The following is a 113,370-nucleotide window of genomic DNA, read 5'->3' as shown; positions in this document are numbered from 1 at the left end:
ACCGGATCGACTCGATCGTGCCGTTTTTCGGCGGCGACCGCTTCGCCGCACTAAGTCCGCTGCGCCGCATTCCCGTGCTGATCGACGGCGATGTCGTCGTCAACGATTCCAGCGTGATCTGCGAATATCTGGAGGAGAAGTGGCCGCAGCCCGCGATATTGCCGGCCGATCCGGCGACTCGCGCGCGGTCGCGCTTTCTCGACGAATATGCCGATTCGCGCATGTCGGACGTGATGCTCTGGAAGATATTCGGACGTGCCGCTGTCGCTCCTGCCATCTTCGGGGTGCCGCGCGATCTCGATGCCATTCAGAACACGATGGTCTCGGAATTTCCGCTCGTCATGGACCAGCTCGAGGCTTGGGCGCCGGCCTCGGACTTCGTCTGCGGCGCGGCGGTGAGCGTTGCCGACCTCTCGGTTGTCGGCCATTTCGTCAACCTGCGCTGGGCGCGCGCGAGCTTTGACGCAGCGCGTTGGCCGAGGACCAGTGCATGGGTAGCGCGCGTGGAAGCGCAGACGCCGCTGGGACGCCTCAACGCGATCGGGGAAAAGCTGCTGCGTGTCCCGCCGACCGGCCACCGGCCGGTGCTGCAATCGCTGGGCGTCGCGATCTGCGAGGAAACGATGGGCGTCGAGGCGCCCGTGCGCGGCCCGATGACCGTCATCTGACGAGGCGTTTGGCAAGGCCGCCGGGCACAGTCGATCGTCGGCGCGTCTTGATCAGTTGAACGCCATGCCGCCGCTCATCGCGATCGTCTGGCCGGTCATGTAGGGGTTGTCGATCAGCATCAACACGGCCTTGGCGACTTCCTCCGGCTGGCCGAAGCGGCCGAGCGGGATGCGGCTGACGAGCTGCGGCTGGCCCTTCATCATGTCGGTCTCGATCAGCGAGGGCGCCACCGCATTGACGGTGATGCCATCCTTGACGAGGCGGGCGGCATAGCCGCGGGTCAGTCCCTCCAGGCCGGCCTTTGACGCATTGTAGTGCGGCCCGATCGCGCCGGCGCCGCGGGCAGCGCCCGAGGAGATGTTGACGATGCGTCCCCATCTTTTCGCTCGCATGCCCGGCAGCACGGCCTGCGTGCAGAGGAAAGCCGATTTCAGGTTCACCAGCATGGTCTGGTCGAAATCGGCTTCGGTGAGGTCATCGACGCCGCGGACGATGGCGATGCCGGCATTGTTGACGAGGATGTCGATGGGACCTAGCTCGCGGCTTGCGCGTTCGACCATCGCTGCGACCGCATCGGCTTTGGAGACGTCGGCACCGACAGCGATAGCGCCGCCACCGGCCTTGACGATGGTCCCGGCAAGGGCCTCGGCCTCGGCCGTCCGCTCGCGATAGTTGACCGCCACCGAGCAGCCGGCTTCGCCCAGCGCCTTGACGATCGCGGCGCCAATGCCGCGCGAGCCGCCGGTCACCAGCGCGACATGGCCGCGCAAACTGAATGTCCTCATCGGTCCCTCCGTCTCAGGCGGCCCCCAGCAGCACGACGCCCGCAATGATCGTGGCGCAGCCCCCGACGCGCCAGGCATTGACGGGCTCGCGCAGGATCAGCATGCCGAACATCGCGCCGATCATCATCGACATTTCGCGGGCCGGGGCCACCAGGCTGAGCGGGGCACCCATGGCCACGGCTGACAGCACCAGAATATAGGACAGCGGCGAGAACAGGCCGACGCCGACGGCGAGCCACCAATGGCCCTGCATGGCCTTCATCATCTGCGCGGGATTGCGCAGCATCACCGGCCCCAGCAGGAACAGACGCAGGAAGTTGGAGAACCAGTCGAGCAACACGGGATGAATGGCGAGCACTTTCACGCCATAGCCGTCGACCACCGTGTAGGCGGCGATCAGGGAGCCGGTGCTCAACCCCCAGCGCACGCCTTCCTGTCCCTTGGGCTGGCGGAAGGCGGCGAGATTGCCCTGGGTCGATATGCAGCCGATCCCTATGACGACCGCGATGAGGCCAAGCACGCCAAGCCAGGTCGGCGGCTCCTGCAACAGGATGAAGGCGCCGATCGAGGAGAACAGCGGGCCGGTGCCGCGCGCGATCGGGTAGACCACGCTGAGGTCGGCGACCTGATAGCCGCGCTGCAGGCACAGGCTGTAGCCGAGATGGATGATGGCGCTGGCGAGGAAGCAGAAGGCGATCGGCCAGCTCCAGATTTGCTCGCGGGTGGCGAGCAGCCAGATCACCCAGGGCAGGTACGCGACGGTCGCCACCAAATTGTAGGCCAGGACGAAAGCGGGGCCGGCAGCGGCCGCGCGTTTGGCGAGCAGGTTCCAGCTGGCATGGATGAGAGCTGCGACGACGACAAGGGAGAGGGGGACAAGCGACATGAGACCTCCGGGGCGCGGCGCCCGCAAGATTGATCTCGACGTCTCCTCCTCTGGGCTTTTTCCCCTCGGGTGCAGCCGCGGCTTTGTCGGGCCGCGGTCTCCGCAACGCTCGGACCTGCAACGGCAAAAACCGTCCGGAACCCTAGTTGCCACTCGGTCGATCGAGGAAAAATATCCTGCGAAGCGCCGGCAGGGTCAAGGCGCAATTGCCTGATATCACAGGACACTGTCTACCGCGCTGCTACTTCACGTGAGGCTTGAGCGCGGTGACGAACACCTCGTAGCGCACCGTCTTGCCGGCATATTGATGCGACGGCTTTGGCGCTTCCAGCAGGGGCGCCGCGCGCAGCGGCCACTTCAGCACCACGCGTTCCCGGGCCGTGGCGAGCGCGATCCGCATCAGCTCAGCCGCGTCTTCATCGGCGCCGACGATGCTGGAAAGCTGACGCATCTCCTTCTTTACCAGGGCGGTGTTGCGCCGCGGCGGATGCATGGGATCGACGATCACGACGTCGGGCTTCAATTCGGGAAGGAGATAACGGGCGTCGCCATGGACCAGCGTCATCCGGCCGACGACCTCTGCAAGCTCGGGGGATTCCATGGCGGCTCGGGCGAGAGCGTCCTTGAGCAGCGCATGCACTTCGGTGGAACGCTCGATCAACGTGACCATTGCCCCCGCCGATGCCAGCAGGAAGGCATCGCGGCCGAGACCGGCCGTGGCATCGACGATGCTGGGCATGTGATCGCGCTTGATCCCGGCGGCCCGGACCAGCGGATGGCCGCGCTCGCCGCTACGCCGGAAGCGATAGCCGACGGCGCCGCCGGAAAAATCGATACGCGGTTGGTCGGATGCCATGGCTGACCCTAGAGCAGAAAGGCAGGGACCCGTCAAAGGATCGCGGCTACCCCGGCCAGCACTGCCCGCCGCCGTCGACCCGCAACACCTGTCCCGAGACAAAGGCCGCCTGCGGTCCGGCAAAGAACTCGACCACGCGGGCGACCTCGTCGACGGTGGCGATGCGGTCCAGCGTGCCGCTCTCGACCATGCGTTTCTCGTCCACCGCCCGCGTGCCCAGGAAGCGGCCGGTGCGGGTGTCGCCCGGGGCGATGCAGTTCACCGCGATGTCGTAAGGCCGGAGCTGGTCGGCGAGGCAGCGGGTGTAATGGGTCATGCCGGCCTTCGCCACCGCATAGATGGAAGAATTGGTGCGGCCCTTGAAGGCGGCGACCGAGCCGATGGTGACGATGCGGCCGCTCCTGCGCTCCATCATGCCGCGCGCCACCGCCTGGCAGGTCAGGATGGTCGCGAGCAAATTGCGGTCGAGCACCGCGCGCACGTCTTCTTCCTTGATGTGGACGGCATCGTTCGGGTTCGGCTTGCCGCCGGCGGCTGCGATGTCGCCGCCGGCGTTGTGGACGAGGATGTCGATCGGCCCCAGTGCCTTTTCGGTCTCGGCGACCACGCGGGCGATGTCGTCGCTTCTGGTGAGGTCGCCGAGCACGCGATGGCTGCGGACGCCATATTGCTTGCCGATCTCCTGCGCGACCGCGGTCAGCGTCGTGCCCTCGCCATACTCGGCCGGGCCGTTCTCGCGCATGCCGTGGATGGCCACATTGGCGCCCATGTCAGCCAGCTTCTCGGCAAAGGCGCGGCCGAGGCCGCGGCCCGCGCCGGTGATGAGTGCGACCTTGCCGGCAAGCGTTTTTGTGTCATGCGAAACCATGATCTCGTTCTCCCGGGTTGGCCGTCAGTCCGACGAAAGGTCGAGGCCGATCGCGAGCGCCTGCACCAGGCACATCGGCGCGACCAGCGTGCGCAGCGCCGGCTCCGGCATGTCCTGGATCTCGAACACGACGCTGGCGCCCTCGACGATCGGGCTCAGCAGGCTGTCGGTGATGGAGATCGTGGGCACCCGCCGCGCGACCAGCTCGGGAAACAGCCGCGCGGTGTCGGGATAATAGTTGCGGAAGCTGATGGCGACCAGGGCGTCTTCGGACGTCGCGGCATGCGATTGCTCGTGAATGCTGCCGCCGAGGCCGTCGAGCAGCACGACGCGGCGGCCGAGCTTGCGCAGCACATAGGCCAGATGCGTGGCGACCGGGAACGAGCCGCCGAGGCCGAGCAGGTAGATATCGCGCGCTTTCGCAAGGATGGCGGTGGCGGCATCGAGCTCGCGGTTGTGCACGGACTGGCTGAGCGTCACCAGCGACGATTGCGCTTCCGACACGAAGCGCGACAGCACCGCCGCCGGCTTGCGGCCGAGCACCGACTTCTCCTCGCTCTTCATGCGCGCCAGGCGCGCCTTGTAGCTCGGCGCCACGCCGGCGACGAGGCGGTTGCGGAACACCTGCTGCATCTCGGTGAAGCCGCCGAAGCCGAGCGCATGCGCGAAGCGGACGATCGCCGAAGGCGGCGCGCCGGATCGCTGCGCCACTTCCGCCACCGTGCCGAGCGCGACGTCGGTCGGATGATCGAGCACGAACTCGGCGATCTGTTGCAGGCGGCCGGACAGCGCGCGGTGCCGCTGCGCGATGGCGCCGCGCAGCTCGTCATAGCTCATGGCGCCGGATGGCTTGTTCATCGGGGAGGTCACTCCGGATCGGGTCATCCCTTTTAGCGGTATTCCATCATTCGGATCAAATATTCCACTTTACATACAAAATGGAATAGATATTCTATGGTCCAACAAGAAAAACTTTTCAAGGGAGGGAGCCATGAAGCGACATCGGGTTTCGCGGCGGAGTGTTTTGAAGGGCACGCTGATGGCGAGCGTCATCGGCGGCAGCGGCAGCTTCTTCGGGCCGTGGAAGGAGAATCGCGCGTTCGCGCAAGGAGCGAAGCCGATCAAGCTGGGGCTGACCTGCGATGCCAGCGGTCAGTACGGCAACAGCGGCCAGGACGATCTGCGCGGCATCAAGATGGCGATCGAGGAGTTCAACGCCAAGGGCGGGGTGCTCGGCCGCAAGGTCACCTGGACGACGGCGGACACGGAGACGACGCCCGCCACCGGCAGCCGAATCGCCGAGCGCTTCATCACGCGCGAGGACTGCACCATCCTGATCGGCGCGGTCCATTCCGGCGTCGCCAACGCCATCACCCAGGTGGCGGCCAAGTACGGCGTGATCTACCTCAACACAAATTCCTCGGCGCCCAGCGAGGCCGGCGAGAACTGCTCCCGCATCAAGTTCGTATGGGACGGCAACGGCACCAACTTCTCCAAGGCCTCTGTGAAGAACGCCGTCGATTCCATCGGCAAGAAATGGATGCTGCTGACCAACGACTACGTCTGGGGGCACACCACCTCGGCCGCGACCAAGACACAGGTCGAAGGCGCCGGCGGCAAGATCGTGGACAATCTGCTGGTGCCGCAGAACACCCGCGACTTCACCGCGTATCTGCTGAAGATCCAGCAGGCCAAGCCCGACGTGGTGGCGACCGCGATCGGCGGCGACGACATCAAGGCGCTGCGCGAGCAGGTCGCCCAGCTCAAGCTCGACGGCAAGCCGGCCTGGATCAACAACCAGCAGGACTGGCCCGACGTGTGGGGCTCGCCCGACAGCCTGTTCGGCGTGTTCGGCACCACCTGGTATCACAAGCTGCCGCTGCCCGGTGTCGCCGACTTCGTGAAGAAGTGGCAGGCCGCCAACAAGGACGGGCCGATCCCGGTGCCCGGCAACGTCTCCTACAACGGCTACATGGCGACGCGCGAGCTGTTGCGTGCGATCGAGCGGGCGGGCTCCACCAACAACGTCAAGATCATCAAGGAGCTCGAGAACCTGAAGATATCGGCGACCGAGCGCATGCAGCATTTCGACGCCTACATGGACCCCGCGACGCACCAGATGCAGCAGACGATCTATCTGGCGCGCCGCAACGCCAAGCCGGCCGACAAGACCGATCTCTTCGAGATCATAAGCTGGACCGAGCCGAAGGTTGCAAAGGACGACGCCGCGGCCGGGAAGTGCAAGCTCGTTCCTTACGAGCAGGTGCCGATGGTCGATTCCTGACGCCGGCCGTCATCTTTGCGTCGTGCGGCGCGCATCCGGCGCGCCGCCGCTTCGGGCTGTCCCGAACGGCGACAGTTTCTGCAGGGCCAAGAGCGTGTTCGACCTTCTGCCGCATATCCTCAACGGCCTGACGCTGGGCCTTCTGTTCGCGCTGATCGCGCTCGGCTTCATGCTGATCGTCGGGCTGATGGAGCAGATCAACCTGGCGCACGGTTCGCTGTTCGCGCTCGGCGCCTACATCGCCGTGCAGATGATGGGACCGCGCCCGCCGCTTCCGGCGGACCTCGCGAGTGCCTGGCTCGCTTTGCCGCTGGGCTGGCGCTACGCGGCGACGCTGATCATCGCGCCCGTCATCGTCAGTTTCGTCGGCGGGATCATCGAGTTCTGCATGCGGCGGACCTATGGCAAGGACCCGTTGTACGGGTTGCTGCTGACGTTCGGCGCGGCGATGGTGATCGAGGAACTGATCCGCCTGGTGTGGGGCACGCGCGACTATGTGCTGCAGGTGCCGCAGGCTGTCAGCGGCGGCTTCCTGTTCGGAGACCTGATCTGGTCGACTTATCGCTTCTACGCGGCAGGCATCGCCGCCGGCATCATCGCGCTGGTCTGGCTGCTGATCGAAAAGACCCCGTTTGGCGCCACGGTGAAGGCCGGCGCGCATGACAGCGAGATCGTGCGTGCGCTCGGCATCAACCTGTCGCGGCTGCGCCTTCTCGTATTCATGTTCGGCACCGTGCTGGCGGCGCTAGCCGGCATCATCGTTGCGCCGATCTGGGGCGTGCGTCCGCACATGGGCGTCGATGCCGTCATCCCGGCATTCCTGGTGATCGTGCTCGGCGGCGTCGGCAGCTTCTGGGGCGCGGTCGTTGCCGGGCTGCTGGTCGGCCTCTGTGTCGGGCTTTCCGGCGCCTATGCGTCGGAGTGGTCGCTGCTGTCGATGTACATCCTGCTCGTCGCCGTCGTCACGTTCCGGGCGCGCGGCCTCTGGGGCAAGAAGAGCGTGCTCGAGGCCTGATGATGATTGCCGCCCCCACCAATTCGCCGGATGCGGCGCGCCTCGTCACTCCGGCGATGCTCGTGCTCTGGCTCGTGCTCGCGACCGTGCCGGTCTGGATTTCCCGCATCGGGCTCTATCCTTATCTCGGCATCGAGATTCTGATCTGGTCGCTCTATGCGCTAGCATTCAATCTCGTGCTGGGGACGGCGGGTCTGCCGTCGTTCGGCCATGGCGCCTATTTCGGGATCGGCGCCTACGCGTTCGGCCTGTGCCAGTTCGATCTTGTCGCCAACCTCTGGATCTGTCTTGCGGCCGCGGCGATCGTCGCGGGATTGGCCGGCGCGCTGGTGGCGCTGTTCATCTCGCACCGGCGCGGCATCTACTATGCGTTCATGACCATCGCATTCGGCCAGATCTTCTGGACAGTGGCGATCAAGTGGCATGGTGTCACCGGCGGCGAGGATGGCCTGCTCAAGATCAGGCGGTTGCCGGCGGATTTCGGCTTCGTCTCGTTCGATCTCGCCGACAATGTCGCCTTCTATTATTTCGTGCTGGCGGTGTTCGCGATCGGCATCGCCGCGCTGTGGCGGCTGGTGAATTCGCCCTACGGCCGCATCGTCGCCGCGATCCGCCAGAGCGAGATCCGTGCATCGCATCTCGGCTACAATGTCTGGCTCTACAAGGCTTCGGTCTTCACCCTTTCGGCGGCGATCTCCGGATTTGCCGGCGGCCTGTTCGCGATGGCGCAGCTCGCAGCGTTCCCCGACGTCATGAGCCTGCATCAATCGGGCTACGTCGTGATGATGACGCTGGTCGGCGGCGGCCTCGTCAGCTTCTGGGGGCCGGTGATCGGCGTGTTCGTGTTCCTGATCGCGCGCGACGTGATCGGCGCGCTGACCAACGCCTGGATGCTCTATTTCGGCCTCCTGTTCATGGCGATCGTGCTGTTCCGCCCGGAGGGGATTGCCGGCGCGATCTCGGCGGCGCTGCAACGCCGCTCGCTGGGTGCCTTGCGCGAGCGCGGCCATTCCGCAATGCGCCTTTTGTTCGGGGGCGGGCGATGAGCATGATCGAGGCCTCGGGCGTGCATGTCCGCTTCGGCGACCGCGTGGTGCTGGAAAGCGTCGACCTCGCGGTGGGCGAGGGCGAGTTTCACGGTGTCATGGGACCGAACGGCGCCGGCAAGACCACCTTCTTCAACGTGCTGACCGGCCGCGTGAAGCCGAGCCGCGGCTCGATCCGGCTCGGCGGCGAGGATGTCACGGGCCTGAGCCCGCACAGGATCGCCGCCAAGGGCGTCGCCCGCTCCTTCCAGATCATGACGCTGTTCGACGAATACTCCGCCCTCGACAACGTCATGATGGGATTGCCGGCGTTTCGCGCGCGGGGCTTTGACGGCTGGCAGGCCGCCGCAGCCGATCGTCGATTCGCCGACAAGGCATCGGAGGCGCTCGCGGCCGTGGGTCTGGCCGAAAAGGCCGACGTCCGCGCCAAAGACCTTTCCTACGGCGACCGGCGCGCGCTGGAGATTGCGGTAGCGCTGGCGCAGGAGCCGCGCGTGCTGTGCCTGGACGAGCCGACCTCCGGCCTCGGCTCCGACGGCGTTCAACGCCTGACGGCGCTGGTCGGCCGGCTCAAGGGCAAGCTGACCATCGTTGCGATCGAGCACGACATGGAGTTTCTGTTCTCGCTGGCGGACCGCATATCCGTGATCCACTGGGGACAGGTGGTGGCGCGCGGCACGCCGCACGAGCTGCAGCAGAACGAATGGGTCAGGCGCTCCAATCTCGGGAGGTTCGCATGATCCTCGAAGTCGACGGCGTCGATACCTTCTACGGTGAAACCCAGGTGCTGTTCGGCGCTTCGCTCGCCATCGAGCAAGCGAAGGTGTTTGCCCTGCTGGGTCCGAACGGCGCCGGCAAGACCACCATGCTCCGCTCGATCCTCGGCCTGACGCGTCCGCGCCGCGGAATGGTCAAGTTCGACGGCCGCGACGTGACCAGAAGCGCCACGCATGAGGTCGCGCAGGCCGGAGTCGGCTGGGTGCCGGACGACCGGCGGCTGTGTCCGACGCTGACCGTGGCGCGCAACCTCGGCATCGCGCAAAAGCGCACCCGGTTCCGCAACTGGAGCGTCAAGGAAGCCTGCGCAATTTTCTCGCCGCTGGAATATCTGATGGAACGCGAATGCGAAAATCTCTCCGGGGGCGAGATGCAGATGGTGGCGATCGCGCGGGCGCTGGTCGGCTCGCCTGGCCTCGTGCTGTTCGATGAGCCGAGCCAGGGCCTGGCGCCCAAGATCGTCGGCGACGTGCTTTCGACCATTCTGCGGATGAAGGAAGGGGGCATCGCCTCCCTCGTGGTCGAGCAGAATGCGGAGATCGCGCTGTCGGTAGCCGATCATGCCGCGGTGATCGACCGCGGCCGCATCGTCTGGAGCGGCGAGGCCGCAATCCTTCGCGACGATCGTGCGCTGCGCCAACGACTGCTTGGAGTTCAATAATGGCCGCGCCCCTGCTGGTTCTCGACGGAGTTCGCAAGGTCTATACGCGAGGCCGGATCGTGCGTCGCCCGACGTTCACCCTGAAGGCCGACCTCGCGCTGGAGGAGCCCGGGATCGTCGGGGTCGTCGGGCCCAACGGCGCCGGCAAGACGACGCTGTTCGAGATGATGACCGGCTCCAATGCGCCGACGTCCGGCCGGGTGCTCGTCGCCGGCACCGATATCCACCGTGTCAAATATCGCGAGCGCGACCGGCTGGCGATCCATTATCACCAGTCCTACCAGGTGCGGCGCTTTCGCAAGCGCGTGCCGTCGGTTTTCCTGGCGCCGTCGCCGACCGCCTCGCCGCTGGTGCATCTGTTCGACGAGCCGCAGTTCAACCTGCAGGACGGCTATATCGGCTTCATGCTGGATTTCTTCCGCAAGCTGCGGGGGGAAGGAAAGCTGGTGGTGCTTTGCATGCATCCGACGGCCGGCTGGCATCTGGAAATCCTCGCCGAGATCGCCGGGCAGTTTCTCTTCGTCGCCGACGGCGGCGTGACGCGGAAGCCGGATTTCCGTGCTCTGGTGGCCGAGCCGCGCTTCCGCGTCTATCTCGGGCCGAATTTGACAGGGGCCGCCGAAGCCATCGCTGGCTCGCAATAGTGACCAGGTGAGTCGCAGGAAACCGGCGGTTTTCTCACCTAGCCTACTCCCGGAGGTCAGTCTAAAAGGGAGCCCGTCCCACCATCCATTCCAACGCAAAATCAACAACACAGGGAGAGAGTCCGTTGGCCTATTCCAACACGCAATTGTTCATCGGCGGCAAGTGGCGGCCGGCCCAGTCGGGGAAGGTGATCGAAGTGGTCAACCCCGCCACCGAGGAGGTGATCGGTACCGTCGCCCATGCCGGCAAGGCGGACCTCGACGAGGCGCTGGCGGCCGCCGCCGCCGGCTTCAAGGTCTGGCGTGCGGTCGCGCCGTTCGAGCGCTGCCGCATCATGCGTAAGGCGGCCGCCATCATGCGCGAGCGCAATGACGAGATCGCGCCGCTGCTGACCATGGAGCAGGGCAAGACGCTGGCCGAAGCCAAGATGGAGGCGATGGCGGCTGCCGACGTGATCGAGTGGTTTGCCGAAGAAGGCAAGCGCTCCTATGGCCGCGTCATTCCGGCGCGCGGGCCCGGCATCTACCAGCTTTCGCTTCGCGAGCCGGTCGGTCCGGTCGCAGCGTTCACGCCGTGGAATTTCCCGATCAACCAGGTGGTGCGCAAGCTCTCCGCCGCGCTCGCCGCCGGCTGCTCGATCATCGTCAAGGCGCCGGAGGAGACGCCGGCTTCGCCCGCGCAGTTGATCCGCGCCTTCGTCGATGCCGGCGTGCCCGACGGTGTGATCAATCTCGTTTATGGCGTGCCCGCGGAAATCTCCGAATACCTGATCCCGCATCCGGTGATCCGCAAGATCTCCTTCACCGGTTCGACCTCGGTCGGCAAGCAGCTCAGCGCGCTCGCCGGCCTGCACATGAAGCGCGCCACCATGGAGCTCGGCGGCCATGCCCCGGCGATGGTGTTCAAGGATGCCGACGTCGCCACCGCGGCGAAGATCCTGGTGGCCGCGAAGTATCGCAATGCCGGCCAGGTCTGCATCTCGCCGACCCGCATGCTGGTGCAGGACGACGTGTTCAAGGAGTTCGTCGCCAAGTTCGTCGAAGGCGCCAAGGCGGTCAAGGTCGGCAACGGCATGGATGCCGGCTCCACCATGGGCTCGCTTGCCAATCCGCGCCGCGTCACCGCCATCGAGGGCATGGTGCAGGATGCGGTCAGCCAGGGCGCCAAGCTCGAGACCGGCGGCCACCGCGTCGGCAACAAGGGCTACTTCTTCGAGCCGACCGTGGTCTCGGACGTGCCGAAGACCGCGCGGGCCATGAACGAGGAGCCGTTCGGCCCGCTGGCGCTGATCTCGCGCTTCTCCAGTCTCGACGAGGTGGTCGAGGAGGCGAACCGGCTGCCGTTTGGTCTTGCCTCCTACGCCTTCACCAGCTCGACCAAGACTGCGACCGCGATCGGCTCGCAGGTCGAGGCCGGCATGATGTCGATCAACAGCTTCGGACTGGCGCTGCCCGAGGTGCCGTTCGGCGGCGTGAAGGACTCCGGCTACGGCTCCGAGGGGGGCACCGAGGCCATGGAGGCCTACTTCAACATCAAGTTCATCACGCAGACCGGAGTCTGAGCGGCTCGCTCGAGCGAGCAGAATCGACCAAAGGCCGCGCCCGCAAATCGCCGGGCGCGGCTTTTTTATAGGGTTTTTTCAGCGAATCACTTTGCCGCGTGTTAGGGAAGCCAGGCTGCGGAACAAGCGGCTGCGCGAGAATCCGCGGCAAAATAAGGCATTTCTCGCACTGCGACGGCGCATTTTTGCGAAGATTGCTGTGCAGAATGTCGAAAAAGCCTGTTTTTCTAGGCGTTTTCAGCCATATCGTGCGGTTTCCAGAATCAATGGAGCAATCATGGCCACCCAACTGTCTAAGTCGCAGCTGATCGAAAAGATCGCGACCTCCACCGAGCTCTCCAAGCGTGACGTCAAGAATGTGATGGATTCGCTGGTGGACGTCGGTCACAAGGAGCTCAAGAAGAACGGCCTCTTCCTGGTGCCGGGCTTCGCCAAGTTCGTCGTGATCAAGAAGCCCGCGACCAAGGCGCGCAAGGGCACCAACCCCTTCACGGGCGAGGAGATGATGTTCAAGGCCAAGCCGGCCCGGAAGATCGTCAGGGCCCGCCCGGTCAAGGCCGCCAAGGACGCAGTCGCCTGATAACGAAAAGGCCCCCGGCGACGGGGGTCTTTTTGCTTGAGCAGTCCCGCGAGGTGCTGGCTCAGACCACCGGCGATCGGCCGCCATCGACATTGATGGCGGTGCCGGTGATGTAGGATCCCTGGTCCGACGCCAGCAGGCAGGCGAGGTTGGCGAACTCCTCCGCCGTGCCCATCCGCCCCAGCGGGACGGCCTTGGCGAGATCGCGGGTGAACGCCTCGAAATCCGTCTCCGGCGCCGTCTTGGCGTGCCGCTGCACCCATTGATCGCTGACGATCAGGCCGACCAGCATCGCATTGACCAGGATGTTGTGTGCGGCGCCTTCGTTCGCCATCGCCTTGGTCAGCGCCATCCCGGCCGCGCGCGAGACCGAGGTGGGTGTGGAAGCAGCGGCCGGCGCCTTGGCGCCGATGTTGAGCACGTTGACGATACGGCCCCATTTGCGCTCCTTCATGCCGGGCCAGACCAGCCGCGACAGGCGGATTGCCGCAAACAGCTTCAGCTCGAGGTCTTCCTGCCAGATTGCATCGGTGACGCTCTCGAACGGCATTGCGCGCGAGGTGCCGGCATTGTTGACGAGGATATCGACCTTGCCGTGGGCCTTCACGATCCGCTCGTAGGTTGCGGAAATATCTGACGCTTTCGAGACGTCGCAAACGTAATCGTGAACCTGAAGGCCGTCCTTCGCGAGCGCTTCACGCGCTGCCTTCAGGTCGGCCGCGCCACGCGCGAGGATCGCGACTTTCGCACCCGACTCGGCAAAGCGGCGCGCCACCGCAATGCCGATGCCCTTGCTGCCGCCGGTGACGACGGCCACGCGATCCTTCATCGTGATCTGCATGTTGTTTCCTTTTGTTTGAGATCGGGCGTCATTGCGAGCGAAGCGAAGCAATCCATGTTGCCGCATAGAGAATAGAGAAAGGTGGATTGCTTCGTCGCTGTCGCTCCTCGCAATGACGGTGGGGACCAGCGGTCAGTTCTTCAGTGCCTCCAGCAATTCATCGGGCCGCTCCGCCATCATCATGTGCCCCGCGCCAGGTAGAATCACGGTGCGCGAATTCGGCACCGCTGATGCCAGCGCCTTGCCCGCTTTGGCCGGGGTCATCATGTCGCGCTCGCCGACAATGACGGTGGTCGGCACCGCGATGCCAGCCGCCGCGGTCAGCGCATTCTGGTAGGCATTGCAGGCCGCGAGGTCGTTGAACAGCACGCCCGGGCGGCAATTCTGCAGCACGCGCTGCGCGCCGCTGTGCATCCACAGGCCCGGCGCGAGGCTGCCGCCGAGCTCGGCCTTGAAGCCGAGGCCCCAGATCGAGACCATGTCGATGGCGGCGGGGTCGTTGGCCTCGGCGGCCTTGAGGAGGTCCGGACCGACCGTCATGGTCGCGGCGGTGCCGATCAGGCTGAGGCCTGAAACCCTGGCCGGATGCCGCGCCGCGGTCTCCAGCGAAATCAGCGAGCCCATGGAATGGCCGACGAGCCTGGCCTTCGGCGCCTTGGCGGCATCGAGCAGGGCTGCGATCCAGTCCGCCATGTCTGGTATGGTCGGCAGCGGCTTCCCGCCGGAGCGGCCATGGCCGGGGAGATCAGGCGCCAGCACGGAATAGCCGTGATGGGCGAACCAGCGGCTGTGCAGCGCCCAGGTCGAGTGGTCGAAGCCGGCGCCGTGGATCATCACGACAGCGGGCAGGGACGGATCGAACGGCTTGCCGCCGGTCGCGACGAACACATCGTTTCCATTGACCGATAGCTGCATGGCTCAAACCCTTTGCGAGGCGCGCAGCGCCTGTCCGAGATCGTCGATGATGTCCTGGGCATTCTCGATGCCGACCGAGAGCCGCACCAGCTCCTCGCCGACGCCGGCGGCCTTGAGCTGCGCCGCGTCCATCTGCTGGTGCGTGGTAGAGGCGGGATGGATCACCAGCGTCTTGGCGTCCCCGACGTTGGCGAGATGACTGATCATGCGCAGGGACTCGATGAACTTCTTGCCCGCCGGCCTTCCGCCCTTGATGCCGAAGCTGACGATGGAGCCGGCGCCATGCGGCAGCAGCTGCTTGGCCAGCAGATGATCCGGATGATCTTCCAGCGCCGGATGCAGCACCCACGCGACGCCCTTGTTTGATTTCAGGAATTGCAGCACGGCTAGCGTGTTCGCCATATGGCGTTCCATGCGCACCCCCAGCGTTTCCACGCCCTGCAGCAGGTGGAAGGCGTTGGTCGGCGACAGGCACGCGCCGAAATCGCGCAATCCTTCCGTGCGCGCCCGCATGATGAAGGCCGCTTGGCCGAATTGCTCGTCGAAGACGATGCCGTGATAGCCGGCATAGGGCTCGGTCATCTGCGGGAATTTGCCGGACGCGTGCCAGTCGAAGCGGCCGCCGTCGATCAGAACGCCGCCGATGGCGATGCCATGGCCGCCGATCCATTTGGTGGCGGAATGCATCACGAGGTCGGCGCCGTGCTCGATCGGCTTGCTGAGATAGGGCGTGGCAAAGGTGTTGTCGATCAATAGCGGGATTTTCGCGTCATGCGCGATTTGCGCCACCGCGGGGATATCCAGAACTTCCAGGCCGGGATTGCCGATGGTTTCGGCAATGACGAGCCGTGTGTTCGGCCGGATCGCGGCGCGGAACTCGTCCAGCGCGCGCGGCTTGACGAACGTCGTGGTGATGCCGAAACGGGGCAGGGTATGCGCCAGGAGGTTGATGGTGCCGCCATAGAGCGAGGCGGAGGCCACGATGTGGTCGCCGGCGTTCATCAGCGTGGCGATGCCGAGGTGCATCGCCGCCATGCCGCTCGCGGTGCACACCGCACCGACGCCGTTCTCCAGCGCCGACAGCCGCTCCTCGAGCACCGCGGTGGTGGGGTTGGAGATGCGGGTATAGATGTGGCCGGCGCGCTCCAGGTTGAACAGCGCCGCGGCGTGATCGGAATCCTGGAAGACGTAGGACGTCGTCTGGTAGATCGGCACCGCGCGCGCGCCGGTCGCGGGATCGGGGTGCTGGCCCGCATGCAGGCTCAGGGTTTCGAAGGCAGGCGGCTTGGGTGCTGGCATATGAGCGGTCTCGCAAGTGGGCAGGAAATTGCCGTGGGTTTTGCCACATCGGGAGGTCAGGTGCCATGCGGAAATCCGGCGAAATATTGCCGGTAAGGGGCTGGCGATGCTCAGTGATTTGCGCAAGGCGGCAGATGCTGGCAGAACAGGGACGCGATAGCAGCGAAGATCCCGGACAAGCGCAACAATCGGAACGCGGCCCCGAATGCCTCAAAAGATCGATCCCATCACGCGATCCGTGGTCCAGCACCGGCTCGGCTCGATCGTGAAGGAAATGGGCGAGGCGATGCTTCGCACCTCCTATTCCCAAATCCTCAATTCCAGCCGCGATTTTTCCCTCGCCATCACCGACACGCGCTGCCGGCTGATCGCGCAGGCCGAGCACATTCCCGTCCATGTCGGCGCGCTGCCCTGGGCGACGCTGGCGGTGGAGGAGCGTTTTGAGGATATCGCGCCGGGCGACGTCATCCTGCTCAATGATCCCTATCACGGCGGCAGCCATCTTCCCGACCTCACCGCCTTCGTGCCGATCTTCGACGGCGGAAAACGCCTGCTCTGGACCGTCGTGCGCGCGCACCAGAGCGACATCGGCGGCGCCACCCACGGCGCGTATAATCCGGCGGCCACCGAAATCTATCAGGAGGGGATCCGCGTCCCGCCGATCAAGCTTTATGAGGCGGGCAAGCCGCGCGAGGACCTGCTCGACCTACTCGCGCTCAATATCCGCAACCCCCGCGAATTCCGCGGCGACCTTGCGGCCATGCTGGGCGCGGCGCATCTCGGCGAGCGGCGGCTGTCGCGGCTGTTTGCGGAATTCGGCGCGCCTGTCGTGGAGGCGGCCATCGAGGCCATTCTCGATGCCGCCGAGCAGCAGGCCCGCGCCGTGGTCTCGACCTGGAAGGACGGCGTGTTCCAAGGCGAAGCCTTTCTCGACGACGACGGCCATGGCCGCAGCGACATCCGCATCGCGGCGAAGGTGACCAAGAAGGGCAGCGACGTTGAGGTCGACTTGTCGGATTCCGACCCGCAGTCGACTGCCTTCGTCAACTCCTCGCACGCCAACATGCAGGCGGCGGTCGCGATGGCATTCGCCTATCTGATCGACCCAGACATCCCCAAGAACGACGGCGCGCTGCGGCCCCTCAAGGTGATTGCAAAGCAGGGCACCATCGTGTGGGCCGATCCGGGCCGGCCGGTGACGCTGTGCACCAGCCATCCCTCCAACGAGATCGTCGAAGCCATCGTCAAGGCGCTGTCGGCCTCATGCCCGGAGCGCGCCATGGCGGGCTGGAGCCGCCGCTTCCGCATCGCCATCCAGGGCGAGAATCCGCGCACCGGCCGCAATTTCATCTGGCACATGTTCCAGGCGCGTCCCGGCGGCGGCGCATCGTCCGGCGGCGACGGCTACTCGTCGATCGGCGAGTGGCACACGGTCGGCGGCCTGAAATTCGGCAGCATCGAGGTCGCCGAGGTGCGCTTTCCGTTTCTCTTCCGCCACCACGAATTCCGCCCGGGCTCCGGCGGCGACGGGCAGTTCCGCGGCGGGCTCGGCGTTTCGCTCGACATGGTGCTGGAGACCGAAAAGCCCGCGCTCGGCAACACTGCGGGCGAGGGCACGCGCCACGGGCCCTGCGGCATGCTGGGGGGCAAGGACGGCGCGCCGCATCGCTATCGCCTGTTGTCGGAGGGCCGCCCGCCGCGCGAGCTGCGCACCAAGGAAGTCGGCATCGAGCTTCATCCCGGCGATTGCCTGGAGATACGCTCCTCCGGCGGCGGCGGCTGGGGACCGCCGGAAAAGCGCACGGCGGAGGCGCGCCAGCACGATGCAGAGCAGGGCCTGACGGCCGATCTTTCGGCGGAGCTGAAGGCCTGAGCATGTACACGATCGGGGTAGACGTCGGCGGCACCTATACGGACCTCGTCGCGTCAGATGAGAGCGGGCGCACGGTATTTGCAAAATCGCCGTCGACGCCTTCGGACCAGTCGCTCGGCGTCATGGCCGGGCTGGAGGAGCTGGCGCGGCGGCTCGGGGTCACGCGTGCGGAAATGCTGGTGAAGACGGATCGCCTCGTGCACGGCACGACGGTGGCGACCAATGCGCTCCTGGAGCGCAAGGGCGCCAAGGTCGCGCTGCTGACGACCGAAGGCCATCGCGACGTTCTCGAAATGCGCGAAGGCCTGAAGCCGGATCGCTACGACCTCCGCTCGCCGCCGCCGGAGCCATTGGTGCCGCGCGAGCGCCGGCTCGGCGTGCGCGAGCGTCTGAAAGCCGACGGCAGCGCCGCGATCCCGCTCGATGCGCGCTCGCTCGACCAGGCGATCGATGCAGCGAAGAAGTCAGGTGCCAATTCGATCGCCGTGTGTTTCCTGCACGCCTATCTCAACCCCGCGCATGAGCTCGCTGCGGTCGAGCGATTGCGCACGGCGATGCCCGACGTCACGGTGTCGCGCTCCAGCGACGTGCTGCCGCAGATCAAGGAATATGAGCGCGTCTCCACCACTGTCGTGAACGCTTATGTCGAGCCGGTGGTGCGCCGCTATCTCACCAATCTGGAAAAGCGGCTGATCGAGGCCGGCTTCAAGGGCAGTCTCTTCATTGTGCTGTCGCATGGCGGCATGGCGCCGGTGGAGGAGGCCGCGCGCCTCGCCGCCGGCACGGTGTTGTCCGGCCCCGCGGGCGGCGTCTCCGGCGGCCGCCGCTGTGCCGATCTGGTCGGCATCGCCGATCTCGTGCCCTTCGACATGGGCGGCACCTCGACGGACATCTCGCTGATCGCGGAAGGACATGCCTCGCTGTCGGCCGACGGTATGCTGGCCGGGCAGCGCATTGCTTTGCGCAGCCTCGATATCGCCAGCATCGCCGCCGGCGGCGGCTCGATTGCCAGCGTCGACGGCAGCGGCACCCTGCGTGTCGGGCCGGAAAGCGCGGGATCGGTGCCGGGGCCGGCCTGCTATGGCAATGGCGGCACGGCCGCGACGGTGACCGACGCCAATGTCGTGCTCGGCTATCTCGACGCCTCCGCCTTCATGGGCGGCGCGCGCCCGCTTGATCGCGCAGCTGCGGAAGCGGCCGTCGACCGAGTCGCCGCCGCGCTGGGCTTGTCGCGGCTGGAAGCTGCGACCGGCATCTACCGCATGATCAATTTGAACATGGCCGACGGCATCCGCCTCATGACGCTGCGCCGCGGCGTCGATCCCCGCAAATTTGCGCTGCTCAGTTTCGGCGGCGCCGCAGGCCTGCACGCGGCCGAGGTCGCGCGCGAGCTCGAGATCAAGCGCATCATCGTGCCGACGGTCGCCTCGGTGCTGTCGGCCTGGGGCATGCTGACCTCCGATCTCCGCTATGAAGTCAGCCGCACCCATTACGGCGCGGGCGGCCGCGTCACCGCAGACGAAGTGCGCACGCTGTTCGGCGAGCTGGAGAAGCAGGCGGAGGGCCGGCTGCGGTCCTGGTTCAACGGGCCAATCCGCATCGAGCGTTCCGCCGAAATGCGCTATGGCGAGCAGATTTTCGAGATCGACGTCTCGCTCGACGGCCTCGACTGGAATTCGCCGACGCTGGTGGATGCGATCGAGGACCGCTTCCACCGCCGCCACGAAGAGCTCTACACCTATTCCTCACCAGGCCAGGAAGTCGTATTCGTCAACGCCCGCGTCGCCGCCGTCGGCGAAGTGTCGCAGCGGGGGGAGGGCGCGAAGGCCGTAGCGCAGGCGTCAGCCTGCAAGCCGATAGGGACGCGCAAGGCGTATTTCGGCGGCTGGCGCGAAATCCCGGTCTACGCTTTCGGCAAGCTGGAGCCCGGCCATTCGCTGGAGGGACCGGCGATCATCGAGGCGGAGACCACGACGGTGCTGGTCGACACCGGCGATCGCGTCAGCGTCAACGCGCTCGGATGGTTGGACATTGTATTACGTTAAGGCGGGATGGCCCCCCGGTTCACCTCTAGCTGCTCTTTCGCGGGGAGAGCTCGGATCGCGTCGATCCCTGCCCCAGCTACTACCCATCACCTCAACAGTGTCCCGATTCCTCGTCGTTCACAAAACAGAGTATGCACGTGAGTTTATCGAAGCAGAGATAGCCAGACTGCCGTTCGCGCTCGCCGCAATCGTTTTCCGAGTACCAGTGAGTCAAGAAGATATAACCGTCTTTGGCAGCGAAGCAGGTCTTACAAACCGGGCATCCAAATTTGGAGCTTGGCGGCTTCTTCGAGATTCTTAGATGGGGTATCGGATCCAGGCCATTCATCATAGGCCTCCTTGCGGTACGAAGAAGCAAAGCTCCTGTCCCGTGGATCTGTTGATGAACAGGACCGGCGTACGATCGGGCGTATCGCTTTCCTTTATGATGTCGGGTGGGATGATCCTCCACTCGCCATCCTTCAGGTATTGCCACTGGTCAGAGCGATCTTCACCAACCCTGAAGCGCGTCTTGAATACGTCGCCGTTGTCGCAGCAGGACTTGTAGGGAACACCGAGTCGACGCTGTGCAGCCGGGTTCATTTCCTGCTTGTTGAACCATTCGTGATGCGGCATCGACGCATCGTGCGCATCAGCGCGAACGGAAAGCAGAAGAAGAGTACCGAACGTCGTCAGGACATAACCGAACGCTTTCATGGCAGCCTCCGTTATGGACTGTCACTAATTCCAGCATCCGCGAATCACACTAACTTTCCGGCAATCAATCAGGCCACATTCCGAAGAAAATGGAATCCCATTTCGTGAGCAGCCTTCTGCTTTGAGCAAGACTGTTGTTTTCTGGTCATTTCTTATGCCTAACGGGATACATTGTCCGGCCACTTGCCAACCAGCTTAAGTGAAACTTCGTCCAGTCGGTGAATGGGACGCTTGGGATCAAGCACGAATCCCACACTGCTTGTGCTGGCAATCGCCTGAAAAGTGGTCGGCGCTGTGTCGAGACGAAAACGACTCTCAAGCGACCCGCAGGGGTCTCATCGACTGGTGTGCACGCGATGGTGCGGTCGCGATACCGAAACGCAACAGGCGGCCATAATCAGCTGTTAAAGCAGAGATGTAATGGGGAACCAACGGGACTCAGGTTAGATTCCGTGCGGTTGGAACTTGGGAGGGGCTCCAATGCCATACTTCAATTTTGATCTTGTCATCGGCGCGGAGTTCAGAAGCCAGGGCGCCATGATCCTGGAAAACACAGAAAACGCGATCGAAAAAGCTGATAGCCTCGCGAACGAGCTGTGCATGGTTTGTCCCGAGCTGTGTTCCAAGGGATGTGCCGTGCGCGTTACCGACGGAGACTGCAACGAACTCTACCGTGCTCCGGTCGAGCTCGTCGGCCGCGGATGAAGTCGTCCCGTCGCGGACGATGAGCGCGGTAAGCGCACAACACCGAATTGGTCTGAAGGTGTAGATTACGGCAAGGGCATTAGTTGAGTTGGTGGCGATCTCTTGCCCAGGGGGCAGCCCGTTCGGTCCTTGAGGGACTGACTCTGAGCTGGAGATTCGTCGGAATGGTTCGGATCAGATGCCGATGATTCAGTCGCCCTCATAAACTTGGCTACGTTAGCTTTCGATGACCATTCCACGTAACTAACGACGGCTAACGCAAGTGCGAGCAAGATGAGGAGTTCGACCGCCACGGTGGTGCCTATTCCCCGCCAATGGATTTGGCTGTTGGATGATAATGGCATCGCTCGTCTCCGAAAAGCCGGGTTTGCGACGGCCTTAGATCAACTCGCGATTTTCAAGTGTGAATTGCCTCACGTCTCACGCTCACTTGATGCCGAGACAGAACGCCGGACGTCTTTTTGTTTGGGCGGTTCCGTCGCGAAATGAGCATCACCGGGGGCGGAGAAAGCTTAAGGGTGCGGATGGCGGGTGCGAGTCTCTATCCGCGGATGCTGACCTCTCGTCCGGCACGCTGCGTGCGCCAGCTTCTCCTGCATCCGCCTCCGCCCAAGGCTTCGATGGACAAGAGGGGAGAATATAAGTGTCGCCGCGAGAGAGGGGCATGCGAAGCGAGGCAAGGCTTCCAACAGCGGACCTACTTGGTTCGCAACAGAGGCTTATTTCGCCAGCGTCCGTGATGCCGAGCATTCGCCCGAGTTCAAGCGCGCGCGGCAAGACCCAAAATGGAGAGTCGGAATCGAAAGGCGCCGGTTCGCCCGTTAAGTTGTAAAGCGTCTTGGCGCAAATTTCTTCAAAGGCATATTGAGCTACAGCTAGCTGATCATTGCGCCTTCCTGCCGCTAGCGTTTTTTTTCTAATCTCGGAGAACAGGGCATGGGCCTGCTTGCGGCGGGACTTTTCATTTGCCAGCGCCATTAGCTTTCGAAGTGTTTCTTTGTCCTCGCACCGCTCCTCAAAGAACGTGAGCGGTGCAAGCATCGCGGCAATTATGTCCCCATTCATGGAGAGACCTTATCGCACTCGGCAGCAGCGAATCAACGCCGCTATTTCTTCTGCCCGTAATTCAACAGCCCGCCCTTGCTCTTCGCCGGATGCGCGCGCAGGCCTTCCTCGTTGGGCTCGGTGCCCCAGCCGGGGCGATCCGGGATGATCAGATGCCCGTCGACATATTCCGGCACATGCGTGAACAGCTCGTGGTCCCAGGCCAGCCGATCGATATCCGTCTCCATGATGCGCAAGTTCGGCACCGCCGCGCAGAAATGCGCGTTCATCATGCTGCAGAGATGGCCGTAGAAATTATGCGGGGCGACGTTCACCTCGTAATGCTCGGCGGCAGCCGCGATCTTCATCGACTGCCACACCCCGTTCCAGGGCGTGTCGATGATCGCGACGTCCATGGCCTGCTCGCGGAAATAGGGCAGGAACTCACGCAGGCCCAGCAGCGTCTCGCAGGATGAGATGGGGTGCCGGCTCTGGCGGCGGATATAGCCGAGCGCTTCGGGATTGAAGGTGTCGATCTCGACCCAGAACATGTCCATCTCCTCGATGGCGCGCAGGATCTTCAGGTAGCCTTCGGTCTTGGCGTTGAAGTTGAGGTCGAGCAGCAGGTCGACGTCGGGGCCGGCGCCGTCGCGGATCGCTTCCAGGTGCATGCAGAGATTGCGCAGCACGTTGCGGTCGACATTGATCTCCGGCTCGAACGGCGAGCCGAAACCGGGCCGCCAGCCCGAAGGCCTCCCGCCCTCATAGACGAAGATATTGGTCTTGAGCGCGGTAAATCCTTTCTCGCGCACCTCGTAACCGATGGCCTTGACGCCGTCGAGGCTGGTGATCGGCGGCTTGTACCAGTCGGGATGATTGATGCGCCAGGTCGCGCAATGCGACCAGTACACGCGGACGCGGTCGCGGATCTTGCCGCCGAGCAGCTCGTAGCAGGGCACGCCCAGCGCCTTGGCCTTGACGTCGAGCAGCGCGTTCTCGATGGCGCCCAGCGCCAGCGCCACCACGCCGCCGGCGGCCGGACGCGTTGCAGCGAACAGCTCGGCATAGATGCGCTCGTGCTGGAAGGCGTTTTTGCCGACGACGCGCGCCGAAAGCCGCTCGATCGCGGCCGTGACCCCCGGCGCGCCGAACCCCTCGTCGAACTCGCTCCAGCCGACGATGCCGTCCTCGGTGACGATCTTGACGAAGTGATAATTCCGCCAGCCGGCATCGCAGGAAAGGGTTTCGACGCTTTTGACGATGGCTTGATTGCTCATGTTTCCTGCCCGGTGCCTGTTTTGCCCCATAACAGCAAGGGACGAGCCGCCGGGTCAACCGAGATACTGCGCATGGGGGCTTGCCATTCCGGTGCCCTCGCTGGCATTCAATACCCCCGGTAATTCCCTCACGCATCGTGCTCGGGGACGCCGAGTCCGGGACGGAACGACCAATGCCTTTCAAGAAGCTCCTTATCGCCAATCGCGGCGAGATCGCCATCCGCATCGCGCGCGCCGCTGATGAGGCGGGCCTTGCGTCGGTCGCGATCTTTCCCGCCGACGATGCGGCTTCGCTGCACGTGCGCACGGCCGACGAGGGCATCGAAATTCCCGGACGGGGCGCCCGCGCCTATCTCGATATCGAGGCGATGATATCGGTGGCCAAAGCGGCCGGCTGCGACGCGCTGCATCCCGGCTACGGCTTTCTCAGCGAAAACGTCGTGCTCGCCCACCGCTGTGCCGAGGAAGGCATCACCTTCATCGGGCCGTCGCCGGCGGCTCTGGAGCTGTTCGGCGACAAGGCCAAGGCCAAGGCGCTCGCCAAGAGCTGCGGTGTGCCGGTCATCGACGGCACGGAAGGCCCGACCGCGCTGGAGGAGGCTCGCGCTTTCCTCGCCGCGCGTGGCGCGGTCATGATCAAGGCGATTGCGGGCGGCGGCGGACGCGGCATGCGTATTGTCGACGATCCCGCCAGGCTGGACGAGGCCTACGCGCGCTGCCAGTCCGAGGCGATGGCCGCCTTCGGCAGCGGCGAGGTCTATGTCGAGCGGCTGATCCGCAAGGCCCGCCACATCGAGGTGCAGATCGTCGGCGACCGCCATGGCGCCATCAGCCATCTCTGGGAACGCGAATGCACCATCCAGCGCCGCAACCAGAAGCGGATCGAGGGTGCGCCGAGCCCCTCGCTGAGCGAGGCGCTGCGCGCGCGCATCATCGAGGCGGCCAAGCAACTGGCCGCCGCGGCGCAATACGACAATCTCGGCACCTTCGAGTTCCTGGTCGACGACGAGGCCAGCGGCAGCGACGATCGCTTCGCCTTCATCGAAGCCAATCCGCGGCTGCAGGTCGAGCACACCGTGACGGAGGAGGTGCTCGGCATCGACCTGGTGCGGGCGCAGCTCGCGGTCGCCGGCGGCGCCACGCTCGGCTCGCTTGGCCTCGCGCAGCCCTATGTGCCGAAGCCGCGCGGCTATGCCATGCAGCTGCGCGTCAACATGGAGACCATGGACGAGACCGGCGCCACCCAGCCGACCGGCGGTGTGCTCTCGATGTTCGACCTGCCGTCGGGTCCCGGCGTGCGCGTCGATACCTTCGGCTATTCCGGCTACAGGACCAGCGCCGCCTTCGATTCCCTGCTCGCCAAGGTGATCGTGCACGCCACCGGAGCGGAATGGCGCGACGTGGTGCAGAAGGCGTCCCGTACCTTGCGCGAATTCCGCATCGGCGGCGTCGCCACCAACATCCCGTTCCTTGCGGCGATCCTGTCGCATCCCGATTTCGCCGCCAACCGGATCAGCACCGGCTTCATCGACACCCATATCGCCGGCCTCGTCGGCGCCGCCGAGAATGTCGAGACGCTGCTGGTGGAGGAAGCGCACACCGCATCGACGCCGGTCGAAGCCGCTGCGTCCGCCGCCGCGCCAGCCGGCTCGGTGCCGGTGGCGGCGCCATTGCAGGGGACCGTCGTCAGCGTTGACGTCGCGGAGGGCGACCTGGTCCGCCCGGGCCAGCAGATCGCGGTGCTGGAATCCATGAAGATGGAGCATCTCGTCAACGCGCCGCATGGCGGCAAGGTGACGCGGGTCGCGAGCGGGGCGGGCACCACCTTGATGCAGGGCGAGGCGATCCTGTTCCTCGAGCCGGTCGAGCTCGACGAGCACGACGTTGCCGAGGAAGCCGAGGTCGATCTCGACCACGTCCGATCCGATCTTGCCGAACTGAACGCACGGCACGCGTTCACGCGCGACGAGAACCGTCCCGGCGCGGTGGAGCGGCGGCGCAAGACCAACCAGCGCACCGCGCGCGAGAACATCGCGCAGCTGGTCGATCCCGGCTCCTTTATCGAGTACGGCTCGCTCGCCATCGCCGCGCAGCGGCGGCGCCGCAAGCTGGAGGACCTGATCCAGAACACGCCGGCCGACGGCCTGATCTCGGGCGTTGCCACCGTGAACGCGGACAAGTTCGGACCCGAAGCCGCCCGTTGCATGGTGATTGCCTATGACTACACCGTGCTCGCGGGCACGCAGGGTCACATGAACCACAAGAAGATCGACCGCATGCTGACGCTGACGGAGCAATGGCGGTTGCCGCTGGTGTTCTATGGCGAAGGCGGCGGCGGGCGGCCGGGCGACACCGATCGGCTCGGGATGACCGGGCTCGACGGGCCGTCCTTTGTGCAGTTCGCAAGGCTCTCCGGTCTCGTGCCGGTCGTCGGCGTCGTCTCGGGCTACTGCTTTGCCGGCAATGCCGCGATGCTCGGCTGCTGCGACGTCATCATTGCGACCAAGAACGCCTCGATCGGCATGGGCGGCCCCGCCATGATCGAGGGCGGCGGCCTCGGCGTCTATCATCCGGCCGAAGTCGGCCCGGTGTCGTTCCAGTCGCCGAACGGCGTGGTCGACATTCTCGTCGAGGATGAGGAGGAGGCGACCGCGGTCGCGCAAAAGTATCTGTCCTACTTCCAGGGCGCGGTGAAGGACTGGAAAGCCGCGGACCAGCGCCTGCTGCGGCGGTCGATCCCGGAGAACCGCCTGCGCGTCTACGACATCCGCACCGTCATCGATCTGATTGCCGACGAGGGATCGGTGCTGGAGATCAGGCGCGACTTCGGCGTCGGCATGATCACCGCCTTCATCCGCATCGAGGGCAGGCCGTTCGGGCTGATCGCCAACAACCCGAAGCATCTCGGCGGCGCCATCGACGCGCCGGCCGGCGACAAGGCGGCGCGCTTCATGCAGCTGTGCGATGCCTTCGACATCCCGATCGTGTCCCTGTGCGACACGCCGGGATTCATGGTCGGGCCCGAAGCCGAGAAGACCGCGATCGTGCGCCATGTGGCGCGGATGTTCGTCACCGGCGCGAGCCTCACCGTGCCGTTGTTCGCCGTCGTCCTGCGCAAGGGCTACGGCCTCGGCGCGCAGTCGATGATCGGCGGCGGCTTCCATGCCTCGTTCTTCACCGTGGCCTGGCCGACCGGCGAGTTCGGCGGCATGGGTCTGGAAGGCTATGTCCGGCTCGGCTTCCGCAAGGAGATGGAGGCGATCGAAGATCCGATCGAGCGCGAGAATTATTACAAGGCCAAGGTCGCCGAGCTCTATGCCAACGGCAAGGCGGTCTCGATCGCCTCGGTGCTGGAGATCGACGAGGTGATCGACCCTGCCGACACCCGGCACTGGATCATGTCGGGCCTGCGCTCGGTGCCGAAGGCCGAGCCGCGGACAAGCCGAAAGCGGCCCTGTATTGATGCCTGGTAGCTGTCTTCCGTCATTGCGAGGAGCGCAGCGACGAAGCAATCCAACTTTCTTCGTGCGGCAAAGCTGGATTGCTTCGCTTCGCTCGCAATGACGATTAGAGGTGGCTCTACCCAACCCGGGGTCGCGGATGAAGTAGAATTTGAGTTATCATGATACCTCAAACTCTACTTTGCATGGGGTTGTTTTCGTACTTTTGTGTCCGGTCTACGCGAGCAAGAGTTCTTCATACTTGTTCGCCGCCACCTCATCGCATCGCGCGCGATAGGCCGGGGCGCTGCCGCTGTAGCGCGCGACGATGCGGGTGTTCTTGCCCTCGATATTCCGGTTGATGCCGGTCATCCAGGAGTCCACTTCATTCGAGAGCAGGCCGACGCCGAGCGCCTTGACGTGTTCGGTCCATTCCTTGACGCCTTCCGGCGTCGCTTCCAGCCGCGTCAGTTGCCTGTCGCGCGCAAAACGCATCAGGCCGGTGACCCAGTCGACGCTGTATTCGATGCTGCGCGGGATGTTGCCGAGCGCGGTGTGCGGCCCCATGACCATCACCATGTTGGGAAAGCCAAGGACCATCAGGCCGAGATAGGTCTCCGGCCCGCTCTTCCAGACGTCCGTGAGCTTGACGCCGCCGGCGCCGCGGAAATCGATCCTGTCGAAGCTGCCGGTGATGGCGTCGAAGCCGGTCGCGTAGACGATGATGTCGAATTCGAACTCTCGCTCGCTGGTCTTGATGCCATCAGGGGTGATGCGTTCGATCGGCGTCTCCGTGACGTCGACGAGCTCGACATTGTCGCGATTATAGACCTCGTAATAGAAAGTCTCGAGCGGCAGGCGGCGCGTCCCGAAGCCGTGATTCCTGGGGATCAGCTTCTCGGCTACTTTCTGATCCTTGACGCGCTCGCGGATCTTGCGCGCGACGAATTCGCTGATGGTGGCGTTGGCCTTGCGGTCGATCAGTATGTCGCGGAAATTGCCCTGCCAGATGCCGAAGCCACGTTCGCCATAGAGCTTTTCGTAGAACGCCTCGCGCTCGGCGTCGGAGACCTCGAATGCGCCACGCGGATCGGGCGTGTGGATGAAGCAGGCAAAAGTCTCCTGACAGCGGGCGAAGATGTCGGGATAGCCGGCCTTGATCCTTGCTTGCGTCTCAGCGTCGATCTTGCCGTTGTGCAGGGGCGCGCACCAGTTCGGCGTGCGCTGGAATACGGTGAGATGTCCGACCTGGCTCGCAATGGTCTGGATGGTCTGCACCCCTGTGGCGCCGGTGCCGATCACGGCGACGCGCTTGCCGGCGAAGTCGACCGGCTCCTTCGGCCAGCGCGCGGTGTGGAAGGCCTTGCCCTGGAATGTGTCGCGGCCTTCGATGCGCGGCAGCGTCGGCGTCGAGAGCGGACCGATCGCGGTGATCAGGAAACGGCAGGTATGCTCGCTGCCGTCCACCAGCGCGATCCGCCAGCTCCGCGTGTTCTCGTCATAGACCGCCGCGGTCACCCGGGCCCTGAACTGGATGTCGCGTCGGAGATCGAATTTGTCGGCGACGTACCTGCAGTAGCGCAGCGTCTCCGGTTGACCGGCAAAATGCTCGGACCATTCCCATTCCTCCAGCAGCTCTTTCGAGAAGGAAAAACCGTAGGAATAGCTTTCGGAATCGAAGCGCGCGCCGGGATAGCGGTTCCAGTACCAGGTGCCTCCGACATCGGTGCCGGTCTCGAACACGCGGACACGCAGGCCGAGCTCGCGCAGCCGGTGGAGCTGGTACATGCCGGACAGTCCGGCGCCGATGACGATGGCGTCGTAGTCAAGGGCTGAATTTGGCGGCGAAGCGGTCACTCCGGCGTTTCCCCTGTCGTTTGCGGGAGGCTAGCCGGTCTGCCGTCCGGGAACAAATGCGGGGGGTGCATGGCGGCGCGTCCGAATGCTATGGGAGCGCACTTTCGTCGCGCCCGCCAGCGCCGACATCGGCGAGCTGTCGGGACCGAAAGCGCGGTTCGACGTCGCGACCACCAGCGCGCACAATTAGCTACTGGGAAAATCCCTGCGCATCGCGATCTCGGCGGCATCGCCCGGCGACAGCACGCCGCCCTCGAAGGCCGGCTGGGGCCTGGTGACGATGTCGTAGAGCGAAATCTGCCGGATCGGCTTTGCCAGCAGCTCGCGGATGCAATCCGCCAGGGTGCCGGTATGCACGAGATAGGGCGTCTTGCTGGTCACGCGCTGGTTGTTCAGCGACGGCCATTTCTTCAGGTCGGCCGGGGCATCGTAGGCGATTGGGAGGTGTTCCCGGAACATGCGGTCCGCTCGCGGCAAATCACCGCAAGGATAGTCCTCAGCGGTAAATGGAATCCAAACGGTCGCTGCGATGGCCTCACTGGCTCTTGCAGGAGGCAAGGGCCTTCATGGCCGTCTCTGCCTCCTCGCGGGTCGGATAGATCGTGTCGTTGGCGACGGTAATGGTCAGCGTGTCGGTCCTCGGCGTCTCGTCGACGACCGTGCAGCGCTTGGTTCGCGTATCGAGCACGATGTAGAAGGCCGGCGTTCCCCTTGCGCTCTGGCAGAGGGCGGGCAGGGCCGAGGCGGTCATCGCTGCCAGGACCAGGCCGGGCAATATCCATTTCATCAAACCCTCCTTTCGGCCTTGAGGAGAGTAAGCCTGCCGATGGTTTCGGTTCCGGCTCGCCGATCAAATCGGTGCTTTGCTTGTTCCCAGCCTTGCTTGTTCCAAAATGAATGGGCCCCGGTGCAGCTATGGCATCGCGGGGCCCTGGGGTTCTTCGTCTCAGCGAAGAGATGTCTGGCACACGTCAGTTCAAGCTCAAGATCGACACGGCACGTGGCCTTTGTGTCTTCGATCCTGCTTTAGTGTTCAAATTGTCGGCGGCACAACGCGGGGTTAGCAGCTGTTCTCACCTCACCTTGCGCCGTGACCCTGCAAAGCAAGGTCGCGTGTTTGAGCCGGTGGCGTCATGCTCCTCTCCAAGAGTGGGCCGACGGACCTTCGTCCGCATTCCTGCCTGCCGTCCGGTGCCTGCCGGGCGGCAATTCCTGCGGGGCGGGAAGCCGGTGCTTCGCAACCCCGACAGGTGCAGCACACAAAAAATGCTGCGCCCGATATCGGAAAGTGTCAAGTTAGCCTTCTGATAGGTTCCCGGTGTTTTGCACCGTCAAACCTAACAGTCGGTTCCCTCCATTTTTGCGGCGCCGGCTGCCGGGCGCGTCTCCGCTGATTTCCGGATTTCAGATGTGCTTGCTTGCTATCGATCGTCGCGATTGGCCGGCGGCTGCGGCAGGCCGCCATAGGCGCCCCAGGTCGAGCCGGCGAGGAAGCCGCAGTCGACGGTCAGGTTGACGCCGGTGACGGCGCTGCTCAGCGGACCGAGCAGCCAGGCGATGGCCTGCGCCACCTCGATCGGCTCGACCATGCGGTTCATCGCGGCGTAACGCTGCATCAGCGCCTTGTTCATCGCACCCGAAGCGATGCCGGCTTCCAGCGCCGCGCTGCGGGTGAAGCCGGGCGACACCGCGTTGACGCGCACGCCGGCGCAGCCCCATTCGGCGGCAAGCGTCTGCGTGAGCTGGATGACGCCGGCCTTCGCCGCGGTATAGGCGTGGATCGGCCCCGACGTCATGCCGGCGACAGAAGCGACGTTGACGATGGCGCCATGGCGGCGCTGCGCCATGCGTACGCCGACACTGCGCGCCACCATGAAGGTGCCGCGCAGGTCGATATCGACCTCGCGGTCCCATTGCTCCATCCGCACCTTTTCGAGGCGGTGCATCTTGCCGAAAATGCCGGCGGCGTTGACGAGGCCGGCAATGGGCCCGTGCGCGTGCTCGATATCGGCGACGCCGCTGACAACGGCGTCTTCGCTGGCAACATCGAACGGCGCCGGCCACAGAATGGCGCCGCCTCCGATCGGCTCGGGCTTGATATCGACGACGACGACCTTCTTGCCTTGCTCGGCGAGCAGCGTTGCGGTCGCAGCACCAATGCCGCGGCTGCCGCCGGTGACGAGGACGATGCCTTCAGTGCTGCTCATGTCTGCTTCCTTGGCGAGCCTTCCGCCAACCCGTAATGGATGCGCCGCTTGACGTCACCCCCCGGGCTCTGAAATCGTCCTTTCGTCGTCGGCCGCTACCTGGAGCGTTTTCAAGCGAAGTGGATACCGGTTCGCGTGAAGAAAACGCGTCAAATCAAGAATCCAGAGCTTCGGTTCTGATTCAATCAGAACCGAAATGCTCTTGTTCAACGGCAACCATAACATCCGCGGGCGCCCCGGCGCCGAGCGGGGAGCGATCCGGGAGAACCCATGGCAAGCGGACCGAAACCGTCGCCGACGCACGAGGCGCCGTATCGGGGGCTGCGCGTGCTCGATTTCGGGCAGGGCATCGCCTCGCCCTATTGCGCCATGCTGCTCGGCGTCTACGGCGCCGACGTCATCAAGGTCGAGCCGCCGGAGGGCGATTGGTCGCGTTTTCTCGGCACCACCTATGGCGGCCACACCACGCTGTCGGCGGTCTATAACCGCGGCAAGCGCAGCCTTTGCCTCGACATGAAGCACAAGGACGGCATCGCCATTGCGAGGCGGCTCGCGAAGGAGAGCGACGTTCTGATCGAGGGTTTTCGTCCCGGCGTCGCCGCGCGCCTCGGGCTCGGCTACGAGGACTTGTCGCGCGACAATCCCGGCCTGATCTATCTTTCCATCAGCGGCTTTGGCCAGAGCGGGCCGTATTCGAAACGCCCGGGATCCGATTCGGTGGCGCAGGCATTCTCCGGCCTCGTTTCGGTCAATCCCGGCAATGACGGCCTGCCGCATCGCGTCGGCACCACGATCTCCGACGTCGTCACCGGCGTCTATGCCTTCCAGGCCATCGCCACCACGCTGTTCGCGCGCGCCGCGACCGGCACCGGACGCTGGATCGACGTCAACCTGGCGCAATCGACCGCCGCGCTGCTCGGTCACAAGGTCGCCGAGCACGTGCTTGAGGGAGGTAGCCCGCGCGCACTCAACGTGCCCGCGGGGACCTACCAGACCGGCGACGGCTGGATGATGGTGACGCTGGTCAACGAGGCGCAATACAAGCGCCTGTGCAGCGCCATCGGCCGCGAGGACCTCGCCGCCGATCCGCGCTTTGCCGATTTCGCTTCCCGCGCGGACGCGGTGGACGCACTGATTCCACAATTGCGCGAGGTCTTCCGCAACGATCCGACCGAAGCATGGCTGACACGTCTGCACGCCGCCGACGTCATCGCCGAGCGCATCCATAACCCGAGCGAATGGCTGCGCAGTCCCCATGTCGAGGCGACCAGGGCTGCCGTCTGCCAGGATACGCCCGGGGTCGGCCTCGTCTATTCGCCGCGCACGCCGGGCATTGCCTCATTCTCCGAAGACGACTTGCGGCCCGCACCCGATATCGGGCAGGACAGTGTCGAGGTGTTGCTGGCGGCCGGTCTCGACCGTAGCGCCATCGACGATCTCATCAAGGCCGGCGCGGTGCGCCAGGCCAATGAGGGAGGCGGGGCATGAGCTCTGATCTGGTTCGCTATTCCGTCTCCGGCGGCATCGCCGAGATCATGCTCGACCGCGCGCCCGTCAACGCGCTGAGCATGCCGCTGATCGACGCGCTGCTCGCGGCGCTGGCAAAGGCGAAGGACGACGATGCCGTCAGCGCCGTGATCGTCGCCAGCGCGCACAAGGTATTTTGCGCCGGGCTCGACCTCGACATCGTCAGGGGCAAGCCCGGCATCGAAACCAAGAAGTTCCTCGAGCGGCTCTATTTCGCGCTCAACGACACGCAATACCGCATGGGCAAGCCGACCATCGCCGCCATCGACGGCGCGGTGCGTGCCGGCGGCATGACGATTGCGATCTCCTGCGACATGATCGTCGCCGGCGACGCCTCGACCTTCGGCTACCCCGAGATCGACGTCGGCCTGATCCCGGCCATCCATTTCGTGCAATTGCCGCGGCTGGTCGGCAAGCACCAGGCGTTCGGCCCGCTGTTCCTCGGCGATCCCTTCGATGCCGCAACCGCGTTCCGCATGGGCCTGCTCAGCGAGGTGGTCCCCAAGGGCACCGCGCTCGACCGCGCCCGCGAGATCGCGCGGCGGCTCGCGGCGAAGTCGCCGATCGTGATGAAGATCGGCCGCGACGCCTTCATGCGTGCGGTGGATGCCGATTTCCGCCGCTCGGTCGAGAACGCCGCCGAAAGCTTTGCGCTGGTCGCGACGACCGAGGATTGCCAGGAAGGATTGAATGCGTTCGTCGAGAAGCGGACGCCTGCTTACAAGGGGCGCTAGATGGCCGGACTTTATTTCGAGGAGTTCACGGTCGGGCAGGAATTCCACCACGAATTCTCCCGCACCGTCACCGAGATGGACAACACCATGTTCAGCCTGCTGACCATGAATCCGCAGCCGCTGCATATCGATGCGGATTTCGCCGGGAAGACCGAGTTCGGCCAGCGGCTGTTCAACAGCATCTATACGCTCGGCATCATGATCGGCATGAGCGTCTACGACACCACGCTCGGCACCACCGTCGGAAATCTCGGCATGACGGAAGTGAAGTTCCCCAAGCCCGTGTTCCACGGCGACACGCTGCGGGCGCACACGAAAATCATTTCCAAGCGCGAGAGCAAGTCGCGGCCGGGGCAGGGGCTGGTCGAGTTCGAGCACACCATGACCAACCAGCGCGGCGAGGTGGTGGCGAGCTGCCGCCGCACCGGCCTGATGCTCGGCAAACCGAAGGCGTGATGCGATGCGTTCGTTCCTGTTCGTTCCCGGCGACAGCGTCCGGAAATTCGAGAGCGCCAAGAAGACCGTGGCCGACGCGCTGATCCTCGATCTCGAGGATTCCATTGCGCCGGAGGGCAAGGTCGCCGCGCGCGGCATCGTCAGGCAGATGCTGGATGCGCGCAATCCCGCGCAGAAGATGTACATCCGCGTCAACGCGATCGACACCGGCATGACGCTCGGCGACCTCGCCGCCGTCATCCCGGGAAGGCCCGACGGCATCGTGCTGCCGAAATGCGCGGGCGCCGCCGATGTCAACACGCTCGCGCTCTATCTCGACGCCTTCGAGGTGGCATCGGGTATCGAGCTGGGCACGACGCGGATCGTCACGGTCGCCACCGAGACCGCGCGTGCGGTGCTGAAGCTGATGGATTTCGAGAACATGAGCCCACGGCTGTGGGGCATGATGTGGGGCGCGGAGGACCTCGCGGCTTCTCTCGGCGCCTCGCGCAACCGCACCGACGGCCGGTTCGCTTCGCCCTTCGTGCTGGCCCGCGATCTCTGCCTGATCGCAGCCGCTGCCGCTGGTGTCGTTCCCATCGACACCATCGCCGCCGACCTCGACGATCTCGAGGGACTGAAGGCCGAGTCGATCGCCGCGCGGCAGGACGGCTTCCTCGCCAAGGCCGTGATCCATCCCAAGCACGTCGACATCGTCAACGCCGCCTTCATGCCGACGGACGAGGAGATCGCCTGGTCGGAACGCGTGGTCGCGGCGTTTGCCGGCAACCCTTCCGGCGTCGTCAAGCTGGACGGCAAGATGCTCGACAAGCCGCACCTGCGCGCCGCGGAGAAGATCCTGGCGCAGCGGGGGGCGGTGAGGGGAATCGCCGACGGCGCGTCTCACTCACTGTCGTCCCGGCGAAGGCCATGCGTTCGTCGGGACGAAGGGGAGTGAGATGCGCCAGCAGCGCCGCAACACGAGTCCACCGCATTTCCCGCATGGCGGTATCGATTTCGGCCGGCTTTACTCGCCGTCGCTTCTCCCCTTATCGTCTTGCGCGAGCCGGTCGCCCGCCAAGCGGCGACGGCAGGGAGCAAGGCGATGGCCGGGGCGGTAAGCAAGCATGAACGATCCCGTTGACGTCCTGATCATCGGCGCCGGCGCCTCCGGCGCTGCGGTGGCTTGGAGCCTTGCCGACACTAAGATGCATATCCTTTGCCTCGATCAGGGCGGCTGGATGAATCCGGCGGAATATCCCAGCACGGGGCGCGACTGGGAGGCGAAGTTCTACGGCGACTGGTCGACCAGTCCGAATATCCGCGGCCGGCCCGAGGACTATCCGATCAACGACGACAATTCGCCGATCAAGGTGGTGAACTTCAACGGCGTCGGCGGCTCGACGGTGATGTACACCGCGCACTGGCCGCGGTTGCATCCTAGCGATTTCAAGGTGAGGACGCTGGACGGCGTCGCCGACGACTGGCCGATCGATTACGACACGCTGACCCCGTTCTTCGAGGAGAACGACCGGATGATGGGCGTGTCGGGCCTGTCGGGCGACCCGCGTTCGCCGTTGACGCATCCGCCGATGCCGCCGCAACCGCTCGGACTTTCCGGACCGCTGATCGGCAAGGCCATGAACAAGCTTGGCTGGCACTGGTGGCCGTCGGACACCACGGTCGCGACAATGGACTACGAGGGCCGCGCGCGCTGCATCAATCTCGGCCATTGCACGCCGGCCTGCGCGCAAGGAGCGAAAGCCTCGACCGACATTACCTATTGGCCGCACGCGATCCGCGCCGGCGTCGAGCTCAAGACGCATTGCCGCGTGCGCGAGATCCTGACCAACGAGCACGGCATGGCCTCCGGCGTCGTCTATTATGACAAGGACGGCGTCGAACAGTTCCAGCCGGCCGAGGTCGTCATCATCGCCTGCAACGGCGTCGGCACGCCGCGGCTGCTGCTGAACTCGGTCTCCGGCCGCTTCCCGAATGGCCTCGCCAATTCATCCGGATTGGTCGGCAAGAACCTGATGTTCCATCCCTACGCACAAATCTACGGCTTCGTGAAGGAGGTGACCGACTCCAACCGCGCGCCGCCAACCTGCCTCTGGAGCAAGGAGTTCTACGACACGGATCTGACGCGCGGCTTCGTCCGCGGCTACGGCATCCAGTTCGGCCGCGGCGCCGGGCCTGTGTTCGAAGCCGTCGCGAGCGAACAGAAGGGCATCCTGCCGTGGGGCGCGGACCATCACCGCGTGTTCCGCAAGCTCAACGGCCATCGGCTCGCGGTATCCGCAATCTGCGAGGATCTGCCCGAGGAGCACAACCGCGTCACGCTCGATCCCGTGTTGAAGGACGGCCACGGCATCCCGGCGCCGAAGATCGACTACACGATCAGCGAGAACAGCCGCAAGATGATGGATCACGGACTGGCGCGCGGCCGGGAAATTCTCGAAGCTGCCGGCGCCACCGATATCTGCATCAACGACCCGATCCCGTGGGGCGGCTGGCATCTGCTCGGCACCGCCCGGATGGGCACAGATCCGGACCGCTCCGTGGTGAACGAATGGGGCCGCTCGCACGACGTGAAGAACCTCTTCATCGTCGACGGCAGCGTGTTCGTCACCTCCGGCGGCGTCAACCCGACCTCCACCATCCAGGCTATCGCGCTCTACATCGCCGACCAGATGAAGCAGCGCCTCGCCAATCTCTTCGACTGAGGAAGCGATGTCTGATTTGACCGAGGCCCAGCGCGACGATCTCCGCACCATTGCCGCGATAATCATTCCCGCCAGCGACGAATATAAGGTGCCGGGCGCCGACGATCCCGCCATCCAGGCCGACATGTTGATGACGCTCGGCCGCGACACCGAACTGGTCGCGAAGGCGCTCGATCATCTGGCGCGGCTGGCCGGCAAGCCGCTGGCGGTGCTCGATGCGGCGAAGCGGGACAGCATCGCCCAGGAATTCCGCGCTACCGGCGGCCCAGCCGCGGCGACGCTCGTCCGCGTCGTGCTGCAATGCTACTACCGCGACGACCGCGTGCTGCGCTCGCTCGGCCTCGAGCTGCGCGCGCCGTTCCCTGGCGGTTACGTGCTGGAAGACGGCGACTGGTCGCTGCTCGATCCCGTCAAGGCGCGGCCGGTGAGCCTGCGCCGCGCGTGAGGTTACGTTCGCCCCGCCAGATGCTTGCCCGCGATATAGCCAAAAGTCAGCGCCGGCCCGAGCGTGATGCCGGCGCCGGGATAATTGCCTCCCATGATGCTCGCCATGTCGTTGCCGGCGGCATAGAGGCCCTCGATCACCTTGCCGTCGGCGTCGAGCGCCCGCGCATGCGCATCGGTCTTGATGCCGGCATAGGTGCCGAGATCGCCGACCACCATCTTGATGGCGTAGTACGGCCCGCTCCCGATCGGCGCGACGCAGGGGTTCGGCCCGTGCAGCGGATCGCCCTGATAGCGGTTATAGGCGCGCGACCCCTTGCCGAAGTCGGGATCGCGTCCCTCGACGGCATTCCTGTTGAACGCCGCAACCGTCGCTTCCAGAGCCTTGGCATCGATCCCGGCTTCGCGCGCAAGCTCCGCCAGCGTGCCGCCGCGCTTGAGATAGCCGGTCTTGAGGTGATGGCCGAGCGGCATCGGGAAGGGCGGCACGCAGCCGAGACCGTATTTGCGCAGCGTCGCGTGATCGCAGATCAGGAAAGCGCAAATCTCTTCGCCCGGCTTTGCGGCCTTCACCATGCCCTGTACGAAGTCGTGGTAGGAGTTTCCCTCATTGGCAAAGCGCTTGCCCTCGCGCGTCACCGCGATCACGCCGGGCTTGGCGCGGTCGATGAAGTGCGGCATCACGCCCTTGCTGCCGTCCTTGCGCGTGGTGATGGAGACCGGCACCCACGCCGCGGCGTTGGGCAGGGTATCCTCGATGCGTCCGCCGGCGGTTTCCGCCAGCCGAAGGCCGTCGCCGGTGTTGCCGACCGGGCCGGGCGAGAAATGCTCAGTGCCGGTGGGCGCGTGCGGGAACATCGTCTTGCGCCTGTTCACATCATGCGGAAAGCCGCCGCAGGCGAGCACGACGCCGCGCCGGGCGATGACGCGGATGCGCCGGCCATCTCGTTCGACGATCGCGCCGCGCACCGCGCCGTCCTCGACGATCAGCTCGCGCACGGGACTGGAGAGCCACAGCGGGATATTCAGGTCGAGCGCGGACTTGGCGAGGCGCCCCGCGAGCGCATTGCCGTTGGTCAGCGTCATGCCGCGGCCGTGGCGCATCACATCCATGAAATGCTTCGACAGGCGTCTTGCGACGTAGATCGCCGAGGTCAGCGACTTCGTCGCGCGCATGAAGTGGACGATGTCCTTGCCGGATCCGAGCATCATGCCGAACACGGTGAGCTCGGGCAGCGGCATGCCGATATCCTCGATCAGGGGTCCGAGCTCGCGCCCGTCGAACGGCTGGGTCACCATCGAGCGGCCGCCCTGCGTGCCGCCCGGCGCCTCGGCGTGATAATCAGGAAAGGTCAGGGGCATGTCGAAGCGCAGCGCAGTCTTGCCGATGAAGAAGTCGACCGCTTCCGGGCCTGTCGCGAGAAAGGCATCGACCCGGGCGGCATCGAAGCTGTTGCCGGCCTCGTGGCGCAGATAGGTCCGCGCGGCTTCCGGGCTTTCGACGATGCCCCAGTCGCGCGCCAGAGAAGTGCCGGGTATCCACAGCCACCCTCCGGAGCGCGCGGTGGTGCCGCCGAATTTCGTCTCCTTCTCGACGATCACGACCTCGAGGCCGTGATGTCCGGCGGTGACCGCCGCCGCCATGCCGGAGCAGCCGGAGCCTGCGACCAGCACGTCGCATTCATAGGTGTCCATTTCGTTGCTTGTCACGCAATCTTCCTTGGGAATTTGAGACCGCTTCTCGCGGCCGGGCGGCCGCATCTGGCCGGGAGCGATTGTTGTAAGCGGAAGCGGCGCTGTCAATTGCCGGGCCGCGAGCCAGGGTCTACCTGCCGCGCGAATGCTGTTGGGCCTGCCGCGGCACCGGGCCGTCGAAGCGCCACTGCCGAGCGCTGCGGCGGTTTGGCGGTCCTCCCTGCTTGGGCCATAATGGCGCGACGGCCGACTTCGCAACGAGGCGCTTTCCAATGACGATGACGGATCAACCTCTCGAGACCGCCTTGTTCGACAAGGACTGGCTGCGCAGGAAATATCTGGACGAGCGCAACAAGCGGCTGCGTCCCGATGGCAACGACCAGTACCTGCAGATCAAGGACCAGCTTGCCCACTATCTCGACGATCCCTATACGCCCGTCGCTCCGCGGGAGTTGAAGAACGATCACGTCACCTTTGCCTTCATCGGCGGCGGCTTTGCCGGGCTCGTCACGGCGGCACGGCTGGTTGAGGCCGGCATCCGCGATGTCCGCATCGTCGAAAAGGGCGGCGATTTCGGCGGCACCTGGTACTGGAATCGCTATCCCGGCGCGCAATGCGACACCGCCTCGATGGTCTACATGCCGCTTCTGGAAGAGACCGGCCACATGCCGTCGGAGAAATATGCGCATGCGCCGGAAATACTCGCGCACTGCCAGCGCATCGGCCGGCAATTCGGCCTCTACGACAACGCGCTGTTCCATACCCAGGCCGTGAGCCTCGAATGGGACGAGGCGAAATCGCACTGGCTGATCCGCACTACGCGGGGCGATGCCTTCACGGCGCAGTTCGTCGGCATGGGTACCGGGCCGCTGCACGTGCCCAAGCTGCCCGGCATTCCCGGCATCCAGTCGTTCAGGGGGCACTCGTTCCACACCAGCCGCTGGGACTACGGCTACACCGGCGGCGATCCATCGGGCGCTTTGATGGAGAAGCTTGCCGACAAGCGCGTCGGCATCATCGGCACCGGGGCGACCGCCGTGCAGTGCGTACCGCACCTCGCCCGCGCAGCCAGGGAGCTCTACGTCTTCCAGCGCACGCCGTCCTCGGTCGACGTCCGCGACAATGCGCCGATCGATCCGGATTGGTTTGCGGAGATCGCAACGCCCGGCTGGCAGCAGCGCTGGCTGGAAAACTTCACCGCCAACCAGGCCGGCGGCGCCGCCGAGGTCGATCTGGTGCAGGACGGCTGGACCGATCTGAACAAGCGCATCCGCGCCAAGATCATCCAGTTGCCGCGCGAGCAGCGAACGCCGCCGAACATGCTCGCGGCGTTCGAGGAATCCGACTTCGAGAAGATGGAGGAAATCCGCGCGCGCATCGACACCATCGTCAGGGATCGTGAAACCGCCACGAAACTGAAGGCCTGGTATCGCCAGCTCTGCAAGCGGCCATGCTTTCATGATTCCTATCTTCAGGCGTTCAACACGCCTGGCACGCATCTGGTCGATACCGACGGCAAGGGTGTCGAGAAGATCACCGCCAGCGGCGTCGTCGTCGCGGGCAGGGAGTACCGGCTCGACTGCATCATCTACGCTTCGGGATTCGAAGTGGGCACCGAGTACAGGCGCCGTGCCGGCTTCGATTTGAGCGGTCGCGGCGGCGCGAAACTGTCGGACTACTGGTCGGAGGGCATGCGCACCAAGCACGGTATTCACGTGCATGGCTTTCCGAATGCGTTCTTCGTGCAGCCGACGCAGGGCGCCAATCTCATTTCCAACGTGCCGCATAACCTGACCGAGGCGGCCAGAACCATCGCGACGATTGTCAGCCATGTACGGACCATCGGTGCGAAGGAGATCGAGGTCGCCAAAGAGGCCGAGGATCGCTGGATCGAGCTTCTCTTGACCGGCGCCGGGCGAATGATCGGCTCGCAGGATTGCACGCCCGGCTATTACAACAACGAGGGTCAAGAGCCGGGTCCCGCGGCCAAGCTCAATGTCGGCCATCCCGCGGGCGCCTTGGCCTATTTCAAGTACATCGACGCGTGGCGCAGCAATGGCCAGTTCGAAGGGATGGAATTCCGCTGATCGTGGCGACGAAGAGATTCAAGGGGAGCCAGAGTATGACCCAGACTGCCACCGAGATGCCCACGGAACTGCCGAAGGACGCGTCCCCGTTCGTCATCGCGCAGCACGAGGCGACGCTGAAGGCGCTGCCGTTTTCCGATACGCGCGATTTCGACGATGCAGCGCGCGGCTTCCTCGGCACCATCGACAACGCAAGGATAACCTCGGCACAAGGCAGGCTGGTCTGGAGCCTCGAGCCCTATGCGTTTCTGAATGAGGAGAAGGCACCGCCGACGGTCGATCCCAGCCTGTGGCGGCAATCGCGCCTCAACATGAACCACGGCCTGTTCGAGGTCGTGCCCGGCGTCTACCAGGTGCGTGGGCTCGACATCGCCAACATGACGCTGATCGAGGGCGACACCGGCGTGGTCGTGGTGGACACGCTGACCTCGATCGAGGGCGCGCGCGCCGCGATGGAGCTCTATTTCCGGCACCGCGGCAGCAAGCCGGTCACGGCCGTCATCTTCACCCACACCCATACCGATCATTGGGGCGGTGCGCGGGGCGTGCTCGACGACGCGGCGCTCGCCGGAGGCAAGGTGCCGATCATTGCGCCGAATCTCTTCATGGAGCATGCGGTCTCCGAGAACATCATCGCCGGGCCGGCGATGCTGCGCCGCGCGCAATACCAGTTCGGGCCGTTCCTCGCCAAGGGCGTTCGCGGCCATGTCGATTGCGGGCTCGGCAAGACCATGGCGGCCGGCGCCGTCGCACTGGTGCGTCCCACCGATCTCATCATCGCGACCGGCGATACGCGTGCGATCGACGGGCTGGAATTCGAATTCCAGATGGCGCCGAACAGCGAGGCGCCGGCGGAGATGCACTTCTATGTGCCCCGCTACCGGCTGCTCAATCTTGCCGAAAACTGCACGCACAATTTCCACAATCTGTTGCCGTTCCGCGGCGCCGACGTGCGCGATGCGCTGGCCTGGTCGAAATATCTCGGCGAGGCCCTGCAGATGTGGGGCGGCAGGGCGGAGGCGATGTGCGGCCAGCACCACTGGCCGGTGTGGGGCAGGGAGCGGATCGACACCATGATCCGCCAGCAGCGCGATCTCTACAAGTTCGCCCATGACCAGACCATCCGCCTGATGAACCACGGCCTCACCGCCGCCGAGATTGCGGAAACTATCCGCCTGCCCAGGAGCCTCGACGGCGCCTGGCACGGCCGCGGTTACTACGGCCACATCCGGCACAATGTGAAGGCGATCTATCAGAAGTATCTCGGCTGGTACGACGCCAATCCCGTCAACCTCGATCCGTTGCCGCCGGTCGAGAGCGGCAAGAAATACGTCGAGTACATGGGCGGCGCAGACGCATTGCTCGCCCGTGCACGCCAGGACTTCGGCAAGGGAGAGTTCCGCTTCGTTGCGCAGGCCGTCAGCCATCTGGTGTTCGCCGATCCCGACAACCAGGCGGCGCGGGCGCTTCTCGCCGACACCTTCGAGCAACTCGGCTATGCCGCCGAAAGCTCGACCTGGCGCAACGCCTATCTGTTCGGCGCCCAGGAGCTGCGGCAGGGCATGCCGAAGGCGCCGCCGCGCGCGGCGATGCCGCGCGAGACGCTGGCGGCGCTGCGCACCGAACAATTGTGGGACGTACTCGGCGTCCGCCTCAACGGACCGAAGGCCGAGGGCAAGCGCATCGTGCTGAACTGGAGTTTCACCGATACCGGCGAGACCTTCGTCCTCAATCTCGAGAATTCCGCGCTGACCTATGTCGCCGGCGCGCAGGCCGGCGATGCCGATGCCGGATTCACGCTGGCGCGCAGCGTGCTCGACGAGGTGATCGCCAAGGTCACCGCGTTCCCGGATGCGGTCGGTGCGGGCAGGATCAAGGTCGCCGGCAATCCGCTGAAGCTCGGCGAGTTGATGATGCTGATGGACGAGTTCCCGCGGATGTTCGAGATCGTCGAGCCGAAGCGAACGCCGGTCGCCTGACGCGCGCTGCGGCGAGCTGCGCTATTCCGCGCTGCTGACGAGCTTCATCCGAGGCTCGGCTTCCTCCATGAGGCCGCGATACGCCGCAAGGTAATCGAGCGCCATCCGGCGCGCGGTGAAGCGCCGTTCGAATACCTTGCGGATATCGCCGCGGTCGAGACCCGCCAGCCGGTCCACGGCGGCGACTGCGCTAATCTCGTCCTCGACGACGAAGCCGGTAACGCCATCATCGACGATCTCGGCGACCGAGCCGCGATTGAAGGCGATCACGGGTGCGCCGCAGGCCATCGCCTCGATCATCACGAGGCCGAACGGTTCGGGCCAGTCGATCGGTACCAGCAGCCCGATCGCGCCGCTCAGGAAGTCGGATTTTTCGCGGTCGCCGATCTCGCCGATGTACTCGACCAGCGGGTTGCTCTCGATCAGCGGCCGGATCAGCTCGTCGTAGTAATCCTGGTCGGCACGATCGACCTTTGCCGCGATCTTGAGCGGAATGCCGCATCGCGTCGCGATGCGAATGGCGCAGTCGATGCCTTTTTCCGGCGCGATCCGGCCGAGCACGCCGAGATAGGACGGCTTGACCGGCCCGGGCGTCAGCAGGTTTTCCGGCAGGCCGTGGTGAATGGTGCGTATCCAGTTCGCCTGCGGCACAGGCCGCCGTTGGGCATTCGAGATCGAGATCACCGGGGCCTTGAAGGTGTGGAACACCGGCTGATGCTCCGGCAGGTCGAGCCTGCCATGCAGCGTCGTGAGGAACGGCGTCGGTTGCCGCTGGAACAGCGAGAACGGATAATAGTCGAGATGGAAGTGCAGGAAGTCGAATTCCTCGTCGTCACATTTGCGGCGGACGCGTTCCAGCATCACGATATGCAACGCGTTGGGATCGCGCACCGCGCCATCCAGCCGCAATGCCTTGGGCCAGGTTGCCTCGAGCTTCGCCGATGTGCGCGAATCGCCGCTGGCGAAAAGGGTGACTTCGTGTCCGAGTGTTACGAGCTCTTCCGTCAACCAGGAAACGACCCGCTCCGTGCCGCCGTACAGTTTGGGTGGAACAGCCTCCGTCAGCGGGGCAACCTGCGCGATGCGCATCTCTGCGTCTCCTGTCGATACATGGGTGAAGACAGCCCCCAGCAGGCCCTGTGATATGCGGGAACGTTTTCGCACGTGCGAGGTTCCCTTGACTGCGCCGATCTTTCTTCCTTCACGCTGCGGTCTCGCTGATGCCATCTCGCACAAGCAGATTTTCGACAAACCGGATGCTGCAGCAATGTTGCGCGGCAACGGCGCAGTGCCGCTGGGCGGAACGGCGAGTCTTCACATAGTCGTGCGCGCGGAAGAACTTCGCGTTCGCCATCAACAGGCTTAAGGGCAATCATGCAGGATCTTTCAGGATATGCGCATCGACCGGTTTCATTCGTGCTGCGCTATCTCCGCAAACGTATGGCCGCCCATTTGGTCATATTCGCTGCCGTTGTTCTTGCCGTTGCCTGCTCGGTGGGCACGCAATATGGCGTCAAGAATCTCGTCGATCGGCTCTCCGCGGGACCTTCCCACGCAAATGGCGTATGGCTGGCATTCATCATCCTCATATCGCTGATCGCGGCCGACAATCTGCTGTGGCGGGTGGCGAGCTGGATCGCGAGTTTCACTTTCGTCGGCGTCACCGGTGATCTGCGACGCGACTTGTTCCGTCATCTCACCGGGCACGCTCCCAGCTACTTCTCCGAGCGGTTGCCGGGCATGCTGACCAGCCGGGTCACGGCCACTTCGAATGCGGTCTTCACAGTTGAGAACATGATGATATGGAACGTGATGCCGCCCTGTATCGCGACGATCTCCGCGCTTCTGCTGATTGGAACCGTCAGCCCCGCGATGGCAGCCGGACTGATCGCGGTTGCCTGCGCGATGGTGTTTGCCATGTTTCGCTTTGCGGCGGCTGGAAGGTCCCTGCACGATGACTTTGCCAGCAAGGCAGCAGCGGTGGATGGCGAGATGGTCGACGTCATCAATAACATGCCCCTGGTGCGTGCCTTCGGCGGCTTCGGCCACGAGCACGACAGGTTCGACACCACGGTGAGCCGCGAGCTAACGGCGCGCGGCCGCAGCCTTCGCTACTTGGAAAAGCTTCGGCTGACCCACGCGGCCGTCACCGTCGTGCTGACGATTGCGCTGCTCGCCTGGGTGGTTTCGCTTTGGCAGCGCGGGGCTGCGACCACGGGGGACGTCGTCCTGGTATGCACGCTGGGGCTCGCCATCCTCAGCGCCACCCGCGACCTTGCGGTGGGGCTCGTCGACGTCACCCAGCATTTCGCCCGCCTCACCGAGGCGGTTGCGACGCTGCTGCAGCCGCATGAACTGATCGATCATCCCGAGGCCTCGCCGCTGGCGAAGCGCGGCGCCTCGATCGATCTCAGTGATGTCTCCTTCCGCTATCCGAACGGAGCCCACGTCTTCGAGAAGTTCAGCCTCCGCATCCCGCCGGGACAGAGGGTCGGACTGGTCGGCCGGTCCGGCGGCGGCAAGTCGACCGTGTTTGCGCTTCTGCAACGCTTTTACGACGTCCACAACGGCAGTATTGCCATCGACGGCCAGGATATCTCCAGGGTCACGCAGCACAGTCTGCGCGAGGCGATCTCGGTGGTGCCGCAGGACATCTCGCTGTTCCATCGCTCGATCCTGGAGAACATTCGCTACGGCCGGCCGGGTGCCAGCGACGACGAAGTGATGGAGGCGGCCGTCGCCGCGCGCTGCGACTTCATCGATCATCTGCCGCACGGCATGGCGACGATCGTCGGCGATCGTGGCCTCAAGCTGTCGGGCGGCCAGCGCCAGCGCATCGCCATCGCGCGCGCCTTCCTCAAGGATGCGCCGATCCTGCTGCTGGACGAGGCGACCGCGGCGCTCGACTCCGAGTCGGAGGAGGCGATCCGCGAGGCGCTGTCGCGCCTTGTGCGCGGGCGCACCGTCATCGCCATCGCCCATCGCCTGGCGACGCTGCGCAATTTCGACCGCGTCGTGCTGCTGCAGGGCGGCAAGATCCTCGAGGACGGCGATCCCGACGTCCTGCTGCGGGGCAGGGGGCCTTACCGCGAATTGGTCGCACGCGAGATGGGCCGCCTCGCCGTGAATGCGGCCTGACGTAACGGCGTTGTGCGTGTTGCGTGGAGATGAATCAGCCGCTCGAGGTCGCGATGGCATCAGAACCCTTAAGTCAGATTCGTCCGGTCGAGCAAGCCGTGGAATCGCCGTTCTACATCCCGATGACCGGGCCGGCGACGCGTCCGCGGCGCTCGCTGAAGCACGACGACACCTTTATCGTCCTCGACAGCCATGGCGACATCGGCGCCTCGGCCGGTGGCCCCGATGGCTTGTTCAACGCCGACACCCGGTATCTCGCCCGGCTCGAAATGATGCTGGACGATGTCCAGCCGCTGCTGCTCGGCTCCAACTTGCGCGATGACAATTCAGCGTTGACCGTCGACCTCACCAATTCCGACGTCTATCGGGGCGGCCGCCTGATGCTGCAGAAGGACACGCTGCATCTCGTACGCACGACCTTTCTGTGGCGCGGCACGGCCTACCAACGGATCGGTTTGCAGAACCATGGCGAACGGACGGCTCATTTCGATCTGACACTGCTGTTCGACAACGATTTCGCCGATCTCTTCGAGGTGCGCGGCGAGCGACGGCCAAGGCGCGGCGTGGGCACGAGCAAGCTCGCGGGGCCGGCCGACGTCGTTCTCGAGTATCGCGGGCTGGACGGCCAGGGCCGCTTCACTGTGCTGCACTTCGACCCGCGGCCGACACGGCTTTCTGTAAATGCCGCGACCTGGCATTTCGATCTCGCGCCGAAGCAGCGAGTTTCAATGTCCGTCGCCGTTTCCTGCAACAAGCCGTTTGTGGGCAAATCGGAGCCGTTCTTCCGCGGCTTGCTGTCGCATCGGCGCGAGATGCGGCGGCAGACGGCCGGCGCCGCCACCGTCGAGACTTCGAACAATATCTTCAACGAGGTCCTGAGCCAGGCCATGGCGGATCTGAACATGCTGATGACGGACACGCCGCAGGGCCGTTATCCCTATGCCGGCATCCCCTGGTACTCGACGACCTTCGGCCGCGACGGCCTGATCTCGGCGCTGCAGATGCTATGGATCGATCCGCGCATCGCCGGCGGCGTGCTCAGACGGCTGGCTCACTTCCAGGCGACGGCGACCGATCCGCTCGCCGACGCCGACCCCGGCAAAATCCTGCACGAGATGCGCGGCGGCGAAATGGCCGCGCTGCGCGAAGTGCCGTTCGCGCGGTACTACGGCAGCGTCGACTCCACCCCGCTGTTCGTGCTGCTGGCCGGCCTCTATGTCGAGCGCACCGGCGATGAAGAATTGTTAGCCACGTTGTGGCCTTCGATCGAGGCGGCGTTGCAATGGATCGACGGGCCCGGCGATCCCGACGACGACGGGTTCGTCGAATACCGCCGCGCCAGCGAGCTCGGCCTTGCCAATCAAGGCTGGAAGGACTCATTCGACGCCATCTTCCACGCCGACGGCCGGCTCGCCGAAGGTCACATCGCGCTGGCCGAGGTGCAGGGCTACGTATTCGCCGCGAAACGGCTGGCGGCGCGCTGCGCCTGGCGCCTCGGTCGTCTCGACATGGTGCGCAAACTCGAGGCGGAAGCGCAGAAATTGGCCGAACGTCTCGAAGCCGCTTTCTGGTGCGACGAACTCGGTACCTACGCACTGGCACTCGACGGCGACAAGGAGCAATGCCGCGTTCGCTCGTCCAACGCCGGGCAGCTCCTCTTCACCGGCATCGTGCGCGAGGACCGCGCCCGCCGCGTCGCCGCCGATCTGATGAGCCGGCGCTTCTACTCCGGATGGGGCATTCGCACGATCGCGCACGGCGAAGCGCGCTATAATCCGATGTCCTATCACAACGGCTCGATCTGGCCGCACGACAACGCGCTGATCGCGCTCGGCTTCGCCCGCTACGGCCTGAAGCACTCGGTCGCCCATCTGTTCGAGGGCCTGTTCGATACCGCAAGCTACATGGACCTGCGGCGATTGCCCGAACTGTTCTGCGGCTTCCGGCGCGAGCGCAAGCGCGGCCCGGTGCTCTACCCGGTGGCCTGCGCGCCGCAGGCCTGGTCGAGCGGCGCCGCATTCACGATGCTGGAAGCGGCTCTCGGCCTCGAATTCGACGCCGCCCGCGGCGAGATACGCCTGCGCGATCCGCGCTTGCCGGCGTTCCTGAACGAGGTCGTGCTGCGCGATCTCAAGCTTGGCGCGTCCAGCGTCGATCTGCGCCTGCGGCGCCATGACGAGGAAGTCTCGCTCGAGGTGCTGCGCACGCGCGGCCAGATCCAGGTGTCGATCGTGCTGACGCACTGAGGCGGCGCGGTCTCGAAGAGAAGGGGAGAGCGTATGCGTACAAGTTGGTTGATCGCCGTATTGGCCGTGGCGCTCGCCACGTCCATCGGCGCATGGGCTCAGGGCGAGACGGCCGGGCGCGGCACCGCCCAGGATGTTCCGAAGCAGGACGTGGCAAAGGAGCCGAAACCGCCGCCATCTGTCACGGTCATAGGGGCGCGCGACGCGCACGGCATCCTCGGGCGCGAGGTCCGCAGCGCGGCCGACGAGAACATGGGCCGCGTCGTCGATGCCATCGTCGACCGCGACGGGATGGTCCGCGCCGCGGTGATCGATTTCGGCGGCTTCCTCGGCGTCGGCAGCCGCAAGATCGTCGTCGATTGGCGTGCGCTGCGCTTCGGCGCCGTCGCCAACAAGAAGGACAGCATCACGTTGGAGCTGACCAAGGACCAGGTGAGCAAGGCACCCGAGTACAAGGAGGATCGTCCGGTCATCGTGCTCGGCGTCGCGGGCAGCCTGCAGCCCTGGGAATTCGATCACTAGAGAGGATCGCGATCCGGTGGCGCATTCGTTCCATTTGATCGCAAGGAATGATGACGACCGTCGCGAGCGGCCGGCCACGAGCGCCGTTGTGCCGCTTCCGGTAGTGGCACGGCCGCCGCCGTCGCGGGAGAGCCAGCGCGGGCTCGACTGGTTCATCTTCTTCCTGGCCGACGTGCAAACCGGCTTCGGTCCCTTCATCGCGGTGTACCTGACCACGCAGAAATGGACCCAGGTCGAGATCGGTTTTATCCTGTCAATCGGCGGCATCGTCGGCTTGCTCGGGCAGATGCCGGGCGGCGCGATCGTCGATGCTGCGCGCTCGGAACGGGTGGTGGCCGGATTTGCCGTTGCCGCCATCGGCATGTGTGCGCTCGCCTATGCATTGTGGCCGATCTTTCCGGTGGTGACCGCCGCGGCGGTCCTGCACGCGATGGCGAGTTGCGTGCTGGGGCCGGCGATCGCCGCCATCAGCCTTGGCCTCGTCGGCCCGCTCGCGATCGGAGAGCGGCTCGGCCGCAACGCGCGCTTTGCTTCGCTGGGCAACGGTTCGGCTGCGGCGCTGATGGGCGCATGCGGATACTACATCTCCAATCGCTCCGTCTTCCTGGTTACGTTCCTCCTCGCCATCCCGACCCTGCTGGCGCTGTGGCGCATCCGCGAACGGGAGATCGACATCGTGCAGGCGCACGGCGCCATTCCGCGCGATACGCCGGACGAGAAGGCGACCAGCATCTTCACTCTGATCCGGCAGAAGCCCTTGTTGATCTTCGCCGGCAGCATCCTGCTGCTGCAGCTTGCCAATGCTGCCATGTTGCCGATCATGGCTGGCGTCGTCACCACGCGGTCGAGCCAGTGGGCGCCAGTCCTGATCGCGGCCTGCATCATCGTGCCGCAAGCCATTGTGGCTCTGATGTCACCGACCGTCGGGCGCAAGGCGCAGGCTTGGGGTCGGCGGCCGTTCCTGCTGATCGGGTTCGGCGCCCTGGCGATCCGCGGCACTCTGTTTGCGACGGTGACCGATCCGTACGTGCTCGTCGCGGTGCAGATATTCGACGGCATCACGGCCGCGGTCTTCGCGGTGATGATCCCGCTGGTCGTCGCCGACATCGCGTTCGGCAGCGGTCACTTCAATCTGACGCTCGGGATCATCGGCACCGCCACCGGCATCGGCGCCTCGCTCAGCACGGTGCTTGCCGGTTACATCACCGACAAGCTCGGCAGCAACGTCGCCTTCTTCGGGCTCGCCGGCATAGCGGCAACCGGATTGCTGCTGATCCTGCTCGTCATGCCGGAGACCCGGCGGACGGCGGCGTGACAACGAGGCGGGTCGTCAGCAGCGCTGCCGCCGCGAGCGCTGCGCCGACGCCGGCGACGCACGCCGCCCAGCCGAAGCGGTCGAACAGCTGACCCAGCACCGCGCTGCCGGCGAGGCCGCCGAGGAAATAGCAGGCCAGATACGTGCCGCTGGCGACGCCGCGATTGTCGCGGGCGGCTTGTCCGACGAAGCCGGTGGCGCACGCCTGCGCAAAGAAGGTGCCGACGCCAACCAGCACCATGCCGGCCAGCACCTCCGCCAGATGCGCGGACAGCATCAGCGGCAGCCCGACGACGGCAATTGCCAACGCCGCCCAGATCGAGGGCCGTGTTCCGAAGCGCGCCACGGCCTTTCCGGCGAACAGCGTCGTCACCACCGAGGGTGCGAAAACGAAATAGACGAAGCCGAGATCCATCATGCCGAGATTGAGCGGCGGGCGCACCAGCACGAAGTTGACGAAGGTGAAGGTGCCGATGAAGGCGAACAGGATGCAGAAGCCGATGGCGAAAGCGGCGCGAAGCTGGGGGCTGCGCCAGTGCGCCAGCATGGCGGCGAACGGCGTTTGATCAGCCGGCATCGCATGCATCGGCTGCACGCGCTGAATCGTGAAATAGACCAGCACGGCGCCGGCAAGATTGAGCGCCGCAAAGAAATAGAAGTTCGATGCCAGGCCAAGGCCGTCGGCGACCGCCGCCGAAATCAGCCGGCCGACCAGATTGCTGGCGACATTGCCGGTGATGTAGGCGGCAAAGGCGCCGCCGGCGTCCATCGCGCTGCATTGCTCGCCGAGATAGGCCAGCGTCAGCGCAAAGGCCGACGCCATGCAGAGTCCCTGGGCGACGCGAAGGATTGTGAAGACCGTGAGGTCCGGCGCGCTGGCGAGCAGCGCGGTCGGCACGGCGAGCACGATGAGGCTCACCAGAATGCCGAGCCGGCGGTCGATATGCGGACTGAAGAAGCCGACGACGAGACCGGCGATCGCCATGCCCATGGTGCTGGCGTTGACGGCAAAGCCCATTGCCGCCGGCGTCACGCCGTAATGCCGCGTCAGCGACGGCAGGATGGCCTGGGTCGCGAACAGGTCGACGACGGTGAGGAAGGCGGTGAGCCCGATCACCAGCGAACGCAGCACCAGGCCCGGCGAGTGGCCGTGCATGTCGCTAGCTTTGATTGATGCTACAAGGTCGCTCATGGGACCTCTCCCGAAAAGGAAGGGATGTGACGCCCGGGCGTGTGGGGCAAACACGGGGGATCCCGGTGCGTCACATCCCTATAACGAGCAGGGGCAGGGGCTCGTTACATGTGCTTGTCGTGCGGATCCTTGCGGATATCGCCGACATAGAGGATGACGGTTTCCTTGCCGAGGTTCTTCCACCAGTGCGAGGTGCCGGCCACTTCGGGACGGATGTCGCCGGCCTTGTGCACGATCGGGTCGGCGCAGTTCGAGGCATACTCGACGATGTCGCCCTGCTGCACGTAGATCAGCGCCGGACGGTCGTCATGGCTGTGCCAGGGCACGATGCCGCCGGGCTCGATGGTCAGCTTGCGGAAGCGCAGCTCACGATCCTTGATGCTGGCCGGTTGCTTTTCCAGGTTGATCGAGCCGAGCGTGACGTCGGTAACGCCGACCGGCTTGTAGTCGACCTTCTCGCGGACGTTGGGCTTCATCTTGTCCGCCGGGCATTCGCCGGCGAAGGCCACGGGTGCTGTGGCAACGGCGCCTGCGATCGTCAATGCGGCGAGAAGCGGATGCGAACTCTTGCTGGGCTTGGACATGTCGTTATCTCCTTTGGCCGTGTTGGCTGTGTGGCCCCGGCCCCAAAACTGATCTGGCCGGCTACCGCACCAATTTCGTTGAAGAAGCTTCAAGAAGGAAATGCCGGATGGCTTTGGGTTCGATAGCGAAGCGCTATTTCCACTCACGCGTGTCCCAGCATGTGCTTGATGTCGGATGCGAAGGTCGGATAGGCATAGACGCTTTCCCGGATCTGCGTCGCGGTGATGCCGAAGCGCATCGCAAGCGCGAAGATGTTGACGAGCTCCTGGCCGGCATGGCCGACGAAATGGGCGCCGATGATGCGATCGGTGGTCTTCTCGACGATCACCTTCGACCACGCCACCGTCTCCGCACAGGTGCGGGCGGAGAACCAGTCGAGCATGTCGTTGACATGGATGTCGGCCGCGAGACCCTTCTGTCGCGCCGCCTTCTCGGTGAGGCCGACGGCGGCGAGGGTGGGCACGGTGTATACCGAGCTCGCCATGCTCAGATAGTCGGGTCCGTATTTCGGCCCTTCGACGATGTTGCGGCCGACGATGTCGCCCTCGTAGGTGGCGATCGGCGAAAGCTGCGGCGAAGTCGGTACGGCGTCGCCGCAGACATGGACCGACGGATTCGAAGTCGATCGAAGATGTGCATCGACCGCCACGTGGCCGTTGGCATGGGAGACACGGCCGGCTTCGAGGTCCAGTTCATCCACGTTGGCAACGCGTCCGGCACCATTGACGACGCGCTCGGCCTCCAGCGCCTGCTCGCGACCTTCATGAACGAAGGTGACGCGAAACCGGCCGCCGAAGGGCTCGATCTTGCGCACGCTCACATTGGTGCTGACGCGAATGCCGATCCGCTCGTTCTCGCGCTGCAGCTGCGCAACGGCGTCGGCGTCCATCGCAGGAAGCAGTTGCGGCAGTGCCTCGAGTATGGTGACCTCGGTTCCGGCGCGGGCGTAGACGTGACCGAATTCCAGCGAGATGACGCCGCCGCCGATGAAAACGACGGAGCCCGGTAACCGGCGGTCGCTCAGCATCTCGTCTGACGTGATCATGTGCTCGGCACCCGGAATCGGCAGCGGCCGCGGCTTCGAGCCGGTCGCAATCACGATGTGCTTCGCTTCCAGGGTTCGGTTGCCGACGCGGATCGTGTTCGGGCCGGCAAACGCGGCCTGTCCGGCGATCACCTCGACCTGCCGCTTTGCCATCGCGCGCGCCAGGTTGGCCGGAATGCCCCGGATCATGTCCTTCTCGCGGTCGATCAGGGCGGCCCAATCGAGCTTCGCCTTGCCGACGGCGATGCGATGCACCGAGGCCCGCTCGATCTCGTGCAGGGCGTGACCGGCGGCAACCAGGATCTTCTTCGGCGTGCAGCCGCGGTTCGGGCAAGTGCCGCCGAGATCGCGCGCCTCGACCATGGCGACCGACATGCCGGCGCGTCGCACCGGGCCCGTGACGCCGATGCCGGCGTTGCCGCCGCCGAGGATCGCCACATCGAACTTTTCCAGACTCATCGGTTCATCTCCCTGCCGGATGCGGGAAGGCCGCGGTCGTGCCGCGGCCTTCACCATTGGCGCTCGTCGCCGGCATCATTTGCTGGCGATCGTCGAAGTGATGGAATTGACTACGGTCGTCGCCATCTTGAACTGCGCGACGCGATCCCCGATGTTGTGGCGCCTGGCGATCCATTCGAAATCGGTCCACACCGCCCAGACATCGCCGTTGTCGTCCTGGGTCAGGAGCAGCCGCACCGGCCAGTCGAGGCCGGCGTTCGGATTCGAGGTGATGAACTGCGTGCCGAGCGGCGCGTTGCCGAACACCAGCAGCGTCGAAGGCCGCAGCCTGATGCCTGCGTCGGCGGCGAGTTTCGACTGGTCGATCTCCGAGAAGAACTTGATGCCCTTGGCGGCGATATCCGCCTTGATGCGCGCGATCGCTTCCTGCATCGGCACTGCGCTCTTGACGCGGACGATGCCGTCATCGCTGTCGGCCCGGGCCGAGGCGGCGCTCATCGCCAGCAGGGCGGCGAGTGCCAGGGAAGCGCAGAGGCGGCTGAAGCGGCGGATCATGGGTAACTCCTGTCCGTTGGCGGGATGCGTGGCGTTCAGGATGCCGTCGCGGCGATACGATATGAAATGCGAATGCGCTCTCGTTGCGATAGCGCCCCGCTATCAGGCGCTCGATGCTTCCGGGCTATCGAACCCATTTGGGATCGGTATTTTCTAACCGCGCCGGTCGGCGGTTTGATGGGAACTGCGCCCGATCGGCGGGCGTCCAACCTTCGAGGAGCCCCAATGAGCCACCTGTCCAAGACCCTGATCGCCGCCGCGGCGCTCGCCGCGATCGCCACCACCGCCTTCTCCCAGGGCGCCTGGGAATTCAAGTCGGGCATGGCCTACATGTACGGCGGACCTGGCAAGATGAACGCCATGGCCATGGCCGCCGGCGAAAAGAACCACAATGCCATGATGAAGCACGCCACCAAGGTGCCGGCCAACACCACATTCTTCATGAGCAACGGCGAGCTCTATTCCGTTTCGGGTACGCTCGACCCGACCGGCAATTTCTATCGCAACTGACGGTCCAAGCGACGCCGCGCCGCCCCTTGCGGGCGGTCGCGGCTCGAAAATATGATAACATTCGAACATGCCGGAGCCGAACATGACGCAGTTGACGCCTGCCAATGCCGATCGTCTGCGAAGCGCCTTCCTGCAATGTCGCGACATGGAAGGCACCCTGAGCGAGCAGCTGGAGGCCTATGCCGCGGCGGGACGCGAGATCTTTCCGGCCTATGGCGAGGCGGTCGACCGGCTGGTCGAGCGGATTCAGGAAAATGGCGGTGGCGAGAATGCGCCCCGTCCGGGCGAGGCCATGCCGCCTTTCATGTTGCCGGACGATACGGGAAGACTGGTCACCCTGACCTCCCTGATCGCCAGAGGGCCGGTCGCCGTGATGTTCTTCAGGGGGCACTGGTGCCCGTACTGCCGGCTCAACGTCCGCGCGGTGATCCAGGCGATGGATCGCATCAAGGCGATGAATGCGCAGGTCGTGGCCATCATGCCGGAGCTGCAGGAGTATGCCGAGAAGTTCAAGGCGGAGTCCGGCGCGCCGTTTCCGGTGCTGACCGACCTCGACAACGGTTATGCACTCTCGCTCAATCTTGCGATCTGGCTCGGCACCGAGATACAGCGGCTGTTGTCCAACCAGAATCTCGCCGGCTTCCACGGCAATGACGGTTGGCTGCTTCCCATACCTGCCACTTTCGTGATCGGGCGCGACGGCCTGGTGAAGGCGCGTTTCGTGGATCCGGATTTCCGCAGGCGGATGGAGATCGACGACCTGCTCGCCGCGCTGCGGAGCGCGAGCGAGGAGGGGTAGCCTCTTCCGTCATTGCGAGGAGCGAAGCGACGAAGCAATCCATGCTGCCGCTGACGAGGCATGGATTGCTTCGCTTCGCTCGCAATGACGGATGATTTACCCGCCCGCATCCTTGGCCAGAAACTGCTGCCAGTCCGCGCCACGCAATATCCGCATCACCGCCGATGCCACCGCTGTCCGTTCGCGGCCTGCGACGCCGTAGAGATGCACGGTCCGCCGTGCGTCCAGCCCGTCGACCGTCCGGCGCTTCAGCGTCTTCGGCATGGTGGCGGTATGCGGCACCACGGCGACGCCGATATCGGCCTCGATCAGCTCGATCAGGTCGCGCTCGGAGCAGATATCGTGCTTGCGGTCGACACCGAGGCCATGCTCGCGCAGTGAATCGTCGATCCGGTCGGCATGCTCGCAATAGCGGCGCGACAACAGCTGTTCGCTCCGCAGGTCCTCCAGCTCGACGGTGTCGCGGCTCGCCAGGGCATGATGGCCGTTGACGACGAGCTCGAAGCCTTCGGTGAATAGCGGCCAGGCGTCGAGGCGATCCCAGTCGCTGCCGAGCTCGGCGGCGATGCCGAGCTCGGCTTCGCCGTTCTTGAGGTATTCGCCGACCTGCCGGCTGTCGCCGCGCAGGAAGCGGAACTCCAGCCGGTTGAACTGCCGCTTGATCTGGTCGAGATATGGAATGAGCAGCGACAGGTCGATCGAATGCGTCAGCGCGATGCGCAGCGCGCCGACCTCGCCGTTCTTCAGCGATGCCGCCAGCGATCGTGCGCCGCTTGCCGCCTCGAAGCATTGTTGCAGCAATGGCTGCATGCGCTGGCCAAGCTCGGTCAGTTGAACCGGCCGCTCGCGGCGAAACAGGTCGCCGCCGAGCTCGGCCTCGAGCTGCTTGATGGCGCGCGTCAGGGATGGCTGCGCGACGTTGCAGTCGTCGGCCGCCTTGGTGAAATTCAGCGTGCGCGCCACGCTGAGGAAATATCGCACCTGGTGCATTTCCATGATCGTGCCCCGATCTCAGGTGGCCGCCAAGCTAGCCGACAAGGCACTGAATTGACAGGGAAAGTGCAATAGCGGGCGACTATGGTTTCGGGAGGCAAAGGGTATTTCTCTTATCATGGCCGGCCCGCCAGATTGGCCCGACATCACGCCAGGAGGGCCAGTCATGAATATCCAGGTAAAGACGCAAGATGCCGCCGCCGCGCGGCCGCTCGCCGGCAAGGTTTCGCTCGTCACGGGATCGACCAGCGGCATCGGACTCGGCATCGCGCGCGCGCTGGCAGAAGCGGGCTCCGCAGTGGTGCTCAACGGCCTCGGTGCCGCCGCCGAGATCGCCAAGACCCGCGAGCGGCTTGCCGCCGACTTCGGCGTCAAGGTCGGCTATTCACCAGCCGACATGACCGATCCCGCTGAGATCGCGGATATGGTCGCTGCGGCGGTTGCGGAACATGGCCGGCTCGACGTGCTCGTCAACAATGCCGGCATTCAGCATGTCGCGCCGCTCGAGCAGTTTCCGGTCGAGAAGTGGGACGCGATCCTCGCGATCAATCTTTCCTCCGCCTTCCACACGACGCGCGCGGCGCTGCCGGCGATGCGCAGGAACAAGTTCGGGCGCATCGTCAATATCGCCTCCGCGCACGGCCTGGTCGGGTCGCCCTTCAAGGCGGCCTATGTCGCCGCCAAGCACGGCATCGTCGGGCTCACCAAGGTGACCGCGTTGGAAACGGCCGAAGCCGGCATCACCTGCAACGCGATCTGTCCGGGCTATGTCTATACCCCGCTGGTCGAGGCGCAGATCGACGGCCAGGCCAAGGCGCACGGCATTTCGCGCGATCAGGTCATTCGCGACGTGCTGCTGGCGCAACAGCCGAACAAGCACTTTGCCAGCGTCGAGGAGCTCGGCGCGCTCACGGTGTTCCTCGCCAGCGAAGCGGCCGGCTCGATCACCGGCATTGCGCTGCCGGTCGATGGCGGCTGGACGGCGCACTGAGAGGAGCGGGCGATGAACGCGATCGACAGGAATACAGCGAACATCAGGCCAGCAGGCAGGCCCGATCCCGGCCAGGTCGTGCTGGTGCTGCAGGGCGGCGGTGCGCTCGGCTCCTATCAGGCAGGCGTTTACCAGGCGCTGCACGAAGCCGGCATCGAGCCGGACTGGATCATCGGCACCTCCATCGGCGCGATCAACGCCAGCCTCATCGCCGGCAATTCGCCGCAGAACAGATTGTCCCGCCTGCGCGAGTTCTGGAAGAAGATGGAGCAGAATCCGGTATGGAGCTTTCGCGACATCTTCCCGGGCTTCAACGAGAAGCTCTCTTATTGGGCGACGGTGACCAACGGCATTCCCGGCTTCTTCCGGCCCAACCCGCTGGCGCATGCCGGCGATTCCTATCCGCTCGGTGCCGACAACGCCGGCTACTATTCGACCGCGCCGCTGGAGCGGACGCTCAGCGACCTCGTCGATTTCAGAATGCTGAACGAAGGCAAGCCGCGTCTCACCGTGGGAGCCGCGCATGTGCGCAGCAGCCAGATGCGCTATTTTGACAGCCGCGACGGCGAGCTCACGGTCCGCCACATCATGGCGTCGGGCGCGCTGCCGCCGGCCTTCCCGGCCATCCGCATCGACGGCGAGCTCTACTGGGACGGCGGCATCCTCTCCAACACGCCGACGGAAGCCGTGTTCGACGACAATCCGCGCCGGAACTCGCTGATCTTCGCCGTGCATCTGTGGAATCCTTCCGGCGACGAGCCGGCCACCATGAAGGACGTGCTGAACCGCCACAAGGACGTGCAGTATTCCAGCCGTATCGCCAGCCACATCGCGCGCCAGCAGCAGGCGCACCGGCTGCGCCACGTCATCAACCAGCTGGTCGCGCGCCTGCCCGAGGACGAACGCAGGCTTGAGGCGGTGCGGGAGCTGGCAAGCTATGGCTGTCCCACCCGGATGCACGTGGTGCGCCTGCTGGCGCCGCAGCTCGAATGCGAGACCCACACCAAGGATATCGATTTCTCGCCGTCGGGCATCATGCAGCGCTGGGATGCGGGCTATGCCCACACCAGGGCGGTGCTGGAACGCAAGCCCTGGGTCGGCGAATTCGATCCGCTTTCGGGGGTGGTCCTGCACGATCCGCCGGAAGTGGTGGCCTTGGCTGCGGAGTGAGTTTTCGCGATCAACGCTTGAAGTCGGCCAGCGGGGTGGCATAGGAGTTGCAGCGGATCAAATGAAAGGTGGTCCATGTTCGCAATCCCACGCCGCTTCAGCCATTTTGTGTTCGGCATTTTGCAGTCCGGACTGACCTGCTTCATTGCGGCGGGGATCGCCAGCCTTGCGTCCGTCGCGACGGGCCATTTCCTGTGGAACTGGCTGGTGTCGTGGCTCGTCTCGTGGATCGCCATGTTGCCGGTGGTTCTGCTCGCGGCCCCGGCGATCAGGTCGCTTGCACTTGCCTTGACGCGCGAGGAGCCTGCGAGCTGACGGTTCATCGAGGTCGTCAGGGCGCGGCAATCCTGCGATAGAGCGTGCTGTAGCGGGCCGCGGAAAGACCCCAGCTGTAGGATTTCGCCATCGCGCTGCGACGCATCGCGTCCAGCTGATCCTTGGTCTTGAACGTCGAGAAGGCGCGGCGCACGCTGCCGAGGAACGAATCCATCGACGGCCTTTCGAACAGGAATCCCGTCTCGCCGTCCTTGATGGTTTCGGCAAGGCCGCCGGTCTGGTGTCCGATCGGCAGCGAGCCGAAGCGTTGCGCGTACATCTGGCTCAATCCGCAGGGTTCGAAGCGCGACGGCATCAGCGTGAAATCGCTGCCGGCAAAGATGCGGCGCGCCTGCGCTTCGTTGAAGCCGATGGTGACGCCGACCGAGTCGGGCCGGCGCCTGTGTGCCTCGACCAGCGCCTCCTCGAGTGCCGGTTCCCCGCTGCCGGTCACGACGATCTGGCCGCCCGAGCCGATGATCTCGTCGGCGGCCGCCAGCACGAGATCGATGCCCTTCTGATGGACCAGGCGCGCGACCAGGCCAAACAGCGGCCCGCGCGATACCGCGAGCCCGAACTGCTTTCGGACGTAGTCGGCGTTGGCGCGCTTGCCCTGCCAGTCACCGGCGCTGAACTGCTGGGCGAGTTGCGGACAGACGCTGGGATCCCAGGTCTCGTCGATGCCGTTGAGGATGCCGGTCAGTCGTTCTTCATTCGATCGCTTGCTGAGCAGGCCTTCGAGGCCGTAGCCGAGTTCGGGCGTGGTGATTTCCCTCGCATAGGTGGCGCTGACGGTCGTCAGGTGCGTCGCGAAGTTCAAGCCGCCCTTGAGGAAGGACAGCTTGTCGTAGAATTCGAGCCCGTCGATATGGAACGAGTCTTCCGGCGCGCCGATACGCCGCAGCGACTCGCGCGGGAAGAGGCCCTGGTAGGCCAGATTGTGGATGGTCAGGATGGAAGGCGTCCTGGCGCCCTTCCATGCCAGATAGGCGGGCACGAGCGCGGCCTGCCAGTCGTTGGCATGGACGAGATCGGCTGCCCAATCCTTGTCCACCATGCCCATGGCAAGTTCGGCGGCGGCCGAGGCAAGCCGCGCAAAGCGGAGGTCGTTGTCGGGCCAGTCCTGGCCGGACTCGTCGCCATAGGGGGTGCCCGGCCGGTCGTAGAGTTCCGAGCACAGCAGCACATAGACCGGAAGACCGTCGCGGGTCGCCGCCCGGCCGATCGAGCAGGCCGGCATTTCTGCAAGCGCGGCACATTGCCCAACGATTTCAACATGTGTGAGCTGCTCAATGACGCCGTGATAGCCCGGGAGGATGATCCGGACGTCGCTCCACGCACGCAATGCCCGGGGTAGCGCGGCCGAGACGGCGGCAAGTCCGCCAACCCGGACGAAGTCGTCCATTTCCGTCGTAACGAAAAGAACCCTCAAGGTGCCCTCGAACTGACCCTCAGCCTGACTTTATGCAAAATCGGGTCCAGTTTTACCCCACGCGCAAATGCGCATGGGGCCACTTGGTTCCTGTTCGAAGCCTTCCCCGGACCGGCGCCACCCATTAGGTTCGCCCGCAACCAAGAACGCGATGCGACGTCGGAGAGTTGAAATGACGATAGCCGGGCAGGGTGAGGGAAACTTGACAGGGAGCTTCGCAGGTCTGCGCGTGCTCGATTTTTCCACCACCATTGCGGGGCCGCACTGCACGCGCATGTTGGCAGACATGGGGGCCGAAGTCATCAAGATAGAGACCGCCGAGGGCGAGACGATGCGAACTCGCCCGCCGGTGCGCAACCATTGCAGCACGGCCTTCGGCCAGCTCAACGTTGGCAAGAACAGCGTGGTGCTCGACCTGAAATCGCCCGCGGGCGTCGAAGCCGTGCGCCGCCTGATCGCGAGCACGGACGTGCTGGTTGAGAACTTTCGTCCCGGCGTGATGAAGCGGCTGAAGCTCGACCATGACTCGCTCCGCGCGCTCAACTCGAAACTGATCTACTGTTCGATCTCCGGCTACGGCCAGACCGGACCGTCGGCGGAATTGCCGGCCTATGCGCCCGTCATCCATGCCGCTTCCGGTTACGAGATGGCGCATCTCGCCTATCAGCCAGGCCGCACCCGGCCGGATTATTGCGGCATCTATCACGCCGACGTCCTGACCGGCGTCTATGCCTTCGGCGCCATTGGCGCTGCGCTGCATCAGCGCCAGGTCACCGGAAAGGGCCAGCACATCGACGTATCGATGCTGGAGTCCATGCTGAGCCTGACGCTGAACGAGCTGCAGTGGTCGCAATTCGAGGTCAAGCCGACGCAGCGGCCGATGTTCGGCCCGATCGAGACCAGCGACGGCTATGTGATGGTCGCCATTGCCAGCGAAAAGACCTTCCAGAGCCTGATGCAGGTGATCGGCCATCCCGAATGGGTCAGCGATCCCCGTTTCGCCAGATATGCCGACAGGCGCGAGAACTGGATGGAGTTGATGGAGGGCGTCGAGGCCTGGTCGCGCTCGATCAGCACGGCGCAGTGCCTTGCCGCGCTGAACGCGGAAGGTGTGCCGTCATCGGCCTATCGCACCGTCAGGCAAGCGCTCGCCGATCCGCAGGTTGCGCATCGCGGCGCGCTGACTGAAGTCGAGGACGGCGGCGGAACCTTCAGGGTGCTCAGCCTGCCGTTCCGCATGTCCGGCGCGAAGGTTTCCGCCGCAAGGAAAATGGCAACGCTCGGCGAGCACACCAGCGCCTATCTGAGGCAGGCCGGACTTTCGGACAACGAGATCGCAGCGTTTGCGGAAGAGCCGGCGGTGGTCGCACGGCGCTGAGCAGGCTGCGGCTTTTCATCCCGCGGGTCGCGTTGTGGGCTTGCAGCCGCGCGCGATTCCCGTCAATCTGACAAGACGTCGTTTACGATCCGGAATACCGGACGGACGCCTTATTGGAGGGAGGAAACATGACCGTGGCAGCACGCTCGCGCGCATTTGCGCCGATTTTCCTTGTGGCGGCATTTGGCATGGTGCTGTCGGGCAGTCCCGCCAGCGCGCAAAAGCCGGGCGGCACCATCACAGTAGGCCTCGAACTCGATATCCCCGGTTTCGATCCGCTCAAGGTCGGCGTCTACGACACCGCCGCGCTGACCGCATCATCCGCGATGTTCGAAACGCTCACCACTCTCGACGCCAACGGGAAAGCCCAGCCGAGGCTCGCGCTGTCCTGGGAGCCTTCGGAAGATTTCACGACCTGGACCTTCAAGCTGCGCCCCGGCGTGAAATTCCATGACGGCACGCCGTTCAACGCGGCGGCCTACAAGGCCAATTTCGACCGGCAGAAGGATCCCGCCAACAAGTGCCGCTGCGCCTTCTACATCGCGCAAGTGAAGAGCGTCGAGGCACCGGCCGAACTGACGCTGGTCTATAACCTGGCCGCCCCCTCGGTAAACTTCCCCTCGCTGGTGTCCTATGCGAACCAGAATGCGGCGATGCACTCCCCGACCGCCTGGAAAACCAAGGGCGACGACTATAACCGCAATCCCGTCGGCACCGGCCCGTACGTCCTGAAATCCTGGACCGCCGGCGATCGCATGATCCTGGAGAAAAATCCCGACTATTGGGACAAGGACAAGGTCTATCTCGACCGCATCATCCTGAAACCGCTGCCCGATTCGCAGTCGCGCTTCGCCAGCCTTCAATCTGGCGAGGTCGACCTGATCTGGGATGACGAATTCAGCGCCGACAACATCGAGAGGGCGAGGAAGGACTCCAAGTTGACGGTGCACTCCTACACCGGATCCGGTGCGACCGTCACCGCCTTCAACACCAAGGTTGCGCCGCTCGATGACGTCCGCGTGCGCCAGGCGCTGGTGATGGCGCTGGATCGCAAGAAGATGTCGCAGGCGCTTACCAATGGTCTCGCCAAGCCGGCCTCCAATCCCTATGGCGACGGCTCGTGGGTCAAGTGCAAGGATGACGGTGCGCTGCCCTATGATGTCGAGAAGGCCAAGGCGCTGATCAAGGATTACGGCAAGCCGGTTGAATTCAAGAAGCTTTTCACCGCAACGCCGCGCGGTCGCGCGGCTGGCCAGGTTGAACAGCAGCTCTGGAAGCAGGTCGGCGCCAACATGGAGATGGAGCAGGTCGACCAGGCGACGTTTCCGGCGCGTGGCTTCACACGCCAGTTCCAGGTGATTGGCTGGCGGATCGTCGATCTCGCCGATCCGGACGTTCAGATGTTTGCCAATTTCCACACCGGCAGCCCGGCGAATCTTGCCCAATACTCGAATCCGGAGCTCGACGGTCTGCTCCAGAAGGCCCGTACCACGGCCGACACCGACAAGCGCATCGACCTCTATTGCCAGATCACAAGGATGATCAACAAGGAGGCGATCTGGTACTGGTCCTTCCAGAACACCTACTACGCGATCTCGACGGCGAAGGTGAAGGGCCTGCCCAAGATGTATAGCGGGGTGATCGACGTATCGCGCACCTGGAAGGAATAGCCGCGCATGGCGTTCTTCCTCGCACGCCGGCTCCTCTATCTGGTGCCGGTGCTGATTGCCGTGTCGCTGCTGACGTTCTCGATCTCGTCGCTGCTGCCCGGCGATCTCGCCATGACGATCCTTGCCGACCAGGCAACGCCGGAGAATCTGGCTGCGCTGCGGCGTGACATGGGGTTGGACCAGCCGATCTGGCAGCGGTATTTCACCTGGCTTGGCCATATAATGCAGGGCGACTTCGGCCGCTCCTTCCGCACCGGCCAGACGGTGCTGCAGGCGCTCGCCGAGCGGCTGCCGGTATCGATCGAGCTAATGCTCCTGGCCCAACTGGGGGCGCTGTCGATCGGCGTGCCGATCGCGATCATATGCGCCGCGCGCAGTGGCGGCCCGTTCGACCGCTTCATGACCGGTACCGCCTTCGCCTTGCTGTCGGTACCGACCTTCCTGTCGGCGATCCTCCTGATCTACCTGTTCGCGGTCGAACTGCGCTGGTTGCCGGCGACCGGCTACGTGCCGTTCACGGAAGATCCGCTCGGCAACCTTCGTTTCATGGTGTTGCCGGCGATGACGCTGGCGCTGGCGGAATGGCCGGGGATCATGCGGATCCTGCGATCCGACATGATTGCGACCCTGCAGGAAGACTATATCTCGCTCGCCAAGGCCAAGGGGCTGACGCCGGCGCGTATCCTGTTCGTGCATGCGCTGAAGCCCTCGTCGCTGACGCTGGTGACCATCACGGGCATCAATATCGGCCGCCTGATCGGCGGCGCGCTGATCGTCGAGACCATCTTTGCGCTTCCCGGCATCGGCCGCCTGCTGGTCAGCGCGATTCTCACCCGCGACCTCATCATCCTGCAGGGCGTGGTGCTGCTGGTTGCCGCGGGCTTCGTCATCGTGAACTTCATCGTCGACCTGCTCTACGCCGTTCTCGACCCCAGGATCCGCCATGGCCACGCTTGAACTCGATCTGGCCGAGGAGGCTGTCTCCCAGCCGGCGCGCAAAGGCAGGCGGCTCGGCGTGCTGTTCTGGGCGGCGATTGTCTGGATGATCTTCGTCTTTGCGGTGGCGATTTTCGCCACGGTGCTGCCGATTGCGGATCCAAGCGCCATGGACATGCTGGAGAAACGCGCGCCGTTTTCGGCGGCGCACTGGCTCGGCACGGACGGGCTTGGCCGCGACGAGCTCTCGCGCCTGATTTACGGCGCGCGCATATCGTTGCTCGTTGGCATCTGTGCGCCGTTGATCGGTCTGACCGTCGGTGGCGCACTCGGCATGCTCTCGGGTTACTTTCGCGGCCGGGCCGGAACCTTCGTCGTGGGCGCCATGGACGTGCTGCTCGCCTTTCCGCCGCTCATTCTCGTGCTGGCTGTCATCGCCTTCGTCGGGCAATCGATCTTGAATCTCACGCTCATCCTCGGCGTGCTCGGCATTCCCGCCTTCATGCGAGTGGCCCGCGCCACCACGCTGACGCTGTCGCGGCGTGAATTCGTCATTGCCGCTGAAGCGCTCGGCGCTTCGCATGCGCGCATCCTGCTCCGCGAACTGCTGCCGAACGTGATTCTGCCGCTGTTCGCCTTCTTCCTGCTCGGCGTTGCCGTCACCATCGTGGTCGAGGGCTCGCTGTCGTTCCTTGGCCTCGGCGTGCCGCCGCCGATCTCGAGCTGGGGCAGCATGATCGGGGAGGGCCGCGAGAGCCTCGACATTGCGCCGCGGCTCGCCTTCATGCCGGCGATTGCGATGTTCCTCACCGTGCTTTCCTTCAATCTCGTCGGCGACACCTTGCGGGCGCTGACCGATCCGCGGCAGGGCGCGCTCTGATGGACAAGGCGTTGCTTTCGGTCGAGGACGTCGCGGTTGACCTGCCGACCCCGCGCGGCAACCTGCGCGCGGTGGACCGGGTCAATCTCACGGTCGCGGCCGGGCAGACGCTCGGCGTGGTCGGCGAATCCGGCTGCGGCAAGACGATGCTGTCGCGCGCAATCCTGCAGCTGTTGCCCAAGAAGGCGAAGCTTTCCGGCCGCGTGATGTTCGACGGCCGGGACCTCGCCACCATCGATCGCGAAGCCCTGCGCAGGCTGCGCGGCCGTTCGCTGGCGGTCGTGTTCCAGGACCCCATGACCTCGCTCAATCCGGTGCTCACCATCGGCACCCAGCTGATCGAGACCTTGCAGGAACACCTCGAGCTCGATCTTGCCTCAGCGAGAAAGCGCAGCGTCGAACTGCTCACCGCGGTCGGCATTCCCGCGCCGGAGCAGCGGTTGACGCAGTATCCGCATCAGCTCTCCGGCGGCATGCGCCAGCGCGTGGCGATCGCGATAGCGCTGTCCTGCGAGCCGAAGCTCTTGATCGCGGACGAGCCGACCACGGCGCTCGACGTCACCATCCAGGCGCAGATCCTCGACCTGCTCGCGCGCGAGCAGCGCCGCCGCCACATGGCGATGATCCTGATCACCCACGACCTCGGCGTGGTCGCGGGCCGCACCGACGAGGTCGCGGTGATGTACGCCGGCCGCGTCGTGGAGCGGGCGCCGACGCCGGCGCTGTTCAAGAAAATGCGCATGCCCTACACCGAGGCGCTGCTGGCGGCGATCCCGAAGCTCGATGCCGCCCCGCACACCGTGCTGCCGGCGATCTCCGGCCGGCCGCCCGATCCGACCCGCCCGATCAAGGGTTGCTCCTTCTCGCCGCGCTGCCGCTATGCGGTCGCGCGCTGCCACCAGGAGAAGCCGGCGCTGACAGAGGCGGAAACGCCGGCGCATCAATTTGCCTGCTTCCACCCGATCGAAATGCCAGCCGCTGTTCCCGCATGATGCTGCAAGCCTCGCCCATGGCCGACCCGCTGCTCAAGGTCGAAAACCTCGTCGTCGAATATGCCGTCGGCGGCAAGACCGTCCATGCCGTCACCGACGTCAGCCTCGACATCGCGCGCGGCGAGACGCTCGGCCTTGTCGGCGAGTCCGGCTGCGGCAAGTCCACGCTCGGCCGCGCAGTGCTGCAGCTGCGCCATGCGCAATCCGGCAAGGTGCTGTTCGACGGCAACGAACTGACTGCGATGCGCGGCGATGCCTTGCGCAAGATGCGCCAGCGCGTGCAGCTGATCTTCCAGGATCCGATCGCCTCGCTCAATCCGCGGCGGCGGATCGGCGATATCGTTGCCGAGCCGCTGGTGATTGCCGGCATCAAGGATCCCGAGAAGCGCAAGCAGATGGTTTGCGACGTGCTCACTGCGGTCGGCCTCGATCCCGCGCTGGTGATGGGGCGGCTGCCGCATGAATTCTCCGGCGGCCAGTGCCAGCGCATCTGCATTGCCCGCGCGCTGGTGCTCAATCCCGATTTCATCATCTGCGACGAGCCGGTCTCCGCGCTCGACGTTTCGATCCGCGCGCAGATACTCAATTTGCTGGAGGAGATGAAGGCGCGCTACGGCTTGACGCTGCTCTTCATCGCCCACGACCTTGCGGTCGTGAAGGCGGTGAGCGACCGCGTCGCCGTGATGTATCTCGGCAGGCTTTGCGAGGTCGGTCCGTCCGAGCAGCTGTTTGCCAAACCGGCGCATCCCTACACCGCGCTGTTGATCGAGGCCATTCCGGTGCCCGATCCGGACATGCGCCCGGCGGAAAGCGTCGCGGTGGGCGAGCCGCCGTCGCCGATCGCGCCGCCCTCGGGCTGCCGCTTCCGTACCCGCTGCCCACGTGCGGACGCCAGATGCGCGGCCGAAGTGCCGGAATTGCGCGCGGTGGCGCCAGGCCAGTACGCCGCCTGCCATTACCCGCTGATCTGAATACCAGCCCCGCGCGAGCGCGTTTGTCCCGATCGGACGGACGTGGCAAGGTCCGGCCCAACAAGAAGCCATCTTGCGGGAGAGACGCCATGAAGAGTTTCCAGGTTGCCGATTTCAATGCGCCGCTGAAAGAGGTCGACCAGCCGACGCCGCAGCCGTCAGGCACGCAGGTGCTGATCAAGGTCAAGGCCGCCGGTGTCTGCCACAGCGACCTGCACATCTGGGAAGGCGGCTACGACCTCGGCCACGGCCGCAAGCCGCTGTCGCTGAAGGACCGCGGCGTCTCGCTGCCGCGGACCATGGGCCATGAGACCGTCGGCGAGATCGCCGCCTTCGGGCCCGATGTCACGGCGGCCGACAAGGGCGAGCTCAAGGTCGGCGACATCGCGCTGGTCTATCCCTGGCTCGGCTGCGGCAAGTGTCCGACCTGCCTCGGTGGCGAGGAGAACATGTGCGCGATCAAGCCGAACGCGCTAGGCGTCTATTGCGACGGCGGCTATGCCGATCACATGATCGTGCCGAACGCGAAGTATCTCATCAATCTGAAGGGGCTGGATCCCGTCACTGCAGCGCCATACGCCTGTTCCGGCGTTACCACCTACAGCGCGCTGAAGAAGGTCGACCTGAGCACGCCGATCGTGGTGTTCGGCGCCGGCGGTCTCGGGCTGATGCTGCTGTCGCTCTTGAAGGCGATGGGCGGAAGGGGCGCCATCGTCGTCGATATCGATGCGCGCAAGCGCGAGGCGGCGGAGGCGGCCGGTGCGCTTGCAACCGTCGACGGCAAGGCACCCGACGCGCTGGAGCAGTTGCAGAGGAAGGCGGGCGGGCCGATCCGCGCCGTGATCGATCTCGTCGGCAGCGCCCAGACCACGCAGCTCGGCTTCGATTGCCTCGCCAAAGGCGGCAAGCTCGTCATTGTCGGCCTGTTCGGCGGCGGTGCCACGTTCCCGCTGCCGTTGATCCCGATCAAGGCGGTGACGATTCAGGGCAGCTATGTCGGCAATCTCCGCGAGACGCAGGAATTGCTCGATCTCGTGCGCACGAAGAAGATTCCGCCGATCCCGGTGACCAAGCTGCCGCTGGCCAAGGCCAACGAAGCGCTGCTCGACCTCCAAAAGGGCAAGCTGGTCGGCCGCGCGGTGCTGACGCCGTAGTCTCCGTCATTCCGGGATGGTCCGAAGGACCAGACCCGGAATCTCGAGATTCCGGGTTCGATGCTTCGCATCGCCCCGGAATGACACTCTCAGTTGTTCTTACGAAGGAATCCCATGTCCGCCAACAACGCTTTCCACATCGCCGTGCTCGGCGGCGATGGCATCGGCCCGGAGGTGATGGCGCCGGCGCTGGAGATCCTGCGCAAGATCGAATCGAAATCGGACCTCGCATTCCGCTTCACCGAGGCGCCGGCCGGCGCCGGCCATTACCGCGAGACCGGCAAGTCGATGCCGGACTCCACCATCCGCCTGTGCGAAGAAGCCGACGCGATCCTGCTGGGTGCCTGTGGACTGCCGTCGGTGCGCTACCCCGACAACACCGAGATCGCGCCGCAGATCGAGCTGCGCTTTCACTTCGATCTCTACGCCGGCGTGCGCCCGGCGCGGCTCATTCCGGGCGTGCCGAGCCCGATCGTCGGCGCGGACCAACGCGGCATCGATCTCGTGCTGATCCGGGAATCCACCGAAGGCCTGTTCGCCTCGATGGGCAAGGGCGTCGTCACCGAATCCGAGGCGCGCGAGACGCTGATCATCACGCGCAATACCTCAGAACGCCTGTTCGAATTCTCCTTCCGCCTTGCCGAGCGCCGCAAGGCGCGCGGCCGGCCCGGCGCGCTCACCTGCGTCGACAAGGCGAACGTGTTCCGCGCCTTCGCCTTCTTCCGCCGGATTTTCGATGAGGCCGCCAAGCGCCATCCGAATGTCAAGGCCGACCACGTCTATGTCGATGCCTGCTCGGCCTTCCTGGTGAAGCGCCCCTGGGATTTCGACGTGCTGGTGACCGAGAACATGTTCGGCGACATCCTCTCCGATCTCACCGCCAGCCTGATCGGCGGCCTCGGCATGGCGCCCTCGGCCGATATCGGCGACAGCAATGCCATGTTCCAGCCCTGCCACGGCACCGCTCCCGACATCATGGGGCAGGGCAAGGCCAATCCCACCGCGATGATCCTCTCCACCGCGATGATGCTGGATTGGCTCGCCGACAAGCACGGCGTGGAAGGCGCAGCGGAAGCGGGCGAGCGCATCGAGAAGGCCGTGGACAAGGCCTATGCCGGCGGCATCAGGCCGACGGAGTTCGGCGGCAGCAACGGCACCGCCGATGTGACCAAGGCGGTGCTGGCGGCGTTGTAGATTCGTAGGACATCCTACTTTGCATGGGGTTGTTTTCGCGATTTGGTGTCCAACCCGTCCTGCGACCTACTTCCCCTCGAATCGCGGCTTGCGCTTTTCCATGAAGGCGGTGCGGCCCTCGCGAAAATCGTCGCTGTCCATGCAGGCATTGCCGATCGCCTTGATCGCCTCCATGTCGCGCCTGCGCTTTTCCGGATTGTTGAAGGTGATGACGCCGACGCCGTCATCTGCGCTTTGCAGAATCTTGCCGTCGGCGTGGGATTTTTGCGTGGTCTTGGGAGCGTCGAGCATCGCGGGCGACCTTCAGGCGGGAGCGTCCAGTGGCATTCGGCCACTCACTTCCGCATCGGAGCCCGGGTCGTCGCCGCTGCAGCGATGTTTATTTGCCGGGCCATCGTCCGAACAGCTCAGCGTTCGAACAGCTCGGCGTCGCGGCTGGATGTCGACCCTCCGGCCTCCACCAAGCCGGATGGTGACATCTTCGTGTTGTCGATTCCCGACCAACACGTGGCCAGGCGCAGCAACAGGCTACCCGCCGATTGTCTCGCGTTCATAAACCGGGTCCGCGGCGCTGCAAACCAGAGGCGCAGTAACGTCTAGTCTTCGTTGGCCGCGATCGATTCCATCAGGGACACCAGCTGCCGCTGCACGGTCTGGTCCTTGATCTTGCTGTAGGCCCGCAGCAGACGCAGGCTGAACGCGCTGTCGAGGAACAGGAGGCTCTCGACCTCACGCGCCTTGTTGTCGCCGTCGTAGAAGAACGTCACGGGCACATCGAGCGCATTGGCGATCTGCTGCAGACGCGCAGCGCCGACGCGATTGACGCCCTTCTCGTACTTCTGGACCTGCTGGAAGCTGACGCCGAGCTTTTCGCCGAGCTCCGCCTGCGAGATCTTCTGTTCGACCCGCCGCAACCGGATTCGCTTGCCAAGTTCGATGTCGGGCTTGCCCGCGCTACGTTGTTTCATTCTCTTTGCTGCTGATTTGTTCATTCGCTCCTACCGTCCTTCGGTCGAGAAGCCCCCGAAAAGATGGGTCAGGGACTCGCCCATATACACCGCCTTGAATTCTCCGGGATGGACGAACTCGTCCCTGAACCAGGGGAATTTGGCGGGATTGAAAGCCTCCACCAGCCAGTCGATCGTGCGGCGCACCCGCGGGATGCGGCCGCTGCCGGGATGGTAGGAGAGCCAGATGTCGAAAGGCCTGCGAAACTCGATATCGAGCGGCACGACGCCGCCGAGCGCGTAGGTGTAGGTCGGAAACACGCCGACGCCCGCGCCGTTGGCGACGGCCCAGTAGTTGGCGCTGCTGACGTTGGTGCGCATCGCCAGCAGGTCGCGCTGGGAAAAGCCCGGGAAGAAACTCTCGAACAATTCCTTGGTCGCGGTCTGGTCCGCGCTCTGCAGCACCATCCGGTGCCTGGTCAGGTCGGCGAACGATTTCGGTGCGCCGTGAGCGGCAATGTAGGCCTCGCTCGCGAAGAACATCAGGTGCATGCGGCCGAGCCGCACCAGCTTGGCGTCGAGCGAAGCCGGCTGCGACAGATGGATGGCGACGTCGGCTTCATGCCGGGAAACGTCGGCCGAACGCATCGCGCAGTGCAGGTCGACGAGAATGTTGGGATAGGAGCGCTGGAATTCGACCAGGCGCGGGGCAACCCAGAAGGTGCCGAGGCCCTCGGTGACGGCGACGCGGACTTCGCCGGAAATCGTGCTGTTGACGGAATTGCTCGCCCGCATCAGGTCGAACGCGGCCGTCTCCATGCGCTCCACGGCCGAGACCACCATCGCCCCCTCGTCGGTGAGGTGGGTGCCGTGAACGTCGCGGGTGAACAGGGTGGCGCCGACCTGCCGCTCGAAATCGTCGATCCGCCGGCGCACGACGTTGATCGACAAGTCGAGTCGTTCGGCCGCCGAGCGGAAGCTGCCGCAGCGCACCACCTCCAGGAATATGCGGGCCGCGTCCCAGTCGGTAAGACCGCCGAGAGACTTCCGGCGTTCTTCCTGTGGAACACCCCTTTCCAGTGTAAGCGACATACAGGGCCCTCTACCTCGGATAATCTTGGCAGAAGATGTCGAGCAGTACAACCAGGGCGGGTCTCGCGCCCCGATTATTCACGCCTAAAATTACCGCCCGGCCGCGAACTCCGGATTCTTACGGGGGTTTTGCGGTGCGGAGCGGATTTTGGGGTATCCGGATATGGCGGTTGATCATTTCGGGCTCAACCGGCGGAGCCGCCTCGGCCAGCCCAGCACAACTGAGCAGGCCTCCTGGCAACGCAAGGCACGCCTTGCTACCGGCCGGTGGCGCATTCTGGGACAGCATCCCCGCCGGCCACTTTCGTGAATTCGGGGGCGTGTGGAAATGGGCATGAAGCCGCCGATTGAACAACCTTCGATCTACCTTGCAAGTTCGATCGCGGCGGAAACGCTGGCGGCGAACTCGCAAGCAAAATTGCGGTCGCTCCTCGCGACGCTGGAACAATGCCGGTCCTCGCTGACCGACGAATCCGAGCACGAGACCGCGGACTTGTTGTCGGTGGCTATCCTGCAGCTTCGCATGAAGCTCAAGGGCGTGACCCATTCCGAGTTGAGGTTGCTGAGCGACGCGCAGGCGGCGGAAGAGCAGGTGCTGGCAGTGCGCGAGAAGGCGCCGCGGGGGCGGCGTCGCCGTGGCCGGCCTGACCTCAAACTGGTGACATAGCGACGGCTTGACTCAGTAGTACTAGCCCTCGCCCTCCAGCGCAACGGACACCGTGTAGACCACGCCGTGCGGCAGGAAGTCGACGGTCGCCTCGCCGCCGAGCTGGTCGCGCGCGCTGCGCTCGATCAGCCGCGAGCCGAAGCCACGTTGCACCGGCGCGGTCACCTGCGGGCCGCCGGCCTCGGTCCAGATCAGGCGCAGCTTCCGCGTGGCGTCCTCTTCGACGATTTCCCAGTCCAGGGTCACCGTGCCGCTGTCGTTCGACAGCGCGCCGTATTTGGCGGCGTTGGTGGCGATCTCATGCAGGATCATCGACAGCACTACGGCGAGCCGCGGCGCCAGCGGTACCTTCGGGCCGAACATCCGCACCCGGCGGGGATCGTTGATCGCGTAGGGCTGCAGCACGCGGTCGATCACGTCCTGCAAGTCCGAACCTTGCCACTTCTCGATGCTGAGCAGATTGTGTGCTTCGGCCAGCGCGCGCAGGCGGCCCTCGAACTTCTCCCGCTCGGTGCGGCTGGCGCTGCGGAAGGTCTGCGCTGCGATCGATTGCAGGATGGCGAGCGTGTTCTTGACGCGATGGTTCAGCTCCTCGACCAGCAGCTCCTGCAGCATCTCGCCGCGCGCGATCGTGGTAGCCATCCGCACCGCGAAGGCGAGCCCGATCAGCAGCAGCAGGCCGCCGATCGCGCTGGTGATGGCCAAATTGCGCCATAGCGGGCTGATCAGCGAACTCTCGGCGATGCCGCCGGCGACGGTCCAGCCCGTCAGTGACGAGCGGGTGAAGCTGGTGATCAGCGGCACGCCTTCAAGCGATACCGTCGCCAGCGTCGCCTCGTCGGCGCGGAATAGCTCCGCATAGAGCGAGGGCGAAGCGCGTTTGCCGATCGTGTCCTGCGGATTGGGCACGCGGGCGAAATTGGTGCCTTCGCCGTCGAATATCGAAATGGTCCAGTCCCGGCTCGGCCGCTGCTTTTCGATGATGGCTTGAAATATGTCGAGCGGCGGGCTGAAGGAGATTGCGTAGAGTACTTCGCCATCCTTGATGACCGGTATCTCCACCGTGATGATCAGCTTCTTCTTGACGATACCGACGAACAGATTCGAATAGGCCGGCTGCCTGCTCGTAAACACCTTCTCGACCATGGCGAGGTTGGTGCGCGGCGGCAGGTTTGCGACATCGGCGCTGACCGAGGAGAATACCTGCCGGCCCTGGCGGTTGGAAACCAGTACCACGCCGTCCCTGCCATATTGCTCGAGGAAGCCGTGCACGATGGGCCTGAAGGCATCGTAGTCGCCGGCGCGTAGCGCGGAGGTGAGTGCGAGAACCTGCAAGCCGCCGGTCATCCGCTGCACCTCCGCGTCTAGCACGAGGCGGATCGATCGCACGGTCTCGAGCACGCGCTGGGTGGCGTCCCTGCGATCCTGCTTGTAGTTGTAAAAGACGATGCCGGCCGCGAACACGATCAGCGGCAGCGTGGTACCCGCCACCAGAAGAGCGAGACGCACTGGCAAGGACGGTTTTGGCACTTCTGACCCGGAACAACGCCCAACTGCGCCGAGCATAGGGAAGCACGGACGCCGTGCCAAGGAATTCGGCTGAAGCGACGCCGCAACGCACGCAAGTGCGCCGCGGAATCCGCTTCAATTTTCACAGATTGCTGTCCGTGATCGCTGCATTGATCATCGTGCGCAGCTCGCGGCGGATCGGGTAGGCGGTCGACGGCATCACCTGGGTCATGAAGATCGTGACCAGCTCCTCGGCGGGGTCGATCCAGAACGCGGTTGCGGCTGCTCCGCCCCAGAAATATTCGCCGGGGCTGCCGGCGACCAACGTCTGCGCCGGATCCATGGTGACGGCAAAGCCGAGGCCGAAGCCGATCCCGTTATTGGTCGCCTCGGAGAACATCGAGCGCGACAGCGCCGGAAGATCGCGCCCGCCGGGCAGGTGGTTGGTGGTCATCAGGGCAAGCGTCTTCGGCCCCAGCAGGCGGATGCCGCCGAGCTCGCCGCGGTTGAGCAGTGCGCGGCAGAAGGTGAGGTAGTCGGCCGACGTCGAGCACAAGCCGCCGCCGCCGGAGAAGAAGGTCGGCGGCGTGAGATACGGGCTTTTCTTCGGATCGTCCTGCAAGGTCAGCATGGCCTTGCGTTCGGCGGCGTGGAATTTGAGCTCGCCCGGCGGATCGGCCGAGTAGCAGGCGGCGAAGCGGTGCGCCTTGTCGGCGGGCACGTGGAAGTCGGTGTCGTTCATCCCGAGCGGCTTGAAGATGCGCTCCTTCAGGAACTGCTCGAACGGCACGCCCGAGATCTTGCCGACGAGGTAGCCGATCACGTCGGTCGAAAGCGAATAGTTCCAGGCCTCGCCCGGCGAGAACTCCAGCGGCATCTTCGAAAGGTCCGCGATCATCGAATCCAGGGTGCCCGACGTCACGACCTCGCCGAGCTTCCTTTCGCGGTAGCCGGCATCGACATTGGAGCGCTGCTGGAAGCCGTAGGTGAGGCCCGAGGTGTGGCGGAGCAGGTCGACGATCTGCATCGGCCGTTCCGGCGGCTTCGTCAGATAGCCGGGATTGCTGCCGGCGACGAACACGCCGAGATTCTTCCATTCCGGAATGTATTTGTGAACGGGCTCGTCGATAGCGACGCGCCCTTCCTCGACCAGCATCATGAAGGCGACCGAGGTGATCGGCTTGGTCATGGAATAGATGCGGAAGATGGTGTCGTCCGTGACCGGCACCTTGCGCTCGAGATCGGCATAGCCCTGCACGGACGAGTGCACGATCTTGCCGCGGCGGTAGACCGTTAGTTGTGCCCCCGGGTAGCGGCCGGCGTCGATGTAGCGCTCTTTCAGGTGTCGATCGACGCGGGCGAGCGCCGTGCTCGACATGCCGGCGGATTCGGGGGAGGCGGGGGTCGGGGCGAGCATCGGACGGGTCTCCGGAACTGGCAGGGAGGGGTTTGATAGCCGAAACCGTGTCCCGTTCCAATCGCTTGTGCCTACGCAGGACCGGTACGCTGGTGTAGGCTGACGGTCTTCCCGTCGCGTCATCCGCAGGACAGCCCAAAAATGACCCAATTCAGCGAAACCGAACTGACTGCCGCCGCCATCAGCAGCTTCAACGATACGCCGGACCCGCGGGTCAAATTCCTGCTGCAGGAGCTGGTGAAGTCGCTGCACGACTATGTCCGCAAGACCGACCTGACCTTCGAGGAATGGGAGTTCGCCATCGATTTCCTGACCCGCACGGGACAGAAGTGTACGCCGATCCGCCAGGAATTCATCCTGCTCTCCGATGTGCTCGGCGTCTCCATGCTGGTGGATGCGGTCAATCATCGCGAGCGCGAAGGCGCGACCGAGACCACGGTGCTCGGGCCCTTCTATGTCGGTGAGCACAAGGTAACGCCGCACGGCACCGACATTTCCGAGAAGCTTGCGGGCGAGCGGATGTTCGTGCAGAGCCGGGTCACCGACCTCAATGGCAACCCGCTGCCGGGCGTTCCCGTTGACGTCTGGCATGCCGACGATGACGGATTCTACGACTCGCAGAAGCCGAGCTATCAAACGCAGGGCCCTTCGTCGCGAGCGCGCTTCATCACCGATGCCGACGGCCGCTTTTTCTTCCGCTCCATCGTGCCGTGCAGCTATCCCATTCCCGTGGATGGACCCGTCGGCGAGATGATCCGCTACACCAGGCGCCCCGAGCTGCGGCCGGCGCATGTGCATTTCCTGGTCGCAGCTCCAGGCTACGAACCGCTGGTCACGCATGTCTTCATCGGCGGCGATCCCAACCTCGATTGCGACGTCGTGTTCGGCGTCAAGGACGAACTGATAGCCACCATCGAAAAGCGCACCGACGCCACGATGCCCGACGGCAAGCCGGCGACCTCGCCCTGGCACCTGATGACCTACGAATTCAGGATGAAGCCGGGCGGCGGAGCTGCACCGAAGCCACTCGCGGCGAAGGCGATGGAAGAGGCCTGAGAGTAAAAGGGCGGCGCCTGCCCAATCCTTGTGCGTCGCACAAGAATTGGGCGAACAGCCCACAAGATTTGAGCGAATCGCAAATTTTCAAAGCGCGCGAAAGTTAACGGGCGTAAGTCGTCCATGCGCATAAGCTTCTGTAATTCATAGCGTTATTGCGCTGCGGCAGGGTTGGCACACCGCTTGAATAGTGGGTGCCGACGCCATTGATGCCGTCCCTCGAGACCAACCCATCCGAATTGTGACGCAGCCATCTGGGGTTTCCCCAGAACGCGCCTTCATGCGCCTCGTGCAGCGTCATCGGAACGGCACTCGACGCACCGACGCACCACTCAACGCAACGACGCAAAGGACTATACGACCGATGACCAAGCGCACCGACAAGACCTCCGCAGGCCTCGAGGCCGCCGTCCGAACGGCGTCGCTTCCGGGTCTGGATCGCCGCGCCTTCCTGGCCGCGGGCACTGCCGCCGCCGCACTGGCGTTGGCGCCCTGGCGCGCCCGCGCCGCCGCCCTGAAGCCCGAGAAGGAAGAGTTGAAACTCGGCTTCATCAAGCTAACTGACATGGCGCCGCTCGCGGTTGCCAAGGAGAACGGCTATTTCGAGGACGAAGGTCTTTTCGTCACAGTCGAAGCGCAGGCCAACTGGAAGGTCCTGCTCGACCGTGTGATCAGCGGCGAACTCGACGGCGCGCACATGCTTGCAGGCCAGCCGCTCGCCGCAACGATCGGATTCGGCACGAAGGCGCACATCATCACGCCGTTCTCCATGGATCTGAACGGCAACGCCATCACGGTTTCGAACGAGATATTCGCGATGATGAAGCCAAACATCCCCAAGGATGCGAGCGGCAAGCTTGTGCATCCGATCAAGGCAGACACGCTGCGCCCAGTGATCGACAAGATGAGGGCTGACGGCAAGTCTTTCAAGATGGGCATGGTGTTCCCTGTTTCGACACACAATTACGAGCTGCGCTATTGGCTCGCGTCGGGAGGCATCAACCCTGGCTACTATTCTGCCGAAGACGTGACCGGAACGGTCGGGGCCGACGCGCTGTTGTCGGTAACACCGCCGCCGCAGATGCCGGCCACGCTCGAGGCCGGTACCATCAACGGCTATTGCGTGGGCGAGCCCTGGAACCAGGCGGCCGTATTCAAGGGCATCGGTGTGCCCGTGATCACGGACTACGAGATTTGGAAGAACAATCCGGAGAAGGTTTTCGGGATCACTGCGGCCTTTGCCGAGAAGAATCCGAATACCGTGCTCGCGTTGACCAAAGCGCTGATCCGAGCTGCGATGTGGCTGGACGAAAATGCCAACGCCAACCGCGGCAAAGCCGTCGAGATGCTGTCGAAGCCCGAATATGTAGGCGCTGACAAGGCGGTCATCGCGAATTCGATGACGGGTACCTTTGAGTACGAGAAGGGCGACAAGCGCGCCATTCCCGACTTCAACGTTTTCTTCCGCTACTTCGCGACCTATCCCTATTACTCCGATGCGGTCTGGTATTTGTCCCAGATGCGGCGCTGGGGGCAGATCGCCGAGACCAAGGACGACGCGTGGTACCACAGCACAGCAAAGAGCGTGTACCGACCTGATCTCTACTTGGCCGCCGCAAAGCTTCTCGTTGCCGACGGCAAGGCGAAGAAAGAAGACTTCCCCTGGGAAACCGACGGCTATCGTGCGCCGACGTCGGAGGTCATCGACGGCATCGTCTATGACGGCCGCAAGCCGAATGCCTACATCGACAGCCTGAAGATCGGTCTCAAAAGCAAGCAGAAGGTCAGCGGCGCGAAGGTTGTGGACGGCTGACCATCACCTGCCGGGCCGCCATCGCGGCGACCCCGGCCCCCTTTACACGAATCCGGCGATAAAGGCTGAAGGAAGAAATTATGGCATTGGTCAGCGGCTATCTCGACGCCAGCACGGATGAGCGCAAGCGCCTGCGGCGGGAGCGGATTCTCGCGCGTATCAACGCGGCGGCGATTTACCTCAACATCCTCGGGCTGGGATGGCTCGCGCCGCTGGCTCGCATCGCGGCGGGCGATAGCGTCAAGCCGCAACTCAAGGATCTCCGCCAAGGACTGCTGGTTCCGCTCATCGGTGTCTGTGTCTTTCTCCTGGCATGGGCTTGGGCTGCTCCCCAGGTCAAGACGTCGCTCGGCGCGATACCGGGGCCGGCTGAGGTCTGGGTGCAGGCCAAGAACCTGTACGCTGACCATATGGCCGAGCGCGCCAAGAAGTCGGCATTTTACGATCGCCAGGACGCGCGCAACGCCAAGGCAGTGGCCGACGGCCGTCCCGAGGATGTCAAACACCGTAGTTATGCCGGTAAGCCGACCTATCTTGATCAGATACTCACGAGCCTCATGACCGTCGCGCTCGGGTTTGCGGTGGCGACGCTGGTCGCCGTACCGCTTGGAATCGTTTGCGGCCTTTCCAATACCATGAACAGCGCACTCAACCCGCTGATCCAGATCTTCAAGCCGGTATCTCCGCTCGCCTGGCTGCCGATCGTCACCATGGTCGTCTCCGCGCTTTATGCGAACCCCTCAGAGGTTCTGCCAAAATCACTGGTCATTTCGGCCATCACAGTGACCTTGTGCTCGCTGTGGCCCACTTTGATCAACACGGCGCTTGGCGTTTCCTCGATCGACAAGGATCTGCTCAATGTCGGGCGTGTCCTCCAGTTGCCGACGAGGCGCACCATTACCAAGCTGGTGCTGCCGAGTGCGCTACCGCTGATCTTTACCGGGCTGCGGCTCTCGCTCGGCGTCGGCTGGATGGTTCTCATCGCGGCCGAAATGCTCGCGCAGAATCCGGGCCTCGGAAAGTTCGTGTGGGATGAATTCCAGAATGGCTCGTCGCAGTCGCTGGCACGCATCATTTTCGCGGTACTGACCATCGGCATCATCGGCTTCCTGCTCGATCGCGTCATGTTCGCGCTGCAGTCTGCCTTTACCTTCTCGAGCCAGCGCTGAGGCCCCGGATGTCGTTCTTGTCGCTGAAGGGTGTCACCAAGTATTACGGCGTCGGCGCCAGACGCGCCAACGTGCTTGCCAATCTCAGCCTGGATGTGGCGGAAGGCGAGTTCGTCGCTATCGTTGGTTTTTCGGGAAGCGGCAAGACGACACTGATCTCGGCGATCGCCGGGCTGATACAACTGGATGCGGGCGAGATCACGCTCAAGGGCAAGCCCGTAACCGGGCCGGGCCCCGATCGAGGCGTCGTGTTTCAGTCCTATTCGCTGTTGCCCTGGCTCACGGTGCGCGGCAACGTTGCGTTAGCGGTGGACGAGGTGTTTGCGCGCGAAAGCCGTGCCGAGCGGACCGCTCGCGTCGACCGCTACGTCTCCATGGTCGGATTGGCGCACGCCGCGGAGCGGCTTCCGTCCGAGCTTTCGGGCGGGATGCGCCAGCGTGTTGCAGTAGCCCGGGCGCTCGCCACCAGTCCCGAGATCCTCCTCCTCGACGAGCCGCTCTCGGCGCTCGATGCGCTAACTCGTGCCAAGCTTCAGGACGAGATTGTCGAGATTTGGACGCGCGACAAGCGCACGGTGGTCATGATCACCAACGACGTCGATGAGGCCATCCTGCTTGCCGATCGCATCATCCCGCTTCTGCCCGGTCCAAATGCGACGCTCGGCAAGGAGTTCAAGGTCGATATCGAGCGTCCGCGCGAGCGTTCTTCGGTCAACGAGGACGGCAGATTCAAGCGGCTGCGCCAGGCAATTACAGGCTATCTTGTAGACGTGGCCGCCGAGCGGTCGGCGTCAAAGCCAGCGACGGTTCGCGTGCTTCCCAACGTAACGGCGATCACCCAGACGGAGGGACCGCCAGCCGCCTATCGCGCCGCCGCCCAGTCCGCCACGCGCAACCTGGACCGCTACCTGGAGTACTCGCAGCTGTCCAAGATCTATCCTACCCCCACCGGGCCGTTGACCGTCGTCGACAATTTCGACCTCAAGGTTCGCAAGGGTGAGTTCATCTCGGTCATCGGTCATTCGGGCTGCGGCAAGTCGACGGTGCTGTCGATGACTGCCGGCCTCAACGAGGTGTCGTACGGCGGCATCATCCTGGACGGACGCGAGGTCGCGGCGGCCGGTCCGGACCGCGCCGTGGTGTTTCAGGCACCGTCGCTGTTTCCATGGCTTACCGCGCGCGAGAACGTCGCGCTCGGCGTGGATCGCGTCTATCCGCGCGCCTCGCGTCGCGAACGCGACCAGATTGTCGACTACTATCTCGAACGCGTCGGGCTGTCCGATTCGTTCGACAAGCTCGCTGCGTCGATGTCTAACGGCATGCGCCAGCGCGTCGGTATCGCCCGCGCGTTCGCGCTCTCGCCCAAGCTGCTTCTGCTCGACGAGCCGTTCGGCATGCTCGACAGCCTGACGCGCTGGGACCTGCAGGAGGTCTTGATGGAGGTCTGGACGCGCACGCAGGTCACCGCGCTTTGCGTCACCCATGATGTCGACGAGGCGATCCTGCTGGCCGATCGGGTCGTGATGATGACAAACGGACCGAATGCGCGCATTGGCCACATTATGGAAATCGATATCCCGCGGCCACGTACCCGGAAAGCGCTGCTCGAGCATCCCAGCTATTACCGCTATCGCCGTGAGCTGCTCGATTTCCTGGAGGCTTATGAGCACGGTGCGGGACCTAAGCCGGCGGCAACTGTAGCCAGCCCGGAGGCAGCCTGAACTGAACGTTACGCGCGGCGGCGAGCCACTGGTCGCGGGTTCTTCATCTGCGGCAGCCGGGGTCGTCTGGCGTGAATCGCGAACAAATGACCGACACACGGATGCACGCGGCGATCCCGGCACGATGGCCGGCAAGGCCGTGTCAGAGCCCGCCAATTACCTAGCCCGCCCAATCCTTGTGCCGCGCACAAGGATTGGGCGGGCGGCACATAAGAATTGAGCGAATCGCAAATTTTAGGAGCGTGCGAGAGTCAACGGCCATTCACGAGCCGAACGTGTAAGCCGCTGTAATTCATAGGCTTATTGCGTTGCGGCAAGGTTGGCACACCGCTTGAATAGCAGGTGGTGACGCCATTGATGCCGTCCCTCGAGACCATCGATCCGAATTGTGACGCCGCCAATTCTGGGGCCTCCCCAGAGCGCGCCTTCATGCGCTCCTCGCGCAGCGTCTATCGGGCGGCACTCGATGCACAGACGCAGCACCCACCGCAACGACGCAAAGGACCATACGACCGATGACCAAGCGCACCGACAAGACCTCAGGCCTTAGCCGCCGCCAGCTCCTGAAAGCCGCGAGCGGCACTGCCGCTCTGCTTGCAGCTGCCAAGCTGAACTTTCCCGCCGGCGCGTTCGCGCAAGGCGCAGGCCCCGAAGTGAAGGGCGCCAAGCTCGGCTTCATCGCGCTGAGCGATGCCGGTCCGCTGTTCGTCGCCAAGGACAAGGGCTTCTTCGCCAAATACGGCATGCCCGACGTCGACGTGCAGAAGCAGGCTTCCTGGGGCACCACGCGCGATAACCTCGTGCTCGGCTCGGAGGGCAACGGCATCGACGGCGCGCATATCCTCACCCCGATGCCGTACCTGATCTCGGCCGGCAAGGTGACGCAGAACAACCAGCCGACGCCGATGTACATCATGGCGCGTCTCAATCTCGACAGTCAGTGCATCTCGGTCGCGAAGGAATATGCCGACCTGAAACTCTCGGTCGACGCATCGCCGTTCAAGGCGGCGCTGGAGAAGAAGAAGGCCTCCGGCAAGGCGATCAAGGCCGCGATGACCTTCCCCGGCGGAACCCACGATCTCTGGATCCGCTACTGGCTCGCCGCCGGCGGCATCGATCCCGACAAGGACATCGAGACCATCGTCGTGCCGCCGCCGCAGATGGTCGCCAACATGAAGGTCGGCACGATGGACTGCTTCTGCGTCGGCGAGCCGTGGAACCTGCAGCTCATCAATCAGGGCATCGGCTATACCGCGGTCAACACCGGCGAGCTCTGGAACAAGCATCCGGAGAAGTCGTTCGCGCTGCGCGCCGCCTGGGTCGACAAGTATCCGAAGGCGGCGAAAGCCCTGACGATGGCTGTCATGGAAGCCCAGCAGTGGTCCGACAAGGCCGAGAACAAGAAGGAACTCGCCACCATCATGGGCAAGCGGCAGTGGATGAACTGCCCGGTCGAGGACGTCTATGACCGCTCCGCCGGCAAGTTCGACTACGGCATCCCGGGCAAGGTGGTCGAGAACTCGCCGCATATCATGAAGTACTGGCGCGATTTCGCCTCCTATCCGTTCCAGAGCCACGATCTCTGGTTCCTCACCGAGGACATCCGCTGGGGCAAGTTCGAGCCGACGGTCGATACCAAGGCACTGATCGCCAAGGTCAACCGCGAGGACATCTGGCGTGAGGCTGCCAAGGATATGGGCGTGCCGGCTTCGGAGATTCCAACGTCGAAGTCGCGCGGCAAGGAGACCTTCTTCGACGGCAAGGTCTTCGATCCGGAGAATCCGTCCGCCTACCTGAAGTCGTTGTCCATCAAGCGCGTCGAGGTTTGATCGCAGCGGGCCGCGCGCGACGCGCGGCCCGTCCATCCAATCACGGAGACACTTTCCAGATGTCGATGCCTGCCATGAAATCTGAAGCCGCCGTGGCCGCTCCGGCCGCCTCTGCTCCGGCGGAAATCGTGACGATGACGCCCAAGCGGGCACCGGTCACGGAGAAGTACGCCAAAATGGCCAAGGACGCAGCGGTGCGCGTGATTCCGCCGCTGGTCGTGCTTGCGCTGCTGCTGCTGTTCTGGGAACTGGCCTGCCGCCGCGCCGGCTCGGCCCTCCCGCCGCCTTCGCGCGTCTTCAGCGACACCAAGGAACTGATCTTCGATCCGTTCTTCGACCACGGCGGCATCGACAAGGGCCTGTTCTGGCACCTGTCGGCCTCGCTGCAGCGGGTCGCGCTCGGTTACTCGCTCGCGGCCATCGCCGGTGTTGCACTCGGCACTCTGGTCGGCCAGTCGGTCTGGGCGATGCGCGGGCTCGATCCCCTGTTCCAGGTGCTGCGCACCATCCCGCCGCTGGCCTGGTTGCCGTTGTCGCTCGCGGCGTTCCGCGACGGGCAGCCATCGGCGATCTTCGTGATCTTCATCACCTCGATCTGGCCGATCATCATCAACACCGCGGTCGGCATCCGCAACATCCCGCAGGATTACCGCAACGTCGCCGCCGTGGTGCAGCTCAATCCGCTGGAGTTCTTCGGCAAGATCATGATCCCGGCCGCGGCGCCCTATATCTTCACGGGCCTGCGCATCGGCATCGGCCTGTCGTGGCTCGCGATCGTCGCCGCTGAAATGCTGATCGGCGGCGTCGGTATCGGCTTCTTCATCTGGGACGCGTGGAATTCCTCGCACATCAGCGAAATCGTGCTGGCGCTGTTCTATGTCGGCATCATCGGCTTCCTGCTCGATCGCATGATCGCGATGGTCGGCAAGTTCGTGACCCGCGGCACCGCGGCGAACTAAGGAAAGGTTCAGTCATGCCCTATCTGAAGCTCGACCACATCGACAAGACCTACACCCGCGGCAATGCCACGACGGAGGTCCTGAAGGACATCAACCTGGCGATCGAGAAGGGACAATACGTCTCGATTATCGGCCATTCCGGCTGCGGCAAGTCCACGCTGCTCAACATCGTCGCCGGTTTGACCAATGCGACGCAGGGCGGCGTGCTGCTGGAGAACCGCGAGGTCAACTCGCCCGGTCCCGATCGCGCCGTGGTGTTCCAGAACCACAGCCTGCTGCCGTGGCTCACCGTCTACGAGAACGTCAAGCTCGGCGTCGACAAGGTGTTCGCCTCCAGCAAGACCCGCGCCGAGCGCGACGCCTGGGTGATGCACAACCTCAACCTCGTGCAGATGGCCCACGCCAAGGACAAGCGACCGTCGGAAATCTCCGGCGGCATGAAGCAGCGCGTCGGCATTGCGCGCGCACTCGCCATGGAGCCGAAGGTGCTGCTGCTCGACGAGCCGTTCGGCGCGCTCGACGCGCTGACCCGGGCGCACCTGCAGGACTCCGTGATGGCGCTGCACCAGAAGCTCGGCAACACCATCCTGATGATCACCCACGACGTGGATGAAGCCGTTCTGCTCTCCGACCGCATCGTGATGATGACCAACGGCCCGAGCGCGCGGATCGGCGAGGTGCTTGAGGTGCCGCTGGCGCGGCCGCGCAAGCGGCTCGAGCTTGCGACCAATGCCGCCTACCTGAAATGCCGGCAGCGCGTGCTGGAATTCCTCTACGAGCGGCACCGCTTCGTCGAGGCAGCCTAGGACCGTAGCCCGACCCGAAGGGTCGCTCTGGCGCAAAGTCGGAGCTGATCAGACAGTAAGACGGCTCTTGCCCTCGGCTCATCTTCACCTCGCCGCAACGGTGCGGCGAGGGAGGCAACGTGCAAGGAGGCACGGATGACACCGGAACAGGTCAAACTCGTCCAGCAAAGTTTTTCCAAGGTTGCGCCGATCTCGGAACAGGCCGCGGTGATTTTCTACGACCGCCTGTTCGATGTCGCTCCCGGCGTGAGGGCGATGTTTCCGGCCGACATGACCGAGCAGCGCAAGAAGCTGATGGCGACGCTCGCTGCCGTCGTGAACGGCCTCTCCAACCTCGAATCCATCCTGCCGGCGGCGAGCGCGCTTGCTGTCCGCCATGTCAGCTATGGCGCCAGGCCCGAACACTATCCGGTGGTCGGCGGCGCGCTGCTGTGGACGCTGGAGAAGGGGCTCGGTGCAGCCTGGACGCCCGAGCTCGCCTCCGCCTGGACTGCGGCTTACAACACGCTTTCCGGCTACATGATCGCCGAAGCGTACGGCAAGGCGCAGGCGGCTGAGTGAAATGGCTTGTCATGCCCCGCCTTGAGCGGGGCATCCAGTAGGCCGCGGGCCTCTCGTTTGGTCACCACCGTCTCTGGAATACTGGACGGATTCAACCGGTCAAGCCGGGCGATGACAACTGGTGGCATGGTTCCAACGTCGCTCTACGTCTTCCGGTTCTTCGCGTTCACTGCGATCGCCGCCGCGGCGGTGCGATTCTCGACGCCGAGCTTGGCGTAGATCTGCTCCAGATGCTTGTCGACCGTCCGTGGCGACAGGCCCAGGATCTGCGCGATGTCGCGGTTGGTCTTGCCCTTGGACAGCCATGACAGGACCTCGCCCTCGCGCGTGGTCAGGCCGAGCTCGCTGGAGAATTCGGCCGGCGTGTCGGCGGCCTCCTTGGCGAGCCGGAGCAGGAATTCGTTGGCTCCGAGCTTGCCCATGAATTGCAGGCGAAGCGTCATGTTGCCGGGAAACGAGGCCATCGACGCTGCCTTCGTTCCCGCCTTGCCCTTCTGCACCTGCTCCAGCCATTGTGGCATCGGATCGGGCAGGGCGAATTCGTCGTCGGCATTGAGCGTCGCCGACAGCAGCTTTTGCGCCTGCGGCGTCGCCCACAGAACCTTGCCCTGCCGGCTCACCGCCAGCAGATAGCGGCCGGAAACGTCGAGCGCGGCACGCGCGCTCTGCGTCAGCCGGGCATTGGCAAGATGCACGCGGATGCGCGCCAGCATCTCCTCGACCACGATCGGCTTGGTCACATAGTCGACGCCGCCGGCTTCCAGTCCGCGCACGATGTGCTCGGTTTCCGCCAGCCCTGTCATGAAGATGATCGGCACGTTGCCTAGTCCCGCATCGTGCTTCAGCCGCCTGCAGGTCTCGAACCCGTCCATTCCCGGCATGACTGCGTCGAGCAGTATGACGTCGGGCGTGATCTGATCGACGATGCGCATGGCGCCGGCGCCGTCGAGCGCGACCATCACGGTCATGCCGGCGCCGTCGAGCGCGTCGGTCAGCAGCCGCAGGGTCTCCGGGGAGTCATCGACGACGAGCGCAACGTCGCGCTTCCTGGTTTCAGTGATCATGGCTGTGCAGCGTCTTCAGGGTCGCCATGTACTGGTCGAGATCGAAGCGGTCGATCAGCGCGCGCATCTCGGCCACGAATCCGGCATGCTCCGGAAGGTCGTTGCCGATCTCGTCGAGCTTGACCCGGATGCCCTTGATGTAGCCGAGTTGACCGAGCCCGATCAGCTCCTCGACATGCCGGACCGGCGGCCGCGGGCCGGTGTGCGGCCTCCACTGCGGCACGGGAAGCGGCGCCGCAGCATATTGCCATTCCAGCTTGAGCAATTGGCGGATGGCTTCGAGCAGGCGGGGAATGTCGATCGGTTTCATCAGGTAGCCGTCATGATAGGGCTGCGCCAGCGGCGCGCCGTGGGCCTCCAGAGCGCTCGCCGACACCATCAGGATCCGCGCCTGATGATGCCCCGTTGCGCGCAAGGTCTCCGCCACCGTCCAGCCGTCCATTCCCGCCATGGAAATATCGAGCAGGAACAGATCGGGCCGGCAGTGCTGCGCCATCGCCAGACATCCGGGGCCGTCCGGCGCGCTGAGCAGGATGAAGCCGAGCGGGGCGAGCACCTCGCGCAGGAGATCGCGATGTGTGGGGTCGTCATCCGTGATCAGGACGGTCTTGCGCGGGCCGAGATAGCCGGAGACCGGTGCATCCACTGGCGCAATCCGGGTCGGGTTGGCGACTTCGGAGAGCAGAAGCTTGACGCGGAAATTGCTGCCGCTGCCGACCGTCGAACTCACCCTGATGTCGCCGCCCATCACGCCGGCCAGCAGCCGGCTGATCGTCAGCCCGAGCCCGGTGCCGGTCTGTGGTTGCGCCACGCCGAGCGCGCCGCGCTCGAACGGCGCAAAGATGCGTTCGAGATCGCCCGGCTGGATACCGGGACCGGTGTCGATTACCTCGAATTCGGCGACTGGGCTGCGGTAGTGCACCACGAATTGCACGCTGCCGCGTTGGGTGAATTTGATGGCATTGGACAGGAGGTTGATCAGAACTTGCCTAAGCCGCTTTTCATCGGCATAGACCACGACCGGTAGTACCGCCGGACGCAGGAATACGAATTCGACGCCTTTGGCCGCGGCCTGAACGCGGAACATGCCGACGAGCTGGTTGAGGAATTCGCCGAGCCGCACTTCGTCGCGCGACAGGTAGAGCCGGCCAGCCTCGATCTTGGAAATATCCAGAATGCCGTCGATCAGGCCGGAGAGATGGTCGGCGCTGCGGCGGACCACATGCACCTGTTCGCGCGGCCGGTCGTGCAGGCTTGCATCCTGCTCGAGTAGCTGCGCGTAGCCGGAGATCGCATTCAGCGGCGAGCGCAGCTCGTGACTGAGGCCCACCACGTAACGGCTCTTGGCGAGGTTGGCGGATTCGGCGACCTCCTTGGCGCGCTGCAATGCGGCGTCGGTGCGCTTGTGCGCGTCGATTTCCTGGATCAGGAGCGTGGTCTGCCGCCGCGTCTCCGCTTCGGCCGCGCGCCGGCTCTGCTGCGCCAGCACGAACAGCCAGGCCACCACGCCGATGATGATGGTGAGCGCGAAAAAGACCTTCCACAGCACGTCGGACAGCAGCTGCGTATCGAGTTGTGCGGAGGACGACGTCTCCAGATAGATCAGCCCGAGCACCAGCGCGACGAGCCCGGCGGAGACCGCGAACACGCCGAGATAGTGACCGAGCTGCGAATTGATGCGGTCATAGATCGGTTGCGGTAGCAGTTTGCCCAGCGTCTCCGATACCTGGGCCTGGATGCGCGCATGCGGCTTGCAGAGATCATGGCAGCGTGCATCGAGCGAGCAACACAGCGAGCAGATCGGCCCGGCATAGGCGGGGCAGGAGGCCATGTCCTCCGGCTCGAAGGAATGCTCGCAGATGCAGCACTGGATCTGCTCGATGTTCTGCCAGCTCCGCTTCGGCTTGCGTGCGATGTAGTACTTGCCGCCGGTGGCCCAGGCGATCAGCGGCGCGGCGGCGAAGGCGACCGTCAGCGCCACGAACGCCGACAGTGCCTTCGCGACCGGACCGAACAGCCCGTAGAACGCGCTGATCGACACCACGGTCGCGATCAGCATGGCGCCGACGCCGACCGGGTTGATGTCGCAGAGATGCGCTCGCTTGAACTCGATATGCTGCGGCCGCAGGCCCAGCGGCTTGTTGACGACGAGATCGGCCACCAGTGCGCCCACCCAGGCGATCGCCACGTTGGAATAGAGCGCCAGCGTCTGCTCCAGCGCCTTGTAGACGCCGATCTCCATGAGCAGCAGCGCGACCAGGACGTTGAACACCAGCCAGACCACACGGCCGGGATGGCTGTGGGTCAGCCGCGAGAAGAAGTTCGACCATGCGATCGAGCCGGCATAGGCGTTGGTGACGTTGATCTTGATCTGCGACAGGACGACGAAGACGCCAGTGAGCGCCAGCGCCATGTCGGGCTGCGACAGCACGTAGCGGAATGCCTCGAGATACATGTGGGCGGGTTCGGCGGCCTGTTCGCCGGTGAGGCCGTGGCTCAGGGCAAAGAAGGCCAGGAACGAGCCCAGCAGCAGTTTGAGCGCGCCGAAAATGATCCAGCCGGGACCTGCGGTCAGCAACGCGATCCACCACGAGGTCCGCGAGGTGCGGCGGTCCCGCGGCAGGAAGCGCAGGAAGTCGACCTGTTCGCCGATCTGCGCCATCAGCGAGAACACCACCGAGGCTGCGGTTCCGAACAGCAGCAGATCGAGATGGCCGGCGGGATCGCCGTGCTCGCCTGCGTATTTCCGCCATTCCGTGAACGAGTGCGGACTGGCCCATGCGATCGCCGCAAACGGCAGGACGTGGAGGACGATCCACAGCGGCTGCGTCCACAGCTGGAAGCGGCTGATCAGCGTGATGCCGTGCGTCACCAGCGGGATGATGACCACCGCGCTGATGAGATAGCCGACCGGCCGCGGAATTCCGAAACACATCTCGAGCGCGCTGGCGAGGATCACCGCCTCGATCGCAAAGAAGATGAAGGTGAAGGACGCGTAGATCAGCGAGGTGATGGTCGAGCCGATGTAGCCAAATCCGGCGCCGCGCGTGAGCAGGTCGATGTCGATGCCGCACTTGGCCGCCTGATAGGCAATCGGCAATCCGCAAAAGAAGATGATGACGCTGACGACGAGGATCGCGGCCGCCGAGTTGGCGAAGCCGTAATTAAGGGCAATCGTGCCGCCGATCGCCTCCAGCGCCAGGAAGGAGATCGCGCCGAGCGCGGTATTGGCGACGCGCCCGGCGGACCACCGCCGCGCGCTCTTGGCTGTGAAGCGCAGCGCGTAGTCTTCCAGCGTCTGGTTGGCAACCCATTGATTATATTGGCGCCTGACGCGGTCTATGCGCTGCCGCCCTGCCACTTCCGACAACTCCCGAGCCTCTAGGTCCGACGCCCAAACCTACGTCGCTATTTTGCGGTGCAATATACGCGATCCCACGTATCTGTGCACTGCACAATCCGCGCCATCCTCGCCTGACCAAAGCCAAGTCCTTGCCAAGTCCTCGAACCAAATGGGGTGCTCATGTCAGACGAAACCAAACAGGGCCTGCAATCTCCGTTCCGGCGCAAACTGCTGATGGGCATGGCTGCCCTGCCGGCAATCGCGATGCTGCCGCGTCCGTCCTTCGGCGCGGGACCGGCAACATCGGCCGTCAACACCACCGGCCTTGCGGTGACCGACACCGAGGTGACGGTCGGCATCCTGCATTCGGCCACCGGCACGATGGCGATCTCCGAGACCGGTTCTATCGAAGCCGAAAAGCTGGCGATCGAGCAGATCAATGCCGCCGGCGGCGTGCTCGGCCGCAAGATCAAGTTCATCCAGGAAGACGGCGCCTCGGACTGGCCGACCTTCGCCGAGAAGGCCAAGAAGCTTCTCGTCAACGACAAGGTCGCGTCCATCATGGGCTGCTGGACCTCGGCCTCGCGCAAGGCGGTTCTGCCGGTCGTCGAGCAGTATAACGGCATGCTCTATTATCCGACCTTCTACGAGGGCCTCGAGCAGTCCAAGAACGTCATCTACACCGGCCAGGAAGCCACCCAGCAGATTCTCGCCGGCCTCAACTGGATCGCCAAGGAGAAGGGCGCGAAGACCTTCTTCTTCATCGGCTCGGACTACATCTGGCCGCGCACCTCGAACAAGATCGCGCGCAAGCACGTCGAGAACGTGCTCAAGGGCAAGGTCGTGGGCGAGGAGTACTATGCGCTCGGCAGCACCCAGTTCAACTCGGTCATCAACAAGATCAAGCTGACCAAGCCCGACGTGATCTTCACCGACGTCGTCGGCGGCTCGAACGTTGCCTTCTACAAGCAGCTCAAGGCCGCCGGCATCGACCTCGCCAAGCAGGCGTTGCTGACGATCTCCGTGACCGAGGACGAGATTGACGGTATCGGCGGCGAGAACATCGCGGGCGCCTATGCCTGCATGAAGTACTTCCAGTCGCTCGACAATGCCAACAACAAGACCTTCGTGCCCGCCTTCCAGAAGATGTGGGGCGAGAAGACCGTGATCGGCGACGTTACCCAGGCCGCCTATCTCGGCCCGTGGTTGTGGAAGCTGACCTGCGAGAAGGCGGGCAGCTTCGACGTCGACAAGATCGCCGCTGCGTCGCCCGGCGTGGAATTCAAGGGCGCGCCCGAAGGCTACGTGCGCATCCACGAAAACCATCACCTCTGGTCCAAGACCCGCGTCGGCCGCGCCAAGCTCGACGGTCAGTTCGAGCTGATCTTCGAGACGGCCGATCTGGTCGAACCCGATCCGTTCCCGAAGGGCTACCAGTAAGCGCGCAGCTCCCGCGCCTCCAACCAGCAGCTCCCTGGCGTGGACCGTCAATCCACGCTGAACGGCCCGCGTCGCGAGGGTGCGCGCGACGCGGGCATCCTTCCCGATGGAGAACATTGATGTTCGGCGACTATTCGATTGGCGATCTCGGCTCCATCTTCGTGATGCAGGGTTTTGCGGGGCTGATCTTGTTTTCCGTCTACGTGCTGATGGCGCTCGGACTTGCGATCATCTTCGGCCAGATGGGCGTCATCAACATGGCCCATGGCGAGTTCATGATCCTGGGCGCCTACGTCACCTGGATGACGTCGAACGCCTTCCAGCATTTCCTGCCGGCACTGTTTCCCGGCTACTTTTTCCTCGCCATGGTCCTGGCGTTCATCGCCTCGGGCGCGCTCGGCATGCTGGTGGAGTGGGGGCTGATACGCCACCTCTACAAGCGCCCGCTCGACACGCTGCTCGCCACATGGGGGCTCAGCCTCATCTTGCAGCAGGCCTACCGCTCCATCTTCGGCGCGCGCGAAGTCGGCGTCGAGCTGCCGCAATGGATGCTGGGTTCGCTCAAGGTCACCGACAGCATCGAGGTTCCGATCAACGGCATCTTCGTGATGGGCCTGACCGTGCTGATCACCCTGGCCGTGTCCTATGTGCTGTTCCTCTCGCGCTGGGGCCGCCAGGTGCGCGCCGTCGTGCAGAACCGCGTGATGGCCGGCGCCGTCGGCATCAACACCGAGAAGGTCGACCGCTTCACCTTTGGCCTCGGCTGCGGCATCGCCGGCATCGCGGGCTCAGCCTTCACCATGATCGGCTCGACCGGGCCGACCTCGGGTCAGCTCTACATCGTCGACACCTTCCTCGTAGTCGTGTTCGGCGGCGCCGCCAGCCTGCTCGGCACCATCGCCTCCGCTTTCTCGATCTCGCAGACCCAGTCGACGCTGGAGTTCTTCATGTCGGGCTCGATGGCCAAGGTACTCACGCTGCTCGCCGTCGTCGGAATCCTGATGCTGCGGCCGCAGGGTCTGTTCGCCCTCAAGGTCCGCAAATAACGGAGGCAGGCACGGTCATGATCATCAACTCGCGCTTCTTCAATCGATCCGAGCTCATCGGCTTCATCGCGCTGGCCGCGATCCTGTTCGTGATCCTGCCGCTGTCGCTGGATGTGTTCCGCCTCAACCTGGTCGCGAAGTACCTGACCTACGCCTTCGTCGCGATCGGGCTCGTGCTGTGCTGGGGCTATGGCGGCATTCTGAGCCTGGGGCAGGGCGTGTTCTTCGGCCTCGGCGGCTACTGCATGGCGATGTTCCTCAAGCTGGAGGCTTCCAGCGTCGAGAACACCAAGATCCAGTCGACGCCGGGCATTCCCGATTTCATGGACTGGAATCAGATCACCGCGCTGCCGCTGTTCTGGCAACCGTTCCACAGCCTCACTTTCACTATTCTAGCCATCATCCTGGTGCCCGGCCTGTTCGCGCTCATCATCGGTACCGCCATGTTCAAGCGCCGCGTCGGCGGCACCTATTTCGCCATCATCACCCAGGCCGTCGCTGCGATCCTGACCATCCTGATCGTGGGGCAGCAGGGCTATACCGGCGGCATCAACGGCATGACCGATCTGCGCACCCTCAAGGGATGGGATATCCGGCCCGACCATGCCAAGGTCATCCTGTACTTCGTCGAGGTCGCGCTGCTGTTCGGCTGCATCCTGATCGCGCAGTTCATCCGCCTGACCAAGCTCGGCCGCATCCTGGTGGCGATGCGCGAGCAGGAGGACCGCGTCCGCTTCTCCGGCTACAGCGTCGCCAACTTCAAGATCTTCGCCTTCTGCATGGCCGCGATGTTCGCCGCGATCGGCGGGGCCATGTTCGCGCTCAACGTCGGTTTCATGTCGCCATCCTTTGTCGGCATCGTCCCCTCGATCGAGATGGTGATCTACACCGCGGTCGGCGGCCGCATGTCGATCTTCGGCGCGGTGTGGGGCTCGCTGCTGGTCAATTTCGCCAAGACGTCGTTGTCGGAATCCTTCCCGCAGCTCTGGCTGTTCGGCCTCGGCGCGCTGTTCATCGCGGTGGTGCTGGCGTTCCCGAACGGCTTGTCCGGCATCTGGGCCGACCACGTGCAACCGCGCATCGACCGGCTATGGGCCTCGCGCAAATCGAGGCCATCGAGCGCCCCGGCCGACAGTTCCATAGCCGCCGGCGCGCCGGCGGAGTGAGGAGATCATCATGCTCATCGGTCATCCCCGGTGCCGATGCCCGGCTTTCGGAATGAGGAGATAGATCATGCTCATCGGTCACCAGCCCAAGGAATTCCTGCTCGCAGTCGAGGCGCTCACGGTCTCCTTTGACGGCTTCAAGGCGGTCAACGATCTCTCCTTCTATGTCGAGGAGAACGAGATCCGCGTCATCATCGGCCCGAACGGCGCCGGCAAGACCACGGTGCTCGATCTGATCTGCGGCAAGACCAGGGCCACGTCCGGCTCGATCCAGTTTCGCGGCAAGGAGCTGACGAGGCTGAAGGAGAACGAGATCGTGCAGGCCGGTGTCGGGCGCAAGTTCCAGACGCCGTCGGTGTTCGAGGACCTCACCGTGTTCGAGAACCTGGAGATTTCGTTCCCGCGCGGCCGCACCGTGTTCGGCTCGCTCGCGTTCCAGCGCGACGCCTCGGTGAAGGATCGGGTCGAGGAGGTCGCCGTGATGATCTTCCTGAAGGATCGCCTCGATACCTATGCCGACCAGCTCAGCCACGGGCAGAAGCAGTGGCTCGAGATCGGCATGCTGCTGATTCAGGACCCGGACCTGCTGATGCTCGACGAGCCGGTCGCCGGCATGAGCGTCTCGGAGCGGGCAAAGACCGCCGAATTGCTGAATCGCATCATTAGGGATCGCTCGGTGCTGGTGATCGAGCACGACATGAAGTTCGTCGAGGACATCGCCCACAAGGTCACCGTGCTGCACCAGGGCCAGATCCTGTCCGAGGGGACGATGGAGAAGGTCAAGAACGACCCCAAGGTCATTGAAGTCTACTTGGGCCACTGAGGAGAGGGCGATGCTGTCGATTTCCAACCTTCACGTCGCCTACGGCCAGAGCGAGGTGCTGCACGGTCTCAACGTCTCCGTCGCGCCGAACGAGATCGTCGCGATCATGGGCCGCAACGGCATGGGCAAGACCACGCTGATGAAGTCGCTGATGGGTATCCTGCCGGCGAAGAGCGGCTCGATGACCATGGACGGCACCGAGCTTTCGCCGCTCAAGAGTTTTGAGCGCGTCGCCAAGGGGCTGGCCTACGTGCCGCAGGGCCGCATGATCTTCTCCACCATGACGGTGAAGGAGAACATCGAGACCGGGCTCGTGGTGGCAGGCGAGTCCGAAGTGCCCGGGAGCATCTACGAGCTCTTCCCCGTGTTGCTGGAAATGAAGAACCGGCGGGGCGGCAATCTCTCCGGCGGCCAGCAGCAGCAGCTTGCCATTGCGCGGGCGCTCGCCACCAAACCGAAGGTGCTGCTGCTGGACGAGCCGACCGAAGGCATCCAGCCCTCCATCATCAAGGAGATGGCGCGGACCCTGAAGCGCATCCGCGACCAGCGCGGGCTGTCGATCGTGGTGTCCGAGCAGGTGCTGAGCTTTGCGCTCGATGTCGCCGACCGCGTGCTCGTCATCGAGAACGGCGAAATCGTCCGCGACGATCCGCGCGAGGGCGTCGACGCCGCGCAGATCTCGAAATACCTGTCCGTCTAGTTCTTTACGTTGCAACCACGGGAGCTTGCCATGCAAGAGTCACTGCTCAGGGCCGATACCATGAAGCCGGTCTACAGATCCGCGCCGGAGACGATCATCAAGGTCGATCTCGGCAAGTCGGCCTATGAAAACGACATGGTGCACAACCGCTGGCATCCGGACATCCCGATGGTGGCCTGGGTCAAGCCGGGCGACGATTTCATCATCGAGACCTATGACTGGACCGGCGGCTTCATCAAGAACAACGATTCTGCCGACGACGTGCGCGACATCGATCTGTCGATCGTGCACTTCCTGTCCGGCCCGGTCGGCGTCAAGGGCGCCGAGCCCGGCGACCTCCTGGTGGTCGATCTTCTCGACGTCGGGCCGTTGAAGGAGAGCCTGTGGGGCTTCAACGGCTTCTTCTCCAAGAAGAACGGCGGCGGCTTCCTCACCGATCACTTTCCGCTGGCGCAGAAATCGATCTGGGACATCCAGGGCCTCTACACATCCTCGCGCCACGTGCCGGGCGTCAGTTTCGCCGGCCTGATCCATCCCGGTCTGATTGGCTGCCTGCCCGATCCAAAACTGCTGGCAAAATGGAACGAGCGCGAGACCGCGCTGATCGCGACCAATCCGACACGGGTGCCGGGTCTCGCCAATCCGCCGTTCGCGCCGACCGCACATGCCGGTCGCGCCAAAGGTGACGCCAAGGCAAAAATCGGGGCGGAAGGTGCGCGCACCGTGCCGCCGCGCGAGCATGGCGGCAATTGCGACATCAAGGACCTGTCGCGCGGCTCGAAGATCTACTTCCCGGTCTACGTGCCCGGCGGCGGCCTCTCGATGGGCGATCTCCACTTCAGCCAGGGCGATGGCGAGATCACCTTTTGCGGCGCCATCGAGATGGCCGGCTGGCTGCATCTCAAGGTCGACATCATCAAGGACGGCGTTGCCAAATACGGCATCAAGAATCCCGTGTTCAAGCCGTCGCCGATCACGCCGAACTACAAGGACTACCTGATCTTCGAGGGCATCTCGGTCGACGAGGAGGGCAAGCAGCACTACCTCGACGTCCACATCGCCTATCGTCAGGCGTGCCTCAACGCGATCGAATACCTGAAGAAGTTTGGCTATTCCGGTGCGCAGGCCTATTCGATCCTCGGCACCGCGCCGTGCCAGGGCCACATCTCGGGCGTCGTCGACGTGCCCAACGCCTGCGCCACCCTGTGGCTGCCGACCGAGATCTTCGATTTCGACGTCATGCCGTCGGCGGCAGGACCCATCAAGCACATCAAGGGCGACGTCCAGATGCCGCTCTCGCCGGACAAGTGATCCCTGCGCGACGGGGTGCGGGACGGCGCCGTCTTGCCGCCCCGCACCCGCCTTTCAACTCACACCGCGCAAGGAAACGACATGCCTGTCTACGAATATCTCTGCAACGATTGCGGCCCGTTCACCGACATCCGGCCGATGGCGGAATGCGACCTGCCGCATGACTGTCCGCAATGCGAGATGTCCTCGCCGCGCGTCATCCTCACCGCGCCGAACTTCTTCTGCATGCCGTCGGAGCGGCGCAAGGCGCACGCCACCAACGAGCGAAGCCGTCACGCTCCACGGACTTCGGCCGAGTACAAGGCTTCGCACGGCCCCGGCTGCGGCTGCTGCTCCGGCAACAAGCCGGCGCGCCTGATGACGAAGACCAAAGGCGGCGCCAAGGGCTTTCCGACTGCGCGGCCGTGGATGATCAGCCACTGAGGCAACCAGGAAACAACAGGAGACGATCGCAATGCTTCACGGTGACATTTCCTCGAGCCACGATGCCGTCGGCGTTGCCGTCGTCAATTACAAGATGCCGCGCCTGCATAGCAGGGCGGAGGTGTTGGCCAACGCCCGCAAGATCGCCGACATGATCGTGGGCATGAAGGTCGGCCTGCCCGGCATGGACCTCGTGATCTTCCCGGAATATTCCACTCACGGCATCATGTACGACTCCAAGGAGATGTACGAGACCGCCTCGACGGTGCCGGGTGCCGAGACCGAGATCTTCGCCGAGGCGTGCCGCAAGGCGAAAGTCTGGGGCGTGTTCTCGCTCACCGGCGAACGCCACGAGGAGCATCCGAACAAGGCGCCCTACAACACGCTGATCCTGATGAACGACAGGGGCGAGATCGTGCAGAAGTACCGCAAGATCATGCCGTGGGTGCCGATCGAAGGCTGGTATCCCGGCAATTGCACCTACGTCTCCGACGGACCGAAGGGCCTGAAGGTCAGCCTGATCATCTGCGACGACGGTAATTATCCGGAGATCTGGCGCGACTGCGCCATGAAGGGCGCCGAGCTGATCGTGCGCTGCCAGGGCTACATGTATCCGGCCAAGGAGCAGCAGGTCATGATTTCAAAGGCGATGGCCTGGGCCAACAATGTCTATGTCGCGGTCGCCAATGCCGCAGGCTTCGACGGCGTCTATTCGTACTTCGGTCACTCCGCCATCATCGGCTTCGACGGCCGGACCCTCGGCGAAACCGGCGAGGAGGAATATGGCATCCAGTACGCGGCGCTGTCGAAACACCTGATCCGCGATGCGCGGCGCAACAACCAGTCGCAGAACCATCTCTACAAGCTCTTGCATCGCGGTTACACCGGAATGATCAATTCCGGCGAAAGCGCGCGCGGCCTTGCGGCCTGTCCCTACGACTTCTATTCGAAGTGGATCGCCGATCCCGAGGGCACGCGCGAGATGGTCGAGGCCATGACCCGCTCGACGGCGGGCACCGACGAATGCCCGATCGACGGTATACCGAACGAGCTGACTGCGACCAATTATTAGATCCGTGCTCGCGCGTCACACAAAGCCGTCGTCCCGGCGTTGAGCCGGGACCCATACGCCGCGGCCATTGTCATCCTACGTGATTGCCAAAGACTGTCATCGCCCGGCTCGACCGGGCGATCCAGTACGCCGGGACCTTTCGATTCAATTTCAGGCGTCTCTGGATACTGGATCACCCGCATTCGCGGGTGACGACGAGTGGGGGGACATTCGCACGTCGTTCGTTTATGGTCCGCCGCACTTCGGACAGCGGACGAGGACGATCGTGCGACAACAACCCTTCGGCACAGGCGGCCCGCAAGTTCCCGTGATCGGGCAGGGCACCTGGTATCTCGACCGCGGTGATCGCAGGCGCGCGATCGCGGCGCTTCAGCGCGGCATCGACGCCGGCATGACCCATATCGACACCGCCGAGATGTACGGCGATGCCGAGCTCGTCATCGCCGATGCCATTTCGGGAAGGCGCGACGGCGTGTTCCTGGTCTCGAAGGTGCTGCCCAGCAACGCCTCGCACCGCGGCACCATCACGGCCTGCGAGCGTTCGCTGCAGCGGCTGAAGACCGATTATCTCGATTGCTATCTGCTGCACTGGCGCGGTTCCTATCCGCTGGAGGACACCGTCGCCGCGTTCGAGGAGCTGGTCGCGGCGGGAAAGATCCGGTCGTGGGGCGTCAGCAATTTTGACAACCACGATCTCGACGAACTGCTCGCGGTCTCGGGCAAAGGCAGGATCGCCTGCAACCAGGTGCTCTATCACCTGCAGGAGCGGGCCATCGAGCATGCCGTGATTCCCTGGTGCGAGAAGTACGGCGTTGCCGTCGTCGCCTATTCGCCCTTCGGTCACGACGAGTTTCCGTCGCCGCGGAGCGCGGGTGGCGAATTGCTGCAGTCGATTGCAGACGGCCACAAGGCAACGCCGCGGCAGGTTACGCTGAGCTTCCTTGCGCGAGCGCCGGGCGTGTTTCCGATTCCCAAGGCGTCGTCCGCGGACCACGCCGCCGAGAATGCGGGCGCTGGAAACCTGACGCTCAGCGCCGGCGAAATTTCCGCCATCGACAAAGCGTTCCGGCGCGGGCCAAAGCCGCACGGGCTGCCGATGTTGTGAGCATGATCGCGATCATCGCGGTGTCATACTGTTAACAAAACGTTACTTTTGCCGCCCGTCCCGCACAGCGCATATCGGCTTCCCGCTATCGCGCCTTGTGGATCGGCGCCGTCTGGCGTTTTCTAGGGCGCACTAGATTCGTTTTTCCACCGCCAGAGCCCGCCGTGAATCCGTCCCCCGCCGCAGCCGCAAGGCTCGACAGCGCTCCCGTAACCTTGCCCGAACGCACGCCTGCCATGCCGAAGGCGCCGGCGCGCGCCGACCGGCCGTTCAAGGGCATCGCGCTGATCCTCGCCTCAACCATCTTCCTCGGCCTGTCGGACGTCACCGCAAAGTATCTTTCCTCGTCGCTGCCTTCGATCGAGATCACCTGGATCAGGTTCCTGGTCTTCTTCCTGATCATGACGCCGGCGATGATTCCGGGCTCGCCACTCTACGCTCTGAAGACCAACCGTCGCGGGCTGCAGTTCATGCGCGGCGCCACCGTGCTCGGCTCGTCGCTGTTCTTCATTACCGGGCTGGGTTTCCTGCCGATCGCGGAAGCCTCGGCCACCGGCTTTGTCGCGCCGCTATTCGTCACCGCATTGTCGATCGTCTTCCTGAACGAGGTCGTCGGCCTGCGCCGCTGGCTTGCGACGGGCGTCGGCCTGCTCGGCGTCCTCATCATCCTGCGGCCCGGCACATCGGCATTCGATGTCGCCGCCTTCTTTCCGCTGGTTTCGGCGCTGTGCTGGGCGTGCACGCTGATCATGACGCGCATGCTGAGCGGCACCGAGCGCGCCATAACCACAATGACCTATTCGTCGATTGCCGGCCTCCTGATCCTGTCGGCGCTGGTGCCGTTCGTATGGGTCACGCCTACTTGGCAGGCGGTCGCCTTCGGCATCTTCATCGGCATCGCCTCCACCGCGGGGCAGTGGATCGTCGTGCTCGCCTTCCGCTATGCCGACGCCTCGGTGCTGGCGCCGTTCTCCTACACCCAGCTGCTCTGGGTCAGCGCCCTCGGCTTCTTCGTCTTCGGCGAGATTCCCGACGCCTGGACCGTGGTCGGCGCCGGCTTCATCGTGGCGAGCGGTCTCTACACCGCCCATCGCGAGCGGGTACGGCATTCGCAGCTGCTGGTACCGGCTGAACGGTCGCCCAACGCCTGATGGTGTGTATCCCTTTGGCCACAGCCGGGCCGGCGTTCCAGACGCTGCCGGGCACGTCGTTCGTCGTCTATGGCGCGGCGCAGCCGCAGAACTCCGCCCTGACCACCGCCTCCGCCGACGTAAGGTGGATCAACGGCTGGTCTGCTGCTGCCACCTTCGAAGGCCAGTTCTCCGACGTCAATCGCTCCTACGCCGGCAAGGGCGTGCTGCGCCGTTCCTGGTAAGCGCATGCCGCAAGGCCGCGCACGTCACGCCGGCTATCGGCGCGACGGCTTTGCCGGTGGACTGCGCAGCAGCGACACCGCGGTGCGGAGCGCCTTGTCGTTCTTTGGATCCGGTGGAACGTAGGATTGCGACGCGACCTGCTCGATGCCCTGGCCGGGCAGATGCCGGTTCAGCGTGGCTTCGCCCCCTGGCGCGCCCTTTTTCTTCACGTCGTCTGGCTCGTCCTGCAGAACCTCGACATCCGGGGTAATGCCCCTGGCCTGGATCGAGGTTCCGGACGGGGTGAAGAAACGGTGGGTCGTCAGCCGCAGGGCGCCATTGTCGCCGCCGAGCGGGAAGATCGTCTGGGTCGATCCTTTGCCGAATGAGCGCGTGCCGACCACCGTGCCGCGCTTGTTGTCCTGCAGCGCGCCGGCCAGGATTTCCGATCCGGACGCGGTACCGCCGTTGATCAGGACGATGATGCGCTTGCCCCTGGACAGATCGCCCGGCTTTGCGTTGAACCGTTGCGTGTCTTCCGGATTGCGCCCGCGCGTCGAGACGATTTCGCCGCGCTCCAGGAGCCCGTCCGTCAGCGACACCACTTCGTTCAGCAATCCACCCGGGTTGTTGCGCAAGTCGATGACGTAGCCCTTCATATTGTCGTTGGCGACCTGCTTGCTGATTTCGGCGATCGCCTGCTTGAAGCCGTCGTTGGTTTGCGCGTTGAAAGTCGTGATCCTGACATAGCCGACGTCGTTGTCCTCGACGCGCCACCGGACCGCGCGCACGCGAATGGTGTCGCGCACGATCGTGAAATCGATCGGCTTGTCCTGCCTGGGACGGATCACCTTCAGTCGCACCTTGCTGCCCACCGGGCCGCGCATCTTCGAGACCGCCTGACTGAGGCTGAGTCCCTGGGCCGATTCATCGTCGATGTTGACGATGACGTCGCCTGCCAGGATGCCGGCCTTGTCGGCCGGGGTGCCTTCGATTGGCGAAACGACCTTCAGCAGGCCACTTTCCAGGGACACTTCGAGGCCGACGCCGCCGAACGAGCCGCGTGCCTGCACCTGCATGTCGCGGTACTCGCTCGCGTTCATGTAGCTGGAATGCGGGTCGAGCGAGGCCAGCGCGCCGTTGATGGCAGTGGCAACGATGCGGCGATCTTCACTGCCGGACGGCTGTTCGTTCATGATAGCCATCGCCGTGTCGTATACCGTATCGCTGGCGCCGCCGGAGCGCCGTTCGGGCTGTCCCGCGCTTGCAACCTGTTGCAGGGGAGGGAAGGCCCTCCGCAGCGCGGCATTGGCGGCAGCCATCAATTCCCTGTCGTCACGCTTGTCGATATAGCTCTTGCGCACCTTGGTGAGCGCCTCGTTGAACGGCTCGAACAGCTTGATCACGTCGCCGCGCGTCAGCCGCGGCGCGGCCGGCTTTGCCGGTGGTGTCTTCGGTGTTGCCAGCGCCACCTGGCTCTTGCTGAGTTCTTCGCGGCGTGCGCGAGCAAAAGGCCCGTAGAGGGTGTCGCCATATTGCCGGATGAACGTATCCAGGACGGCGATGCTGTTGCTGTCGCGGGTTGCGGCCCAGGCTTGGGCTGCATTGTCGGTTGCCGCCGGCGCCGGCGCCGGCGGCGTCGCTGCCGCGGGTTGCGGCGGCACGAAGTAGAAACTCCCGTCGATCGGTGAGCTCGAGACCCACGGTTGCTGCGAGCCGCCGGTCGCGCGCTTCACCGCAAGTCCTACCTCGTTGAAGGTCTGGAAGATATCTAGCCCGCTCTTGCGGATCGTCGCTGCAAGCGCCCTGGTATAGGGGCTGTTGCCTTCGCCGTCCTGCGCAACATTGCCTGGCTGGGTCGCGAAGGAAATCAGCGTGCCCTCGGGCGCGCGCATCTGCGCCAGGCCGCCGTCGGCCGCGCGCAACCCGCGCCCGCTGAACGGATTGTTGCGGCAGGCATCGAGCACGACCATGTTCAGCTTGGTGCCGGCGCCTTCCATTTGCCGCAGCACCAGATTAACATCGACCATCTGGAAGTCGACGTCCGCCTCGCGGGTCGGATTGGCGCCGACCGGGACCAGAAAGTTCGACCCGCGTACCTGAACGCCGTGGCCGGCATAATAGAACATGCCGACGTCAGCACCCTGCAGCGACGAACCGAACTTCTGCACGGCAAGGTCGAGGTTGGCCTTGTCGAGATCGAGCTGCGGTCCGTCACCGATCAGGGCGAAGCCCAGACTGCGCAACGTCGTTGCCATCAAGGTGGCGTCGTTCTTCGGATTATCGAGCCGGGCTACATTTTGATAGGCCGAGTTGCCAATCACGAGCGCAATGCGCTTGTCGGCCAAACCGGGACGCGCGCCGCCCGCGATCGCAAAAATCATGACTGCCAGTATGAGGATGCGACGGAGCATCGCCGGCCCCTTGCCTATTGGTCATGAATATCGAACAAGCTTCGCGTTTTTCGCGCCCTCCTGCAAGTCATCCGGAATTGTAACGGGCAGAATTTCCGTCGCCCGAAATCCCCTGCCGACGGCGACGAGGCTCCCCTCGGTCGTCGGCGGCGGCCCGGTCGGGCCGTCGGCGCTGCGCCGTTCCTAGTGAGCGTGGATCAAGCCGAGCGTAGCCGGCGCTCGCCGCCGGTTTCTGCCGCGACCGCCGCCACGATCGCGTCCAGCTCCATCCGCCGCCGGTAATCCGGATCGATGTAGCGTGCCTTGACGAGGCCATCGCGGCCGACCACGAAGGTCGCGGGCACCGGTAGCATCCAGGTGTCGTTGCCGTTGTAGGGCTCGATGTCGAAGCCGCTGTCTTTCATGGCCTCGCGCTTCTCGTCGCCGACCCAGAACGCGAGGTTGAGCGAGAGGGCATAGCCGTTGTCGAGATCGGTCAGCATCGGAAACGGCGCGCCGGCATAGTCGCGCAGGGTCGAGCCATACTGATGCGTCTCCGGCGAGATCGCGACGATCTCGCCGCCGAGTCGCCGGACCTCGGGCGCGATCTCGGCAAGCCCGTCGGCGTTGAGCTTGCAGTAGGGGCACCAGTGCCCGCGGTTGAACGACATGACCACCGGCCCGCGTTCGAGCAGTTCGCCGAGGCGGACCAGCCTGGCGTCCTGGTCGGGCAGGATGAAATCCGGCATCGGCTCGCCGATCTCCGGCGCGCTCTGGCCGACCTGATGGGCTTCCAGCCGCGCCACCATCCGGTCCACGACGGCGGTGAACTCCGGCCGCAGCCGGCGCACGGCATCCGCGACCGCCTGCAGCCGTACGCTGAGCGGCGCATCCATCGTGCGGCTGTCTTCGGTCGTCTCTTGCAGGAGTTCGGCGATAGTCTTCTCGGCCATTGTCGTTTTTCCGGGGTCAGGCGGCGATGATGGATAGAGGGGGATTCGCGTCCTTCGGCGGCGCGGCCGGCCGCTGCGTGAAGACCTGCCAGTCCGCGCTGCGCAGCATCTTCATCACGGCGGACGCCACTGCCGTCCGCTCGCGTCCGGCGACGCCGTAGAGCTGCACGGTGCGTTTGACATCGAGGCCTTCGATCTCGGCGCGCTGCAGGGTCTGCGGCGTGGAGGCGCTGCGCGGCATGATCGCTATGCCGATGTCGGCCTCCAGCAGCTCGATCAGGTCGCGCTCGCTAGATACGTCATGGCTGCCGCCTAAATCGACGTCGCCGGCGCGCAGTGCGGCACTGAGTTGCCCGGCACATTCGCAGTAGCTGCGCGACAGCAACTGTTGCTGCTTCAGCTCCTCGAGTTCGACCTGGCCCTTGTCCGCAAGCGGGTGGCAGCGGTTGACGACGAGCTGAAAGCCTTCGGTGAACAGCGGCCAGCTGTTGAGGCGGTCCCAATCGCGGTCGATTTCGACGGCAATGCCGAGCTCGGCCTCGCCGTTCTTCAGATATTCGCCGATTTCCCTGCCGTTGCCGCGCAGCAGCTTGAATTCCAGCGTGCTGAACATCCGCTTCAGCTGGTTGAGATGCGGAATCAGCAGTGTGATGTCCACCGCGTCGGCAATGGCGATCCGCAAGGTGCCGATCTTGCCGCCCTTGAAGGAAGTCGCGAGCGAGCGGGCGCCGACCGCGGCGTCATAGCATTGCTTCAGGAGCGGATGCATGCGCTGGCCGAGTTCGGTGAGCTGCGCTGCCGGGCGCTCGCGGCGAAACAGGTCGCCGCCGAGTTCGGCCTCGAGCTGCTTGATGGCGCGGGTCAGTGACGGCTGGGCGACGTTGCACTCCTCGGCGGCCCGGGTGAAATTCAGGGTGCGGCTGACCGCGAGGAAGTAGCGGATCTGGTGCATCTCCATGAAGTCTGCCCCTTCGGAAATCGAAATGCGCATGGGCAGTCTAGCGGAAGCGTTCGCGAATGGTTCGAAAACCGCCATAGCTTTGGTCTATCGATGCGAAAGCCGGCGGGCATGGCGTCCTGCTTTCGTTCTTCCCTTCCTCCACCGGCTGTGACAAAGGAACTGGCAAATGGGAGGACAAGTCCAGATGCGCGCTGCCGTTTTCCGCAACGGCCAGATCGTGGCCGACCGCTGGCCGGACCCGAAGCCTGCGAGCGGCCAGGTGCTGGTCAAGACGCTCGCCTGCGGCATCTGCGGCTCTGACCTGCATGCGCGCCAGCATGCTCACCGCATGGTCGAGCTGGCCAGGCACATTCCCCACCGCAAGCCGATGGATCTGTCGCGTGACATCGTGTTCGGCCACGAATTCTGCTGCGAGGTGCTGGATTACGGTCCGGGCACGGAGCGCAAGCTGAAGCCCGGAGCCAGGGTGTGCTCGCTTCCGGCGCTGCTGACGCCCACGGGAATCGAGGGCATCGGCTATTCCAACGACAATGTCGGCGGTTACGCGGAGCGCATGCTGCTCAGCGAACCGCTGCTGCTGGAAGTGCCGAACGGACTGCCGGCGCAGCATGCGGCGCTGACCGAGCCGCTCGCCGTCGGCGTTCATGCGGTGGCGAAGGCCAACATTGCAGGCGGCGAGGTGCCGCTGGTGATCGGCTGCGGCCCGGTCGGGCTAGCGGTGATCGCGGCGCTGAAGCTCAGGGGTCTGCATCCGATCGTCGCCGCCGATTATTCGCCGATGCGCCGCAAGCTCGCGGAGAAGATGGGCGCCGACATCGTCGTCGATCCCGCGCGCAGCCAGCCCTATGCGACATGGGCCGAGCACGCCCAGATGTCGCCGGAGCAGAAGGCGGCGCGTCCCCCGCTGCAGGCGATGCTGCCGGCGCTGAAGCCCGCGCTGATCTTCGAATGCGTCGGCGTGCCGGGCCTGTTGCAGCAGGTGTTCGAGGGCGCGCCGCGCGATGCCAGGATCGTCGTGGTCGGCGTTTGCATGGAGAGCGACCGCTCCGAGCCGATGCTCGGCATCCTGAAGGAGCTCAACGTCCAGTACGTGCTGGGCTACACGCCGGAGGAATTCGCCTATTCGCTGCGCCTGATCGCCGAAGGCTCGGTCGATGCGGCTTCGCTGGTCACCGGCAGCGTCGGCATCGATGGCGTGGCCCGGGCTTTCGCCGACCTCGCCAATCCCGAAGCCCACACCAAGATCATCGTCGAGCCGTGGCGGTGATCGCCGGCTGACAACAATAACAAGGGGAGAACACATGATCGCGCTCACGGCAAGAGACGTTCTGCCACAGGACGGTACATCGGGCACGCTGGTCGGCCGCGTCTGGCTGCCGGAGGCCGCGGGGCCTGCGGTCGTCGCGGTGCGCGGCGACGGCGTATTCGACGTCACGCCGAGTTTTTCGACCGTCAGCGCGCTGTGCGAGCAGGACGAGCCGGCCGTCGCGCTCGCTTCAGCGAAAGGCGCGCGGATCGGCGATCTCGATTCCATCCTCGCCAACACCCCGCCCGACCGCCGCGACCGCACCAAGCCATGGCTGCTGGCGCCGGTCGACCTTCAGGTGCTGAAGGCCGCCGGCGTCACCTTCGCGATCTCCATGCTGGAGCGCGTGATCGAGGAGCGCGCCCGCGGCAATCCGGCTTCGGCCGAAGCGATCCGCAAGGAGGTGGTGCGCCTCGTCGGCGACGATCTTTCCAAACTGAAGCCCGGCTCGGCGGAGGCGATGAAGCTGAAGCAGGTGCTGGTCGATCAGAACGCCTGGAGCCAGTACCTCGAGGTCGGCATCGGTCCCGACGCGGAAGTCTTCACCAAGGCGCCGGTGCTTTCTTCCGTCGGCACCGGCATGGACGCGGGCCTGCATCCGAAATCGACCTGGAACAATCCGGAGCCGGAAGTGGTGATGGTGGTGTCGAGCCGCGGCAGGATCGTCGGCGCCGCGCTCGGCAACGACGTCAACCTGCGCGATTTCGAGGGCCGCTCGGCGCTGCTGCTCTCGAAGGCCAAGGACAACAACGCCTCCTGCGCCATCGGACCGCTGCTGCGCCTGTTCGACCGGACGTTCTCCCTCGACGACGTCAGGAGGATGGATGTCGGCCTCACCGTGAAGGGCGCCGACGGCTTCGTGCTCGACGGCCATTCCTCGATCGGCAAGATCAGCCGCGATCCCACCGACCTCGTGGCGCAGACCATCGGCAGCGTTCATCAATATCCCGACGGCTTTGCGTTGTTCCTCGGCACCATGTTCGCGCCGGTCAAGGACCGCGATGCGCCGGGGCAGGGGTTCACGCACAAGCGCGACGACATCGTCACGATATCGGCGCCCCAGCTCGGGCAGCTCGTCAACCGCATGCGCAGCAGCGACGAGTGCGAGCCGTGGACATTCGGCATCGGCGAGTTGATGCGTAACCTGGCGAAGCGGAGGATTCTCTAACCGGTATTACCCGGAACGGCGTATCGGCAGTCGCGTTGACTCCCAAAAGGGAGTTTTCGCATGCGCATGTCATGTTCGCTCATGGTCGCCAGCGTGCTGCTGCTTCCCCTTCAGGCGTCGGCGCAAAGCGGCGGCGCGGCCGGTGCGACCACCGGAACCGCCGGCGGCACCGCAACGCCTCCGGGCACCACGACCTCACCGACGGGTTCGCCGAGCGCCACGATGCCCGGCCCGCCCGGCACCAACTCGCTGGGAACGGCGCAATCCTCCGGACGGGGCGCCACAATCGGCTCGGCAGGCGGCCCCACGGCGGAAGACAAAAAGATTGATGACGAGAACCGCGACGTCGAGCGAAAGCTCAGGGGCATCTGCAAAGGCTGTTGATCGGTCAAGGATGCTAACCCGAACCGGGCTCGACACCGCGTGACCGGCTAATCCGTTTCCGGCTTCGCCTCGCGATGGCCGTCCTCACGATGGCCGCCCTCGCGATGGCCGCCCTCGCGATGGCCGTCGGGTCCGCGCTTGAACACACCGTAATCGCTCGACTTCACGCCGGCCCCGGCATCGATGCCGATGGCCGCCAGGCCATGCTTCAACAGTTCGCGCACGGCGGCGGCCCGCGTCGGCATGCGGTGCCTGAAACGGAAATCGTCAACGGCTGCGAGCTCTTCGGGCGAGAGCATCACCTGAAGCCTTTCCCCGCGCACCTCGCTCATTCAAATCCCCCGCGATCGAGATTGAGTAGCTTACTCAACTTGCTAAGTTTGTTTCGGTTCCAGCGATTATATGCCCAACGCCGATTGAGTAAAATAGTGCAATAAAATCAATATTTTACATATTAATCGATTGCGTTAACATGACGGGCAACAGGGCGAGTGGAGGCGCTCGTCATGACGGACCGGAACGACAGGGTCGAACCACCGCGCAAATCCTGGGAGCCGCCGCCACGGCGCCCGAGCTATGATCGCATTGCCGAGAACATCGAAAAATGGGTCAACAGCAGCGGACTTCAGAAGCCGACCTGAAGTCCTTGACGCACCGCGATGACCATTCACCGTTTATTGTTATTGCAGAACATTCCTCTGTCCCCCGAGGACATCGGCCGGCTCGTGACGGCGTATGAAACAACGCTGAAATCGCTGGAGCTCACCAGCCGCAGCGATCCGATCACGGAAATCGTCGCGCGGAAGGTCATCGAGATCGGGCAGACCGGCGTGCGGGACCCCCTCCAGATCTCAAAACTGGCGATAAGGGCCCTCGGTCAGACCGTGCGATGAAGGCCGTCGTGTGCCTCGCTGGAAGGCGCAGACTCCGGACGATGTCACTCGATCGTCATCCGCCATGCAGCTGATGTGGCTCGCGTTTGGAACGGTCGCTCTGACATGGCGTTTCCACAGGGGGCAGGATCTAGGAGTGGCCCACCATGTGTGATTACAGCTTGCACGCCGTGGCATCGCGGGCAGCCAAAGCCGGTGAGACTTTGGTCGTGAGCGGATTCTACGGAACTTCATCCCGCGGGTTTGCCTCGCCCGCGGCGCCCGACGTCGCGATCTGCCTGCGCCCGGGTACGGAAATCGCGTTCGAGGAAGAGGCCTTCAGGGAAGGCGTGCTTTTCCGCAGGAAGACGGGCGACCGCGTGGCGCGATTCCGCCATGTCGACGTCGACAACCCGACCACGCACCATGACGCGCTGGAATTTCCCGACGGCACCGTCGTGAAGCTGAACGAGCTGATCGTCGGCCAGCGGGCACGCATCGTGCAACTGCCGGCCGAGCCGAAACCGGCAGCGCCGAAGCCGCAGCCGGCGGCGCAGGCAACAGTCGAGGCGCCGGAAATCGTGACCGCCTGAGGCGGACGGCCTTTACAGATCGGGTCGGCGGCCGAGTCTGCCGGACCGCGCAACGCAACCATGCCTGCCGCACGGCGTTGCTGGAAGCAGGCATGGCTGGCGCCGGCGCTGGCCGGCAAGGGCATCCGGGTCAATGCCGTGGCGCCAGGTCCGGTCTGGACTCCCCCGATACCCTCGACCATGCCGGACGATGCGATCAAGAGTTTCGGCGAGCAGACGCCGATGAAGCGGCCAGGGCAACCGGCCGAGCTCGCCACCGCCCATGTCATGCTCGCCGATCCGCTGTCGAGCTACACGTCAGGCACCACCATCGCGGTCACGGGCGGCAAGCCGTTCCTGTAGCGCCGCGATTATCTCGTATTGGCCAGGCTCGGCCGAGATGTGCTCCAGCGCACATTGCGCCGCGCCGGGATTTGCTACCGTCGCAGGATGTCGCAGGAAAAAGTCGCTTCGTTCTCGATCCTTCTCGGCATCGGCCTCATTGTGGCGGCCGTGCTCGTGCTTGCCCTCGCCTTTGTCTGAGCGGGCGGATCGCGTGTTACGAGAAGGCGATCGGCTCCTGCCGGAAATCCGGCCTCGCCCATGCGGCACCGCGTCAAGGCATTGTTAACCTGAACGGCCAAAACGGCCGAAAGCCGATTGCAGCGGGCTCCGCATTCGGCATTGATTCAAACAGTGCTGCTTTGCTGGCCGAACTGAGGGCCGGCATTCCGTCGCCGGCCGGATTTTGGGATTGCAGGATGTTCGACGATTCCGTTCAGGTCCGGTGCCGGCGCTGCCGGAGCGTGTTCCGCGAACGCGCTCGCCGTCTTCAGAACGGCTATTCGCGTCAATGTCCGACCTGCGAGGTCGTGCTGTTCTTTGATGAGGACTCGCACGATCAAATCATCCGCCGTGCCATGAAATCCGCCCGGCAAGTTCGCGCTGCGCTGCGCGAGGCCGAGATGGAGCAGCCCCGCAGAAAGCGGGTGCTTCGCGGCGGGCGCGGCACTGGCAGCCGCGGCGGCTCCTACGAGGCGGAAGACAGCGCGTAAGAGACAACGCGTAGGATGGGTAGAGCGGAAGCGAAACCCATCGCGTCTCCACAACGGGAATGATGGGTTTCGCTTGCGCTCTACCCATCCTTACGGCCCTCCCGTCACACCGGAAGCGTGATCGAGTATTTCACCTGACTGAGCGCAAATCTCGACTCGATCGAGGCGATGCCGCGTATCATTCGTAGGCAAATTGGCAGCGACGACTCCGAGGAGAATGGGCGCAATTGCCGGTCTTCGGATAGAATCACGGTCTCATACAGATTCCAAAGGCAAGACTGATGGACCAATTCAAGCAATTTAGTCTGCGTGATCTCGCGGCAGATTTCGCAACGCGAGATCCAAGCTTCCGATACTTTCATGGGAAGCTTTACAGTTTTATTCCGCCCGAGCCCCAGCGCTTTGTGGACTTTATTAGGGCGAATTCGTTCAACAAAGAGCAATTTCCGAATGCCCACCCTGCAACGCTCATTTTCGGCAAGCTGGGTCCCCTAATTAGTAATCAATTGACCCAAGTTGTGGGAGTCGACGAAGAAAAGAACCTGAAGATGGTTGGGCGCATAGATAAATTGGAACTGCCTGATCTTAACTACCTTGCGATCATCGCTCCCGCAAACCGGACCAAGAATGGCGAAACCTCCTACGAGCTTGCATTTGAATCGATAAACTTCTTGAGGTCTTTCATCTCCTTGAGCTTTGGAAAGTTGCCCTTTTACAAATGGATCTCAAATTTTGATTTCGATGAGAAAGGAGTTGTTTCGCTCTCAGGCGAGGCCTTCAGAATGCCGTTGTTCTCCGACAATTTTAAGTTCGTTGATCTGCGATTGGCCAAGGAACTCTCTGAGAGACTGGCTAAACAACTAGCAGACTACCGGAAGCGTTTGCAAAGAGCGTGCAATTTCTTTGATATGGCCCTCGACCAAGTCGATGAGGCCTTTCGATTCTCTTCGTATTGGATTGCTCTGGAAATCATTGTCGGAGGTAAGAGCGATGCAATTCGCTCTAAGTTGGCTGCCGCTTATGGACAGAAGGACAAATCGTTCATTGATGAGAAGCTGCGCTTTCGTGAGATCAATCAAAAACGTCATGATTTGATGCACAAAGGTGAATTTGCTGGATTCGCTGCCTATCAGGAGCGGCTGATGCAGCTGTATTTTTGGGATATCGTGATTCACCAAATTGGACTTAGGTCGCGTCATTTGGCGCTTTCCTTAACCGACAGCGGTCTCGTCGAAGAAGAGAAGAGGAGAATGAGACATTCATCATGAGGGTAAGAATGAAAGTATTCGGTGCGGAGTCACACCGGCAGCGCGATCGAATATTTCACCTGACTCAGCGCAAAGCTCGACTCGATCGAGGCGATGCCGTCGAGTCGCGTCAGCTTGTTCTTCAGGAAGGCTTCGTAGGACGACAGGTCCGCAGCGACGACGCGCAGCAGATAATCGCGGTTTCCCGTCATCAGGTAGCATTCCAGCACCTCGTCCCACTTCGAGATGGCGCGGGCGAAACGGTTGAGATCCTCCTCCTTCTGCCGCGCCAGCTTGATCGAGATGAAGACGCTGACATGCAGGCCGAGTGCCTTCTGGTCGACGGTCGCGACATAGCGCGAGATCACGCCGCGCCCCTCCAGCAGTTTCACGCGGCGGTGGCAGGGCGACACCGACAGCCCGACCTTGTCGGCGAGCTCCTGCATCGTCATCCGGCCGTCGGTCTGCAGATGCCCGAGGATCTTGCGGTCGATGGCGTCGAGGGAAGTCATTGGGATGAACTCACGTTCTGATGTTCGATCTTGGGAATTTATCCCAATTTGGCCGGGTATGTCGCCAAGAATTGAGATTTTCGGTCGGCCCGCCAGGACTAAGATCGGTCAATTCGCCATCGCAGGAAACGCCGCCAAGGGAATTGAGATGGGAATCGATCCCGCACGCCTGGAAATGCTGACCGCGCTGAACCGCAAGGTGCTGTGGCTGTCGTCGTGGACCATCCACCATGCCAACCATGTCCGCCCCAACGCCGACGGCTTGAAGGTCGGCGGCCATCAGGCATCCTCCGCCTCGCTCGCCAACATCATGTCGGCGCTCTATTTCTCGGTGCTGCGCCCGCAGGACCGCGTCGCGGTCAAGCCGCATGCCAGCCCCGTGTTCCACGCCATCCAGTACCTTTTCGGCCACCAGACCCGCGACAAGCTGGAGAATTTCCGCGGCTACAAGGGCGCGCAGTCCTATCCCTCGCGAACCAAGGACACCGACGACGTCGATTTCTCCACCGGTTCGGTCGGCCTTGGCGTCGCGCAGACGCTGTTCTCCTCGCTGGTGCAGGACTATGTGAAGGCGCACGGCTGGATGAAGGACCGTCCCGAAGGGCGCATGATCGCGCTGGTCGGCGACGCCGAGATGGACGAGGGCAACATCTTCGAGGCGCTGCTCGAAGGCTGGAAGCAGAGCCTGCGCAACACCTGGTGGGTGGTCGACTACAACCGCCAGAGCCTCGATGCGGTCGTGCGCGAAGGGCTGTGGGCGAAGTTCGAATCCATGTTCCGCAATTTCGGCTGGGATGTGGTGATCGTGAAATACGGCAAGCTGATGCTCGAGGCCTTTGCCGAACCCGGCGGCGAGGCGTTGCGGCGCTGGATCGACAACTGCCCGAACCAGATGTACGCCGCGCTGTGCTTCCAGGGCGGCGCCGCTTTTCGCAAGCACCTGCAGGACGACATCGGCGACCAGGGGCCGGTGTCGCAACTGATCGATCGCCGCAGCGACGAGGAATTGCTGGCGCTGATGTCCAATTTGGGCGGACACGACATGGCCAGCATGATCGAGGCCTTCGAAGCCATCGATCACGACCGCCCGGTCTGCTTCATCGCCTACACCATCAAGGGCGTCGGCCTGCCGATGCAGGGCCACAAGGACAACCACGCCGGCCTGATGACGGTGGCGCAGATGGAGAAGTGGCGTGCCGCGCAGAGCATCCGGCCCGGCCATGAGTGGGACAAGTTCGAGGGCCTGGCGCAGGATCCGGCGAAACTGGAGGCGTTCCTCGCGGCGGCGCCATTCAACGCAGAAGGCCGCCGGCGTTTGACCGCGCCCGAGATCGAGGTGCCGCACGAGCTCGCCTTCAAGCCGTCGGCGCAGATGTCGACGCAGCAGGGCTTTGGCCTGATCCTCAACGAGCTCGCGCGCGGCGACAGCGCGCTTGCCTCGCGTATCGTCACGACCTCGCCCGACGTCACCGTCTCGACCAATCTCGGCGCATGGGTGAACCGGCGAGGGCTGTTTGCCAAGGCCGAGAACCACGACCTGTTCAGGCAGGAGAAGATTCCTTCCGCCTTCACCTGGGAATTCTCCCCCAAGGGGCAGCACATCGAGCTCGGCATTGCCGAGATGAACCTGTTCATCATGCTGTCCGCGCTCGGGCTGTCGCATTCCATCAACGGCGAGCGGCTGCTGCCGGTCGGCACGCTCTACGATCCCTTCATCGAGCGCGGCCTCGATGCGCTGAACTATGCCTGTTACCAGGATGCGCGCTTCATGGTGGCGGCGACGCCGTCCGGCATTACGCTCGCGCCGGAAGGCGGCGCGCATCAGTCGATCGCAACGCCGCTGATCGGCATGGCGCAGGATGGGCTTGCCTCCTTCGAGCCGGCCTTTGTCGACGAGCTCGCTGCGATCATGCGCTGGGGTTTTGGCCACATGCAGCGCGAAGGCGGCCAAGGGGAAGAAGGCGGCGGTTCGGTTTACTTGCGCCTGTCCACCCGCACCATCGAGCAACCGCAGCGGCCGATGAGCGCTGTGCTCGGTCACGAGATCACCGAAGGCGCCTACTGGCTGCGCAAGCCCGGGCCGAATTGCGACATCGTGATCGCCTATACCGGCGCGGTGGCGCCGGAGTCGATCGAGGCCGTCGGCTTCATCGGCGAGAGCCATCGCGATGTCGGTCTGCTTGCCATCACCTCCGCCGATCGTCTTCACGCCGGGTGGACCGCCGCACGGAAATTGCGCCGCGAGCGCCGCGGCGTGCAGTATCTCAGCCACATCGAGAACCTGCTGGCGCCGTTGTCGCGCGATTGCGGCATCGTCACCGTGATCGACGGCCATCCGGCGGCCCTGGGCTGGCTCGGCAGCGTCCGCGGCAACCGCGTCGAGGCGCTCGGCGTCGAGCATTTCGGCCAGACCGGCACCATCGGCGACCTCTACCGCCACCACGGCCTCGACGCCAACGCCATCATCGACGCGGCGGAAGCCGTAACCGTCGGCGCGCCGATCAGGCACAGGAAGATGGCGGTGTGAGCGGCGATTGAAGCTGTCGTCCCATGGAAAGCAGGGACCCCGACGGCCCGGGGACGAGTGGGTTTAAATCAGGTGGGCGACCTGCGAAACGTCGACCGGTGGTGGGTTTGGGTCCCGGGGGTAGC

Annotated in this window: 103 protein-coding genes and 3 pseudogenes (1 of these 106 only partly in view); 70 read left to right on the top strand and 36 right to left on the bottom strand. The window is 64.4% G+C overall.

What is annotated here, in order from left to right; all coding sequences use genetic code 11:
* Positions 1-668, top strand: the 3' portion of a protein-coding gene (locus ACT4OC_RS14630) for a glutathione S-transferase family protein (RefSeq protein WP_444839705.1). It extends 85 nt beyond the left edge of the window; 668 of the gene's 753 nt are visible here — the last part of the coding sequence; the start codon falls outside the window, past its left edge; the stop codon is at positions 666-668.
* A 51-nt stretch (positions 669-719) separates the two neighbouring features.
* On the opposite strand, the gene ACT4OC_RS14625 is transcribed toward ACT4OC_RS14630, so the two are convergent.
* From ACT4OC_RS14625 to ACT4OC_RS14605, 5 genes are all read right to left on the bottom strand, one after another.
* Positions 720-1,454 carry an SDR family NAD(P)-dependent oxidoreductase gene (locus ACT4OC_RS14625; RefSeq protein WP_444839704.1) on the bottom strand — a complete coding sequence of 245 codons (735 nt, stop codon included), beginning with the start codon at positions 1,452-1,454 and terminating at the stop codon, positions 720-722.
* A 13-nt stretch (positions 1,455-1,467) separates the two neighbouring features.
* Positions 1,468-2,340: an EamA family transporter gene (locus tag ACT4OC_RS14620; protein WP_444839703.1), complete on the bottom strand. Its 873-nt coding sequence runs from the start codon at positions 2,338-2,340 to the stop codon at positions 1,468-1,470.
* Between the two features lie 241 nt (positions 2,341-2,581).
* Complete coding sequence (locus tag ACT4OC_RS14615) at positions 2,582-3,196, bottom strand: class I SAM-dependent methyltransferase (RefSeq protein ID WP_444839702.1); 615 nt, start codon at positions 3,194-3,196, stop codon at positions 2,582-2,584.
* 46 nt (positions 3,197-3,242) lie between these two features.
* Positions 3,243-4,064, bottom strand: coding sequence for an SDR family NAD(P)-dependent oxidoreductase (locus ACT4OC_RS14610; RefSeq protein WP_444839701.1), 822 nt, complete (start codon positions 4,062-4,064; stop codon positions 3,243-3,245).
* 24 nt (positions 4,065-4,088) lie between these two features.
* A complete protein-coding gene (locus tag ACT4OC_RS14605) occupies positions 4,089-4,922 on the bottom strand; it encodes a MurR/RpiR family transcriptional regulator (RefSeq protein ID WP_444839700.1) in 834 nt (277 codons plus the stop codon).
* A gap of 133 nt (positions 4,923-5,055) precedes the next feature.
* On the opposite strand from ACT4OC_RS14605, the gene ACT4OC_RS14600 reads away from it, so the two are divergent.
* From ACT4OC_RS14600 to ACT4OC_RS14565, 8 genes are all read left to right on the top strand, one after another.
* Positions 5,056-6,348, top strand: coding sequence for an ABC transporter substrate-binding protein (locus ACT4OC_RS14600; protein WP_444839699.1), 1,293 nt, complete (start codon positions 5,056-5,058; stop codon positions 6,346-6,348).
* A 94-nt stretch (positions 6,349-6,442) separates the two neighbouring features.
* The gene (locus tag ACT4OC_RS14595) at positions 6,443-7,363 is read left to right on the top strand and encodes a branched-chain amino acid ABC transporter permease (protein WP_444839698.1); all 921 of its coding nucleotides are present in this window, start codon (positions 6,443-6,445) and stop codon (positions 7,361-7,363) included.
* Positions 7,363-8,409, top strand: a complete 1,047-nt coding sequence (locus ACT4OC_RS14590) for a branched-chain amino acid ABC transporter permease (RefSeq protein WP_444839697.1) — start codon at positions 7,363-7,365, stop codon at positions 8,407-8,409. Before ACT4OC_RS14595 ends, ACT4OC_RS14590 begins: the two co-directional genes overlap by 1 nt.
* Entirely contained in the window at positions 8,406-9,149 is a 744-nt protein-coding gene (locus ACT4OC_RS14585) for an ABC transporter ATP-binding protein (protein WP_444839696.1), read from the top strand. Before ACT4OC_RS14590 ends, ACT4OC_RS14585 begins: the two co-directional genes overlap by 4 nt.
* Positions 9,146-9,847, top strand: coding sequence for an ABC transporter ATP-binding protein (locus tag ACT4OC_RS14580; RefSeq protein WP_444839695.1), 702 nt, complete (start codon positions 9,146-9,148; stop codon positions 9,845-9,847). Before ACT4OC_RS14585 ends, ACT4OC_RS14580 begins: the two co-directional genes overlap by 4 nt.
* A complete protein-coding gene (locus ACT4OC_RS14575) occupies positions 9,847-10,491 on the top strand; it encodes an ATP-binding cassette domain-containing protein (RefSeq protein ID WP_444839694.1) in 645 nt (214 codons plus the stop codon). Before ACT4OC_RS14580 ends, ACT4OC_RS14575 begins: the two co-directional genes overlap by 1 nt.
* A 125-nt stretch (positions 10,492-10,616) precedes the next feature.
* The gene (locus ACT4OC_RS14570; protein WP_444839693.1) at positions 10,617-12,053 is read left to right on the top strand and encodes an NAD-dependent succinate-semialdehyde dehydrogenase; all 1,437 of its coding nucleotides are present in this window, start codon (positions 10,617-10,619) and stop codon (positions 12,051-12,053) included.
* Positions 12,054-12,330: 277 nt separating this feature from the next.
* A complete protein-coding gene (locus tag ACT4OC_RS14565) occupies positions 12,331-12,633 on the top strand; it encodes an HU family DNA-binding protein (protein WP_444839692.1) in 303 nt (100 codons plus the stop codon).
* A gap of 61 nt (positions 12,634-12,694) precedes the next feature.
* Here the strand turns inward: ACT4OC_RS14565 and ACT4OC_RS14560 are convergent, their stop codons facing one another.
* The 3 genes from ACT4OC_RS14560 to ACT4OC_RS14550 form a co-directional block, all read right to left on the bottom strand.
* Positions 12,695-13,474 (bottom strand): SDR family oxidoreductase, encoded by a 780-nt coding sequence (locus ACT4OC_RS14560; protein ID WP_444839691.1) that lies wholly within the window; start codon positions 13,472-13,474, stop codon positions 12,695-12,697.
* A 132-nt stretch (positions 13,475-13,606) separates the two neighbouring features.
* Positions 13,607-14,389, bottom strand: coding sequence for an alpha/beta fold hydrolase (locus ACT4OC_RS14555; RefSeq protein WP_444839690.1), 783 nt, complete (start codon positions 14,387-14,389; stop codon positions 13,607-13,609).
* A gap of 3 nt (positions 14,390-14,392) precedes the next feature.
* Positions 14,393-15,688, bottom strand: coding sequence for an O-acetylhomoserine aminocarboxypropyltransferase (locus ACT4OC_RS14550; RefSeq protein ID WP_444839689.1), 1,296 nt, complete (start codon positions 15,686-15,688; stop codon positions 14,393-14,395).
* Between the two features lie 205 nt (positions 15,689-15,893).
* Between ACT4OC_RS14550 and ACT4OC_RS14545 the strand changes: the two genes are divergently transcribed.
* Both ACT4OC_RS14545 and ACT4OC_RS14540 read left to right on the top strand, forming a co-directional pair.
* Entirely contained in the window at positions 15,894-17,561 is a 1,668-nt protein-coding gene (locus ACT4OC_RS14545; protein WP_444839688.1) for a hydantoinase B/oxoprolinase family protein, read from the top strand.
* Between the two features lie 2 nt (positions 17,562-17,563).
* Positions 17,564-19,606: a hydantoinase/oxoprolinase family protein gene (locus ACT4OC_RS14540; protein ID WP_444839687.1), complete on the top strand. Its 2,043-nt coding sequence runs from the start codon at positions 17,564-17,566 to the stop codon at positions 19,604-19,606.
* A gap of 327 nt (positions 19,607-19,933) precedes the next feature.
* Here ACT4OC_RS14540 and ACT4OC_RS14535 read toward each other — a convergent pair whose 3' ends face one another.
* On the bottom strand, positions 19,934-20,302 hold the full coding sequence (locus tag ACT4OC_RS14535; protein ID WP_444839686.1) for a hypothetical protein: 369 nt from the start codon (positions 20,300-20,302) through the stop codon (positions 19,934-19,936).
* Between the two features lie 480 nt (positions 20,303-20,782).
* Between ACT4OC_RS14535 and ACT4OC_RS14530 the strand changes: the two genes are divergently transcribed.
* Complete coding sequence (locus tag ACT4OC_RS14530; protein WP_444839685.1) at positions 20,783-21,007, top strand: hypothetical protein; 225 nt, start codon at positions 20,783-20,785, stop codon at positions 21,005-21,007.
* A 1,106-nt stretch (positions 21,008-22,113) separates the two neighbouring features.
* On the opposite strand, the gene ACT4OC_RS14525 is transcribed toward ACT4OC_RS14530, so the two are convergent.
* Positions 22,114-23,328: a mandelate racemase/muconate lactonizing enzyme family protein gene (locus ACT4OC_RS14525; protein ID WP_444839684.1), complete on the bottom strand. Its 1,215-nt coding sequence runs from the start codon at positions 23,326-23,328 to the stop codon at positions 22,114-22,116.
* Between the two features lie 173 nt (positions 23,329-23,501).
* Here ACT4OC_RS14525 and ACT4OC_RS14520 point away from each other — a divergent pair, with 173 nt between their 5' ends.
* On the top strand, positions 23,502-26,801 hold the full coding sequence (locus ACT4OC_RS14520; RefSeq protein WP_444839683.1) for a carboxyl transferase domain-containing protein: 3,300 nt from the start codon (positions 23,502-23,504) through the stop codon (positions 26,799-26,801).
* Positions 26,802-27,005: 204 nt separating this feature from the next.
* Here ACT4OC_RS14520 and ACT4OC_RS14515 read toward each other — a convergent pair whose 3' ends face one another.
* From ACT4OC_RS14515 to ACT4OC_RS14500, 4 genes are all read right to left on the bottom strand, one after another.
* Entirely contained in the window at positions 27,006-28,625 is a 1,620-nt protein-coding gene (locus tag ACT4OC_RS14515; RefSeq protein ID WP_444839682.1) for a flavin-containing monooxygenase, read from the bottom strand.
* Positions 28,626-28,811: 186 nt separating this feature from the next.
* Entirely contained in the window at positions 28,812-29,084 is a 273-nt protein-coding gene (locus ACT4OC_RS14510) for a hypothetical protein (protein WP_444839681.1), read from the bottom strand.
* 76 nt (positions 29,085-29,160) lie between these two features.
* Positions 29,161-29,412: a hypothetical protein gene (locus tag ACT4OC_RS14505; RefSeq protein ID WP_444839680.1), complete on the bottom strand. Its 252-nt coding sequence runs from the start codon at positions 29,410-29,412 to the stop codon at positions 29,161-29,163.
* 634 nt (positions 29,413-30,046) lie between these two features.
* The gene (locus ACT4OC_RS14500; protein ID WP_444839679.1) at positions 30,047-30,832 is read right to left on the bottom strand and encodes an SDR family NAD(P)-dependent oxidoreductase; all 786 of its coding nucleotides are present in this window, start codon (positions 30,830-30,832) and stop codon (positions 30,047-30,049) included.
* A gap of 270 nt (positions 30,833-31,102) precedes the next feature.
* Between ACT4OC_RS14500 and ACT4OC_RS14495 the strand changes: the two genes are divergently transcribed.
* From ACT4OC_RS14495 to ACT4OC_RS14470, 6 genes are all read left to right on the top strand, one after another.
* Positions 31,103-32,320, top strand: coding sequence for a CaiB/BaiF CoA transferase family protein (locus ACT4OC_RS14495; protein WP_444839678.1), 1,218 nt, complete (start codon positions 31,103-31,105; stop codon positions 32,318-32,320).
* Positions 32,317-33,093 carry an enoyl-CoA hydratase/isomerase family protein gene (locus tag ACT4OC_RS14490; RefSeq protein WP_444839677.1) on the top strand — a complete coding sequence of 259 codons (777 nt, stop codon included), beginning with the start codon at positions 32,317-32,319 and terminating at the stop codon, positions 33,091-33,093. Before ACT4OC_RS14495 ends, ACT4OC_RS14490 begins: the two co-directional genes overlap by 4 nt.
* On the top strand, positions 33,094-33,549 hold the full coding sequence (locus ACT4OC_RS14485) for a MaoC family dehydratase (RefSeq protein WP_444839676.1): 456 nt from the start codon (positions 33,094-33,096) through the stop codon (positions 33,547-33,549). It abuts the gene before it with no gap.
* A gap of 4 nt (positions 33,550-33,553) precedes the next feature.
* The gene (locus tag ACT4OC_RS14480) at positions 33,554-34,486 is read left to right on the top strand and encodes an HpcH/HpaI aldolase/citrate lyase family protein (protein WP_444839675.1); all 933 of its coding nucleotides are present in this window, start codon (positions 33,554-33,556) and stop codon (positions 34,484-34,486) included.
* 169 nt (positions 34,487-34,655) lie between these two features.
* Positions 34,656-36,254, top strand: coding sequence for a GMC family oxidoreductase (locus tag ACT4OC_RS14475; protein WP_444839674.1), 1,599 nt, complete (start codon positions 34,656-34,658; stop codon positions 36,252-36,254).
* A 7-nt stretch (positions 36,255-36,261) separates the two neighbouring features.
* Entirely contained in the window at positions 36,262-36,699 is a 438-nt protein-coding gene (locus tag ACT4OC_RS14470) for a hypothetical protein (RefSeq protein WP_444839673.1), read from the top strand.
* A 2-nt stretch (positions 36,700-36,701) separates the two neighbouring features.
* Here ACT4OC_RS14470 and ACT4OC_RS14465 read toward each other — a convergent pair whose 3' ends face one another.
* The gene (locus ACT4OC_RS14465; protein ID WP_444839770.1) at positions 36,702-38,393 is read right to left on the bottom strand and encodes an FAD-dependent oxidoreductase; all 1,692 of its coding nucleotides are present in this window, start codon (positions 38,391-38,393) and stop codon (positions 36,702-36,704) included.
* 272 nt (positions 38,394-38,665) lie between these two features.
* On the opposite strand from ACT4OC_RS14465, the gene ACT4OC_RS14460 reads away from it, so the two are divergent.
* Both ACT4OC_RS14460 and ACT4OC_RS14455 read left to right on the top strand, forming a co-directional pair.
* Positions 38,666-40,480 carry a flavin-containing monooxygenase gene (locus ACT4OC_RS14460; RefSeq protein ID WP_444839672.1) on the top strand — a complete coding sequence of 605 codons (1,815 nt, stop codon included), beginning with the start codon at positions 38,666-38,668 and terminating at the stop codon, positions 40,478-40,480.
* A gap of 35 nt (positions 40,481-40,515) precedes the next feature.
* Entirely contained in the window at positions 40,516-42,459 is a 1,944-nt protein-coding gene (locus ACT4OC_RS14455; RefSeq protein WP_444839671.1) for an alkyl/aryl-sulfatase, read from the top strand.
* Between the two features lie 21 nt (positions 42,460-42,480).
* Here ACT4OC_RS14455 and ACT4OC_RS14450 read toward each other — a convergent pair whose 3' ends face one another.
* Positions 42,481-43,548, bottom strand: coding sequence for a glycosyltransferase family 4 protein (locus tag ACT4OC_RS14450; protein ID WP_444839670.1), 1,068 nt, complete (start codon positions 43,546-43,548; stop codon positions 42,481-42,483).
* A gap of 88 nt (positions 43,549-43,636) precedes the next feature.
* Here ACT4OC_RS14450 and ACT4OC_RS14445 point away from each other — a divergent pair, with 88 nt between their 5' ends.
* From ACT4OC_RS14445 to ACT4OC_RS14425, 5 genes are all read left to right on the top strand, one after another.
* Positions 43,637-43,825 carry a hypothetical protein gene (locus tag ACT4OC_RS14445; protein ID WP_444839669.1) on the top strand — a complete coding sequence of 63 codons (189 nt, stop codon included), beginning with the start codon at positions 43,637-43,639 and terminating at the stop codon, positions 43,823-43,825.
* Between the two features lie 8 nt (positions 43,826-43,833).
* A complete protein-coding gene (locus ACT4OC_RS14440) occupies positions 43,834-45,597 on the top strand; it encodes an ABC transporter ATP-binding protein (RefSeq protein ID WP_444839668.1) in 1,764 nt (587 codons plus the stop codon).
* Between the two features lie 53 nt (positions 45,598-45,650).
* Entirely contained in the window at positions 45,651-47,843 is a 2,193-nt protein-coding gene (locus ACT4OC_RS14435) for an amylo-alpha-1,6-glucosidase (RefSeq protein ID WP_444839667.1), read from the top strand.
* A gap of 33 nt (positions 47,844-47,876) precedes the next feature.
* Positions 47,877-48,365: a PRC-barrel domain-containing protein gene (locus ACT4OC_RS14430; RefSeq protein ID WP_444839666.1), complete on the top strand. Its 489-nt coding sequence runs from the start codon at positions 47,877-47,879 to the stop codon at positions 48,363-48,365.
* Positions 48,366-48,453: 88 nt separating this feature from the next.
* Positions 48,454-49,680, top strand: coding sequence for an MFS transporter (locus ACT4OC_RS14425; protein WP_444839665.1), 1,227 nt, complete (start codon positions 48,454-48,456; stop codon positions 49,678-49,680).
* Here ACT4OC_RS14425 and ACT4OC_RS14420 read toward each other — a convergent pair.
* The 4 genes from ACT4OC_RS14420 to ACT4OC_RS14405 all read right to left on the bottom strand — a co-directional run bounded on the left by ACT4OC_RS14420 (position 49,649) and on the right by ACT4OC_RS14405 (position 53,516).
* Entirely contained in the window at positions 49,649-50,872 is a 1,224-nt protein-coding gene (locus ACT4OC_RS14420; RefSeq protein WP_444839664.1) for an MFS transporter, read from the bottom strand. The genes ACT4OC_RS14425 and ACT4OC_RS14420 overlap by 32 nt on opposite strands.
* Positions 50,873-50,976: 104 nt before the next feature.
* Positions 50,977-51,456, bottom strand: a complete 480-nt coding sequence (locus tag ACT4OC_RS14415) for a cupin domain-containing protein (RefSeq protein ID WP_444839663.1) — start codon at positions 51,454-51,456, stop codon at positions 50,977-50,979.
* Between the two features lie 143 nt (positions 51,457-51,599).
* On the bottom strand, positions 51,600-52,961 hold the full coding sequence (locus ACT4OC_RS14410) for a dihydrolipoyl dehydrogenase family protein (protein WP_444839662.1): 1,362 nt from the start codon (positions 52,959-52,961) through the stop codon (positions 51,600-51,602).
* 75 nt (positions 52,962-53,036) lie between these two features.
* The gene (locus ACT4OC_RS14405) at positions 53,037-53,516 is read right to left on the bottom strand and encodes a DUF302 domain-containing protein (RefSeq protein ID WP_444839661.1); all 480 of its coding nucleotides are present in this window, start codon (positions 53,514-53,516) and stop codon (positions 53,037-53,039) included.
* A 225-nt stretch (positions 53,517-53,741) separates the two neighbouring features.
* On the opposite strand from ACT4OC_RS14405, the gene ACT4OC_RS14400 reads away from it, so the two are divergent.
* A complete protein-coding gene (locus ACT4OC_RS14400) occupies positions 53,742-54,026 on the top strand; it encodes a hypothetical protein (RefSeq protein WP_444839660.1) in 285 nt (94 codons plus the stop codon).
* A gap of 82 nt (positions 54,027-54,108) precedes the next feature.
* The gene (locus ACT4OC_RS14395) at positions 54,109-54,825 is read left to right on the top strand and encodes a peroxiredoxin-like family protein (RefSeq protein ID WP_444839659.1); all 717 of its coding nucleotides are present in this window, start codon (positions 54,109-54,111) and stop codon (positions 54,823-54,825) included.
* A 96-nt stretch (positions 54,826-54,921) separates the two neighbouring features.
* Here ACT4OC_RS14395 and ACT4OC_RS14390 read toward each other — a convergent pair whose 3' ends face one another.
* Positions 54,922-55,821 (bottom strand): LysR family transcriptional regulator, encoded by a 900-nt coding sequence (locus tag ACT4OC_RS14390; protein WP_444839658.1) that lies wholly within the window; start codon positions 55,819-55,821, stop codon positions 54,922-54,924.
* A gap of 163 nt (positions 55,822-55,984) precedes the next feature.
* On the opposite strand from ACT4OC_RS14390, the gene ACT4OC_RS14385 reads away from it, so the two are divergent.
* The 3 genes from ACT4OC_RS14385 to ACT4OC_RS14375 all read left to right on the top strand — a co-directional run bounded on the left by ACT4OC_RS14385 (position 55,985) and on the right by ACT4OC_RS14375 (position 58,294).
* On the top strand, positions 55,985-56,809 hold the full coding sequence (locus ACT4OC_RS14385) for a 3-hydroxybutyrate dehydrogenase (RefSeq protein ID WP_444839657.1): 825 nt from the start codon (positions 55,985-55,987) through the stop codon (positions 56,807-56,809).
* A gap of 12 nt (positions 56,810-56,821) precedes the next feature.
* A complete protein-coding gene (locus ACT4OC_RS14380) occupies positions 56,822-57,979 on the top strand; it encodes a patatin-like phospholipase family protein (protein ID WP_444839656.1) in 1,158 nt (385 codons plus the stop codon).
* Between the two features lie 75 nt (positions 57,980-58,054).
* A complete protein-coding gene (locus tag ACT4OC_RS14375) occupies positions 58,055-58,294 on the top strand; it encodes a DUF2798 domain-containing protein (protein WP_444839655.1) in 240 nt (79 codons plus the stop codon).
* Positions 58,295-58,310: 16 nt separating this feature from the next.
* On the opposite strand, the gene glgA is transcribed toward ACT4OC_RS14375, so the two are convergent.
* Positions 58,311-59,699, bottom strand: a complete 1,389-nt coding sequence (glgA, locus tag ACT4OC_RS14370; protein WP_444839769.1) for a glycogen synthase GlgA — start codon at positions 59,697-59,699, stop codon at positions 58,311-58,313.
* Between the two features lie 199 nt (positions 59,700-59,898).
* Here glgA and ACT4OC_RS14365 point away from each other — a divergent pair, with 199 nt between their 5' ends.
* The 8 genes from ACT4OC_RS14365 to ACT4OC_RS14330 all read left to right on the top strand — a co-directional run bounded on the left by ACT4OC_RS14365 (position 59,899) and on the right by ACT4OC_RS14330 (position 68,901).
* Positions 59,899-61,104: a CaiB/BaiF CoA transferase family protein gene (locus ACT4OC_RS14365; protein ID WP_444839654.1), complete on the top strand. Its 1,206-nt coding sequence runs from the start codon at positions 59,899-59,901 to the stop codon at positions 61,102-61,104.
* Positions 61,105-61,232: 128 nt separating this feature from the next.
* Positions 61,233-62,774, top strand: a complete 1,542-nt coding sequence (locus ACT4OC_RS14360) for an ABC transporter substrate-binding protein (RefSeq protein WP_444839653.1) — start codon at positions 61,233-61,235, stop codon at positions 62,772-62,774.
* A gap of 6 nt (positions 62,775-62,780) precedes the next feature.
* A complete protein-coding gene (locus ACT4OC_RS14355) occupies positions 62,781-63,731 on the top strand; it encodes an ABC transporter permease (RefSeq protein WP_444839652.1) in 951 nt (316 codons plus the stop codon).
* Positions 63,718-64,590, top strand: coding sequence for an ABC transporter permease (locus tag ACT4OC_RS14350; RefSeq protein ID WP_444839651.1), 873 nt, complete (start codon positions 63,718-63,720; stop codon positions 64,588-64,590). The genes ACT4OC_RS14355 and ACT4OC_RS14350 overlap by 14 nt, the downstream gene beginning before the upstream one ends.
* Entirely contained in the window at positions 64,590-65,582 is a 993-nt protein-coding gene (locus tag ACT4OC_RS14345; protein ID WP_444839650.1) for an ABC transporter ATP-binding protein, read from the top strand. Before ACT4OC_RS14350 ends, ACT4OC_RS14345 begins: the two co-directional genes overlap by 1 nt.
* A 17-nt stretch (positions 65,583-65,599) precedes the next feature.
* Positions 65,600-66,553 (top strand): ABC transporter ATP-binding protein, encoded by a 954-nt coding sequence (locus tag ACT4OC_RS14340; protein ID WP_444839649.1) that lies wholly within the window; start codon positions 65,600-65,602, stop codon positions 66,551-66,553.
* Between the two features lie 89 nt (positions 66,554-66,642).
* A complete protein-coding gene (locus ACT4OC_RS14335; RefSeq protein ID WP_444839648.1) occupies positions 66,643-67,707 on the top strand; it encodes an alcohol dehydrogenase in 1,065 nt (354 codons plus the stop codon).
* 114 nt (positions 67,708-67,821) lie between these two features.
* Complete coding sequence (locus ACT4OC_RS14330) at positions 67,822-68,901, top strand: isocitrate/isopropylmalate dehydrogenase family protein (protein ID WP_444839647.1); 1,080 nt, start codon at positions 67,822-67,824, stop codon at positions 68,899-68,901.
* A gap of 66 nt (positions 68,902-68,967) precedes the next feature.
* Here ACT4OC_RS14330 and ACT4OC_RS14325 read toward each other — a convergent pair.
* From ACT4OC_RS14325 to ACT4OC_RS14315, 3 genes and pseudogenes are all read right to left on the bottom strand, one after another.
* Positions 68,968-69,093, bottom strand: a pseudogene (locus ACT4OC_RS14325) (enoyl-CoA hydratase); the annotation flags it as partial.
* A gap of 404 nt (positions 69,094-69,497) precedes the next feature.
* Positions 69,498-69,893 carry a helix-turn-helix domain-containing protein gene (locus tag ACT4OC_RS14320; protein WP_444839646.1) on the bottom strand — a complete coding sequence of 132 codons (396 nt, stop codon included), beginning with the start codon at positions 69,891-69,893 and terminating at the stop codon, positions 69,498-69,500.
* Between the two features lie 6 nt (positions 69,894-69,899).
* The gene (locus tag ACT4OC_RS14315) at positions 69,900-70,940 is read right to left on the bottom strand and encodes a LysR family transcriptional regulator (protein ID WP_444839645.1); all 1,041 of its coding nucleotides are present in this window, start codon (positions 70,938-70,940) and stop codon (positions 69,900-69,902) included.
* Positions 70,941-71,274: 334 nt separating this feature from the next.
* Between ACT4OC_RS14315 and ACT4OC_RS14310 the strand changes: the two genes are divergently transcribed.
* Positions 71,275-71,607, top strand: a complete 333-nt coding sequence (locus ACT4OC_RS14310; protein WP_444839644.1) for a hypothetical protein — start codon at positions 71,275-71,277, stop codon at positions 71,605-71,607.
* Positions 71,608-71,628: 21 nt separating this feature from the next.
* Here ACT4OC_RS14310 and ACT4OC_RS14305 read toward each other — a convergent pair whose 3' ends face one another.
* Both ACT4OC_RS14305 and ACT4OC_RS14300 read right to left on the bottom strand, forming a co-directional pair.
* A complete protein-coding gene (locus ACT4OC_RS14305) occupies positions 71,629-73,137 on the bottom strand; it encodes a sensor histidine kinase (RefSeq protein ID WP_444839643.1) in 1,509 nt (502 codons plus the stop codon).
* Between the two features lie 121 nt (positions 73,138-73,258).
* On the bottom strand, positions 73,259-74,533 hold the full coding sequence (locus ACT4OC_RS14300) for a serine hydrolase domain-containing protein (protein WP_444839642.1): 1,275 nt from the start codon (positions 74,531-74,533) through the stop codon (positions 73,259-73,261).
* A 141-nt stretch (positions 74,534-74,674) separates the two neighbouring features.
* On the opposite strand from ACT4OC_RS14300, the gene ACT4OC_RS14295 reads away from it, so the two are divergent.
* From ACT4OC_RS14295 to ACT4OC_RS14260, 8 genes are all read left to right on the top strand, one after another.
* On the top strand, positions 74,675-75,589 hold the full coding sequence (locus ACT4OC_RS14295) for a dioxygenase family protein (protein ID WP_444839641.1): 915 nt from the start codon (positions 74,675-74,677) through the stop codon (positions 75,587-75,589).
* 364 nt (positions 75,590-75,953) lie between these two features.
* Positions 75,954-77,402, top strand: coding sequence for a CmpA/NrtA family ABC transporter substrate-binding protein (locus ACT4OC_RS14290; RefSeq protein ID WP_444839768.1), 1,449 nt, complete (start codon positions 75,954-75,956; stop codon positions 77,400-77,402).
* 80 nt (positions 77,403-77,482) lie between these two features.
* Positions 77,483-78,571 carry an ABC transporter permease gene (locus ACT4OC_RS14285; protein WP_444839640.1) on the top strand — a complete coding sequence of 363 codons (1,089 nt, stop codon included), beginning with the start codon at positions 77,483-77,485 and terminating at the stop codon, positions 78,569-78,571.
* Between the two features lie 8 nt (positions 78,572-78,579).
* Entirely contained in the window at positions 78,580-80,292 is a 1,713-nt protein-coding gene (locus ACT4OC_RS14280; protein ID WP_444839639.1) for an ABC transporter ATP-binding protein, read from the top strand.
* Between the two features lie 515 nt (positions 80,293-80,807).
* On the top strand, positions 80,808-82,121 hold the full coding sequence (locus ACT4OC_RS14275) for a CmpA/NrtA family ABC transporter substrate-binding protein (RefSeq protein WP_444839638.1): 1,314 nt from the start codon (positions 80,808-80,810) through the stop codon (positions 82,119-82,121).
* A gap of 59 nt (positions 82,122-82,180) precedes the next feature.
* Positions 82,181-83,080 (top strand): nitrate ABC transporter permease, encoded by a 900-nt coding sequence (gene ntrB / locus ACT4OC_RS14270; RefSeq protein WP_444839637.1) that lies wholly within the window; start codon positions 82,181-82,183, stop codon positions 83,078-83,080.
* 14 nt (positions 83,081-83,094) lie between these two features.
* Positions 83,095-83,886 (top strand): ABC transporter ATP-binding protein, encoded by a 792-nt coding sequence (locus ACT4OC_RS14265; RefSeq protein ID WP_444839636.1) that lies wholly within the window; start codon positions 83,095-83,097, stop codon positions 83,884-83,886.
* Positions 83,887-84,021: 135 nt separating this feature from the next.
* Positions 84,022-84,447, top strand: a complete 426-nt coding sequence (locus ACT4OC_RS14260; protein WP_444839635.1) for a globin family protein — start codon at positions 84,022-84,024, stop codon at positions 84,445-84,447.
* Between the two features lie 143 nt (positions 84,448-84,590).
* Here the strand turns inward: ACT4OC_RS14260 and ACT4OC_RS14255 are convergent, their stop codons facing one another.
* Positions 84,591-85,511 carry a response regulator gene (locus ACT4OC_RS14255; protein ID WP_444839634.1) on the bottom strand — a complete coding sequence of 307 codons (921 nt, stop codon included), beginning with the start codon at positions 85,509-85,511 and terminating at the stop codon, positions 84,591-84,593.
* On the bottom strand, positions 85,501-88,872 hold the full coding sequence (locus ACT4OC_RS14250; RefSeq protein WP_444839633.1) for a hybrid sensor histidine kinase/response regulator: 3,372 nt from the start codon (positions 88,870-88,872) through the stop codon (positions 85,501-85,503). The genes ACT4OC_RS14255 and ACT4OC_RS14250 overlap by 11 nt, the downstream gene beginning before the upstream one ends.
* Positions 88,873-89,034: 162 nt before the next feature.
* Here ACT4OC_RS14250 and urtA point away from each other — a divergent pair, with 162 nt between their 5' ends.
* The 11 genes from urtA to ACT4OC_RS14195 all read left to right on the top strand — a co-directional run bounded on the left by urtA (position 89,035) and on the right by ACT4OC_RS14195 (position 99,315).
* Positions 89,035-90,294 carry an urea ABC transporter substrate-binding protein gene (gene urtA, locus ACT4OC_RS14245; protein WP_444839632.1) on the top strand — a complete coding sequence of 420 codons (1,260 nt, stop codon included), beginning with the start codon at positions 89,035-89,037 and terminating at the stop codon, positions 90,292-90,294.
* Positions 90,295-90,413: 119 nt separating this feature from the next.
* Complete coding sequence (gene urtB / locus ACT4OC_RS14240) at positions 90,414-91,340, top strand: urea ABC transporter permease subunit UrtB (RefSeq protein WP_444839631.1); 927 nt, start codon at positions 90,414-90,416, stop codon at positions 91,338-91,340.
* 17 nt (positions 91,341-91,357) lie between these two features.
* Positions 91,358-92,506 (top strand): urea ABC transporter permease subunit UrtC, encoded by a 1,149-nt coding sequence (urtC, locus tag ACT4OC_RS14235; RefSeq protein ID WP_444839630.1) that lies wholly within the window; start codon positions 91,358-91,360, stop codon positions 92,504-92,506.
* Positions 92,507-92,573: 67 nt separating this feature from the next.
* Positions 92,574-93,329, top strand: a complete 756-nt coding sequence (gene urtD / locus ACT4OC_RS14230; RefSeq protein WP_444839629.1) for an urea ABC transporter ATP-binding protein UrtD — start codon at positions 92,574-92,576, stop codon at positions 93,327-93,329.
* Positions 93,330-93,339: 10 nt separating this feature from the next.
* A complete protein-coding gene (gene urtE, locus ACT4OC_RS14225) occupies positions 93,340-94,029 on the top strand; it encodes an urea ABC transporter ATP-binding subunit UrtE (protein WP_444839628.1) in 690 nt (229 codons plus the stop codon).
* Positions 94,030-94,089: 60 nt separating this feature from the next.
* Complete coding sequence (gene fmdA, locus ACT4OC_RS14220) at positions 94,090-95,340, top strand: formamidase (RefSeq protein WP_444839767.1); 1,251 nt, start codon at positions 94,090-94,092, stop codon at positions 95,338-95,340.
* Positions 95,341-95,421: 81 nt separating this feature from the next.
* Entirely contained in the window at positions 95,422-95,763 is a 342-nt protein-coding gene (locus ACT4OC_RS14215) for an FmdB family zinc ribbon protein (RefSeq protein ID WP_444839627.1), read from the top strand.
* A 31-nt stretch (positions 95,764-95,794) separates the two neighbouring features.
* Positions 95,795-96,835, top strand: a complete 1,041-nt coding sequence (locus ACT4OC_RS14210) for an aliphatic amidase (RefSeq protein WP_444839626.1) — start codon at positions 95,795-95,797, stop codon at positions 96,833-96,835.
* A 265-nt stretch (positions 96,836-97,100) separates the two neighbouring features.
* On the top strand, positions 97,101-97,940 hold the full coding sequence (locus tag ACT4OC_RS14205) for an aldo/keto reductase (RefSeq protein ID WP_444839625.1): 840 nt from the start codon (positions 97,101-97,103) through the stop codon (positions 97,938-97,940).
* 164 nt (positions 97,941-98,104) lie between these two features.
* Entirely contained in the window at positions 98,105-99,091 is a 987-nt protein-coding gene (locus ACT4OC_RS14200) for a DMT family transporter (RefSeq protein WP_444839624.1), read from the top strand.
* 14 nt (positions 99,092-99,105) lie between these two features.
* Positions 99,106-99,315 carry a hypothetical protein gene (locus ACT4OC_RS14195; protein WP_444839623.1) on the top strand — a complete coding sequence of 70 codons (210 nt, stop codon included), beginning with the start codon at positions 99,106-99,108 and terminating at the stop codon, positions 99,313-99,315.
* Between the two features lie 33 nt (positions 99,316-99,348).
* Here the strand turns inward: ACT4OC_RS14195 and ACT4OC_RS14190 are convergent, their stop codons facing one another.
* The 4 genes and pseudogenes from ACT4OC_RS14190 to ACT4OC_RS14175 all read right to left on the bottom strand — a co-directional run bounded on the left by ACT4OC_RS14190 (position 99,349) and on the right by ACT4OC_RS14175 (position 103,599).
* Positions 99,349-100,617, bottom strand: a complete 1,269-nt coding sequence (locus ACT4OC_RS14190; protein WP_444839766.1) for a S41 family peptidase — start codon at positions 100,615-100,617, stop codon at positions 99,349-99,351.
* Between the two features lie 360 nt (positions 100,618-100,977).
* A pseudogene (locus ACT4OC_RS14185) lies at positions 100,978-101,679 on the bottom strand (caspase family protein); the annotation flags it as partial.
* Positions 101,680-101,906: 227 nt separating this feature from the next.
* The gene (locus ACT4OC_RS14180) at positions 101,907-102,641 is read right to left on the bottom strand and encodes a peroxiredoxin-like family protein (protein ID WP_444839622.1); all 735 of its coding nucleotides are present in this window, start codon (positions 102,639-102,641) and stop codon (positions 101,907-101,909) included.
* 16 nt (positions 102,642-102,657) lie between these two features.
* Positions 102,658-103,599 (bottom strand): LysR family transcriptional regulator, encoded by a 942-nt coding sequence (locus ACT4OC_RS14175; protein WP_444839765.1) that lies wholly within the window; start codon positions 103,597-103,599, stop codon positions 102,658-102,660.
* A gap of 187 nt (positions 103,600-103,786) precedes the next feature.
* On the opposite strand from ACT4OC_RS14175, the gene ACT4OC_RS14170 reads away from it, so the two are divergent.
* The 3 genes from ACT4OC_RS14170 to ACT4OC_RS14160 are packed head-to-tail and all read left to right on the top strand — an operon-like array spanning position 103,787 to position 106,460.
* Positions 103,787-104,869 carry a zinc-binding dehydrogenase gene (locus tag ACT4OC_RS14170; RefSeq protein ID WP_444839621.1) on the top strand — a complete coding sequence of 361 codons (1,083 nt, stop codon included), beginning with the start codon at positions 103,787-103,789 and terminating at the stop codon, positions 104,867-104,869.
* Between the two features lie 34 nt (positions 104,870-104,903).
* Positions 104,904-106,076, top strand: coding sequence for a fumarylacetoacetate hydrolase family protein (locus ACT4OC_RS14165; protein WP_444839620.1), 1,173 nt, complete (start codon positions 104,904-104,906; stop codon positions 106,074-106,076).
* Between the two features lie 60 nt (positions 106,077-106,136).
* Complete coding sequence (locus tag ACT4OC_RS14160; protein WP_444839619.1) at positions 106,137-106,460, top strand: hypothetical protein; 324 nt, start codon at positions 106,137-106,139, stop codon at positions 106,458-106,460.
* A 47-nt stretch (positions 106,461-106,507) separates the two neighbouring features.
* Here the strand turns inward: ACT4OC_RS14160 and ACT4OC_RS14155 are convergent, their stop codons facing one another.
* On the bottom strand, positions 106,508-106,792 hold the full coding sequence (locus ACT4OC_RS14155; protein ID WP_444839618.1) for a hypothetical protein: 285 nt from the start codon (positions 106,790-106,792) through the stop codon (positions 106,508-106,510).
* Between the two features lie 174 nt (positions 106,793-106,966).
* On the opposite strand from ACT4OC_RS14155, the gene ACT4OC_RS14150 reads away from it, so the two are divergent.
* From ACT4OC_RS14150 to ACT4OC_RS14125, 6 genes are all read left to right on the top strand, one after another.
* Positions 106,967-107,101, top strand: a complete 135-nt coding sequence (locus ACT4OC_RS14150) for a hypothetical protein (protein WP_444839617.1) — start codon at positions 106,967-106,969, stop codon at positions 107,099-107,101.
* A gap of 18 nt (positions 107,102-107,119) precedes the next feature.
* The gene (locus ACT4OC_RS14145; RefSeq protein ID WP_444839616.1) at positions 107,120-107,353 is read left to right on the top strand and encodes a hypothetical protein; all 234 of its coding nucleotides are present in this window, start codon (positions 107,120-107,122) and stop codon (positions 107,351-107,353) included.
* Between the two features lie 209 nt (positions 107,354-107,562).
* Positions 107,563-107,925, top strand: coding sequence for a hypothetical protein (locus ACT4OC_RS14140; RefSeq protein ID WP_444839615.1), 363 nt, complete (start codon positions 107,563-107,565; stop codon positions 107,923-107,925).
* A gap of 18 nt (positions 107,926-107,943) precedes the next feature.
* Positions 107,944-108,267 (top strand): SDR family oxidoreductase, encoded by a 324-nt coding sequence (locus ACT4OC_RS14135; protein WP_444839764.1) that lies wholly within the window; start codon positions 107,944-107,946, stop codon positions 108,265-108,267.
* An 18-nt stretch (positions 108,268-108,285) separates the two neighbouring features.
* Positions 108,286-108,447 carry a hypothetical protein gene (locus ACT4OC_RS14130; protein ID WP_444839614.1) on the top strand — a complete coding sequence of 54 codons (162 nt, stop codon included), beginning with the start codon at positions 108,286-108,288 and terminating at the stop codon, positions 108,445-108,447.
* A 218-nt stretch (positions 108,448-108,665) separates the two neighbouring features.
* Positions 108,666-108,959, top strand: coding sequence for a hypothetical protein (locus tag ACT4OC_RS14125; RefSeq protein ID WP_444839613.1), 294 nt, complete (start codon positions 108,666-108,668; stop codon positions 108,957-108,959).
* A 104-nt stretch (positions 108,960-109,063) separates the two neighbouring features.
* Here ACT4OC_RS14125 and ACT4OC_RS14120 read toward each other — a convergent pair.
* Positions 109,064-109,138 (bottom strand): annotated as a pseudogene (locus ACT4OC_RS14120) (AsnC family transcriptional regulator); the annotation flags it as partial.
* A gap of 102 nt (positions 109,139-109,240) precedes the next feature.
* Between ACT4OC_RS14120 and ACT4OC_RS14115 the strand changes: the two are divergent.
* Entirely contained in the window at positions 109,241-110,227 is a 987-nt protein-coding gene (locus ACT4OC_RS14115; RefSeq protein ID WP_444839612.1) for a hypothetical protein, read from the top strand.
* Between the two features lie 29 nt (positions 110,228-110,256).
* On the opposite strand, the gene ACT4OC_RS14110 is transcribed toward ACT4OC_RS14115, so the two are convergent.
* The gene (locus ACT4OC_RS14110; RefSeq protein WP_444839611.1) at positions 110,257-110,718 is read right to left on the bottom strand and encodes an Lrp/AsnC family transcriptional regulator; all 462 of its coding nucleotides are present in this window, start codon (positions 110,716-110,718) and stop codon (positions 110,257-110,259) included.
* A 148-nt stretch (positions 110,719-110,866) separates the two neighbouring features.
* On the opposite strand from ACT4OC_RS14110, the gene ACT4OC_RS14105 reads away from it, so the two are divergent.
* Positions 110,867-113,245: a transketolase gene (locus tag ACT4OC_RS14105; protein ID WP_444839610.1), complete on the top strand. Its 2,379-nt coding sequence runs from the start codon at positions 110,867-110,869 to the stop codon at positions 113,243-113,245.
* Positions 113,246-113,370 lie beyond the last annotated feature (125 nt).

Origin of the sequence: Bradyrhizobium sp. (genome assembly GCF_052389815.1) — a bacterium.
GTDB lineage: Bacteria > Pseudomonadota > Alphaproteobacteria > Rhizobiales > Xanthobacteraceae > Bradyrhizobium.
This window is presented reverse-complemented; position numbering and strand designations above follow the sequence as displayed.

Coding starts and splice junctions, on each gene's coding strand:
- ACT4OC_RS14625 (WP_444839704.1), bottom strand. CDS start 1,454: ATGAGGACATTCAGTTTGCGCGGCCATGTCGCGCTGGTGACCGGCGGC.
- ACT4OC_RS14620 (WP_444839703.1), bottom strand. CDS start 2,340: ATGTCGCTTGTCCCCCTCTCCCTTGTCGTCGTCGCAGCTCTCATCCAT.
- ACT4OC_RS14615 (WP_444839702.1), bottom strand. CDS start 3,196: ATGGCATCCGACCAACCGCGTATCGATTTTTCCGGCGGCGCCGTCGGC.
- ACT4OC_RS14610 (WP_444839701.1), bottom strand. CDS start 4,064: ATGGTTTCGCATGACACAAAAACGCTTGCCGGCAAGGTCGCACTCATC.
- ACT4OC_RS14605 (WP_444839700.1), bottom strand. CDS start 4,922: ATGAACAAGCCATCCGGCGCCATGAGCTATGACGAGCTGCGCGGCGCC.
- ACT4OC_RS14600 (WP_444839699.1), top strand. CDS start 5,056: ATGAAGCGACATCGGGTTTCGCGGCGGAGTGTTTTGAAGGGCACGCTG.
- ACT4OC_RS14590 (WP_444839697.1), top strand. CDS start 7,363: ATGATGATTGCCGCCCCCACCAATTCGCCGGATGCGGCGCGCCTCGTC.
- ACT4OC_RS14585 (WP_444839696.1), top strand. CDS start 8,406: ATGAGCATGATCGAGGCCTCGGGCGTGCATGTCCGCTTCGGCGACCGC.
- ACT4OC_RS14580 (WP_444839695.1), top strand. CDS start 9,146: ATGATCCTCGAAGTCGACGGCGTCGATACCTTCTACGGTGAAACCCAG.
- ACT4OC_RS14575 (WP_444839694.1), top strand. CDS start 9,847: ATGGCCGCGCCCCTGCTGGTTCTCGACGGAGTTCGCAAGGTCTATACG.
- ACT4OC_RS14565 (WP_444839692.1), top strand. CDS start 12,331: ATGGCCACCCAACTGTCTAAGTCGCAGCTGATCGAAAAGATCGCGACC.
- ACT4OC_RS14560 (WP_444839691.1), bottom strand. CDS start 13,474: ATGCAGATCACGATGAAGGATCGCGTGGCCGTCGTCACCGGCGGCAGC.
- ACT4OC_RS14555 (WP_444839690.1), bottom strand. CDS start 14,389: ATGCAGCTATCGGTCAATGGAAACGATGTGTTCGTCGCGACCGGCGGC.
- ACT4OC_RS14550 (WP_444839689.1), bottom strand. CDS start 15,688: ATGCCAGCACCCAAGCCGCCTGCCTTCGAAACCCTGAGCCTGCATGCG.
- ACT4OC_RS14545 (WP_444839688.1), top strand. CDS start 15,894: ATGCCTCAAAAGATCGATCCCATCACGCGATCCGTGGTCCAGCACCGG.
- ACT4OC_RS14540 (WP_444839687.1), top strand. CDS start 17,564: ATGTACACGATCGGGGTAGACGTCGGCGGCACCTATACGGACCTCGTC.
- ACT4OC_RS14535 (WP_444839686.1), bottom strand. CDS start 20,302: ATGAAAGCGTTCGGTTATGTCCTGACGACGTTCGGTACTCTTCTTCTG.
- ACT4OC_RS14530 (WP_444839685.1), top strand. CDS start 20,783: ATGCCATACTTCAATTTTGATCTTGTCATCGGCGCGGAGTTCAGAAGC.
- ACT4OC_RS14525 (WP_444839684.1), bottom strand. CDS start 23,328: ATGAGCAATCAAGCCATCGTCAAAAGCGTCGAAACCCTTTCCTGCGAT.
- ACT4OC_RS14520 (WP_444839683.1), top strand. CDS start 23,502: ATGCCTTTCAAGAAGCTCCTTATCGCCAATCGCGGCGAGATCGCCATC.
- ACT4OC_RS14510 (WP_444839681.1), bottom strand. CDS start 29,084: ATGTTCCGGGAACACCTCCCAATCGCCTACGATGCCCCGGCCGACCTG.
- ACT4OC_RS14505 (WP_444839680.1), bottom strand. CDS start 29,412: ATGAAATGGATATTGCCCGGCCTGGTCCTGGCAGCGATGACCGCCTCG.
- ACT4OC_RS14500 (WP_444839679.1), bottom strand. CDS start 30,832: ATGAGCAGCACTGAAGGCATCGTCCTCGTCACCGGCGGCAGCCGCGGC.
- ACT4OC_RS14495 (WP_444839678.1), top strand. CDS start 31,103: ATGGCAAGCGGACCGAAACCGTCGCCGACGCACGAGGCGCCGTATCGG.
- ACT4OC_RS14490 (WP_444839677.1), top strand. CDS start 32,317: ATGAGCTCTGATCTGGTTCGCTATTCCGTCTCCGGCGGCATCGCCGAG.
- ACT4OC_RS14485 (WP_444839676.1), top strand. CDS start 33,094: ATGGCCGGACTTTATTTCGAGGAGTTCACGGTCGGGCAGGAATTCCAC.
- ACT4OC_RS14480 (WP_444839675.1), top strand. CDS start 33,554: ATGCGTTCGTTCCTGTTCGTTCCCGGCGACAGCGTCCGGAAATTCGAG.
- ACT4OC_RS14475 (WP_444839674.1), top strand. CDS start 34,656: ATGAACGATCCCGTTGACGTCCTGATCATCGGCGCCGGCGCCTCCGGC.
- ACT4OC_RS14470 (WP_444839673.1), top strand. CDS start 36,262: ATGTCTGATTTGACCGAGGCCCAGCGCGACGATCTCCGCACCATTGCC.
- ACT4OC_RS14465 (WP_444839770.1), bottom strand. CDS start 38,393: ATGGACACCTATGAATGCGACGTGCTGGTCGCAGGCTCCGGCTGCTCC.
- ACT4OC_RS14460 (WP_444839672.1), top strand. CDS start 38,666: ATGACGATGACGGATCAACCTCTCGAGACCGCCTTGTTCGACAAGGAC.
- ACT4OC_RS14455 (WP_444839671.1), top strand. CDS start 40,516: ATGACCCAGACTGCCACCGAGATGCCCACGGAACTGCCGAAGGACGCG.
- ACT4OC_RS14450 (WP_444839670.1), bottom strand. CDS start 43,548: ATGCGCATCGCGCAGGTTGCCCCGCTGACGGAGGCTGTTCCACCCAAA.
- ACT4OC_RS14440 (WP_444839668.1), top strand. CDS start 43,834: ATGCAGGATCTTTCAGGATATGCGCATCGACCGGTTTCATTCGTGCTG.
- ACT4OC_RS14435 (WP_444839667.1), top strand. CDS start 45,651: ATGGCATCAGAACCCTTAAGTCAGATTCGTCCGGTCGAGCAAGCCGTG.
- ACT4OC_RS14430 (WP_444839666.1), top strand. CDS start 47,877: ATGCGTACAAGTTGGTTGATCGCCGTATTGGCCGTGGCGCTCGCCACG.
- ACT4OC_RS14420 (WP_444839664.1), bottom strand. CDS start 50,872: ATGAGCGACCTTGTAGCATCAATCAAAGCTAGCGACATGCACGGCCAC.
- ACT4OC_RS14415 (WP_444839663.1), bottom strand. CDS start 51,456: ATGTCCAAGCCCAGCAAGAGTTCGCATCCGCTTCTCGCCGCATTGACG.
- ACT4OC_RS14410 (WP_444839662.1), bottom strand. CDS start 52,961: ATGAGTCTGGAAAAGTTCGATGTGGCGATCCTCGGCGGCGGCAACGCC.
- ACT4OC_RS14405 (WP_444839661.1), bottom strand. CDS start 53,516: ATGATCCGCCGCTTCAGCCGCCTCTGCGCTTCCCTGGCACTCGCCGCC.
- ACT4OC_RS14400 (WP_444839660.1), top strand. CDS start 53,742: ATGAGCCACCTGTCCAAGACCCTGATCGCCGCCGCGGCGCTCGCCGCG.
- ACT4OC_RS14395 (WP_444839659.1), top strand. CDS start 54,109: ATGACGCAGTTGACGCCTGCCAATGCCGATCGTCTGCGAAGCGCCTTC.
- ACT4OC_RS14390 (WP_444839658.1), bottom strand. CDS start 55,821: ATGGAAATGCACCAGGTGCGATATTTCCTCAGCGTGGCGCGCACGCTG.
- ACT4OC_RS14385 (WP_444839657.1), top strand. CDS start 55,985: ATGAATATCCAGGTAAAGACGCAAGATGCCGCCGCCGCGCGGCCGCTC.
- ACT4OC_RS14380 (WP_444839656.1), top strand. CDS start 56,822: ATGAACGCGATCGACAGGAATACAGCGAACATCAGGCCAGCAGGCAGG.
- ACT4OC_RS14375 (WP_444839655.1), top strand. CDS start 58,055: ATGTTCGCAATCCCACGCCGCTTCAGCCATTTTGTGTTCGGCATTTTG.
- glgA (WP_444839769.1), bottom strand. CDS start 59,699: ATGGACGACTTCGTCCGGGTTGGCGGACTTGCCGCCGTCTCGGCCGCG.
- ACT4OC_RS14365 (WP_444839654.1), top strand. CDS start 59,899: ATGACGATAGCCGGGCAGGGTGAGGGAAACTTGACAGGGAGCTTCGCA.
- ACT4OC_RS14360 (WP_444839653.1), top strand. CDS start 61,233: ATGACCGTGGCAGCACGCTCGCGCGCATTTGCGCCGATTTTCCTTGTG.
- ACT4OC_RS14355 (WP_444839652.1), top strand. CDS start 62,781: ATGGCGTTCTTCCTCGCACGCCGGCTCCTCTATCTGGTGCCGGTGCTG.
- ACT4OC_RS14350 (WP_444839651.1), top strand. CDS start 63,718: ATGGCCACGCTTGAACTCGATCTGGCCGAGGAGGCTGTCTCCCAGCCG.
- ACT4OC_RS14345 (WP_444839650.1), top strand. CDS start 64,590: ATGGACAAGGCGTTGCTTTCGGTCGAGGACGTCGCGGTTGACCTGCCG.
- ACT4OC_RS14340 (WP_444839649.1), top strand. CDS start 65,600: ATGGCCGACCCGCTGCTCAAGGTCGAAAACCTCGTCGTCGAATATGCC.
- ACT4OC_RS14335 (WP_444839648.1), top strand. CDS start 66,643: ATGAAGAGTTTCCAGGTTGCCGATTTCAATGCGCCGCTGAAAGAGGTC.
- ACT4OC_RS14330 (WP_444839647.1), top strand. CDS start 67,822: ATGTCCGCCAACAACGCTTTCCACATCGCCGTGCTCGGCGGCGATGGC.
- ACT4OC_RS14320 (WP_444839646.1), bottom strand. CDS start 69,893: ATGAACAAATCAGCAGCAAAGAGAATGAAACAACGTAGCGCGGGCAAG.
- ACT4OC_RS14315 (WP_444839645.1), bottom strand. CDS start 70,940: ATGTCGCTTACACTGGAAAGGGGTGTTCCACAGGAAGAACGCCGGAAG.
- ACT4OC_RS14310 (WP_444839644.1), top strand. CDS start 71,275: ATGAAGCCGCCGATTGAACAACCTTCGATCTACCTTGCAAGTTCGATC.
- ACT4OC_RS14300 (WP_444839642.1), bottom strand. CDS start 74,533: ATGCTCGCCCCGACCCCCGCCTCCCCCGAATCCGCCGGCATGTCGAGC.
- ACT4OC_RS14295 (WP_444839641.1), top strand. CDS start 74,675: ATGACCCAATTCAGCGAAACCGAACTGACTGCCGCCGCCATCAGCAGC.
- ACT4OC_RS14290 (WP_444839768.1), top strand. CDS start 75,954: ATGACCAAGCGCACCGACAAGACCTCCGCAGGCCTCGAGGCCGCCGTC.
- ACT4OC_RS14285 (WP_444839640.1), top strand. CDS start 77,483: ATGGCATTGGTCAGCGGCTATCTCGACGCCAGCACGGATGAGCGCAAG.
- ACT4OC_RS14280 (WP_444839639.1), top strand. CDS start 78,580: ATGTCGTTCTTGTCGCTGAAGGGTGTCACCAAGTATTACGGCGTCGGC.
- ACT4OC_RS14275 (WP_444839638.1), top strand. CDS start 80,808: ATGACCAAGCGCACCGACAAGACCTCAGGCCTTAGCCGCCGCCAGCTC.
- ntrB (WP_444839637.1), top strand. CDS start 82,181: ATGTCGATGCCTGCCATGAAATCTGAAGCCGCCGTGGCCGCTCCGGCC.
- ACT4OC_RS14265 (WP_444839636.1), top strand. CDS start 83,095: ATGCCCTATCTGAAGCTCGACCACATCGACAAGACCTACACCCGCGGC.
- ACT4OC_RS14260 (WP_444839635.1), top strand. CDS start 84,022: ATGACACCGGAACAGGTCAAACTCGTCCAGCAAAGTTTTTCCAAGGTT.
- ACT4OC_RS14255 (WP_444839634.1), bottom strand. CDS start 85,511: ATGATCACTGAAACCAGGAAGCGCGACGTTGCGCTCGTCGTCGATGAC.
- urtA (WP_444839632.1), top strand. CDS start 89,035: ATGTCAGACGAAACCAAACAGGGCCTGCAATCTCCGTTCCGGCGCAAA.
- urtB (WP_444839631.1), top strand. CDS start 90,414: ATGTTCGGCGACTATTCGATTGGCGATCTCGGCTCCATCTTCGTGATG.
- urtC (WP_444839630.1), top strand. CDS start 91,358: ATGATCATCAACTCGCGCTTCTTCAATCGATCCGAGCTCATCGGCTTC.
- urtD (WP_444839629.1), top strand. CDS start 92,574: ATGCTCATCGGTCACCAGCCCAAGGAATTCCTGCTCGCAGTCGAGGCG.
- urtE (WP_444839628.1), top strand. CDS start 93,340: ATGCTGTCGATTTCCAACCTTCACGTCGCCTACGGCCAGAGCGAGGTG.
- fmdA (WP_444839767.1), top strand. CDS start 94,090: ATGAAGCCGGTCTACAGATCCGCGCCGGAGACGATCATCAAGGTCGAT.
- ACT4OC_RS14215 (WP_444839627.1), top strand. CDS start 95,422: ATGCCTGTCTACGAATATCTCTGCAACGATTGCGGCCCGTTCACCGAC.
- ACT4OC_RS14210 (WP_444839626.1), top strand. CDS start 95,795: ATGCTTCACGGTGACATTTCCTCGAGCCACGATGCCGTCGGCGTTGCC.
- ACT4OC_RS14190 (WP_444839766.1), bottom strand. CDS start 100,617: ATGGCTGCCGCCAATGCCGCGCTGCGGAGGGCCTTCCCTCCCCTGCAA.
- ACT4OC_RS14180 (WP_444839622.1), bottom strand. CDS start 102,641: ATGGCCGAGAAGACTATCGCCGAACTCCTGCAAGAGACGACCGAAGAC.
- ACT4OC_RS14175 (WP_444839765.1), bottom strand. CDS start 103,599: ATGGAGATGCACCAGATCCGCTACTTCCTCGCGGTCAGCCGCACCCTG.
- ACT4OC_RS14170 (WP_444839621.1), top strand. CDS start 103,787: ATGCGCGCTGCCGTTTTCCGCAACGGCCAGATCGTGGCCGACCGCTGG.
- ACT4OC_RS14165 (WP_444839620.1), top strand. CDS start 104,904: ATGATCGCGCTCACGGCAAGAGACGTTCTGCCACAGGACGGTACATCG.
- ACT4OC_RS14160 (WP_444839619.1), top strand. CDS start 106,137: ATGCGCATGTCATGTTCGCTCATGGTCGCCAGCGTGCTGCTGCTTCCC.
- ACT4OC_RS14155 (WP_444839618.1), bottom strand. CDS start 106,792: ATGAGCGAGGTGCGCGGGGAAAGGCTTCAGGTGATGCTCTCGCCCGAA.
- ACT4OC_RS14150 (WP_444839617.1), top strand. CDS start 106,967: ATGACGGACCGGAACGACAGGGTCGAACCACCGCGCAAATCCTGGGAG.
- ACT4OC_RS14145 (WP_444839616.1), top strand. CDS start 107,120: ATGACCATTCACCGTTTATTGTTATTGCAGAACATTCCTCTGTCCCCC.
- ACT4OC_RS14125 (WP_444839613.1), top strand. CDS start 108,666: ATGTTCGACGATTCCGTTCAGGTCCGGTGCCGGCGCTGCCGGAGCGTG.
- ACT4OC_RS14115 (WP_444839612.1), top strand. CDS start 109,241: ATGGACCAATTCAAGCAATTTAGTCTGCGTGATCTCGCGGCAGATTTC.
- ACT4OC_RS14110 (WP_444839611.1), bottom strand. CDS start 110,718: ATGACTTCCCTCGACGCCATCGACCGCAAGATCCTCGGGCATCTGCAG.
- ACT4OC_RS14105 (WP_444839610.1), top strand. CDS start 110,867: ATGGGAATCGATCCCGCACGCCTGGAAATGCTGACCGCGCTGAACCGC.